General features: G+C 62.8%; 112 protein-coding genes and 2 pseudogenes (2 of these 114 only partly in view). 36 read left to right on the forward strand and 78 right to left on the reverse strand.

What is annotated here, in order from left to right:
- The 6 genes from D5125_01880 to D5125_01905 form a co-directional block, all read right to left on the reverse strand.
- Nucleotides 1-224, reverse strand: the 5' end (the start) of a protein-coding gene (locus tag D5125_01880) for a DUF1249 domain-containing protein (protein QFY88325.1). 292 nt of this gene lie to the left of the window's left edge; 224 of the gene's 516 nt are visible here — the first part of the coding sequence; its start codon is at nt 222-224; the stop codon falls past the left edge of the window.
- A 43-nt stretch (nt 225-267) separates the two neighbouring features.
- Nucleotides 268-636, reverse strand: coding sequence for a thioredoxin (gene trxA, locus D5125_01885; protein QFY88326.1), 369 nt, complete (start codon nt 634-636; stop codon nt 268-270).
- Nucleotides 637-778: 142 nt separating this feature from the next.
- Nucleotides 779-1,036 carry a hypothetical protein gene (locus D5125_01890; GenBank protein ID QFY88327.1) on the reverse strand — a complete coding sequence of 86 codons (258 nt, stop codon included), beginning with the start codon at nt 1,034-1,036 and terminating at the stop codon, nt 779-781.
- A gap of 10 nt (nt 1,037-1,046) precedes the next feature.
- On the reverse strand, nt 1,047-2,828 hold the full coding sequence (locus D5125_01895) for a Na/Pi cotransporter family protein (GenBank protein QFY88328.1): 1,782 nt from the start codon (nt 2,826-2,828) through the stop codon (nt 1,047-1,049).
- A gap of 318 nt (nt 2,829-3,146) precedes the next feature.
- The gene (gene trkA, locus D5125_01900) at nt 3,147-4,520 is read right to left on the reverse strand and encodes a Trk system potassium transporter TrkA (protein ID QFY88329.1); all 1,374 of its coding nucleotides are present in this window, start codon (nt 4,518-4,520) and stop codon (nt 3,147-3,149) included.
- Between the two features lie 199 nt (nt 4,521-4,719).
- Nucleotides 4,720-6,165 (reverse strand): potassium transporter, encoded by a 1,446-nt coding sequence (locus D5125_01905; GenBank protein QFY88330.1) that lies wholly within the window; start codon nt 6,163-6,165, stop codon nt 4,720-4,722.
- 196 nt (nt 6,166-6,361) lie between these two features.
- On the opposite strand from D5125_01905, the gene D5125_01910 reads away from it, so the two are divergent.
- The 3 genes from D5125_01910 (at nt 6,362) to D5125_01920 (ending at nt 9,428) form a co-directional block, all read left to right on the forward strand.
- Nucleotides 6,362-7,282: a DUF3800 domain-containing protein gene (locus D5125_01910; GenBank protein ID QFY88331.1), complete on the forward strand. Its 921-nt coding sequence runs from the start codon at nt 6,362-6,364 to the stop codon at nt 7,280-7,282.
- Between the two features lie 98 nt (nt 7,283-7,380).
- Nucleotides 7,381-8,754: a DUF4118 domain-containing protein gene (locus D5125_01915; protein QFY88332.2), complete on the forward strand. Its 1,374-nt coding sequence runs from the start codon at nt 7,381-7,383 to the stop codon at nt 8,752-8,754.
- Nucleotides 8,751-9,428: a response regulator transcription factor gene (locus tag D5125_01920; protein QFY88333.1), complete on the forward strand. Its 678-nt coding sequence runs from the start codon at nt 8,751-8,753 to the stop codon at nt 9,426-9,428. The genes D5125_01915 and D5125_01920 overlap by 4 nt, the downstream gene beginning before the upstream one ends.
- 46 nt (nt 9,429-9,474) lie before the next feature.
- On the opposite strand, the gene D5125_01925 is transcribed toward D5125_01920, so the two are convergent.
- On the reverse strand, nt 9,475-9,684 hold the full coding sequence (locus D5125_01925) for a PLP-dependent transferase (GenBank protein ID QFY88334.1): 210 nt from the start codon (nt 9,682-9,684) through the stop codon (nt 9,475-9,477).
- Nucleotides 9,685-9,726: 42 nt separating this feature from the next.
- Here D5125_01925 and D5125_01930 point away from each other — a divergent pair, with 42 nt between their 5' ends.
- The 3 genes from D5125_01930 (at nt 9,727) to D5125_01940 (ending at nt 11,022) form a co-directional block, all read left to right on the forward strand.
- Nucleotides 9,727-9,912, forward strand: a complete 186-nt coding sequence (locus D5125_01930; GenBank protein ID QFY88335.1) for a hypothetical protein — start codon at nt 9,727-9,729, stop codon at nt 9,910-9,912.
- On the forward strand, nt 9,900-10,199 hold the full coding sequence (locus D5125_01935; protein ID QFY88336.1) for a type II toxin-antitoxin system RelE/ParE family toxin: 300 nt from the start codon (nt 9,900-9,902) through the stop codon (nt 10,197-10,199). The genes D5125_01930 and D5125_01935 overlap by 13 nt, the downstream gene beginning before the upstream one ends.
- Nucleotides 10,200-10,797: 598 nt before the next feature.
- Nucleotides 10,798-11,022: an addiction module protein gene (locus tag D5125_01940; protein QFY88337.1), complete on the forward strand. Its 225-nt coding sequence runs from the start codon at nt 10,798-10,800 to the stop codon at nt 11,020-11,022.
- Nucleotides 11,023-11,411: 389 nt separating this feature from the next.
- On the opposite strand, the gene D5125_01945 is transcribed toward D5125_01940, so the two are convergent.
- Together D5125_01945 and D5125_01950 are read right to left on the reverse strand one after the other, a co-directional pair.
- Entirely contained in the window at nt 11,412-14,477 is a 3,066-nt protein-coding gene (locus D5125_01945) for an efflux RND transporter permease subunit (GenBank protein ID QFY88338.1), read from the reverse strand.
- 220 nt (nt 14,478-14,697) lie between these two features.
- Complete coding sequence (locus D5125_01950; GenBank protein ID QFY88339.1) at nt 14,698-15,759, reverse strand: efflux RND transporter periplasmic adaptor subunit; 1,062 nt, start codon at nt 15,757-15,759, stop codon at nt 14,698-14,700.
- Nucleotides 15,760-15,934: 175 nt separating this feature from the next.
- On the opposite strand from D5125_01950, the gene D5125_01955 reads away from it, so the two are divergent.
- Entirely contained in the window at nt 15,935-16,507 is a 573-nt protein-coding gene (locus D5125_01955; GenBank protein ID QPB72189.1) for a hypothetical protein, read from the forward strand.
- An 86-nt stretch (nt 16,508-16,593) separates the two neighbouring features.
- On the opposite strand, the gene D5125_01960 is transcribed toward D5125_01955, so the two are convergent.
- From D5125_01960 to D5125_02035, 16 genes are all read right to left on the reverse strand, one after another.
- The gene (locus tag D5125_01960; GenBank protein QFY88340.1) at nt 16,594-17,229 is read right to left on the reverse strand and encodes a methyltransferase domain-containing protein; all 636 of its coding nucleotides are present in this window, start codon (nt 17,227-17,229) and stop codon (nt 16,594-16,596) included.
- Nucleotides 17,230-17,239: 10 nt separating this feature from the next.
- Nucleotides 17,240-17,671, reverse strand: coding sequence for a rhodanese-like domain-containing protein (locus D5125_01965; protein QFY88341.1), 432 nt, complete (start codon nt 17,669-17,671; stop codon nt 17,240-17,242).
- Nucleotides 17,672-17,706: 35 nt separating this feature from the next.
- Nucleotides 17,707-18,867, reverse strand: a complete 1,161-nt coding sequence (locus D5125_01970) for an aminotransferase class I/II-fold pyridoxal phosphate-dependent enzyme (protein ID QFY88342.1) — start codon at nt 18,865-18,867, stop codon at nt 17,707-17,709.
- Nucleotides 18,868-18,927: 60 nt separating this feature from the next.
- Nucleotides 18,928-19,422 (reverse strand): hypothetical protein, encoded by a 495-nt coding sequence (locus D5125_01975; GenBank protein QFY88343.1) that lies wholly within the window; start codon nt 19,420-19,422, stop codon nt 18,928-18,930.
- A 2-nt stretch (nt 19,423-19,424) separates the two neighbouring features.
- Nucleotides 19,425-20,558 carry a cysteine desulfurase gene (locus D5125_01980; protein QFY88344.1) on the reverse strand — a complete coding sequence of 378 codons (1,134 nt, stop codon included), beginning with the start codon at nt 20,556-20,558 and terminating at the stop codon, nt 19,425-19,427.
- Nucleotides 20,559-20,569: 11 nt separating this feature from the next.
- On the reverse strand, nt 20,570-20,890 hold the full coding sequence (locus D5125_01985; GenBank protein QFY88345.1) for a DsrE family protein: 321 nt from the start codon (nt 20,888-20,890) through the stop codon (nt 20,570-20,572).
- Between the two features lie 25 nt (nt 20,891-20,915).
- On the reverse strand, nt 20,916-21,995 hold the full coding sequence (locus D5125_01990; protein ID QFY88346.2) for a c-type cytochrome: 1,080 nt from the start codon (nt 21,993-21,995) through the stop codon (nt 20,916-20,918).
- Nucleotides 21,996-22,104: 109 nt separating this feature from the next.
- The gene (locus tag D5125_01995; protein QFY88347.1) at nt 22,105-23,097 is read right to left on the reverse strand and encodes a respiratory nitrate reductase subunit beta; all 993 of its coding nucleotides are present in this window, start codon (nt 23,095-23,097) and stop codon (nt 22,105-22,107) included.
- Between the two features lie 37 nt (nt 23,098-23,134).
- Nucleotides 23,135-25,888, reverse strand: a complete 2,754-nt coding sequence (locus D5125_02000; GenBank protein QFY88348.1) for a molybdopterin-dependent oxidoreductase — start codon at nt 25,886-25,888, stop codon at nt 23,135-23,137.
- Between the two features lie 79 nt (nt 25,889-25,967).
- Nucleotides 25,968-26,825, reverse strand: a complete 858-nt coding sequence (locus D5125_02005) for a sulfurtransferase (GenBank protein QFY88349.1) — start codon at nt 26,823-26,825, stop codon at nt 25,968-25,970.
- Between the two features lie 59 nt (nt 26,826-26,884).
- The gene (locus D5125_02010) at nt 26,885-27,445 is read right to left on the reverse strand and encodes a TlpA family protein disulfide reductase (protein ID QFY88350.1); all 561 of its coding nucleotides are present in this window, start codon (nt 27,443-27,445) and stop codon (nt 26,885-26,887) included.
- A 2-nt stretch (nt 27,446-27,447) separates the two neighbouring features.
- The gene (locus D5125_02015) at nt 27,448-27,852 is read right to left on the reverse strand and encodes a hypothetical protein (GenBank protein QFY88351.1); all 405 of its coding nucleotides are present in this window, start codon (nt 27,850-27,852) and stop codon (nt 27,448-27,450) included.
- 31 nt (nt 27,853-27,883) lie between these two features.
- Nucleotides 27,884-28,321: a hypothetical protein gene (locus tag D5125_02020; protein QFY88352.1), complete on the reverse strand. Its 438-nt coding sequence runs from the start codon at nt 28,319-28,321 to the stop codon at nt 27,884-27,886.
- 42 nt (nt 28,322-28,363) lie between these two features.
- Nucleotides 28,364-29,146 (reverse strand): sulfite exporter TauE/SafE family protein, encoded by a 783-nt coding sequence (locus tag D5125_02025; protein ID QFY88353.1) that lies wholly within the window; start codon nt 29,144-29,146, stop codon nt 28,364-28,366.
- 208 nt (nt 29,147-29,354) lie between these two features.
- Complete coding sequence (locus D5125_02030) at nt 29,355-29,675, reverse strand: hypothetical protein (GenBank protein QFY88354.1); 321 nt, start codon at nt 29,673-29,675, stop codon at nt 29,355-29,357.
- A gap of 160 nt (nt 29,676-29,835) precedes the next feature.
- On the reverse strand, nt 29,836-30,339 hold the full coding sequence (locus tag D5125_02035; protein ID QFY88355.1) for a DsrE family protein: 504 nt from the start codon (nt 30,337-30,339) through the stop codon (nt 29,836-29,838).
- Nucleotides 30,340-30,488: 149 nt separating this feature from the next.
- Here D5125_02035 and D5125_02040 point away from each other — a divergent pair, with 149 nt between their 5' ends.
- The 4 genes from D5125_02040 (at nt 30,489) to D5125_02055 (ending at nt 34,941) form a co-directional block, all read left to right on the forward strand.
- Nucleotides 30,489-31,154: a metalloregulator ArsR/SmtB family transcription factor gene (locus D5125_02040; GenBank protein QFY88356.1), complete on the forward strand. Its 666-nt coding sequence runs from the start codon at nt 30,489-30,491 to the stop codon at nt 31,152-31,154.
- A 219-nt stretch (nt 31,155-31,373) separates the two neighbouring features.
- A complete protein-coding gene (locus D5125_02045) occupies nt 31,374-31,886 on the forward strand; it encodes a hypothetical protein (protein ID QFY88357.1) in 513 nt (170 codons plus the stop codon).
- A gap of 23 nt (nt 31,887-31,909) precedes the next feature.
- Nucleotides 31,910-32,443 carry a hypothetical protein gene (locus D5125_02050; protein ID QFY88358.1) on the forward strand — a complete coding sequence of 178 codons (534 nt, stop codon included), beginning with the start codon at nt 31,910-31,912 and terminating at the stop codon, nt 32,441-32,443.
- Between the two features lie 281 nt (nt 32,444-32,724).
- Complete coding sequence (locus D5125_02055) at nt 32,725-34,941, forward strand: cyclic nucleotide-binding domain-containing protein (protein ID QFY88359.1); 2,217 nt, start codon at nt 32,725-32,727, stop codon at nt 34,939-34,941.
- Between the two features lie 61 nt (nt 34,942-35,002).
- Here D5125_02055 and parE read toward each other — a convergent pair whose 3' ends face one another.
- Together parE and D5125_02065 are read right to left on the reverse strand one after the other, a co-directional pair.
- A complete protein-coding gene (parE, locus tag D5125_02060; GenBank protein QFY88360.1) occupies nt 35,003-36,889 on the reverse strand; it encodes a DNA topoisomerase IV subunit B in 1,887 nt (628 codons plus the stop codon).
- A 16-nt stretch (nt 36,890-36,905) separates the two neighbouring features.
- Complete coding sequence (locus D5125_02065) at nt 36,906-37,505, reverse strand: hypothetical protein (GenBank protein ID QFY88361.1); 600 nt, start codon at nt 37,503-37,505, stop codon at nt 36,906-36,908.
- Between the two features lie 120 nt (nt 37,506-37,625).
- Here D5125_02065 and D5125_02070 point away from each other — a divergent pair, with 120 nt between their 5' ends.
- The 3 genes from D5125_02070 to D5125_02080 all read left to right on the forward strand — a co-directional run bounded on the left by D5125_02070 (nt 37,626) and on the right by D5125_02080 (nt 39,780).
- Complete coding sequence (locus D5125_02070) at nt 37,626-37,859, forward strand: exodeoxyribonuclease VII small subunit (GenBank protein ID QFY88362.1); 234 nt, start codon at nt 37,626-37,628, stop codon at nt 37,857-37,859.
- Nucleotides 37,849-38,742 (forward strand): polyprenyl synthetase family protein, encoded by an 894-nt coding sequence (locus tag D5125_02075; protein QFY88363.1) that lies wholly within the window; start codon nt 37,849-37,851, stop codon nt 38,740-38,742. Before D5125_02070 ends, D5125_02075 begins: the two co-directional genes overlap by 11 nt.
- 228 nt (nt 38,743-38,970) lie before the next feature.
- Nucleotides 38,971-39,780 carry a GTP cyclohydrolase I FolE2 gene (locus D5125_02080; protein QFY88364.1) on the forward strand — a complete coding sequence of 270 codons (810 nt, stop codon included), beginning with the start codon at nt 38,971-38,973 and terminating at the stop codon, nt 39,778-39,780.
- 19 nt (nt 39,781-39,799) lie between these two features.
- Here the strand turns inward: D5125_02080 and D5125_02085 are convergent, their stop codons facing one another.
- The 23 genes from D5125_02085 to glmM all read right to left on the reverse strand — a co-directional run bounded on the left by D5125_02085 (nt 39,800) and on the right by glmM (nt 64,842).
- Complete coding sequence (locus D5125_02085) at nt 39,800-40,438, reverse strand: TIGR02281 family clan AA aspartic protease (GenBank protein QFY88365.1); 639 nt, start codon at nt 40,436-40,438, stop codon at nt 39,800-39,802.
- Entirely contained in the window at nt 40,435-40,935 is a 501-nt protein-coding gene (locus D5125_02090; protein ID QFY88366.1) for a phosphatidylglycerophosphatase A, read from the reverse strand. The genes D5125_02085 and D5125_02090 overlap by 4 nt, the downstream gene beginning before the upstream one ends.
- A 602-nt stretch (nt 40,936-41,537) precedes the next feature.
- Complete coding sequence (thiL, locus tag D5125_02095; protein QFY88367.1) at nt 41,538-42,491, reverse strand: thiamine-phosphate kinase; 954 nt, start codon at nt 42,489-42,491, stop codon at nt 41,538-41,540.
- A gap of 131 nt (nt 42,492-42,622) precedes the next feature.
- Nucleotides 42,623-43,051: a transcription antitermination factor NusB gene (gene nusB / locus D5125_02100; GenBank protein QFY88368.1), complete on the reverse strand. Its 429-nt coding sequence runs from the start codon at nt 43,049-43,051 to the stop codon at nt 42,623-42,625.
- Between the two features lie 2 nt (nt 43,052-43,053).
- Nucleotides 43,054-43,530: a 6,7-dimethyl-8-ribityllumazine synthase gene (ribE, locus tag D5125_02105; protein QFY88369.1), complete on the reverse strand. Its 477-nt coding sequence runs from the start codon at nt 43,528-43,530 to the stop codon at nt 43,054-43,056.
- 437 nt (nt 43,531-43,967) lie between these two features.
- Complete coding sequence (gene ribB / locus D5125_02110; protein ID QFY88370.1) at nt 43,968-45,089, reverse strand: 3,4-dihydroxy-2-butanone-4-phosphate synthase; 1,122 nt, start codon at nt 45,087-45,089, stop codon at nt 43,968-43,970.
- Nucleotides 45,090-45,446: 357 nt separating this feature from the next.
- Nucleotides 45,447-46,112 (reverse strand): riboflavin synthase, encoded by a 666-nt coding sequence (locus D5125_02115; protein ID QFY88371.1) that lies wholly within the window; start codon nt 46,110-46,112, stop codon nt 45,447-45,449.
- Between the two features lie 528 nt (nt 46,113-46,640).
- Nucleotides 46,641-46,829, reverse strand: coding sequence for a hypothetical protein (locus D5125_02120; GenBank protein ID QFY88372.1), 189 nt, complete (start codon nt 46,827-46,829; stop codon nt 46,641-46,643).
- A 298-nt stretch (nt 46,830-47,127) separates the two neighbouring features.
- Nucleotides 47,128-48,237 carry a bifunctional diaminohydroxyphosphoribosylaminopyrimidine deaminase/5-amino-6-(5-phosphoribosylamino)uracil reductase RibD gene (gene ribD, locus D5125_02125; protein QFY88373.1) on the reverse strand — a complete coding sequence of 370 codons (1,110 nt, stop codon included), beginning with the start codon at nt 48,235-48,237 and terminating at the stop codon, nt 47,128-47,130.
- Nucleotides 48,238-48,310: 73 nt separating this feature from the next.
- Entirely contained in the window at nt 48,311-48,595 is a 285-nt protein-coding gene (locus D5125_02130; GenBank protein QFY91033.1) for a hypothetical protein, read from the reverse strand.
- A gap of 158 nt (nt 48,596-48,753) precedes the next feature.
- Nucleotides 48,754-49,260 carry a transcriptional regulator NrdR gene (nrdR, locus tag D5125_02135; GenBank protein QFY88374.1) on the reverse strand — a complete coding sequence of 169 codons (507 nt, stop codon included), beginning with the start codon at nt 49,258-49,260 and terminating at the stop codon, nt 48,754-48,756.
- Nucleotides 49,261-49,264: 4 nt separating this feature from the next.
- Nucleotides 49,265-50,521 (reverse strand): serine hydroxymethyltransferase, encoded by a 1,257-nt coding sequence (locus D5125_02140; GenBank protein ID QFY88375.1) that lies wholly within the window; start codon nt 50,519-50,521, stop codon nt 49,265-49,267.
- Between the two features lie 189 nt (nt 50,522-50,710).
- The gene (locus tag D5125_02145; GenBank protein ID QFY88376.1) at nt 50,711-51,934 is read right to left on the reverse strand and encodes a response regulator; all 1,224 of its coding nucleotides are present in this window, start codon (nt 51,932-51,934) and stop codon (nt 50,711-50,713) included.
- Between the two features lie 153 nt (nt 51,935-52,087).
- The gene (locus D5125_02150) at nt 52,088-55,246 is read right to left on the reverse strand and encodes a PAS domain S-box protein (GenBank protein ID QFY88377.1); all 3,159 of its coding nucleotides are present in this window, start codon (nt 55,244-55,246) and stop codon (nt 52,088-52,090) included.
- 420 nt (nt 55,247-55,666) lie between these two features.
- Nucleotides 55,667-56,674, reverse strand: a complete 1,008-nt coding sequence (locus D5125_02155; protein ID QFY88378.1) for an NAD-dependent epimerase — start codon at nt 56,672-56,674, stop codon at nt 55,667-55,669.
- Between the two features lie 21 nt (nt 56,675-56,695).
- Nucleotides 56,696-57,973 carry a nucleotide sugar dehydrogenase gene (locus tag D5125_02160; GenBank protein QFY88379.1) on the reverse strand — a complete coding sequence of 426 codons (1,278 nt, stop codon included), beginning with the start codon at nt 57,971-57,973 and terminating at the stop codon, nt 56,696-56,698.
- A 157-nt stretch (nt 57,974-58,130) separates the two neighbouring features.
- Nucleotides 58,131-59,546, reverse strand: coding sequence for a replicative DNA helicase (dnaB, locus tag D5125_02165; protein ID QFY88380.1), 1,416 nt, complete (start codon nt 59,544-59,546; stop codon nt 58,131-58,133).
- A gap of 131 nt (nt 59,547-59,677) precedes the next feature.
- The gene (rplI, locus tag D5125_02170; GenBank protein QFY88381.1) at nt 59,678-60,133 is read right to left on the reverse strand and encodes a 50S ribosomal protein L9; all 456 of its coding nucleotides are present in this window, start codon (nt 60,131-60,133) and stop codon (nt 59,678-59,680) included.
- 105 nt (nt 60,134-60,238) lie between these two features.
- On the reverse strand, nt 60,239-61,165 hold the full coding sequence (locus tag D5125_02175) for a DUF2232 domain-containing protein (GenBank protein QFY88382.1): 927 nt from the start codon (nt 61,163-61,165) through the stop codon (nt 60,239-60,241).
- Between the two features lie 48 nt (nt 61,166-61,213).
- Entirely contained in the window at nt 61,214-61,438 is a 225-nt protein-coding gene (gene rpsR / locus D5125_02180) for a 30S ribosomal protein S18 (protein ID QFY88383.1), read from the reverse strand.
- A 50-nt stretch (nt 61,439-61,488) separates the two neighbouring features.
- The gene (rpsF, locus tag D5125_02185; GenBank protein QFY88384.1) at nt 61,489-61,890 is read right to left on the reverse strand and encodes a 30S ribosomal protein S6; all 402 of its coding nucleotides are present in this window, start codon (nt 61,888-61,890) and stop codon (nt 61,489-61,491) included.
- A gap of 173 nt (nt 61,891-62,063) precedes the next feature.
- Nucleotides 62,064-63,371 carry a TolC family outer membrane protein gene (locus D5125_02190; protein ID QFY88385.1) on the reverse strand — a complete coding sequence of 436 codons (1,308 nt, stop codon included), beginning with the start codon at nt 63,369-63,371 and terminating at the stop codon, nt 62,064-62,066.
- Between the two features lie 130 nt (nt 63,372-63,501).
- Entirely contained in the window at nt 63,502-64,842 is a 1,341-nt protein-coding gene (gene glmM / locus D5125_02195; protein QFY88386.1) for a phosphoglucosamine mutase, read from the reverse strand.
- Between the two features lie 286 nt (nt 64,843-65,128).
- Here glmM and D5125_02200 point away from each other — a divergent pair, with 286 nt between their 5' ends.
- Nucleotides 65,129-65,584: a cytochrome c gene (locus tag D5125_02200; GenBank protein ID QFY88387.1), complete on the forward strand. Its 456-nt coding sequence runs from the start codon at nt 65,129-65,131 to the stop codon at nt 65,582-65,584.
- Between the two features lie 103 nt (nt 65,585-65,687).
- Nucleotides 65,688-66,380 carry a cytochrome b/b6 domain-containing protein gene (locus tag D5125_02205; GenBank protein QFY88388.1) on the forward strand — a complete coding sequence of 231 codons (693 nt, stop codon included), beginning with the start codon at nt 65,688-65,690 and terminating at the stop codon, nt 66,378-66,380.
- A 177-nt stretch (nt 66,381-66,557) separates the two neighbouring features.
- Here D5125_02205 and D5125_17245 read toward each other — a convergent pair whose 3' ends face one another.
- The 7 genes from D5125_17245 to D5125_02240 all read right to left on the reverse strand — a co-directional run bounded on the left by D5125_17245 (nt 66,558) and on the right by D5125_02240 (nt 70,748).
- Nucleotides 66,558-66,782, reverse strand: a complete 225-nt coding sequence (locus tag D5125_17245) for an Ig-like domain-containing protein (protein ID QPB72190.1) — start codon at nt 66,780-66,782, stop codon at nt 66,558-66,560.
- Nucleotides 66,783-67,006: 224 nt separating this feature from the next.
- Nucleotides 67,007-67,285 carry a type II toxin-antitoxin system YafQ family toxin gene (locus tag D5125_02215; protein ID QFY88390.1) on the reverse strand — a complete coding sequence of 93 codons (279 nt, stop codon included), beginning with the start codon at nt 67,283-67,285 and terminating at the stop codon, nt 67,007-67,009.
- Nucleotides 67,272-67,538, reverse strand: coding sequence for a type II toxin-antitoxin system RelB/DinJ family antitoxin (locus D5125_02220; protein ID QFY88391.1), 267 nt, complete (start codon nt 67,536-67,538; stop codon nt 67,272-67,274). The genes D5125_02215 and D5125_02220 overlap by 14 nt, the downstream gene beginning before the upstream one ends.
- Nucleotides 67,539-67,658: 120 nt before the next feature.
- Nucleotides 67,659-67,916, reverse strand: coding sequence for a tyrosine-type recombinase/integrase (locus tag D5125_02225; GenBank protein QFY88392.1), 258 nt, complete (start codon nt 67,914-67,916; stop codon nt 67,659-67,661).
- Between the two features lie 156 nt (nt 67,917-68,072).
- On the reverse strand, nt 68,073-68,453 hold the full coding sequence (locus D5125_02230; protein ID QFY88393.1) for a clan AA aspartic protease: 381 nt from the start codon (nt 68,451-68,453) through the stop codon (nt 68,073-68,075).
- A gap of 183 nt (nt 68,454-68,636) precedes the next feature.
- On the reverse strand, nt 68,637-69,530 hold the full coding sequence (locus tag D5125_02235) for a sulfotransferase (GenBank protein QFY88394.1): 894 nt from the start codon (nt 69,528-69,530) through the stop codon (nt 68,637-68,639).
- 33 nt (nt 69,531-69,563) lie between these two features.
- Nucleotides 69,564-70,748, reverse strand: a complete 1,185-nt coding sequence (locus D5125_02240; GenBank protein QFY88395.1) for an IS4 family transposase — start codon at nt 70,746-70,748, stop codon at nt 69,564-69,566.
- Nucleotides 70,749-70,924: 176 nt separating this feature from the next.
- Here D5125_02240 and D5125_02245 point away from each other — a divergent pair, with 176 nt between their 5' ends.
- From D5125_02245 to D5125_02275, 7 genes and pseudogenes are all read left to right on the forward strand, one after another.
- Nucleotides 70,925-71,851 carry a transposase gene (locus D5125_02245; GenBank protein QFY88396.2) on the forward strand — a complete coding sequence of 309 codons (927 nt, stop codon included), beginning with the start codon at nt 70,925-70,927 and terminating at the stop codon, nt 71,849-71,851.
- Nucleotides 71,838-72,113 (forward strand): hypothetical protein, encoded by a 276-nt coding sequence (locus D5125_02250; protein QFY88397.1) that lies wholly within the window; start codon nt 71,838-71,840, stop codon nt 72,111-72,113. The genes D5125_02245 and D5125_02250 overlap by 14 nt, the downstream gene beginning before the upstream one ends.
- 215 nt (nt 72,114-72,328) lie before the next feature.
- Nucleotides 72,329-72,775 carry a ligand-binding protein SH3 gene (locus tag D5125_02255; protein QFY88398.1) on the forward strand — a complete coding sequence of 149 codons (447 nt, stop codon included), beginning with the start codon at nt 72,329-72,331 and terminating at the stop codon, nt 72,773-72,775.
- Nucleotides 72,776-72,866: 91 nt separating this feature from the next.
- Nucleotides 72,867-72,980: pseudogene (locus tag D5125_02260) on the forward strand (nucleoside triphosphate hydrolase).
- 123 nt (nt 72,981-73,103) lie between these two features.
- Nucleotides 73,104-74,546: a D-alanyl-D-alanine carboxypeptidase/D-alanyl-D-alanine-endopeptidase gene (gene dacB, locus D5125_02265; protein ID QFY88399.1), complete on the forward strand. Its 1,443-nt coding sequence runs from the start codon at nt 73,104-73,106 to the stop codon at nt 74,544-74,546.
- A 2-nt stretch (nt 74,547-74,548) separates the two neighbouring features.
- Nucleotides 74,549-75,061: a hydrogenase maturation protease gene (locus D5125_02270; GenBank protein QFY88400.1), complete on the forward strand. Its 513-nt coding sequence runs from the start codon at nt 74,549-74,551 to the stop codon at nt 75,059-75,061.
- Between the two features lie 299 nt (nt 75,062-75,360).
- Nucleotides 75,361-76,425, forward strand: coding sequence for a 3-deoxy-7-phosphoheptulonate synthase (locus D5125_02275; protein QFY88401.1), 1,065 nt, complete (start codon nt 75,361-75,363; stop codon nt 76,423-76,425).
- Here D5125_02275 and D5125_02280 read toward each other — a convergent pair.
- The gene (locus tag D5125_02280; GenBank protein QFY88402.1) at nt 76,422-76,844 is read right to left on the reverse strand and encodes an FxsA family protein; all 423 of its coding nucleotides are present in this window, start codon (nt 76,842-76,844) and stop codon (nt 76,422-76,424) included. The genes D5125_02275 and D5125_02280 overlap by 4 nt on opposite strands.
- A 129-nt stretch (nt 76,845-76,973) precedes the next feature.
- Between D5125_02280 and D5125_02285 the strand changes: the two genes are divergently transcribed.
- The 4 genes from D5125_02285 (at nt 76,974) to maf (ending at nt 80,989) form a co-directional block, all read left to right on the forward strand.
- Nucleotides 76,974-77,294, forward strand: a complete 321-nt coding sequence (locus D5125_02285) for a divalent-cation tolerance protein CutA (protein QFY88403.1) — start codon at nt 76,974-76,976, stop codon at nt 77,292-77,294.
- Entirely contained in the window at nt 77,279-79,564 is a 2,286-nt protein-coding gene (dsbD, locus tag D5125_02290) for a protein-disulfide reductase DsbD (protein ID QFY88404.1), read from the forward strand. Before D5125_02285 ends, dsbD begins: the two co-directional genes overlap by 16 nt.
- A gap of 398 nt (nt 79,565-79,962) precedes the next feature.
- Nucleotides 79,963-80,433 carry a 23S rRNA (pseudouridine(1915)-N(3))-methyltransferase RlmH gene (gene rlmH / locus D5125_02295; GenBank protein ID QFY88405.1) on the forward strand — a complete coding sequence of 157 codons (471 nt, stop codon included), beginning with the start codon at nt 79,963-79,965 and terminating at the stop codon, nt 80,431-80,433.
- Complete coding sequence (gene maf, locus D5125_02300) at nt 80,426-80,989, forward strand: septum formation inhibitor Maf (GenBank protein ID QFY88406.1); 564 nt, start codon at nt 80,426-80,428, stop codon at nt 80,987-80,989. Before rlmH ends, maf begins: the two co-directional genes overlap by 8 nt.
- Before the next feature lie 30 nt (nt 80,990-81,019).
- Here the strand turns inward: maf and zwf are convergent, their stop codons facing one another.
- Nucleotides 81,020-82,549 (reverse strand): glucose-6-phosphate dehydrogenase, encoded by a 1,530-nt coding sequence (gene zwf / locus D5125_02305; GenBank protein ID QFY88407.1) that lies wholly within the window; start codon nt 82,547-82,549, stop codon nt 81,020-81,022.
- A gap of 6 nt (nt 82,550-82,555) precedes the next feature.
- Nucleotides 82,556-83,569: a decarboxylating 6-phosphogluconate dehydrogenase gene (gene gnd / locus D5125_02310; GenBank protein ID QFY88408.1), complete on the reverse strand. Its 1,014-nt coding sequence runs from the start codon at nt 83,567-83,569 to the stop codon at nt 82,556-82,558.
- Nucleotides 83,570-83,761: 192 nt separating this feature from the next.
- On the opposite strand from gnd, the gene mltF reads away from it, so the two are divergent.
- From mltF to D5125_17250, 7 genes are all read left to right on the forward strand, one after another.
- A complete protein-coding gene (gene mltF, locus D5125_02315; GenBank protein ID QFY88409.1) occupies nt 83,762-85,159 on the forward strand; it encodes a membrane-bound lytic murein transglycosylase MltF in 1,398 nt (465 codons plus the stop codon).
- Between the two features lie 212 nt (nt 85,160-85,371).
- Nucleotides 85,372-88,101: a cation-transporting P-type ATPase gene (locus D5125_02320; GenBank protein ID QFY88410.1), complete on the forward strand. Its 2,730-nt coding sequence runs from the start codon at nt 85,372-85,374 to the stop codon at nt 88,099-88,101.
- An 11-nt stretch (nt 88,102-88,112) separates the two neighbouring features.
- The gene (locus tag D5125_02325) at nt 88,113-88,643 is read left to right on the forward strand and encodes a gamma carbonic anhydrase family protein (GenBank protein QFY88411.1); all 531 of its coding nucleotides are present in this window, start codon (nt 88,113-88,115) and stop codon (nt 88,641-88,643) included.
- Between the two features lie 66 nt (nt 88,644-88,709).
- Nucleotides 88,710-89,378: a DUF3334 family protein gene (locus D5125_02330; protein ID QFY91034.1), complete on the forward strand. Its 669-nt coding sequence runs from the start codon at nt 88,710-88,712 to the stop codon at nt 89,376-89,378.
- A gap of 68 nt (nt 89,379-89,446) precedes the next feature.
- The gene (locus D5125_02335; GenBank protein QFY88412.2) at nt 89,447-90,010 is read left to right on the forward strand and encodes a methyltransferase domain-containing protein; all 564 of its coding nucleotides are present in this window, start codon (nt 89,447-89,449) and stop codon (nt 90,008-90,010) included.
- A gap of 140 nt (nt 90,011-90,150) precedes the next feature.
- Entirely contained in the window at nt 90,151-90,414 is a 264-nt protein-coding gene (locus tag D5125_02340; GenBank protein QFY88413.1) for a hypothetical protein, read from the forward strand.
- Nucleotides 90,407-90,655, forward strand: a complete 249-nt coding sequence (locus D5125_17250) for a hypothetical protein (protein ID QPB72191.1) — start codon at nt 90,407-90,409, stop codon at nt 90,653-90,655. The genes D5125_02340 and D5125_17250 overlap by 8 nt, the downstream gene beginning before the upstream one ends.
- Nucleotides 90,656-90,851: 196 nt before the next feature.
- On the opposite strand, the gene D5125_02350 is transcribed toward D5125_17250, so the two are convergent.
- The 9 genes and pseudogenes from D5125_02350 to D5125_02390 form a co-directional block, all read right to left on the reverse strand.
- Nucleotides 90,852-92,276 carry an IS1380 family transposase gene (locus D5125_02350; protein ID QFY88414.1) on the reverse strand — a complete coding sequence of 475 codons (1,425 nt, stop codon included), beginning with the start codon at nt 92,274-92,276 and terminating at the stop codon, nt 90,852-90,854.
- A 69-nt stretch (nt 92,277-92,345) separates the two neighbouring features.
- Nucleotides 92,346-92,816 carry a ribosomal protein S18-alanine N-acetyltransferase gene (gene rimI / locus D5125_02355; protein QFY91035.1) on the reverse strand — a complete coding sequence of 157 codons (471 nt, stop codon included), beginning with the start codon at nt 92,814-92,816 and terminating at the stop codon, nt 92,346-92,348.
- A gap of 46 nt (nt 92,817-92,862) precedes the next feature.
- Nucleotides 92,863-93,708 carry a uracil-DNA glycosylase gene (locus tag D5125_02360; protein QFY88415.1) on the reverse strand — a complete coding sequence of 282 codons (846 nt, stop codon included), beginning with the start codon at nt 93,706-93,708 and terminating at the stop codon, nt 92,863-92,865.
- The gene (locus D5125_02365; protein ID QFY88416.1) at nt 93,708-95,252 is read right to left on the reverse strand and encodes a 2-isopropylmalate synthase; all 1,545 of its coding nucleotides are present in this window, start codon (nt 95,250-95,252) and stop codon (nt 93,708-93,710) included. Before D5125_02365 ends, D5125_02360 begins: the two co-directional genes overlap by 1 nt.
- Nucleotides 95,253-96,055: 803 nt before the next feature.
- Nucleotides 96,056-99,055 (reverse strand): PAS domain S-box protein, encoded by a 3,000-nt coding sequence (locus D5125_02370; GenBank protein ID QFY88417.1) that lies wholly within the window; start codon nt 99,053-99,055, stop codon nt 96,056-96,058.
- 39 nt (nt 99,056-99,094) lie between these two features.
- Nucleotides 99,095-99,334 carry a BolA/IbaG family iron-sulfur metabolism protein gene (locus D5125_02375; protein ID QFY88418.1) on the reverse strand — a complete coding sequence of 80 codons (240 nt, stop codon included), beginning with the start codon at nt 99,332-99,334 and terminating at the stop codon, nt 99,095-99,097.
- A 229-nt stretch (nt 99,335-99,563) separates the two neighbouring features.
- Nucleotides 99,564-101,348 carry a methyl-accepting chemotaxis protein gene (locus D5125_02380; GenBank protein QFY88419.1) on the reverse strand — a complete coding sequence of 595 codons (1,785 nt, stop codon included), beginning with the start codon at nt 101,346-101,348 and terminating at the stop codon, nt 99,564-99,566.
- A complete protein-coding gene (locus tag D5125_02385) occupies nt 101,348-102,289 on the reverse strand; it encodes a hydrogenase small subunit (GenBank protein ID QFY88420.1) in 942 nt (313 codons plus the stop codon). The genes D5125_02380 and D5125_02385 overlap by 1 nt, the downstream gene beginning before the upstream one ends.
- 11 nt (nt 102,290-102,300) lie before the next feature.
- Nucleotides 102,301-103,855, reverse strand: a pseudogene (locus tag D5125_02390) (nickel-dependent hydrogenase large subunit).
- Nucleotides 103,856-104,343: 488 nt separating this feature from the next.
- Here D5125_02390 and D5125_02395 point away from each other — a divergent pair.
- On the forward strand, nt 104,344-104,670 hold the full coding sequence (locus D5125_02395) for a TusE/DsrC/DsvC family sulfur relay protein (protein ID QFY88421.1): 327 nt from the start codon (nt 104,344-104,346) through the stop codon (nt 104,668-104,670).
- 101 nt (nt 104,671-104,771) lie between these two features.
- Here the strand turns inward: D5125_02395 and D5125_02400 are convergent, their stop codons facing one another.
- The 4 genes from D5125_02400 to D5125_02415 all read right to left on the reverse strand — a co-directional run bounded on the left by D5125_02400 (nt 104,772) and on the right by D5125_02415 (nt 109,369).
- Nucleotides 104,772-105,398 carry a hypothetical protein gene (locus tag D5125_02400; GenBank protein QFY88422.2) on the reverse strand — a complete coding sequence of 209 codons (627 nt, stop codon included), beginning with the start codon at nt 105,396-105,398 and terminating at the stop codon, nt 104,772-104,774.
- A 190-nt stretch (nt 105,399-105,588) separates the two neighbouring features.
- Nucleotides 105,589-107,139, reverse strand: coding sequence for a substrate-binding domain-containing protein (locus D5125_02405; GenBank protein QFY88423.1), 1,551 nt, complete (start codon nt 107,137-107,139; stop codon nt 105,589-105,591).
- 188 nt (nt 107,140-107,327) lie between these two features.
- Nucleotides 107,328-108,266 carry a toxic anion resistance protein gene (locus tag D5125_02410; protein QFY88424.1) on the reverse strand — a complete coding sequence of 313 codons (939 nt, stop codon included), beginning with the start codon at nt 108,264-108,266 and terminating at the stop codon, nt 107,328-107,330.
- A 20-nt stretch (nt 108,267-108,286) separates the two neighbouring features.
- Nucleotides 108,287-109,369 (reverse strand): hypothetical protein, encoded by a 1,083-nt coding sequence (locus D5125_02415; GenBank protein QFY88425.2) that lies wholly within the window; start codon nt 109,367-109,369, stop codon nt 108,287-108,289.
- A 321-nt stretch (nt 109,370-109,690) separates the two neighbouring features.
- Between D5125_02415 and D5125_02420 the strand changes: the two genes are divergently transcribed.
- Nucleotides 109,691-110,554 carry a co-chaperone YbbN gene (locus tag D5125_02420; GenBank protein ID QFY88426.1) on the forward strand — a complete coding sequence of 288 codons (864 nt, stop codon included), beginning with the start codon at nt 109,691-109,693 and terminating at the stop codon, nt 110,552-110,554.
- 13 nt (nt 110,555-110,567) lie between these two features.
- On the opposite strand, the gene tsaA is transcribed toward D5125_02420, so the two are convergent.
- The 5 genes from tsaA to D5125_02445 form a co-directional block, all read right to left on the reverse strand.
- Nucleotides 110,568-111,281 (reverse strand): tRNA (N6-threonylcarbamoyladenosine(37)-N6)-methyltransferase TrmO, encoded by a 714-nt coding sequence (gene tsaA, locus D5125_02425; GenBank protein ID QFY88427.1) that lies wholly within the window; start codon nt 111,279-111,281, stop codon nt 110,568-110,570.
- 65 nt (nt 111,282-111,346) lie between these two features.
- Nucleotides 111,347-111,919 carry a DUF302 domain-containing protein gene (locus D5125_02430; protein ID QFY88428.1) on the reverse strand — a complete coding sequence of 191 codons (573 nt, stop codon included), beginning with the start codon at nt 111,917-111,919 and terminating at the stop codon, nt 111,347-111,349.
- Nucleotides 111,920-112,029: 110 nt separating this feature from the next.
- Nucleotides 112,030-112,287 carry a hypothetical protein gene (locus tag D5125_02435; GenBank protein QFY88429.1) on the reverse strand — a complete coding sequence of 86 codons (258 nt, stop codon included), beginning with the start codon at nt 112,285-112,287 and terminating at the stop codon, nt 112,030-112,032.
- On the reverse strand, nt 112,284-112,922 hold the full coding sequence (locus D5125_02440) for an AAA family ATPase (GenBank protein ID QFY88430.1): 639 nt from the start codon (nt 112,920-112,922) through the stop codon (nt 112,284-112,286). Before D5125_02440 ends, D5125_02435 begins: the two co-directional genes overlap by 4 nt.
- Nucleotides 112,923-112,967: 45 nt before the next feature.
- Nucleotides 112,968-113,234, reverse strand: partial view of a hypothetical protein gene (locus tag D5125_02445; GenBank protein ID QFY88431.1) — the end only. 576 nt of this gene lie beyond the right edge of the window; the window shows 267 of its 843 coding nt (coding positions 577-843); its start codon lies off the right edge, out of view; its stop codon occupies nt 112,968-112,970.

Genomic DNA, 113,234 nt, shown 5'->3' on the forward strand with positions numbered 1-113,234 from the left:
GTCAGCCGCAGCAGGCTGGTGTAGGGGGTCTGGGCCTGGATCTCCAGGTGCAGTGCCACACCGTCTTCGGCACGGGTGCAGTGGTGGCCGCGCAGCCTGGGCAACTCCGGTGCCAGGCGCAGCAGCAGACCGTAGTTTTCGTCGCACAGCTCCAGCAGGCCGCCCAGGGTGGGGCGGCCCCGCAGCAGCGCGGCCAGACTCCAGGGGTAATAGGGCCTTCTCATGGCCGTTCGTTGTTGTACTTATGCCCTTTGACAACGGGGTGCTTCAGGCCTGGGCCTGTTCCTCGCTGACCTGGCGATGCACCTCGGCCATGTCCAGTTCGCTGGCCTTTTGCAACAGGTCGCGGAACGCGGGTTCAGGCAGGGCACCGGCCTGGCTGAAGATGATCACCTTCTCGCGGAAGATCATCAACGTGGGGATGGAGCGGATATTGAAGTGTCCAGCAATCTCCTGCTCGTCCTCGGTGTTGAGCTTGGCAAAGACCATGTTCGCATGGTCTTCCGAGACCTTCTCGTAGGTCGGCGCAAAGCTGCGGCAGGGGCCGCACCAGGGGGCCCAGAAATCGATGATGACGAAATCGTTGTCGTTGATGACCTGCTCAAAATTGTCTTTATTCAGTTCGACTACAGCCACAATGGCCCCCTTGTTCGTTTAAATGATGGGTTCAATGAATCTGGGGAGATACTAGCAGATTAGGGGCAGGCTTGGTAACCGCGCACCGAACAGGGCTTGCCCGGCGGGGCCGATTTTCGGTTTTTTCTGCGAGTGGGCTGGGCTAATCCCCGCCCAACTTCTTGCGCAATTCACGTCGTCGCTTCAGGGCCAATTTGAGTTCGGCGCGGAGGATGCGCAGTTGCAGCCTGAGGCGCTTGCGCTGGCTCTTTTCCTCCTCTCCGGCGAGCCTTTTCTTCAGCTTGCGCTGCTTGGCGCAGAGCTTGCGCAGCAGGCCATCCAGCTTGGTCTGATCCAGGCGTCCGTGCTTCTCGCCCTGCTCCAGGCGATGGCGCAGCTTGTCGATCAGTTTCTTCAGCATTGCCGGGCCCTCAGCCTTCACCCAGCTCGGCAAGCACCGACTTGGCCATCCGCTTGGAGAAGTAATAGATACGTTTCTGCTTATCGATGATATCCATTTCAAGGGTATAGGTGGGGATGCGGTTGGGCTCCTCCGCCACCAGCCGTGCGGCCTGGTGAACGGCGGCGGAATTGGCCAGTTCGTTGATCTCCTGCTTCATCCGCACCACCGTCTCGGCCACCTCCAGATTGCTCTGGGAGACCGCCTGGATGGCCAGCGACAAGGCCCGCTGCACCACCTTGTGAAAGTCCAGCAGCACCTTGCGGCTGGGCTTGCTGATGGCCACGCTGGCATTCAGCCGCTGCCGTCCCAGGGCCACCAGATTGGTCTCTATGGTATCACCGATGTTTTCCAGGTCGTTCACCGCCGCCATCAGGCCGAAGAACTCATCGGTCTGGCGGTCGGTCAGGCTGCCCTTGCTCAGCGCCCCCAGGTATTCGACGATCTGCGCGTGCAGCAGGTCCACCTCGTCATCGATGCGGGCGATATGACTGAGCTGATCCTTATTGCCGTTGATGATGGCCGGCATGATCTGGCGGTACATGGCCTCCACCTTCTCGCCCATGTGCAGCACCTCCAGCCGCACCCGGTCCAGGGCCAGAGAGGGGGTCTGCAACAGCTCATCATCCAGGTACTTGGAGCGCACCTCCAGGCCCTGTAGCTCATCGGGCCTGTCCGGCACCAGCCAGGTCACCAGCCGCGCCATGTACTGGGTCAGGCCGATGAAGATCAGGGTATTGCCGATATTGAACAGGGTATGGGCGTTGGCGATCTGCCTGGGCGTCTCCGCCGCCAGCCGATCCAGCCCGGACAACTGGGGGTGGGCCGGCGACAGGGCCGTCACCACCTCCGCCAACTGGGGGATGAAGAAGAACCAGAGCAGCACCCCGGCGATGTTGAACAGCACATGCACCACCGCTGCCCGCACCGCCTCGCGGGGCTTGCCGATGGCCGCCAGCATGGCGGTGATGCAGGTGCCGACATTGGCACCAAAGGCCAGGGCTATACCCGCCGGCAGGCTGATGAAGCCCTGGCTGGCCATGACGATGACAATCCCGGTGGTGGCCGAAGAGGATTGCACCAGGCCGGTGAACAGGGCCGCCACCAGGATGCCGATGAGGGGGTTCTCCATGCTCGCCATCAGGTCCAGAAAGGGCTGATAGCTGCGCAGGGGGGCCATGGCATCGCTCATGATGCTCATGCCGAAAAACACCAGCCCCAGCCCCATGAGCATGGTGCCGTAGTGTTTGATCGAGTCGCGTTTGCTGAAGAACAGCATACTGAAGCCGACGCCGATCATCAGCAGGGCGGCCTTGGTCACCTTGAAGGCGACGATCTGCGCGGTGATGGTGGTGCCCACGTTGGCACCCATGATGATGCCGATGGACTGGGCAAAGCTCATCAGCCCGGCGGAGACAAAGCCCACCACCAGCACGGTGGTGATCGAAGAGGACTGGATAACGGCGGTGACAAAGGCCCCGGTGGTGGCGGCCATGAAGCGATTGACGGTGAGCTTGGCGAGGATGTTTTTCATCCGATCCCCGGCCACCGCCTTGAGGGAGTCGGACATCTGCTCCATGCCGAACAGAAACAGCGCCAGGCCGCCAAACAGCTGCATGGCCATCACCGCCCACTCCATCTGCGGCGCGGACGCCGTCTGCGCCAGGGCAAGGGGTGCCCAGCCCAGCAGCGCCAGGACGGCAACCCAGCCAAGGGGTCTTGGCCTTGCAATCGGTCTATTCAATCTGCGCATACCCTGAGTGAGAACGGGGGTTGTGTAACGAGACTCGCCAGGCAAAGATTACAGTTTATTGACCAATCGGTTACACCCCCTATAGGGTAGTGCAGATTGGCCGGGAAATAAATCCGCCCAGGCAGAACTTGCAGGTCTGGCGCTGCGACACAGGAGGCAAAACGGCCAGATCTCGCAGATGGGAAAGGGACCGATCACCGGCACCAGCGGCAAGCCGGATCGGCATCAACGCTTAATCTGGAGCTATGGGCCCAGCCAAGTGCTGAACCAGCCGTCACCACAGGGCGTTGAATTGGCTTTGATCCAGTTCGAGCACACTCAGATGAAGTTGAAGGAAACCTGGAACAGCCGCTCGATACTGGGCACCTGGCGCTTGTCGGCGAGAAACAGGATGACGTGGTCGTCGGCCTGGATTACGCAGCCCTTGCCCGGAAACAGGATCTCTTCGCCGCGGGCAATGGCCCCTATGCTGGCACCCGATGGCAATTCCAACTCGCTCAGCCGCCGTCCGACCACCCGCGAGGTGTTCCGATCGCCGTGGACTATGATCTCTATCGCCTCGGCCGCGCCCCGGCGCAGGGAATGCACCGATACCACATCGCCCTTGCGGATATGGGTGAGCAGGGAGCCGATGGTGGCCTGGGCCGGGGAGACGGCAATATCCACCGCCGTGCCCTGGGCCAGATCGACGTAGCTGGGGCGGTTGATGATGCACAGGGTCTTGCGCGCCCCCAGCCGCTTGGCCAGCATGGCGGAGAGGATGTTGGCCTCGTCGTCGTTGGTCACAGCGCAATAGACATCGGTGTCGGCAATGTCCTCCTCGCGCAGCAGATCGGCATCGGCGGCATCGCCGTTGAGCACCACCGTCTGCTCCAGGGTACGGGCCAGATAGCGGCAACGGGAGGCGTCGATCTCGATGATCTTGGTGTGATAGCGGCCCTCGATGCTGGCCGCCAGGCGCTTGCCGATGTTGCCGCCGCCGGAGATGATCACCCGCCGGTAGGGCCGCTCGCTGCGGCGGAAGGCGCTGACCACGGCGGGGATGTGTTCGCGCGCGGCGAGGAAGAAGACCTCGTCATCCGCCTCCACCACGCTGCCACCATCGGGAATGATGGCGCGATCACGCCGGAAGATGGCGACGATACGCGCCTCTACCCCAGGAATCCGCTGCGCCAGGCTACTCAAAGATTGGCCCACCAGCGGGCCGCCGTAATAGGCGCGCACCGCCACCAACTGGGCCTTGCCATCGACAAAGTCCAGTATCTGCAGCACCCCCGGCTGATCGATCAGATGCCGGATAAAGGTGGTGACCAGCTCTTCCGGGCTGATGATGTAGTCCACCGGGATGGCCTTGTCGGAGAACACCCCGGCATGACGCAGGTAGTCATTGGAGCGCACCCGCGCCAGTTTGGTCGGGGTGTGGAACAGGGTGGAGGCGATCTGGCAGGCGACCATATTGGTCTCGTCGCTGTTGGTCACCGCCAGGATCAGGTCGGCATCCTCGATACCGGCCTCGATCAGCACCCCAGGGTGAGAGGCATGGCCCTGCACCGTGCGTATGTCCAGGTGCTCCTGCAGGTCCTTGAGCAGACGCGCCTGGGTGTCCACCACGGTAATGTCGTTGGCCTCGCTGGCCAGGCTCTCGGCCACCGAACGGCCCACCTGACCGGCACCCAGAATGATGATCTTCATGATGTCTCCGTAAAACTAGCGGATCGCAAAGGACGCAAAGGACACGCCAAGAACGCAAAGAATTTCCTGATTACCCACAAAGCTCAGCCAATCGAATAGGGCGGCCCGTGGCCGCCGCGCAACCACTAGGGGCAGGCTTCATTGCTGTGGCTTGGCGGCGGGCGCGGCCCGCCCTATGCGTCCTGACTGATTTGTTGGCTCAATGCCGCCAGTAGGCGGGCAGGAACAGGATCAGCAGGGTGAACACCTCCAGCCGACCCACCAGCATGCCGAACACCCCCAGCCATTTGACCGCATCATTGGCGCTGGCGAAGGTACTGGCCACCTCGCCCAGGCCCGGGCCGAGCAGGTTGATGGTGGCCACCACGGCACCGAAGGCCGATTCCAGGTCCAGCCCGGCGGCCATCATCGCCACCGTCAGCAACAGGGCGGTGACTATGTAGAGCACATAAAAGCCCCAGACCGAGAACAGGATATCCTCGGATACCGGCTTGCGCCCCACCTTGATCACCGAAATCGCCTGCGGGTGGGCCAACTGGAACAACTGGCGCAGGCCCAGCTTGGCCAGCAGCAGGATGCGCATCACCTTGATGCCGCCGGCGGTGGAACCGGCGCAGCCGCCGGTGAAGGAGAGGATCACCAGCACCAGGGGCACATGCAGCGGCCACTCGGCAAAGGTGGCGGTGCCGAAGCCGGTGCTGGTGAGGATCGAGGCCACCTGAAAGGCGGCATAGCGCAGGGACTCCAGGGCACCGCTGTAGGTCTGCACCCAGTAGAGACTGAAGGCGATGAACAGGCTGGACAGGGCGAAGATGAGCAGAAACACGCGCACCTCGGTGTCCGCCACATAGGGGCGCAGGGTGGCGCGGCGCAGGGCGACGAAGTGAACGGCAAAATTCACCCCGCCGGCGAGCATGAAGACAATGGCAATGGTCTCGATCAGCGGGCTGTTGTAATGGCCCAGGCTGGCATCATGGGTGGAGAAGCCGCCAGTGGCCACCGTGGTGAAGGCGTGACCTATGGCATCGAACAGCTGCATCCCCGCCAGCCAGTAGCCCAGGGCACAGGCCAGGGTCAGCAACAGATAGATCATCCACAGGGCGCGCGCGGTCTCGGCGATACGCGGGGTCAGCTTCTCCTGCTTGGCCACGCCCGAGGCCTCGGCGCGATACAGCTGCATGCCACCCACGCCCAGCAGCGGCAGTATCGCCACCGCCAGCACGATCACCCCCATGCCGCCGAGCCATTGCATCTGTTGCCGATGATAGAGGATCGATGGCGGCAGTTGATCCAGGCCGGTAATCACCGTGGCCCCGGTGGTGGTGAAACCGGATACCGACTCGAACACCGCATCGGTCAGATTCAGGTGCAGGCCCAGGCTAAAGGGCAGCGCCCCAACCAGACTGAGGATGATCCAGAACAGGGTCACCACAAGAAAACCATCGCGTACCGACAGCTCGGCCTGGGCCTTGAAGTTGGGCAGCCAGAGGAGCAGGCCTATGCCTGCGGTGAGCAACAGCGAACTGACGAACACCAGCCACTGGGCATCGGCATAAAACAAGGAAACGCCCAGAGAGGGGGCGAAGCTCAGGCTGTAGAGCAGCAAAAAGATGCCAAACAGGCGAGTAATGGCGCGCCAGTGCATCAGCCGCGCCGCCGCCAGCCGGGGTTCAGGGGTATGATGCGGCCTGATCCCGCGCCGGGAAACGCGGGTCGGCGGGAGTGCTGCGTCCAGATCGCCATGGGGGGCGGAATATAGACCCCGGCTTGGCCGATGGCACATAAAAAAAGCGTAAAAATTTTATGATTCTTTTACCTTCGGCCTTGCCCTGGAAATCAGCATGAGAAAACGCGGCCCCAACCTGCCCTATTCCGAGTTTGTCGTTTACGTTGATGAAAGCGGCGACCACAGTTTGGTTTCGATTGATCCGCGTTATCCGGTTTTCGTGCTGTCTTTCTGCGTCTTTCGCAAGTCCGTGTATAACCAGCAGGTTGCACCCGCCATTCGGGCGTTGAAATTTGCCACCTTTGGCCACGACATGGTGGTGTTGCATGAAGCAGAACTCAGACGCGGCAGGGGTGCTTTCGAGCAGATGCCATTGACTCGACGCAATGCTTTTATAGCTGGACTATCTGAGGTCATTGCCGGTGCCAACTTTCAGTTGATTGCGGTCGCCATTGACAAATACCGCCTCAATCAAACTTATGGGCCAGAGCCCCATGCCTATCATCTGGCGCTAGCCCAGGGTTTGAACAGCCTGTTTCATCTGCTCGTGGCGGAGGGTCAGCAGGGGAGCCTGACCCATGTGGTTTGTGAAGCCCGAGGGGCGAAGGAAGACCAGGAGTTGGAGCTGGAATTTCGCCGCCTGTGCGACCACGCGGCCTATGCTCAGCAGGGTATCAGTCTGGAGGTGGTGATTGCGGACAAGAAAACCAACGCAGAAGGCCTGCAGCTGGCGGATCTGACGGCACGGCCCATAGGCCTTTCGGTGTTGCGGCCCGATCAGGAAAACCGCGCAGCCAGGCTGCTGGAGACCAAGTTTTATCGGGATAAGGCGGGAAACAAGCGGGGGCGGGGTTCAATGTGTTGCCTGAGTAGGTATTGCCTTGAACGGCTTGCCCCAGAAAGCAGAAGGGCCTCGGAACAGTCTCAGAGGCCCAGCGCCGGCGGCACAGTCGCAACCCATTTGCAGGCAAATATAGTGCATTGCCCCAGGCATAGCAAGCGGCCGCGCAGGCCATCTTTTATGCATCGGTTATGAACCGCGTAAGGCTACAAACCGCTGCAACAGGGGCCAGCGGGCCGCGCTCAGGATTAAGCGCGCTCCTGGGTCCATGCATAGGCCAACAGCTCGGTCTCTTGCTGGCGGTGCTGGCCATCAGCCTGCTGCTGGCCTTCTTGCTGCGGGAGCTGATGCCCCATGCCAGCCTGTCGCTGGTGTTTCTCACCGGGGTGCTGGTGGTGGCCTCGCGCACCGGGCTGGGGCCGGCCCTGCTGGCCAGCCTGCTGAGCTTTCTTGCGTTCAATTTCTTCTTCACCCGCCCCTATTACACCTTCAAGGTGGCGGATGATGCCGATGTGGCCACCCTGGGGTTTTTCCTCCTCACCGCCGCCATCACCGGCAATCTGGCAGCGCGCATCTATCAGGAGAGCGGGCGGCGCCAGCTGGCGCTGGCGCGTCTGTCCAACCTGCACGAGTTCAGCCGGCAGATGGTCTCCGCCGCCTCTGGCGAGCAGGTACTGCAGGCCCTGGCGGGGCATCTGCATCGCTCCCTGGCCTTGCCGGTAGCTGTGTTCGCCGCGGATGGCCGCCTGGTCGCGGCCCTGGCCGATGGAGACAACGCCAACGCCGCCGAGTCCTTCGCCTTGGGTGGCGCCAAGCGCCCAGCGGGACTGGCCCAGGTGCAGGGGCCGCTGGATGCCGATCTGGCCGACCTGGCCCGCAGCCTGTGCGATCAGGCCTCGCTGGCGCTGGAGCGCATCCAGCTGGTGGCCGATCTGGATCAGGCGCGGGTGCAAAACGAGGCCGAGCAGCTGCGCTCGGCCCTGCTATCATCGGTATCGCACGATCTGCGCACGCCCCTGGCCTCGATCATAGGCTCCACCACCAGCCTGCTGGACTACGCCGAGGCGATCAGCCCGGCGGACCGTCAGGCCCTGTTGGCGACGGTGGTGGCCGAGGCCCGGCGGCTGGATCGACACATCCAGAACCTGCTGGACATGGCGCGTATCGGTCAGGGCGAGCTGGTGCTGCAGCGCCAGTGGGTCGATCTGCAGGACCTTATCGCCGAGGCGAAAAATCGCCTGCAGGCTGTGCTGGCCGGGGTGCGCCTGGAACTGAACATAGCTGCCAATTTCCCGTTGCTCTGGGTGCAGGAGACCCTGATCACCCAGGTATTGGTGAATCTGCTGGACAACGCCATCCGCTTCTCGCCGCCGGAGGGCCGCATCGGCTTGCGTGCCTGGGTGGAGGGGGAATCCCTGAACATCGAGCTGTGCGATCAGGGTCCAGGAATCCCCGCCGAGGCGCGCGAGGCGGTGTTTATGCCCTTTCACACCCTGATACCGAACCACCCGCGTGACCGCTGCCAGCGCACGGGTCTGGGGCTTGCCATCTGCCGCGGTCTGATCGAGGCCCATGCCGGCCAGATCAGCGCCCATGGCGGGCTTGACGGCAGGGGTGCCTGTTTGCGTATAGTGCTGCCCCGCATCCCCTATCAGGGCAAGCCATGAAAATCCTTTTGGTGGAAGACGAGGCGCAGATTCGCAAGTTTCTGCGCATCAGCCTGGAGGCCCAGGGCTATGAGGTGGCGGAGACCCGCCTGGCCGAGGAAGGCCTGCGCCTGTGCGCCCAGTTGCAGCCGCAGTTGGTCATTCTCGACCTGGGCCTGCCGGATTTGGACGGCCAGGAGTTCATTTGCCAGCTGCGGGAGTGGTCGCAGGTGCCGCTGATCGTGCTCTCGGTGCGGGCCAGCGAAGGCGATAAGGTCCAGGCCCTGGATGCCGGGGCCAATGACTTTGTCACCAAACCCTTCGCCATTGGCGAGCTGATGGCACGCATCCGCGTGCTGCTGCGCCAGCGGGCCGAGGGACCCGGCAGCGCCGTGCAGCTGTATGATCGCCAGGGCCTGCGGGTCGATCTGCCACGCCGTGAGGTCAGCGTCGATGGCCAGCCGGTGCATCTGAGCCGCAAGGAATACGAGCTGCTGCGGCTGCTTATCGGCCTGCCGGGGCAGGTGCTCACCCATCAGCAAATCCTCGGCCGCATCTGGGGCGAAGGCCACCAGCAGGATGTGCACTACCTGCGCGTGCTGGTGGGCCAACTGCGCCAGCGCCTGGGCGATGACCCCGCCCACCCGCGCTTCATCATCACCGTGCAGGGGGTCGGCTACCGGCTCAATCAATAGACACCGGGGCAATAACGCTCAGAGGGATGGATTCATAACAACCCCCTCAGGAGGATGTGGCTTGAGCCGCCAGGGCCTGATGCAGGTCGGCGATCAGGTCCTTGGGGTCTTCCAGGCCGATGGACAGCCGCAACATGCCATCGCTGATGCCGCGGCGGGCGCGTTCCTCGGCGCTCAGGCCGTGATAAAACAAAAAGACAGGCACTTTGTTTTGCCCGATGACCGGATCATCAGTGGCCTTGGTGGTAGGGAGCAAGCGAGCGCTTCGCGGCTTTTACAGTAATTGGAGATAACACCCATGTCCACAGCAAAAGAACTGGCGCAGGATGTCCTCAAGGCACAACCAGAGGACGCTTCTTACGAGGAAATCATGCGGGAGTTAGCATTTGACCGCATGATTGCAAAAGGACTGGAAGATTGCCGCACAGGCCAGATGATCGAAAACAGTGAAATGGAACACAGGATCCGGCAGTGGCAAGGCTGAGATGGACCCGCGAGGCCGAGCAATGGCTGCACGATATTTTTGACTATATCGCCCAGGACAATCCCGTTGCTGCCGCCCGTGTGGTGCGCGGAATTTACGATAAGGCGCAGGTTCTCATCGACTTCCCGGACATAGGCTATCGCTACCGTGCAGAGAAAGAAGGGGAAATCCGTGTGCTGCTTTATGGACACTACCGGATTGCGTATCTGCGTCGAGAAGATTCAAAGTGGATTGATGTGCTCGGCGTGTTTCATGGGGCACTGGACATCGATAGGTATTTCCCCTGAAGGCCGGACTGTTCAATTGCCAGGAAGAAGCACTGACCGAACTGCATACCAAATACCTGATTACCCATGTATCTCAGCCTGGTCTTGGCTCGACTGGCCGTGCATGGCCTGGGTGGGATGCCAGCTTTGCCGGGCGACATTGCCAAGGCATCGCTGATCGCGCCGCAAGTAGACTGCCACGCCGCGCAGCAAGCTGCCATCCCACCACGCGGCCGCGGTCCGACCTATCCGATTGGCTGAATCTTGTGGGCAATCAGGCATCAAGTTGTAGGCGCCTAGCCTAGATCAATACCCGCTGGCGGTTTTTTCGTTCCCACGCGATGCGTGGGAACGAAAAACGTGGTCTGTCCCCGGCCTGGGAGCGGAGAGCCACCTATCGCTGCTCGGGGCTATTCTGATCGGCGCCCTGCTGCTCTCACCCCTGGCCACCGCCGCGGCGCTGCGTATCTCTGCTGAATAATCCTGACCTGGCGAAGCTGGATGCAAAAATGGCATCGCAAAGGGTGCCAAGATCCGGTGCGTCCGGTTGAACGATGGAGTGGTAATCGGCTCGAAGCAAGCAGTGACCGAGCCAGATTGGAGTGCTAGACTTTTCCCCATGAATACCCAGGCAGAACACATTCTTGACGAAGCTCTCGGGCTGCCAGCCGACGAGCGTTCGGCCCTTACCGCAGCATTACTCGATAGTCTCCAAGGCAGTGAAGATTCTTCAATCGCGAAAGCCTGGCGGCAAGAGATCAGGGCGCGGCAGGCAGCCCTAAGAGTAGGTACAGTCAAGGCCGTTTCTTGGGCAGAAGCCAAAGCAAGACTGAGTGATCTGTGACTCCCTTTGTAGTTGATATTCTGCCCGAGGCAGAGGCAGAAATCAGCGAGGCATTTCTCTGGTACTTCGAGCGCAGCCCCCTTGCAGCCGATGCTTTTTGTGTCGCGGGAGGACAGTCGTTTTGCTTGCTCGTCAGAGTTGATCTCTCCCACGCCGAGTATCGCAATGCTTGTAGAAACAAAATCACGGTTGTTTTGTTTGGCGGATATCACCCCCTGTACATCCACTCTGGCACTGTGATCCAACCCGGATTCCGCTCTTCGACAGGCTCAGAAAATCGCTTCCCTGCATCCGGTCTGGGGCTGCAACTTGCCTGGGCTTTGCGACCTTTGCGTTTCCTTTGCGTTCTTTGCGATCCGGTTTTTGCTTGCGACTGCGCAAGCTGCGGATCAACCCTGTTCTTCTTGCAAACCAAACAGCACCACATAAAGCAGCGGCACCACCAGCAGGGTCAGCAGGGTGGCGAAGGCGAGGCCGAACATGATGGTCACCGCCATGCTTTTGAAGAAGGGATCGGCGAGCAGGGGAGCCACCCCGAGGATGGTGGTCAGGGCGCCGAGGAACACCGGCCGGGCGCGACTGACGGCGGCATCCAGCACCGCCTGGAAGCCCGGCTTGCCGTCGCGGATCTCGACGTCGGCCTGATCCACCAAAACGATGGCGTTCTTCACCAGCATGCCGATCAGGCTGAGGAAGCCGAGGATGGCCATGAACTCGAAAGGCGCCTGAAACAGCAGCAGCCCCAGGGTGACACCCAACAGCGCCAGGGGTGCGGTGAGCCAGATCACCAGCGGCTGACGGTAGGCGTTGAACATGATCACCACCGCCAGCAGCATGGCGCCGAAGCCGTAGGGGGCGGATAGGGCCAGGCCCTGGTTGGCCTCCTGCGAGGCCTTGTATTCGCCATGCCAGTGCAGTTCGTAGCCCGGCGGCAGGGGCATGGCCTCCAGTTGCGGCCGCAGCCGTTGCAGCAGGTTGCCGGCCAGCTCGCCCGGAGCCGGGTCGGCCTGAGCCTTGAGGGTGGGAACCCCATCGATACGCCGAATCAGGGCATCTTCCCAGACCAGACTGACCTCGCTGACCAGCTGGCTCAGCGGCACCGCTCGCTCGGCACGGGGGCTGAACAGCAGCACGTTGGCCAGGTCATCGGCACGGCTGGATTCTGCCGGCGGCGGCCGGGAAATGATCGGCAGCAGCCGGTCACCCTCAGCGTAGAGGCCAATCTGACTGCCGCCGAAGCTGCGCTGCAGGGCATCGCGGATCATCTGGCTGTCCAGCCCGGCCCGCTCTACCGCCTGGGCATCGATCTGCGGCCGCAGCAGCGGCACGCGCTGGCGCCAGTCGTCCTGAATCGCCAGGGCGGCGGGGTCCTCGGCCATGATCGCCTTGGCCTGATCACCCAATTTCCGCAGCACCTGGGGATCAGGGCCCTGAAAGGCGGCCTCGATCTTCTTGCCACCGCCCCGGCCGAGCATGAACTTCCACACCTTGATCTGGGCGTCCGGCTGCTGCAGCCCCAATTCCTCCTGCAACTGCGCCACCAGAGCATCGATCTGGCGGGCATCGGTCACGTCCACCAGCAGTTGACCGTAGCTGCTGTTGGGGTCTTCCGGCGTGTAGCTGAGCATGAAGCGCAGACCGCCCTGACCGATAAAGCTGGTGATGTGGCTGACCCCCGGCTTGGCCGCCACCTGGGTCTCGATCTGCGCCAGCACATCGGCGGTGGCCTGGATGTCGCTGCCCTGGGGCAGATAGACATCGACGACGAACTGCGGCCGCGCCGACTCCGGCATGAAGCCCGGCGGTACATAGCCAAAGCCGAACAGTGCCGCCAGCAGCAGCGTCAGCAGGGCCAGGCCGCTGAGCAGGCGCCGACGCAGCATCCAGCGCAGCAGCTCGGCATACTGCCGCATCCAGACCGGCAGCGGCGCTGCTGCCGTGCCGGGTGCGGTGCCGGGTGCGGCCGACTTGACGCGCAGGAAGCGCACGCAGAACAGCGGCGTGAGGGTGACGGCAAACAGCCAGCTGAACAGCATGGAATAGAGAATGACCCAGAACAGGGAGCCGGCGTACTCGCCCATGTCGGTGGGCGACAGGCCGATGGCGCTGAACGCCAGAATCCCCACCAGGGTGCCGCCCAGCAGCGGCCATTGGCTGGCGCTGACCACCTCGACTGCCGCCTTGATGGCTGCCTCACCGCGCTGCAGGCGTACCAGGATGCCATCGGTGATGACTATGGCGTTGTCCACCAGCATACCCAGGGCGATGATCAGGGCACCGAGGGAGATGCGCTGCATGGCGATGTCGTCCAGGTACATGGCGATCAGGGTCGCCGCCACCGTCAGCAGCAGCACGGCACCGACGATCAAGCCGCTGCGCCAGCCCATGAAGATCACCAACACCAGCACCACGATGAGCAGGGCGGCGATGAGATTATCGACAAAGCCCTCCACCGCCGCGCGTACCGAGTCCGACTGATAGGAGGTGATATTCAGCTCCATGCCGATGGGGCGCTGTTCCTCCAGTTGCGCCAGACGTTCGCGCACCCGGTCGCCCAGGCTGACCACATTGCCGCCCTTGACGTTGGAGATGCCCAGGCCAATGGCCGGCTGGCCGTCGTAGCGCAACAGCACCCGCGGCGGCTCGCGGTAGCCGCGGCTGAGGCTGGCCAGATCCTTGAGGCGCACCAGCTGGCGACCATCGGCGGAGGCGAGCAGAATCTGTTCCATGGCGGCGAGGGAATCGCCCCGGCTGCTCGGCTGGATTTGCAGCCGCTGGCTACCGGCACGCAGGTCGCCGGCGGCGCTGGTCAGGCCGAACTGACGCAGGGCCTGGTGAATCTGCTCCAGGGGAATGCCCAGCTGGGCCGCCTTGCTATCAGAAATCTCGACAAATATCACCTCTTCGGGCGCCCCCAGGGTGGCGACCCGCGCCACCCCTGGCACCTGTTGCAGCGCTTGCTCCAGGTCCTCGACGTAGTCGCGGATCTGGCTCAGGCTGTAGCCCTCGCCGGTGACGGCGAAGAACAGGGCATAGACATCGCCAAAGTCGTCGTTCACCACCGAGGGGCCGGCACCGGGAGGCAGGCGGCGCTGGGCATCGGCCACCTTGCGCCGCAGCTTGTCCCACACCTGCTCCAATTCGGCCTGGCTGCCGGCGAACGGCAGGGCGATCTCCACCTTGACCTGGGAGCTGCCCTGGCGGGAGATGGAGGTGATCTCCTTGACCTCCTGCATCTGCTGCAGGGCCGTCTCCAGCACGTCGGTGACCTCGTCCGCCACCTGGCTCGGCAGTGCCCCCGCATAGGGCGTGGTGACCACCGCCTGGCGGATGACGAACTCGGGGTCCTCGAAACGCCCCAGGCCCTGGTAGCTGATGAAGCCGCCCAGCAGCAACAGCAGGCACAACAGCCAAGCAATGGGTGCCTTGAGCAGGCTGTATTGGGCGAGATTCATTGGCTAAATACCTCCGCTGCGAAACACGGCGAGGCAAGAGCCAATACAGGACGCAGAGAACGCGGACGACTGCAGGACGCAGGAGGTAGAACGAAGCAGGAGGCCCGAGTCGAGTAGCGCAGAGCACGCAGAGGTTTTATTTGGTCTTCTCTAAAGAACATCTTTCAACTCCGCGATCTCTGCGCTTCTTTGCGGTCTCTGCGTCCTGATTGAAGCCAAATCAAGGCAGCGGCCTGACCTGCATGCCTTCGCGCAGTTGGTGGATGCCGGCGCTGGCGATGCGTTCGCCGGCTTTCAAGCCCTGCTGCACCACCACATGGCTATCGCGCACATCGCCCACCTGGATGGCGCGCAGGCTGACCTTGTCGGTTTCCGGGTCCACTACCCAGACCTTGGGTTGGCCGTCCGCCTCCACCAGCACCGCCTTGAGGGGGATGATCAGCTCCTTGGGCTCATCGCCTGCATTGGCACCCTCGGCCAGCACCTCCACCGCCATCCCTGGCAGCACCCGGCTACCCTGGCTGGGAATGAGTTCCAGCACCACCTCGTAGGTCTGGGTCTGGGGGTCTGCCTCGCTGGCGAAGCTCTTCAGCCGCACCGGCTGGTCCGGCTCGGCCAGGTCGGCAAAGCGCACATAGCCGAACTCGCGCCGCTTTTGACTTTGCACCACCCGCTCGGGTACATGGATCACCACTTCCAGCTGGGACAGGTCCTGCAGGCTGATGATGGCCTCCTTGGCCTGGACGTTCTGGTGGTTCTCCACCCAGCGCCGGGCCACCCGGCCGGCGAAGGGCGCGCGCAGCTGGCTGTCCGCCAATTCCTTGCGGGCGGCATCCAGGGCGACTTGCTTGAGGTTGAGTTGGGTCCGCTGCTGATCCAGCTCGGCCTTGGCCACCGCCTGGCTTTGCTGCCAGAGGCTGTTGAGACGGTCAAAACTGGTCTTGGCCTGGGCGAACTCGGCCTCGGCCTGGGCCAGCTGGGTCTCGAAGCCGGCCGGATCGAGCCGGGCTACCAGGTCACCTGCGGCCAGTTGCATGCCCTCTTGCACCGGCAGATCCACCAGCTTGCCAGCGAGGTTGAAGGCCAGCTCGGCTCGCTGACTGGCGCGCACCCGGCCGGGAAAGCGCAGACGCAGGGGTCGCTCCCAGGCCTGGACCTGAAAAATCGCCACCGGCCGACTCTTTGCTGCAACCTCAGGGGGAGCTTCCTGCTGGCAGGCGCTCAGCGCCAAGGCTGCGGCGAGCAGAGCGGCCAGGCAAAGGGGACGATGGAGGTTGGGCATGGGGCTGATCCCACAATGAATAGTTGAATGGGCGCAGTGTCGAGCAGTGCCGGATACCCGGCAAGGGGGATAGCGCCCAAAATGGGCGGGAGGAGTGCGGCGAGGGGGTAGAATGCTCGCAAGCTGTCAGAGGCCAACTGCCAGCTGGCCAGGTTCAAACCACAGAGCCCGTAAAATGCCCAAAACCCCAGCCATCGACTTGCAGCAGCACTTCGGCACTATCTGGCCGGTGCATGTGGAGCATTTCACTGAACTGCTGATTCGCTTGCGTCAAGCCTTTGCCGGTGATCTGGACCTGATGCTGATCCTCGCCATCATCGGCTCGCGCACCCTGCCCTGCCGCCGGGTCAACAGCTTCACCCTGGATGAGTTCATCGAAACCCGCCGGGAACTGCCACCGGAGCCGATCAACCTGCAATCCATCGCCGAGTGCAGCGGCATCCCCCGCGAGACGGTGCGGCGCAAGCTGCAGCAGATGGAGGGCCTCGGCTGGATCAGCAAGGATGACCAGGGCCATTATGCCGCCACCGCCAAGGCATCCCAGGACCTGGTCGGCCAGACCCAGGCCAGCCTGGATTATCTCAAGGCCCTGTTTGACCCTAAAAAGAGCATTTGGCCACAGAGCCACAGAGTACACAGAGAAAAATTAATGTGTTGGAAAGCGAACGCTCATCACCTTTTAGGTGAGCCTGGTCTAATATGTAGCTCTTTGAAACACCTCTGTGATCTCTGTGTCTCTGTGGCTTAGCTGAGGAATATAGGATGACGCCTTTGCCAGGTTAGTCGACAGCTGAGCTGGCCGGCGGACTGAGATGAGCCGTCACAAAAAGACCCTCATGTTGTTTGCAGGCACAACACCAGCACCCCACCCCAGGCCAATGAGCTAGGTAAAAGCCGCTCCAGCCCGCGAGCCAGGGGCGTTGCCGAAGGCAGAAAGATGCCGCTGGCCCAGTCAACACGCGGCCGCGGGCTCAATCCATCGACCCAGCCGAGGGCTTGGCTCAGGCTGTCCCAGCGCGCAGCGGCATAGCCGGGGGAGGCGCGTTTTTGCCGATACAGCAGGCTGTGGCGATTGAGCAGCCCCAGGGTCACCCCCTTGCCGCTGACCCGCCACATCTCCGCCAGCGCCTGCTGAGGGTCGGCAACAAAGCACAGGCTGGTCATCGCCAGCACCTGATCAAAGGCGCCATCGGCAAAGGGCAGGGATTCACCCCGACCCTGCAGCCATCGCACCCGTGGATCGCGCTGGCGGGCGAAGTCGAGCATCGCCGGGTCCGGGTCCAGGCCGCTGACCTCAAGCCCCAGATCGGCAAAGCCGCTGCTGAAAAACCCCGTGCCGCAACCCAGATCCAGCAAGCTCTCCCCCGCCTGCGGCTGCATCAGTTGGCGCAAAAGTGCCAGTTCGCGCTCGGCGAACCAGGCCCCGCGCGGGCTTTGGTACCACTGATGGTAGCTGGCTGGCGCAAGCATGGAGATAGCCTCAGGGCTTGGTCGGATTCTGGCTCTGCAACCAGCGCTCATAGCCACCGTAGAGCAGGCGCACATTGCTGAAGCCATCCAGGCGCAGGGCCTGGGCCACCTGGGAGGCAAAGGAGCCGCTGTTGCAGTAGGCCAGAATGGTCTTGTCCTTGGGCAAGTCGGCACGCTGAGCAAACACCTTGCGCCACTCGATATTCACCGCGCCGGGGATATGCCCCTTGGCGAACTGCTCGGCATCGCGCACATCCAGGATGTAAAAGTTGGCGTAATCAGCCGCAGGTATCTGCTCCACCGTGATCTGGCCGGAGCCGTAGTCGGCAAAGTCAAAGTATTCCTCCAGGGCCTCAACCACGGCCGGGTCGGCCTCGGCCTGGGCTGTGCTGACAACGCCAAGGCCCAGGGCGATGACGAGCAGGGGGATGAATGGGTTCATGGCAATCTCCTCGGTTGTGTCAGTGGGGTTGTGGCTTAAGTGGCCAGGGCCTGGTGCAGATCGGCGATCAGGTCCTTGGGGTCTTCCAGACCGATGGATAGCCGCAACATGCCGTCGCTGATCCCGCGGCGGGCGCGTTCCTCGGCGCTCAGGCCGTGATGGGTGGTGGTGCAGGGCTGGGTGATCAGGCTTTCCACCCCACCCAGGCTGGGAGCCAGGGCGAACAGCCTGAGCCGATCCGCCACCGCGCTGGCCGCAACGCCGCCCTCCGCCACCTCAAAGCTCAACATGCCGCCAAAACCGCTCATCTGCCGGGCCGCCAGGGCCTTGCCGGGGAAGCTGTCCAGGCCAGGGTAGAGCACCCGACTGACGCGGGGGTGCTGGCTCAGCGCCTCGGCCACGGCCTGGGCGTTGGCGTTTTGCTGCTGCACGCGGATCGGTAGGGTGCGGATACTGCGCGCCAGCAGGGCAGCGGTCTCCGGGGCGAGCATCTGCCCCAGGTTCTTGCGCCAGCCCCAGATGGGTGCCAGCAGCTCCTTGCTGGCCATGATGGCCCCAGCGGTGAGATCGGAATGCCCGCCCAGGTACTTGGTGCAGGAATGCACGGCAAAGTCCGCGCCCAGGGCCAGGGGCTGCTGGTTCACTGGCGAGGCAAAGGTGTTATCCACCGCCACCAGGGCACCATGGCGATGGGCCAGCTCGGCGATGGCGGCGATGTCAAAAATCTCAAGCGCCGGGTTGGTCGGGGTCTCAAAGAACACCAGCCCGGCACCCTGCTGTAACAGCTGCGGCAGCCGATCCAGCTCATGGCCGAGCAGGAAATGCCCAGGGATGCCCAGCAGGGGCAGCTGGTCCTTGAGCAGCTCCAGGGTGCCGCCATAGGCATCGCCGATGCAGATCACCCCCTTGCGGCCATGGCTGACAAACAGCGCCGCCTCCGCCGCCATGCCCGAGCAGAAGGCCCAGGCCGCCTCGGCGTTTTCCAGCGCGGCGAGTTTTTCCTCCAGGGCGAGGATCGTCGGATTGAGCCCGTAGCGGGTGTAGAGCGGAGCCAGGGTGCGACCCTCCACCACATCCAGGATGGCCTGGGTGGAGGGGAACTTGAAGGTGGTGGAGCTGTACAGCGGGCTGTGCGGCGAGCCCTGGGGGTCGTCCATTTCTCCGGCATGGACGCAGCGGGCGGCAAGTTCGGTCATTGGTGCTCTCCTTTGATGGGGGGTTGGGGTTCCAGACCCGGCTTAATCCGGGCCAGTTATTCAGTCTTCTTTGCGCCCTTTGCGCTGCTTTGCGTGCTTTGCGATCCGGTTTTCGGATTTAGCCGGGCCTGTATCTTCCAACAGCGGCGGCTCGGGCTTGCCCAGAACCCGTGCGAGCAGTTGCCGTGAGCGTTGGGCGATCCAGTTCTTCGACAGGCGTTGCTCGGCAAACAGCAGCTTGTCGCTGGCTTCTGTGTCGCGATACAGCAGGTGCTCGGTCTGAGGGGCGAAGGGGCGCGTACTGACCCGGGCGATGCGGCCGAGGTTGACGCCACGGCCATCGTCCAGCAGCAGCAGGTGCGGCAGGATGCCACGGGCCGGGTCGGGGCGGGGATAGTCCAGCACCGCCAGCAGCTCGAAGGCCTCGCCGGTCACCGACACCCCCAGGTTGACCTTGCCGCCGTGCAGCTCTATTAGATACACCTGTTGGCCAACGGCAGCGCGCAGGCGCTCGATCTGCGCGGCATAGTCGGCGCTGGGCCAGAGTTCATCCATGCTTAGCTCGCCTGACAGGCTTGCCAGGCGCGGATCAGGGCGGCGGCGGCCTGGTCGATCTCATCGGCGGTGCTGTAGCGCCCCAATGACAATCTGACCGCCCCCCGCGCCCGCTGCGGGCTGGCACCCATGGCGGCGAGCACGCCGCTGACGGCGGCATCTGCGGCATGACAGGCGGAGCCTGTGGAGGCGGCTACCTCGGGCGCGGCGGCGAGCAGCTCGGCCCCGCTGACCCCAGGGAAGGAGAGATTCAGGGTGTTGGGCAGGCGCTGCTGCGGTGGGCCGTTCAGCTCCAGGCCGGGGATGGCCTGGCCGAGCCTTTGGTGCAGCCGGTCGCGCAGATCACGCAACCGCTCCTGCTCCACCCCCAGCTGGCGCTGCGCCAGCTCAGCGGCCATCCCCAGGCCAACGATGTAGGCGACGTTCTCCGTACCGGGACGCAGTCCGCGCTCATGGCCCGCGCCGAATTGGATCGAGCCCAGCTCAATGCCCTGGCGCACATAGAGCGCGCCCACCCCCTTGGGTGCGTAGCATTTGTGGCCCGCCAGGCTGAGCAGATCGGCCCCCAAAGCTGCCACGTCCACGGCAATCTTGCCCAGGGCCTGGGCGGCGTCCACATGCAGCAGGGCGCCGGCCTGATGCACCCATTCGGCCAGCTCGGCCAGCGGCTGGATGCTGCCGATCTCGTTGTTCGCCAGCATCACCGAGACCAGGGCCAGGGGTGGCTGAATCTGCGTCCGGGCCGCAGTCAGATCCAGCAGGCCCTGGCCATCCACCGCCAGCTCCTGTAATTCCCAGCCCTGCTCGGCCAGATGCCGCGCCGGTTGGCTGACCGCCGGGTGTTCGATGCCGCTGATGAGCAGGCGCGAGGGCGCCCCAAGGCACCGTGCCAGGCCCAGCAGGGCCAAATTATTGGCCTCGGTGGCCGAGCCGGTGAAGATGATCTCCTCCGGCTGGGCATGGATGCAGGCCGCCACCTGGGCCCTGGCCTTGGCCACCGCCTGTTTGGCATCGTGGCCGTAGCTGTGGTCCGACGAGGGGTTGCCAAAGCCCTGGCGCAGCCAGGGCAGCATGGCCTCCAGTACCAGGGGATCGACGGGGGTAGTGGCGTTGTAGTCGAGGTATATGGGTTGCATCTGGGCCTCTGTCAGAAGGTGAGTACCTTTTCGCTGTCCCTGACCAGTTCATGGAGGTCCGCCATGCTGGACAGGGGGCAGTGCTCGCTGGCACCTTGCTGGCGGATCTTCAGGCAGGTGCCGCAGGCGAGGATCTCGCCACCCTTATCGACAAACTCCTGGATCTGCGCTGTTACGCCGAATTGCTCCGTATCCAATTGCTCTGCCTCAACCCCCTTGGCCAGCAGAAAGGCCCTGACGCCATCACCCTGCTGCAGGGCGAAGACGCCGAGGCGAAAGGCATTCCACACCGTTTCCGGGTCGTTGCTGTAGATGATCAGGCCAAGTTTCATGGGCAATACTCCATAGTCTGTGGATTCATTCGACCAGCTGCCGCAGGTAGGCAACCAGATCGTCCCGCTGCTCCGGGCTCAGGGGCAGTTGCGGCATCAGTGACCTGGCCCCGCCCTGGGGGTCCATTATGGCATGGCCCGCCCCAGGTACGATGAAGGCCGAGGGCCGCTCGATTGCCTGACGCAGATAGCCCGGCCAGTGCAGGCCGCCGGCCTGGGCCAGATTGGGGCCGATGCGACTGGGCGTCTGCCCCGGCAGGCTGTGGCAGGCGACGCAGCCCTGCTCCCGTGCCAGCCGGGCACCCCGGCTGGCATCGCCCGCCGAGCGGCCTTGCTCAACCAGGCCCTGCAGGCGCGTCTCGGCCAGGGCCCGCCCGGGCAGGACCAGCAGATGCCAGGCAGACAGCTGTTTGCGCCCATCCCTGCCTTGTCCGGCCCCATCCCACCGAGCCAGGGCCAGGGGCAGCGGGTTGAGCGTTGCGGGCAAGGCCCCGCGCAGCACCAGCGACCAGCCCCCGGCGCGGTATTCGGCCAGCGCCTCGGGCGCGGCCATGGCCGGGTTGGGCTCCAGGCTGCCAAAGCCCTGGGCGGTCAGGGCCTGGGTGCCCCGCCCGGCCTGCCAATACCAGAGCGCTACCGGCCGCTGGGGCTGGCCCATGCCGATGTAGGGCAGGTCCGGGTCTGGATCGGTAACAAACTGTACCGCCAGGGCATCGGCAAAACGGTCGGTGTGGCTCTGGCTGTAGGGGTCTTCCTGGGCGTCCGGCCAGTCTATGCGCAGGGCCAATTCCGTTTCACTGGCCAGGGCGCGCAGCTGGATATCCACCGCCGCGCCCCCCTCCAGGCCCGGCGCTACACTGTCTTGTGCCAGCAGGCGCAGCCGCTGCGGCGCTATCTGGTCCCAATCGATGGCGGCGCTGGCGCTGGGCAGTGGCGCGCTGGCCTTGGCCTGGATCAACCGCCCCTGACGCTCCAGCTCTTGCAGGGCGGGAACCACGCCAAGGCCCGTCTCTGCCCGACCGGCCTGAGCCGCGCCGCACAGCAGCAGCGCGCCCAGTATCGGACCCAGGAGGGATGCGGATTTCTGTTGTTTACTGTGAAACATCCGTAGCAACTGACAGGTCCCGAGTCCCGAGGCCCGAATCCCGAAGCCACCAAGAGATGTTTCATGTTCCGGGGTGGTGCTCCCCACTTCATGATCGTTGGGCTTCATCTCAGATCAACTCCCGGGGCCGGTCGAGGCGGAACATGTCGCCGTGGCGGTAGGCGATGAGCAGGTCCATCAGGGCCGATGCCTGTTTACGGTTCTTTTTTGCCATCTCCTCGCGCAGGGTATCCAGGGCGGCCTTGACCCCTGGGCCGAAGAGCTCCTGCAGATAGGCATCGGGCAGCCGGGCCTCCTCCTCGGGGCGACCGTCCGCCGCCAGTTTGGGCGGGCTCAGGGGCGGCACATAATAGATATTGGGCTGGGTGCCGTACTCCGCGTGTAGCGGCAGGGCCACCTTCCAGCGCTGCACCAGTTGATGCACGGCACCCTCCTCGTCATCCAGATAGGCCAGATGCCGGGCACGCCCCACGCATTGATAGGCGCAGGCCGGCGGCAGGCCTTTTTCCACCCTGGGGTAGCAGAGGATGCATTTTTCCGAGCGTCCCGCCAGGGGGTTGAAGTAGATCTTCTTGTAGGGGCAGGCGGCAACGCAGTAACGGTAGCCGCGACAGCGCTGCTGGTCGATCAGGACTATGCCGTCTTGCTCGCGTTTGTAGATGGCCTGACGCGGACAGGCGGCGAGACAGGCCGGTTTGCTGCAGTGGTTGCACAGGCGCGGCAGATAGAAAAAGTAGGCATTGGGGTATTCCCCGGCACCCTGGTCTTCATCCCAGTTCGCCCCCCACTGCAGCTGGTCCTCGGGACGCAGGGGCCTGTCGCCCGGCTGGAACAGGGCCTGATAGTCGAACTCGGCGGGGTAGCCGTAGTCCTCGTGCAGGCGCGGCAGGCGGCCGGGGCGCAGGCTGTCGCCCTGCCAGCCGCCGCCGGCCTGCTCCCAGTCCTTTGGATAGCCCTTGCCGGGGCGGGTCTCCACATGGTTCCAGTACATGAATTCGCGCCCATCGCGATCGGTCCACTGGGATTTGCAGGCCAGGGTGCAGGTCTGGCAGCCGATACACTTGTTCAGGTCGATGACCATGGCCAGTTGGCGTTGTGACATGGCGTGATTCCTCTAGGGTCTGGACCCGCGGGCCGTCTCAGGATTGGGCAAGGCGCGCCACCTCAACCGATGACTCATGGGCGAGCATGTTGCCATCCCAGTTGGGGCTGAATTTCAGGTGCCCCCAGTCGTCCACCAGTTCGGCCAGCGAGAGCAGGCCGGCGACGCTGCTGTTCAGGCCCATGCGCCGTTCGAACTGGTGCGGCTCCCAGGCGTGATCCATCACCAGGGCGTCCGGCGGTACCGCGAGCATCAGTTTGGCGCGGGCGATGAAGTCCCCCACGTCGTTGAATACCCGCACCCTATCGCCCTCGTCGATCTGGCGCGCGGCGGCGGTCTTGGGGTTGAGCCAGACATAGGGCTCGCCCCGCTGCAACCGCAGTAACTGGCTGTTGCTGCGCCACTGGGAATGTATGCCCCAACGGGTATGCGGGGTGTAAAAGGCCAGGGGAAAGCTCGGCGGGCGCAGGGGGCCTATGGCGGTGGGCGTGGTCCAACCCTGTTTTTTGAATACCGGGTGATCGATGAAGAACTGCTGGCGTCCCGACAGGGTGGCGTAGGGCTTGCGCAGATAGACATTGCGCTCGAAGGAATAATAGGGCCGATTGGCATACAGGGGCGAGGAGTAACCGGCCTGCTCGTTGAGCACGATAAAGCCATGGCGGGCGGCGTCTTCCGGCGTCCAGGGACTGATGGCGGGGACATTGCGCATGATCCAGCGCACTACGTCCTCGTCCGTGCGCAGCTTGCCGCCGTCGCTGAACTCCTCCGCCAGAGCGACCAGCTCGCGCATCACCGGGGCGGCCATGTCGCCCTCCTCGGTCAGGAAATCCGGGTCGGGAATGGCCTGGATGCCGCGCCTTTTCGCCGCCTCGCCAAGCGCCTCAGCAAGCCCCAGGCAGATGCTCCACTCCGAGCGGGTCTCGCCCACCGGCTTGAGCCCCTTGGGCGGGATGGTGATGTTGCAGAATCTGTGGTAGCCCAGCTCGCCCCGGATGTCCCAGGATTCATAGTGACTCTTGGCAGGCAGCAGGTAGTCGGCCCAGAGGGCGGTGGAATCCATGCGATGGTTGATATCGACGAACAGGTCCAGCCCGCCGAGCATGGCCTCGCGGTAATGGGCCTCGCCCTTGTTGCGGCGAAACATGTTGTCGGCGAACAGCAGCAGGGCCTTGGGGCGGCCAAAGTAGGCGTTGCCCAGGGCCTTCTTCTCCGCCACCAGCCGGGCCACATCGGCCGAATCATAGCCCGCGGTCTGGCGCAGATGCTCATCGGGATAGTGGCTCTGCATAGTCTCCTGCATGTTGCCATTGAGCCATTCGCTGAAGAAGCCGGAGCCGAAGCGGGCCGGTTTCGGGCTCGATAGCGGGCCTATGCCGCCCAGGCTCCAGTTGTTTTCCGTATCCAGGCCGCCCCGGTCGCCGGAGTGCCCGGTAAGGGCGCAGGCCAGCGCGGCGGCCCAGCAGGTCATGGTGCCGGAGACGTATTTGTGCAGGGCAAAGCCTATGTTGACTATGGCCTTGTCCGCCTTGGCCAGGTCTTGCGCCATGCGCTCCAGCTGTTCGGCATGTACGCCGGTGATGGCCTGGGTGCGCTCGGGCGGATACTTGGCCGCCTCCGCCCTGACCCGCTCCAGCACCGTGGTCAGCTGTAGCGTCCGGCCATCCTTGTCACTGACCTCATAGCGCCCGCCGAGGGCCGGTTGCAACTTGCCCAGACGCAGGCTTTGGCGAAAATGACCGGGGCTGCCGGGCATGGGCCTGGCACTCTTGCTCAGCTCGTCCCAGCAATAGAACACATCCTCCTTGCCACCCTCACGCAGATCGCGGTGGCGCAGCAATTCACCGCTGTCCTCGCGCACCAGGAAGGGCAGATCGGTCTGTTCGCGGATGAAGGCCGGGTCGATCAGTTCATCACGCAACAGCAGATACAGCAGGGACATGGCCAGGTAGGCATCGGTGCCCGGCTTGATCGGCAGCCACTGGCTGGCAAATTTGCAACTGGCGTTATAGTCCGGGGTGATGCTGTAGATACGGGCACCGTTATAGCGTGCCTCGTTGAGATAGTGGGCATCCGGGATGCGCGTCACCATGGGGTTGATGCCCCACAGCAGGATACAGTCGGCCTCGAACCAGGCATCCAGCGAATGGCCCACATTGGCCAGCCCGTAGGCCAGCGAGGCCCCGGTGAACATGTCGCCAACGGCGCTGGCCGGATACAGACGCTGGGCACCCAGCAGCGAACCCAGGCGCAGCGGCCCGGCCCGCCGCCCCTGCGAGAGGATGCCGGTGCCGGTATATACCATCAGCCCGGCCGGGCCATGTGCCGTCAGGCTATCCAGCAGGCGCTCGGCGATCTCCTGCAGGGCCTGTTGCCAGGAGATCCTCTGCCATTTGCCCTCGCCCCGGTCACCGCTGCGCTTGAGCGGGTGCAGCAGGCGGTCGCCCTGGTACATCTCCTTGGAATGGACTATGCCCTTGTTGCAGCCACGCGGGTTGGCATCGGGAATCCTGGGGCTGATCGGCGGGTAGGCGGCCGACTGCTCCTCGCGGGTAACCCGGCCATGGCGGGCGAATACGCGCCAGGCGCAATTGCCCTGGCAGTTGGAGCAATGAAAGGCAAAGCCCTGGGCATCCCCCCGGCTGGCGATGAGTTCCTGCCGATAGCCATCCTCCCAATCCCGCGCCGGGTCGGTGCCCGCGGCATGGGCGCGCAAGGCCGTCAGCGGCCCGCCAAACACCAGCGCCAGACCGCAATAGCTGGAGCCCTTGATGAATTCACGACGATCCATAAACCCGCTCCCCTGAAGAATGACCCGTCCGGCAAGACCCGCCAGCCCGGTAGCTGATGATGGCTTGAACCCCCTGGGCTCAGCGTTCGATGGGGCGAGCCGGGTCTGCCGCCCACTCCGACCAGGAACCGGGATAGACCCGCACTCGGGTATAACCCAGCCGCTCTAGCGCCAGCAGCAGAAAGGTAGAACGCCCCAGGCCGCCGTTGCAGTAGGTGACTATCTCCTGCTGCGGGTCGATACCGGCCTGCTTGAGCCTGGCGCGCTGGGTCGCCTCATCGGCAAAGGTACGCAGGTCGCCGCCGAGCCGGTCCCAGGGGAAACTCAGGGCACCGGGGATATGCCCGGCGCGGCGGGCACCGCCATCCTCCTTGCCGCTGTACTCGGCAATGGAACGGGCGTCCAGGATCAGCCGTTGGGGCTGCTGCAGCTCGGCGCTGGTGAGGGCGAAGCCGACATCCGGCCGGGGGACGTAGTTGGCGCTGGCGGGGCTGGGCTGCTGCTGGGTCACCGGCCGTTGCTCGGCCACCCATGCGCGGAAACCGCCGTCGAGGATGGCCAGTCGCTCATGGCCCAGAAAACGAAGGATGTACCACAGCGCCGAGGCGGCGCGGCCATTGCCCTGATCGTAGATCACCAGCGGGCCGTCGTTGCTGATGCCCAGGGCACCGAGCTTGCTTGCCGCCAGTTGGGGGAAGATCGGCAGGCCGGTCTTGCTGTTCTCGTCCTCGTCCTCCAGGGTCTGGTAATGCAGATTCAACGCGCCGGGGATGTGGGCGCGGCGGTAGTCCTGCGGGCTTTCGGCATCGATCAGCAGCAAGGATTGCTGGCCCAGGCGCTGCGCCAGGGTCGCGCTATCGATCAGCTCCACCGCCGCAGCGGGCAGGGCGAGCAGCCAACAGAAACAGAGCAGAAACAGCCCCATGGGGTTTTTCATGGCGATCTCCTCGGCATAAATCGGAACATGCAGGCCCGGCGCAGCGGGCCGCGATGGATCTACCTGTCCTCTATGGCCGCCTGAATCAGGCGCACCACCGCCGGGCTGTCCCAGTCCAGCTCACCGGCCTTTCCGGCCAACAGGCGGCCCTGGCGGTCGAGCAGGTAGGTCACCGGCACCCCGGCGGCGCGATAGGCCTTGGCGGTACCCTCGCTGGTGTCGATCAGGACATCGAAGGGGGGCTCGCGGCCCGCCAGAAAGCCCTCCACGTCGGCCGGGCTATCCGCCACGGTAACCGCCAGTACGCTGAACGGCGCATCGGAAAAACGCCGCTGCAAGCGCTCCAGCGAGGGAAACTCCTTCCGGCAGGGCGGGCACCAGCTGGCCCAGAAGTTGAGCAAGACCACCCGCCCGGCATAGTCGGTCTTGCTACGCAACCGCTCCTTGCGGTCCGGCAGCCGAAACCCAGGCCCCTTGAGCGGCACGGGATAGGGCTTGAGGCCCGCCGCCCGAATCAGCTCCGCATCCAGCGGCGCGGCGTTCAGGGCCAGGGCCGGAGCCAGGCCCAGGCCCCAGCACAGCAGCACCAGCGCCGCCCGGCGCAGAACGCGCCCGGCCACGGTTACAGACACCCCTTGAAGAAGGTCCGCTCGGCGCTGACCTCCAGCAGATCGAGCCGCACCGACTGGATCACGCCGGCCTCGATCGCGCCGGTCAGACGCACCCGTTTGCTGAAGGCCTCGTCTATGTCCTGATAGCGAATCGCGCTGTCGTCGCCATAGCGAAAGGGATAGAAGCGGCCGTTTTCCAGCAGCAGCACCGGGTCGCTTACCTGCCGCAGGGGGCAGTCGGACACGCGCAGCTCGCCGGCGCAGGCGCGGCCGACGATCCAGCCCTCCCAGGTGGGCAGGGGCTGGGGCTGGGTCTGGGTCTTTGCCTGGGCCTGTGTCTGGGCCTGGGCCAGCAGGGGCAACAGCAACAGACCGGCCAGCAGCCGCCGGGGGGTGAATCTGCCTTGCTCAGTCATGGATCATCTCCTGCAAGCCGTCGGTTTGGCCTCACTGCACCTTCTTGATTGCCGCCTTGAAGGCGTCAAGTTCCGACTGGATCTGCATCAGCCGCCCCTTCTGGTCCTGGCTGGTGGCCCCCTCCAGCTCCAGCACATCGGCCAGGCTGGTGGCGTCCAGCATACCGTTGAGGTTACCGCCATCCACGGCGATCAGCTCGCCACCGTAATACACCGCCGGGGCCTTGGCACCGGGGCCGGCAAAGGTAACGGGCACCAGCATCACCGGGATCTTGTAGCTGTTGGACAGCTCGGCGGCCACCTGGATATTGGTATTGCAGCGCACCCCGGGCGGATCGCGCCCGACCAGGGTCAGCACCTTCACGCCGTTCAGCTCGGAGACGCCGGGGGCGGCAAATGCGGCAGATGGCAGGGCCAGACAGGCGGCCAGAAGCAGCAGCACAAGCAAAAGATTATCTATTTTTATCATTGAGTTATCCTCCAGGGTGAAAAGAAAGGGCAGGCAAGGCCCTCAGACTAACAGGGTATTGACGATGATGTAGCTGGCCACCAGCATCAAAAAGATGGCAAAGCCACGCTTCAAGGCATCCCCTGAGATTCGGTTGGCAAAGCGGGTACCGATGAAACTGCCGACTATGGCCACGGCGGTAAACACCGCCATCAGCGGGTAGTCGATGGGCACCGCCCCGGCGTAACCGGCAAAACCGGCATAGGACTTGACCGCCACTATGGCCAGCGAGGTGCCAATCGCCTGTTTCATGCTCAAGCCGGACAGCAGCACCAGTGCCGGGACGATGAGAAAGCCGCCGCCAACACCCACCAGCCCGGTGAGCACCCCCACCAGCACACCATGCACCGCCACCTTGGCCAGGCACTCGGTATCATGGCAGACGCCCTCGGTCACCACGGCGGCGGCACCCACGGACTTGTGCTGCTGCGGTGCCGATGGCCGGAGCATCTTCCAGGCGGCGGCATACATCACCAGGGCGAACAGGCTGAGCTGGATCACCACCGGGGTAATGACCCCGAGCAGCGCCCCGCCATAGGTACCGGCAATGCCGAACAGGCCGAACACCAGGGTGACCTTGGCGTTGACGTTGCCTGCCCGCCAGTGTTGCAGGGCGGTGATGGTAGCGGTGACCGCGACTATGCCCATGCTCATGGCGATGGCCGATTTGGGCTCGACATTGAGCAGATAGAGCAGGGCCGGGGTGGTGACGATGGAGCCGCCGCTGCCAAAGATGCCGAGGACGATGCCGGTAGCCAGACCGGCGATGATGGCGCTAAGGGTCATACTGCTGTCTCGATAGGTGCTGTTTTGATGGATTACTTAAGCCACAGAGAAACAGAGATCACAGAGGTTTTTCAACGAGTTAAGCTTTAATTACGTTTGCTTGAAAGGGGTTAAATTTTCAGTGATTAACGCATTGCTTTTTCTCTGTGTGCTCTGTGGCTCTGTGGCTAAATCGTTAGGTTGATTGGGCCGGATATAGCCAGGCTCACTAGCCTGCCTGCTCCATCATCCGTTCCAGCGGCTCTTCCAGCCCCTCCGCCAGGCCCTGCAGATTCTCCTCGGAGAGCCCCGCTGCCCTGAGGGCGGCCAGCAGATCGGCCGGCATGATGATCACCCCATCGGCCGGGGCCACCGGCCGCCCGGCCAGCCACAGGCTGGGATAGCCCTGACCATGGGCATCCTGGCTGGCGCTGAAATCGGTCTCAGGGGTTAGATCCAGATGCCGGGCAAGCACCTCGGCATAACCGGTATAGAGGCCGCAGCGGCCACCCGGCGGTTGCTTGGAAATGATCCGGACGGACAGGGGCATGGTTGAATTCTCCGCATGTGCCGATGGTTGAGATGGCGGCAAGGCGCGATAGCAGCGTGCCCAACGCAGGGATTGTTGGCCACGCGCTACCCTTGCCAAGGCCCCTGGGAGCTCCGAGCGCCTGCTCGGGGGGACGAGCCCCATAAGCCCTGGAGGCCGATCAATACACCGGAATGGTGCCGTAACCCTTGGCCTGATAGCCCACCAGTGAGGCGAAGGTATTGCCCACCGGGACCACGCCCGGCAGCAGGCTGCTGTTGTCTATGCCGAACAGCCCGGTGGCCACGGAGCAGGACTCCACCCGCACCCCCTGCTGCATCAGCTGATTGAGCAGGGCGACAAACTTCTCATGGGCCAGGCTGTCGTCCAGCGCCATATCCTCGGGCTGTTCCTTGAGCAGGAACTTCACCGCCGCGCCGCGAAAGGCGAGAATGATGTCCGGCTTGACCTGGGCCTGCTCCAGGTCGGTCTTGGTCTGGGCGATTACCTGAAGATACAGGGCCATCTTCTGCATCTGGCCGGGGATATTGATATCGAACACCACCTTGCCCTCGCGCACCCCGCTCAGGGCATGGCTGTTATCGGCAGCCAGGCTGGTGGCCGACAGAGCAGACAGGAAAAGGGCGCAAAGGACCAGGTATATAAGGGGGGCAAAAGGCTTCATGGATGACTCCTCGATGGTAGTGAAATAATGCCGGGGCGCGGCCGATTCCGGGCTTCAGGCCCATGGCCCTGCCCGTGTTAGAATCCCCTGAACAACTGATAATCAACTATTCAAGATAATGATTGAATAATAGACAGAGGGCTTTCCCCGTGTCAACAGATAATTTCAAACGCGACCTATTTGAGCAGTTTGCCCGTCTCGGCAAGGCCATGGGCAATGGCCACCGGCTGGAGATCCTGGAATTTCTCGCCCAGTGCGAATACAACGTCGAGAGCCTGTCACGGCTGAGCGGACTGAGCGTGGCCAACACCTCTCAGCACCTGCAGCAACTGCGTCAGGCCGGTCTGGTGAAGGGGCGCAAGGAGGGGCTGCATGTGTTCTATCAACTCGCCGATCCCGAGGTGGTGGAGCTGATGACGGTGCTGCGGCGGGTGGCCGAGCGCAACCTGGCGGAGGTGGACCGGCTGGTGAGCAGCTATCTGCGGGTGAAGGATGACCTGGAGCCGATCCCCGCCGAGGAATTGCTGCAACGGGCGCGGGATGGCCTGGTAACGGTGCTGGACGTGCGCCCACCGGAGGAATACGCCGCCGGCCACGTACCTGGGGCGATCAACATCTCCCTGGCCGAGCTGGAGCAGCTACCGCCGGACACCGAACGGGAGATCGTCGCCTATTGCCGCGGTCCCTACTGTGTACTGGCCTACGCCGCCGTGGAGCGGCTGCGGCAAAGAGGCCTTAAGGCCCGGCGCCTGGCCGATGGCTATCCGGAATGGAAGGATGCCGGTCTTCCGGTAGAACAGAAGACTGAGGACTGAGGACGCAAGGCAACAATCGCCCCCAAAGAGGTGCGGCAACGAAAGGCCTGAGCCGTTAGATTTTCAGGTTACAATCCCTGGCGATGACACTGGGGTCCGTGCCGCTCCGGCCGGATTGAGATGGAACAAGCCTGATGACACAGCGCCATGGCAACAACGGCTGATATCAGCAAGATCGAGGTGAGCACCGGGACTCGACAATTAAAGAAAGGAAGAACAATGACAGACAATGAACTACGTGAACTGATCACTAGCCTGGCAGTGGCCCAGGCCAAGACCGACACCCAACTGGCCAAGACCGACGCAAAGCTGAATAAGCTGGCTGAGATGTATGGCGGCGTGGGCAATAATCAAGGCAAGGTGGCTGAGGAGTTCTACTTTAACTCACTCAAACATAATCCTGTCTTGAACGGCATCAGATTTGATTTTATTGAGAAGAATGTAACCCGCAGCAAAAGGGGGATTGAGGAGGAATATGATCTCCTGTTGGTGAATGGAGAAGATGTCTATATCATCGAGGTGAAATACCGCCTTCACCCCAAAGATATCGAGCGTATGCTTGGGCGTAAACTCTCCAATTTCAAAATACTTTTTCCTGAATATCGGGACTACAGAATCCATCTGGCACTTGCCACCTTTACCCTGGATGACGATGTCAAGCAAATGGCATTGGACCAAGGCATTACCTTGCTGCAAAGACGAGGTGAGGTTATTGAGACCCTGGCGGCCTAAGCCCCTCTCTGGAAGGAAGAACAATGACAGACAATGAACTACGTGAACTGATCACTAGCCTGGCAGTGGCCCAGGCCAAGACCGATGCCCAACTGGCCAAGACCGACACCCAACTGGCCAAGACCGACGCAAAGCTGAATAAGCTGGCTGAGATGTATGGCGGCGTGGGCAATAATCAAGGCAAGGTAGCTGAGGAGTTCTACTTTAACTCACTCAAACATAATCCTGTCTTGAACGGCATCAGATTTGATTTTATTGAGAAGAATGTAACCCGCAGCAAAAGGGGGATTGAGGAGGAATATGATCTCCTGTTGGTGAATGGAGAAGATGTCTATATCATCGAGGTGAAATACCGCCTTCACCCCAAAGATATCGAGCGTATGCTTGGGCGTAAACTCTCCAATTTCAAAATACTTTTTCCTGAATATCGGGACTACAGAATCCATCTGGCACTTGCCACCTTTACCCTGGATGACGATGTCAAGCAAATGGCATTGGACCAAGGCATTACCTTGCTGCAAAGACGAGGTGAGGTTATTGAGACCCTGTCGGCCTAAGCCCCTCTCCCTCTCTGTGATGCGTCAAATCCACCCGCACAACCCCTTTTTCTCTCTGTGTTGAGCGAACCCGGTGTCACTTAAAGCCGTTTGCTGAGCGCAGCGCCGTCCCGAGCGCTTCCCTGGGCCTGCCGAGGGGCGCCGTGGGCCATGCCCTTTGCCCCTGATGGCCATCAAAGGTAAGGGGTTGCCGATTTTCAGGTTACAATCCCTGGCAATGATACTGGGGTCCGTGCCGCTCTGGCCGGATTGAGATGGAACAAGCCTGATGACACAGCGCCATGGCAACAACGGCTGATATCAGCAAGATCGAGGTGAGCACCGGGATCTACTGGGTTGAGATCCCGCAGGCCGACCTGCGCCTGCTGTGTGGCTGTCCGGAGGACTCGGTCAAGCACCTGATGCGGCGTGGGCTGATCTCGCCGCGCAGCACGGATGGGGTGGAGTACGAATCCGGCCCCAACGCCATACTGCTGTCCGATACCATGTTGCAGAACGGGGCCTTTGCCAATCAGGCCGAGTTTCCGGTGCTGCAGATGCTCTACCGCCAGGGCATGCTGATCCCCGGCCACCCCAACAACACCGGTCGCAAGCCCTTGCTGATTGGCTCACCGCAGCAGGTTTCGGCGCAACTGGCCTACATCCATCGTGGCAACTACGGTCTGCTCTCGGAGGCGGAGATCCGCGCCACCGGCATGGATGCCGTGCAGGCGCGCGAGCTGTTCCGCATGAAGCTGGCCTTCTCCTTCGGCAAGCTAGAGGCCAGCGAAGAGTTGCTCGACGCCCTGATCCTGGAGCACAACGACTGGCATGAAATCCGTGCCGGGGTGGAGATACGCCGCCTGCAACTGAGTCGTTTCGAGATCCGCTATCGGGACCAGAGCCTGGAGGTGGACCTCAACCTGAAACGCTTCCAGCGCTACTGGTCGCCCTATCCGTTGGGTTTTCACGAGATCAAGCGGGCCTATTTTTCCGTGATTCACTCAGGCCAGGGTGATGGCTGGGACGTGAACCGCCCGAGCATGAGCAGCGTGCTCTGCTTTCAGGGCCGCATCTATCTCATCGACACCGGCCCCAATGTGGTCTATAGCCTGATGGCCCTGGGCATAGGGGTGAACGAGATCGAGGGCATCTTTCACACCCATTGTCACGACGATCACTTCTCCGGCCTGACCACCCTGATGCGCGCCGATCACCGCATCAAGCACTTCGCCACGCCCCTGGTGCGGGCCACCCTGTTCAAGAAACTGGCGGCGCTGATGGGTAGCGAGCAGGAGGACTTCAGCGCCTATTTCGAACCCCATGACCTGATCTTTGACCAGTGGCTGGACATCGACGGCCTGGAGGTGAAGGCGGTGCTCTCGCCCCATCCGGTGGAGACCAGCATCCTCTTCTTCCGCACCTTCTGGGATGGCGACTACCGCACCTATGCCCATCTGGCCGACATCGCCGGGCTGGATGTGATGCAGCGCATGATCAACGATGACCCGAGCAGGCCGGGCATCAGCCAGGCCCTGTTCGACAAGACCAAGGCGGCCTATCTGGAGCCGGTACAGCTGAAGAAGATCGATGCCGGAGGCGGCCATATCCACGGCAAGGCGACGGATTTCAGCCAGGACCGCAGCGAGCGCCTGATCCTGGCCCACAACTATGCCCCGCTGACCCAGGAAGAAAAGGTCATCGGCTCCAGCGCCCCCTTCGGCATCGTTGATGTGCTGGTGCCAGACTACACCGACAGCCAGCGCCACCTGGCCGAGGGCCATCTGAGCCATCTGTTTCCCGAGCTTGCCGCGAGCCAGTTCAAGAAGTTGCTGAACAATCCTATAGTCACCTTCAAGCCCGGCAGCCTGATCCTGCGCGCCGGGGTGCTGTCCAACGCCATCTACCTGCTCACCACCGGCAACGTGGAGGTGATTCGGAGCGATGCGGAGCGGATCATCATCCTCTCCACCGGGGGCATGATCGGCGAATACTCGGGCCTCTACGACAAGCCCTCGGCGGAGACCTACCGCTCTATCAGCTATGTCCACGCCCTGGCCCTGCCGGCGGACTCCTACCTGGAGTTCGTGCGCTCCAACGACCTCTACGCGGAGATCCTGCGCCTGCACGACAATCGCTGCTTCCTCAAGACCACCTGGCTGTTTGGCGAGTCCATTGGCCCACGCCTGGAGAACCTGCTGGCGCGCAATCTGCGTGACAGCCAACTGGCCCGCGACCCCCAGACCGGGCTGCTTACCCTCCCCCCCGAGCGGCTCTATCTGATCCAGCAGGGGCGCATCAGCAAACTGCTCAACGGCAGGCCGATCAAACAGCTGGAGGCGGGGGATTTCTTCGGTGAGGAGTTCATTCTGCAGCAGAATGGGCGGGGCTTCAGCTACCGCGCCGAGGGCGAGGTGCGCCTCAAACAGCTACCGGCCAGGCTGCTCAGCCAGGCCCCGGTGGTGATGTGGAAGCTGCTGGAGAGCCACCGCGAGACCCTTGCCAGCTGCCTGCATTGAGCTTATTCGGGGCTTAGGGAGCCACTTCCCAGCAAACTTCATCCTTCACCGGAATATAGGTTCAAACATCCGCCAGGTTACCCTTTTGCTGCAGCCAGGCCTTGCGGTCGGCGGCGCGTTTCTTGGCCAGCAGCATGTCCATCAACTGATGGGTGGCCTGGTCCTCCTCGATGGTCAGCTGTACCAGGCGGCGGGTGTCGGGGTGCATGGTGGTCTCACGCAGCTGCATGGGGTTCATCTCGCCCAGCCCCTTGAAGCGTTGCACACTGACCTTGCCGCGCAGCTTTTCTGCCTGAATCCGGTCCAACACCCCCTGCCGCTCGGACTCGTCCAGGGCGTAGAACACCTGCTTGCCGACGTCGATGCGAAACAGCGGCGGCATGGCAACAAACACATGGCCGTGGCACACCAGGGCGGGGAAGTGGCGCAGGAAAAGGGCGCACAGCAGGGTGGCGATATGCGCCCCGTCGGAGTCGGCATCGGCCAGGATGCAGACCTTGTTGTAGCGCAGGCCGGTAAGATCGCTGCTGCCTGGGTCCACGCCCATGGCCACGGATATGTCGTGTACCTCCTGAGAGGCCAGCACCTCGGCCGGGTCCACCTCCCAGGTGTTGAGGATCTTGCCGCGCAACGGCATCACCGCCTGAAATATCCGGTCCCGCGCCTGCTTGGCCGAGCCCCCGGCGGAGTCGCCCTCCACCAGAAACAGCTCACCGCGCTCCGGCTCGTCGGAGCTGCAATCGGCCAGCTTGCCCGGTAGCTTGGGCCCCTGGGTGACCCGCTTGCGCGCCACCTTGCGCCCGGCCCGCAGGCGGCTCTGGGCGGCGCCTATGGCCAGCTCGGCGATCTGCTCGCCCACCTCTGTATGCTGATTGAGCCACAGACTGAAGCCGTCCTTGACCACCCCGGAGACAAAGGCGGCGCACTCACGAGAAGACAGGCGCTCCTTGGTCTGACCGGCAAACTGGGGGTCGAGCAGCTTCACCGAGAGGATGTAGCTGATATTGTTCCAGACATCTTCCGGGGCCAGCCTGACCCCGCGCGGGAGCAGATTGCGGAACTCGCAGAACTCACGCACCGCCTCGGTGACGCCGCTGCGCAGGCCATTGACGTGGGTGCCGCCCTGCACCGTGGGAATCAGGTTGACGTAGCTCTCGGTGACCGCCTCACCGCCCTCGGGCAGCCAGACCAAGGCCCAGTCGGCGGCCTCACGTTCGCTCTCCACGGCCCCGACGAAGGGCTCGTCCGGCAAGGTCGCCAGCCCCTTGAGGGCATCCAGCAGGTAATCCTTCAGGCCTTGCTGGTAGCACCAGGCAAAGGTCTCGTCGCTGTGTTCGTCATAAAACTGCACCCGCAGGCCTGGGCAGAGCACGGCCTTGGCGCGCAGTACGTGCAGCAACTGGCGCACGGAGAATTTGGCCGAGTCGAAAAAGCCGGGATCGGGCCAGAAGTGCAGACGGGTGCCGGTGTTGCCGCGGCCGACCTTGGCCACCTCCTCCAGCTCCACCACCTTGGCCCCATCGGCAAAGGCCATGCGGTACTCGATGCCGGCGCGCTTGACCCAGACCTCCAGGCGCCTGGACAGGGCATTGACCACGGACACCCCGACCCCGTGCAGGCCACCGGCAAAGCGGTAGCTGTCGCTGGAGAACTTGCCGCCGGCGTGCAGCCGGGTGAGGATCAGCTCCACCCCGGCCACGCCGTGCTCGGGATGCAGGTCCACCGGCATACCGCGGCCATCGTCGCTGACCATCAGCGAGCCATCCCTGAACAGCTTTACCTCGATCTGCCGGGCAAAGCCCATGATCGCCTCATCCACGCTGTTGTCGATCACCTCCTGGGCCAGATGATTGGGGCGGCTGGTATCTGTGTACATGCCCGGCCGCTTGCGTACCGGGTCCAGGCCACTGAGGACCTCAATGGCGGATGCGTCGTATTCCTTGCTCATGGGAGGGTTTCAGTACTCAGAAAAAGGCGTTGGGGCCGCTGTCCCGACCGGAGCCGAAACCGCTGGCGGCATCGCGGATGCGCTTGATGATATCCCGCCGCGCCAGCGGCAGGCCGTAGTCACAGAACAGCTGCTGCAATTCGGGGCGAAAACCGCGCCCGCGCAGCGCCTTCAGCGGGGCCCAGCGGGGCTCCTTGACGGCGCGAAAGCCGCTCGCCTCGCGCGGGCTGCCATAGGCATAGGCCTTGTACTGGCCGGTATTGCAGTTGATGCCCTCGTAGTGCAGATTGACCGCGCCCAGGTGACTGCGCAGCATCAGCCAGTAGCGCACCACCCGATCCTCGCCTATGCTCAGGCTGTTGGGGTCGATCAGCACCTCAAAGTCATCCCCCAGGCCATCGATAGGCACCTCCAGCATGGCGCTGGCCTTGGGCAGTGGGGGGATCTCCGACTGTCCCTCCTGCCAGGGCTTGCGCAGGCCTTCGTCGTAGTCGAATTCCTCTTCTCGATTGTAGCGGTACTTGTCATAGGGGTCTTCAAACGCGGCCAGGGGCGTGGCCAGCGACACAAGCAGGGCCACCAACGGCGTAAGAAAAATAGGCGATGGGCGTCTCATCTGAACCTCAGGGAGCAAAAATCAATCCGCGCAGTGTACACAACAAGGCAGGCCAAGAGCATCCCGTTGACCCCTCATCGCCCCTGAGGTAGGGTGCGCCATCTTGTCTGGAGAAACCCCTTGGTCACCAAAAAAAGCAAACCCATCGACTTTGAAGCCTCGCTCAAGGAGCTGGAAACCCTGGTTGCCAGCATGGAACAGGGCGACATGAGCCTGGAGGACTCCCTCAAGGCCTTTGAGCGCGGCGTAGCCCTCACCCGCCAGTGTCGCGACACCCTGCAGCAGGCCGAGCAACGGGTCTCCATCCTCAGTCAGGAGAGCGACCAATTGGAGGTCTTCAACAGTGACGCCTGAGGCCTTTGCCGTCTATGCCCGGCGCTGTCGGCTGCGCGTCGAGGGCTGTCTGGACCGCCTGCTGCCGACTGCCGACCACCTGCCCGAGCGCCTGCACCGGGCCATGCGCTATGCCGCCCTGGCACCGGGCAAGCGTGTACGGCCGCTGCTGGTGTATGCCACCGGCGATGCCCTCGGCTGCGCCCATGAGCGCCTGGATGGGATTGCCGCTGCGGTGGAGATGATCCACGCCTTCTCCCTGGTACACGACGACCTGCCGGCCATGGACGACGATGCCCTGCGCCGCGGCCAGGCCACCTGTCACATGGCCTTCGACGAGGCCAGCGCCATCCTCGCCGGGGATGCCCTGCAGACCGAGGCCTTTCTGGTCCTGGCGCAACAGGATGGCGGCATCGACCCGCAACTGCGCCTGCAGATGATCGAACTGCTGGCCCAGGCGGCCGGCTCGCGCGGCATGGCCGGGGGCCAGGCGCTGGACATGGCGGCAGAGAATCAGGAGCTGGACCTGCCGCAACTGGAGATCATCCACATCCACAAGACCGGTGCCCTGATCCGGGCGGCGGTGAACATGGCCTGCCTGGCCAGTCGCTGCGACCCCGAACCCCAGCGGCGGCTGGACCATTACGCCAAGTGCGTCGGCCTGGCCTTTCAGATCCGCGATGACATCCTGGATGTCGAGGGCGAGACCCAGACCCTGGGCAAGACCCAGGGCAAGGACAGCCACAGCAACAAGGCCACCTACCCTGCCCTGCTCGGCCTGCAAGGGGCCCACGCCAAGGCCCAGGAGCTGATCGACGAGGCCCTGCACAGCCTCACCGAGCTGGACCAGCGCGCCGACCCCCTGCGCGCCCTGGCCAGCTACATCCTCAGGCGTATCAGTTAAGCAGCGGTCAGCGGCCAGCTAATAGCTGGCGGCTGATGGCTGATGACTTGTCAGGCAGCCGTCCAGCCGCGATAATTGCCGATTATCTTCATCATCGCCCACGCCAGAGAGCGCCCGCCTGATTTAGGCCGCCCTACCCGTCCCCGATCCTTAACCTGATCGAATCCGCGGTTTGGTCAGCCGCTTGCGGGTTTAGAATCCGCTATCTGGAAGAACACAGAGAATCCCATGACAACCAGCGCCGAAACCTCCTGCAACATCGACGACGTACAAAGCCACAAGGACACCCGCGAAATCGCCATCAACAAGGTAGGCATCAAGGACATCCGCCACCCCATCCGGGTGAAGGACCGCAGCCAGGGCGAGCAGCACACCATCGCCGTGTTCAACATGTACGTGTTCCTGCCGCACAACTTCAAGGGCACCCACATGTCGCGCTTTGTCGAGATCCTCAACCGTCGGGAGCGGGAGATCTCGGTGGAATCCTTCAAGGACATACTGCGCGAGATGGTCGAGCGCCTGGAGTCTGAATCCGGTCACATCGAGATGACCTTCCCCTACTTCGTCAACAAGAAGGCCCCCATCTCCGGGGTGCAAAGCCTGCTGGACTACCAGGTCACCCTGATTGGCGACTTCCACCAGGGCAAGCCGCGCATGTCGGTCAAGGTGGTGATCCCGGTCACCAGCCTCTGCCCTTGCTCCAAGTCCATCTCCGAGCGGGGTGCCCACAACCAACGCTCCCACGTCACCCTGACGGTACAGGCCAGGGACTTTGTCTGGATCGAGGAATTGATCGAACTGGTGGAGCAGGAGGCCTCCTGCGAACTCTACGGCCTGCTCAAGCGGCCGGATGAGAAATACGTCACCGAACGGGCCTACGATAACCCCAAGTTCGTCGAGGACATGGTGCGCGACGTGGCCGGCCGCCTCAACGCCGACGAGCGCATCCTCAAATACATGGTGGAATCAGAGAACTTCGAGTCCATCCACAACCACTCCGCCTACGCCCAGATCGAACGCGACAAAGGGGAGGGCTAAGGGCTTTATCTGAACCGGCTCAGCGCTTGCGCAGCAACATCAGATTACCCTGGTGACTGACCTCCAGGTTACCCAGAAAGCTCATGCCCAGCAGGGCCTGGGGTGGGCTTGTGCCCTCCAGCACCACGCCGTTGACATGGCGTAGCTCGATACCACCCACCGAAACCCTGTCCAATACCATGCCGTAGCTCTTCACCACGCCCGAGGCGGTCTGCGCCAGCATGGGCTTGCCGCGTTTCTTGAAATCCAGCCCCAGGCGGTCGGCCTCTACCGAGCTGATGGCCACCCCGGTAGCCCCGGTGTCCACCAGAAAGCTGGTGGCCTGGCCGTTGATCCGCCCTGCGGTGCGGAAATGCCCGCTGTTGTCGCGCACGATGCGATGCTCTGCCCGCGCCGCCTGGGCGTAGTTGGCGCTGATGCGCGCCTGCGGGCTGAGCACGAACTCCTTGCCGTCGAGGCTCAGGCGGGCCTCGCGGCTATTGGCGGAGATCAGACGCACCCCCTCGGGGCTGGCCTTGCCTTTTTTCAGCAGATGCCGTTTGCCGTCGATCTCCAGCATGGCCTTGTCGGTAAACAGCGCCAGCACGCGAATCTGCGGCTGCGCCAAAGTGGCCGATGCAAACCCGCCCAGCAACAATAAGAGAGCTACCCTATTCATAAGCCTACAAACCCCAGCAGCAACAGAACACACCAAGCATAGACCCCGGCCAGCACATCATCCAGCATGATCCCCAGCCCACCTGCTACCCGGCGATCCAACCAGCCGATGGGCCAGGGTTTAAGGATATCGAACAGGCGAAACAGGATAAAGCCCAACAGCAGGCTCTGCCAACCGATGGGCACGGCAATGAAGCTGATCCAGAGGCCGACGAACTCATCCCAGACGATGCCGCCGTGGTCATGCACCCCCAGGTCGCTGGAGGTACGCCCGCAGACCCAAACCCCCAGGGCAAGGCCCAGCGCCAGCGCCAGCAGATACAGGCCCAAGGGCAGCAGGCTCAACAGCAGCAGAAAGGGAATCGCCGCCAGGGTGCCGAAGGTGCCTGGTGCCTTGGGGGCCAGGCCGCTGCCAAAGCCAAAGGCAAGCAGATGCAGGGGGTTGCGCAGATCGGGCCGGGGCGCGGCGTTGGACTGAGCAGGATTGGCTTGATCCATTAGCCGATAAACTGCATATTAGGCCGATTGGCGCGGATCAAGTCATTAATCTTCATAGGGTTACAATCTCGAAAACGGCGGGCTACGGATCTTTAACTTTGTAACGCTCACTGATTACCCATGTATCTCAGCCATGATCTCGGCTTGGCTGGCCGTGCTGGGCCTGGGGTGGGAGGTCGGCTTTGCCGGGCGACCTTGACGGGGTAGCTGTGATCGCGTTGCACCTAGCCCTGGCACGTCGCGCAGCAAGCTGCCCTCCCACCAAGCTGCCACGGGCCGACCTACCCGATGGGCTGAGCTTTGTGGGTAATCAGGTAAGGCTTTGCGTTCCTTGCGTGTGACCGCTCACCCACTCTCATCTCCAAGGAGAGGGAATCAAATCCCCCACCCTTGCAAAGGGACCTACTCACCACCCCTTTACAAAGGGACCTACTCAACCCCCCCTTTACAAAGGGGGGCAGGGGGGATTTCTTTAGCACCTGCGCAACTACCAGCGCCAAAATCCCCCTCAATCCCCCTTTTGCAAAGGGGCGAGGGGCTTAGCGGCCTGAGTGGTTACCTTTACCCTATATTCCTCAGTTAAGCCACAGAGACTTCGCAGCTCAGGATGAGTCATGGAAATGGTCAAACCCCCTCTGGCTGGGCCGGTACAGGCTGCCATCGGCCAGTCGGCAATCGATCCCCTGCCCCGCCCGCATTCGGCCGATAATGCTCAGCGGCAGGCCCAGCTCGGCCGCCAGCCGGGGCAGCCGTTCGGCCTGGTCGGCGGCGAGGGTAAAGCAGAGCTCATAGTCATCACCACCGCTCAGGGGCAGGCACCAATCGCCGTCGGTCTTGAGTTGGGGGGCGCAGGGCAGATCCGCCAGCTGGATCTCGGCGGCTAGGCCGCTGGCGCTGCAGATGTGCCCCAGATCGGCCAGCAGGCCATCGGAGATATCGATGCAGGCGTGGGCCAGACCGAGCAGACGCTGGCCCAGCCGCAGACGCGGGCGGGGACGCTCCAGCCGTTGCCGCATCCCTGGTTCAGGCTCCAACCCCTGTTGCAACTGGCGCAGGGCCAGGGCCGCCTCCCCCAGACTACCGGAGACGCAGATCAGGTCCCCTGCCTGGGCACCGCTGCGACGCAGGCCCTGGCCCGCAGGCAACAGCCCCTGTACCTGAATGCCGATGCTCAGGGCTCCTCGGGTGGTATCCCCGCCCACCAGGGCAATCCCGGCCTGCTCGGCCAGTTGGCCAAGGCCCTGGGCAAAGCCCGCCAGCCAGGCATGATCAACCTCGGGCAAGGTCAGGGCCAGGCTGGCCCAGGCGGGCCTGGCCCCCATGGCCGCCAAGTCACTGAGATTTACCGCCAGGCATTTGTGCCCCAGGGCCTCGGGGTCCACATCGGCGAAGAAATGCTGCCCGGCCACCAGGGTATCGGTGCTCAGGGCCAGGTCCATCCCCGGTGGTGGTCGCAGCAGGGCGCAGTCATCCCCCACCCCCAGCAACACATCGCTGCGACTTGCCCCCAGGTGGGAGAAATAACGGGCGATGAGGTCGAATTCGGAATCGAACATTGGGGACTCGGTGTATGGGACGCAGAGAACGCCAAGAAGCGCAGAGACCGCAGAGTTTGGAAGGTAAACACCCGCAAGACTCAGCGTGCTCTGCGCTTCTCGGCGACCTCTGCGTCCTGTTTCAGTTTCAGCTAGCTCCCGCCGGCGATCTCAACCTCACGGTTGGCCTTGGCCAGCTTGTCCAGCACGCCGTTGACGAAGCGGTGGCCCTGGTCGGCACCGAACTCCTTGGCCACCTCTACCCATTCGTTGATCACCACCCGGTAGGGCACATCCAGGTGGTTGCCCAGTTCGTAGGCCCCGAGGCGGATGATGGCCTTTTCCACCGGGTCCAGGCCCTCCAGGCTGCGGCCAAGCAGGGGTTGCAGGCGCTCGTCCAGCACCTCGCGCTGCTCTACCACACCCTGCACCAGTTCGGTGAAAAAGCTGACGGTGAAGGTCTTGCGCTCCTCCCGCGCCAGAAACTGGGCGCAGACCTCGTGCGCCGCCTGATGGTTCAGCTGCCACTGGTAGATGGCCTGCATGGCCAGCACCCGGGCCTTGTGGCGCTTGGCGCTCAAGGCTATTGATCCAGCTGGCGCAACAGATTGACCATCTCGATCACGGCCATGGCCGCCTCGCCACCCTTGTTGCCGGCCTTGGTGCCGGCCCGCTCTATGGCCTGCTCGATGCTGTCCACCGTGAGCACGCCGAAGGCAATCGGCAGCTTGTGCTGCAGCATGACCTGGGCCAGGCCCTTGACGCACTCGCCGGCAACGTAGTCAAAATGCGGCGTGCCGCCACGGATCACCGCACCCAGGGCGACGATGGCGTCGTACTTGCCGGAGGCGGCCAGCCGCTCCAGCGCCAGGGGCATCTCGAAGGCACCAGGGACATAGACCTTGGTCAGGTCCTCACGCTTGGCACCGTGGCGCAGCAATGTGTCCACCGCGCCGGCCACCAGGCTATCGACGATGAAGCTGTTGAAGCGGGCAATCAGCAGGCAAACCTTGGCATCGCTGACCTGCAGGTCGCCTTCGATCACTTGAATATGACTCATGTTAGATTCCTCACAAATAAAATTCTTGCCACAGAGCCACAGAGAACACAGAGAATAAACCTTCAATTCAAGAAGATAGCGTCTTAGTGGTTTAGTGTCCCAGCAACGACCCTGGATTTCGCCAGGCTTCAACCGGGCTACAGAGTTACAGCTATTTCAACCTTCCTGATTACCCATAAACTTCAGCCAATCCTGTAGGTCGGGCTTTAGCCCGACCTACGTGGGAGGCCGGCTTTGCCGGGCGACCTTGGCGGGGCAGCCTTGATCGCGTTGCGTGTAGCGCTGGCAGGTCGCGCAGCAAAGCTGCCCTCCCACCGCGCCTCCACGGACCGACCCAGCCGATTGGCTGAGCTTTGTAGGTAATCAGGTCAACCTTTGCCTCCTTTGCGTCCTTTGTGATCCAATTTTTACTCTGCGCTCTCTGCGTCCTGACTTATTCAACCCTCGGGCTCGACGTAGTCCACCACTTCCATATCAAAGCCCGACAGGCCGTGCAGGCTTTTCGGCGCGCTGATCACGCGCATTCGGCGCACGCCCAGGTCCGCCAGGATCTGCGCGCCGACGCCGTAGGTGCGCAGCACCTTGCCTTCTTCCTGCAGCCGCTGCGGCGGCTGGCTTTCGGTGTCGTGCAAGTGGTAGTCACTGATGCGCTGGACGATCTCGCGGGCCGAGTCGTGGTTGCGCAGCACCACGATCACCCCCTCGCCGACGCGACCTACCTGGGCCATGGCCTTCTCCAACGGCCAGGCGCAGTCGGCGCGCTCGGTGGCGAACAGGTCGCAGATGCTGTTTTGCATGTGCACCCGCACCAGCACCGGCTTGTCCGGGGTCGGCTGGCCCATCACCAGGGCCAGGTGCAGTTCGTTGTCGATGATGTCCTGATAGGCCACCAGGTGGAACTCGCCATGGCGGGTGGGCAGCTGGCATTGGTTGAGGCGCTCGATGGTCTGCTCGTTCTGCACCCGGTACTGGATCAGATCGGCGATGGTGCCGATCTTCAGGCCGTGCTTCCGGGCAAATACCTCCAGGTCCGGCCGCCGCGCCATGGTGCCGTCTTCGTTGAGGATTTCGACGATCACCGCCGCCGGCGTGGCACCTGCCAAGCGGGCCAGATCACAACCGGCCTCGGTGTGGCCGGCGCGCACCAGCACGCCACCGGGCTGGGCCATGAGGGGGAAGATATGCCCCGGCTGGACCAGGTCTTCCGGGCGGGCATCGGCCTTGACCGCCGCCATCACCGTGGTGGCGCGATCGGCGGCGGAGATCCCGGTGGTGACGCCCTCGGCGGCCTCGATGGAGACGGTAAAGTTAGTTGAGGCCAGGGCATCGTCGCTCTCCACCATCAGCGGCAGGCGTAGCTGGCGGCAGTGCTCCTTCTCCAGGGTCAGGCAGATCAGGCCGCGACCGTGGGTGGCCATGAAGTTGATCGCCGCCGGGGTGCAGAAGTCCGCGGCCATGAGCAGGTCGCCCTCGTTCTCGCGGTCCTCGTCGTCCATGATGACGACCATGCGGCCCTGGCGCAGCTCTTCAATGATTTCTTCGATGGAGTTCAGTGACATCGGCGGTGTTTATTTAAGAAAAAGGGCGCAGAGTATAGCAGCTTTTGCCCCGCCTTGGCCTGGCTGTCAGTGGGGCTGACCCTATCGGCCAGACGCCATCCGGCGCTGGTGCCATGGAATGCGGATTTTGCCGGTCGGGGCTCGGGGCTGGGCTGCACGGCGTCTCTACCGCTATGCCAATCAGGAAGAATGCATTTGGTGGTATTGATCATCTATCCTGACAGAGGGGGGCCAAATTCTCCCCCCTTTACAAAGGGGAGCCTAATTCTCCCCCCTTTGCATAGGGGGGCCGGGGGGTTTCTTCAATCTCCCTTTTGCAAAGGGAGAGGCCAACCCTGTACGCCAGAACCCCCTTGGTTACGGGCAAATAAACCCCGCCCGCGCCAGCAGGGCCTCGGTCAGGGCCGATGGCGGCTCGGCGGCCGCGGCGGCATCCCCCAGCACCAGACGCTCCAGGTAGCGGGCGATCAGATCCACCTCCAGATTCACCTCGCTGCCCGGGGCGTAACCGGCCATGATGGTCTCCTGCAGGGTGTGCGGCACTATGTTCAGATGAAAACGTGCGCCCTCGACGCCGTTCACCGTCAGGCTGGTGCCGTCCACCGTGATCGAACCCTTGTGGGCGATGTAGCGCGCCAGGGCCGCCGGGGCCTCGATGGTGAAGCGCTCGGAGCGGGCATCGTCGCGCCGCTCGATCACCCGCCCTACCCCATCCACATGGCCGCTGACCAGATGGCCGCCGAGACGGGTATTCAGGGTCAGCGCCTTCTCCAGGTTGACCCGACTTTGCGGTTTGAGCTGCTGCAGGGTGGTCAGGGACAGGGTCTCGCGGGAGACATCGGCAAAAAAACCATCCGGGCGCAACTGTACAGCGGTAAGACAAACGCCATTGACGGCGATGCTATCGCCCAGTTGCACATCGCTCAGGTCCAGCTTGCCGGTCTTGACCCAAAGCCGGGCATCGCCGCTGCGCCACTCGATGCCGCCGATCTCGCCAACGGCTTGGATGATTCCTGTAAACATGGGGACTCCAGTGACTGAACAATGTGTCTAAATTCAAGGACGCAGAGCACGCAAAGCAGCGCAGAGGACACAGAGTCGAGAATTTTGATCCTCTGGCAACTACCCAAGCCATTCACTTTATCGCTCCTCAGGGAGATGGCTAGGAAGAGGGGCAAGTAGTTGCTCCTCTTACAACTGCTTAACTCTGCGGCCTCCGCGCTTCTTGGCGTTCTCTGCGTCCTTCTTTACCTAAAAGTCGCAAGGACGCAGAGCTCGCAAAGCAGCGCAGAGTACGCAGAGTCGAGGATTTTGATCCTCTGGCAACTACCCAAGCCATTCACTTTATCGCCCCTCGGAGAGAGGGCTGGGAAGAGGGGCAAGCAGTTGCTCCTCTTACAACTGTTTAACTCTGCGATCTCCGCGCTTCTTGGCGTTCTCTGCGTCCTTCTTTACCATAAAAGTCGCGAAGCGCGTAAACCGGTGAACTTTGGCCGATATAGGCATAAATCGCATCCAAATGGCCCAGGGCAGCTTCGGTCCAAAGCACCCTCATTCGGCTAAGCCATATTTTTTCCTGACCTCGGCGACCTCCAGGGTTCTGCCGGCCCTGCTGTCCTCCAGTCCCCGTTCTATGGCCTCGCGCACATAGAGTTGCTGCATCAAATCGTCCCAGGTCGCATCCATGGGCAGCTGATCGATCAATCTATGCGCATCTTCTTTCTGCACAATCAGGGACATTGACGCCTCCTCATAGTTACACTCACCTGATTACCCACAAAGCCCAGCCAATCGGGCAGGAGAGTCCGTGTCAGCACGGTGGGAGGGCAGCTTGCTGCGCGATTTGCCAGGGCTACTTGCCATACAATCAACACTACCCTGCCAAGGTCGCCCGGCAAAGCCGGCCTCCCACCCTAGGACGCGCACAGCCAGCTAAGCCGAGGTCATGGCTGAGATACATGGGTAATCAGGAAAACCTTACTAACTCTGCGGCCTCCGCGCTCCTTGGCGTTCTCTGCGTCCTTATTTCTGATTCGATTCAGACAGGCACGCATGGTATTACAAAGCGCAAATCCCTGCCCACCCGGCGTATATCGGCATATTCGAGCGGGATACACTGCGCCATGCGCTCAAGGCCGGGCAGATGCAGCAGCCCGCGGGCGGCATCACCCATGAGCTTGGGCGCCATGTAGAGGATTAGCTCATCCACCAGTCCCGCTTGAAGTAGCGCACCGCTGAGGGTAGCGCCAGCCTCGACCCAGATCTCATTGATGCCGCGCTGTGCCAGCAGACGCAGTGATTGTTCCAGGTCCAGCCCCTGAGCGCTGGTTGCTACCTGCCGCACCACGGCTCCCGCTCTGCGCAGTGCCTCCGCCTGAGCCTGGGCTTGCGATGTGCTGGCATCAGCGTAGAGGATCAGGGTCTCACCCGGCAGGCCGAGCAGGCGGGCGCTGGTTGGGGTGCGCAGATGGCTGTCCAGCAGCACGCGCAGGGGTTGGCGTACAGGATAATCCGGCCCCAGCTGGTGCAGTTGTTCGTTACTGAGGCGGACATTCAGCGAAGGATCATCCGCCAGCAGCGTGCCGCTGCCGGTCAGGATTGCCGAGCTACGCGCTCGCCAGCGCTGCACATCCTGGCGCGCCTCGGGGCCGGTGATCCACTGGCTCTCGCCGCTGGCCATGGCGGTGCGTCCGTCCAGACTCATGGCCAGCTTGCAGCGCACCCAGGGCAGACCCTGCTGCATGCGCTTGTTGAAGCCGGGATTGAGCGCCCTGGCTTGACCCTCCAGCAGACCTGACTCGACCTGAATGCCGGCCTGACGCAGGCGTTCCAGACCCTGGCCCGCCACCAACGGATTGGGGTCCTGCATGGCGGCTACCACCCGCGCCACCCCAGCCTCGATCAGGCCATCGGCGCAGGGCGGGGTACGGCCGAAGTGGCTGCACGGCTCCAGGCTGACATAGGCGGTGGCACCCCGCGCCCACTCACCCGCTTGCGCCAGAGCCAGACGCTCGGCATGGGGCTCGCCGGCGCGGCGGTGAAAGCCCTCACCCACCACCTGACCGTCGCGCACCAGCACACAGCCCACCCGCGGGTTGGGGTCGGTAGTGTAAAGCCCCAGCTCCGCTAGGCGGATGGCTCGGGCCATGTGGCGGTGGTCGTCAGGGGTGAAGGGGGGCTGAGGCATGACTAGGATTGTTGTGCCAGGGCATACAGAGAAATCAAAGGACTCTGCCCCGCAATCGTTGAACCTCGCTGAGAATTTCATCCATGCTTAAGGCATTGGGCAGGGTGCCCTCTGCCTCGGCCTGTTGCCTAAGTGCTTCCAATTGCGCCCAGAGTGGCGTGCGTGCTGGCATGGATGCCATATGCGGGATGATGGGCACAGGATTAGGCGGATCGATCACCAAAGCGATGCGGTGCCTACCAGGAACTACATTACCCGGCAGGTGTAACACCAAATGACGGTCTGGCTTGATCTCGCATTCGAAAGTCAAGGTCTGCATTGGCATTCTCGGATAGTCTGACCCGGTGAGCTACTCAGGCCATTAAGCCCCTCTCTACTTTAGATGAGAGTGAGTATAAGCCCGTAAACCGTAAAAAACTCCGCGCGCTCTGCGCTTCTTAGCGTTCTCTGCGTCCTGGCTGTTTAGAGATCGGCCCATCACAACGCCTCATCATCCAACAGCTGCATTTGCCGCTGGTAGCCTTCGGGGGGCAGCTGTTGTTCCAGCACCTCGATGGTTTCGAGGAAGGCGCCGACATCATTGAATTTGCGATACACCGAGGCGAAGCGCACGTAGGCCACTTGATCGAGCTTTTTCAGCTCGTCCATCACCAGGTCGCCCAGCAGGCGGCTGGGCACCTCGCGCTGGGCGGTGGCCATCAGGCGACGGCGGATGCGCATCACCGCGCGGTCGATCTCTTCCGCCCCCACCGGCCGCTTTTGCAGGGCGCGGGCCAGGCCGGCGAGCAGCTTGCCGACCTGGAATTCCTCGCGGTTGCCGTTGCTCTTAATGATGGCAGGCATCACCAGTTCGGCGGTCTCGAAGGTGGTGAAGCGCTCGCCGCAGCTGACGCACTCGCGGCGGCGGCGCACCTGCTCACCCTCGCTGCCCAGGCGCGAGTCCACCACCTTGGTGTCGGCGGCGTTGCAGTAGGGGCAGTGCATGGGCCTAGCCGGCGTACACCGGCAGGCGCTGGCAGATGGCCAGCACCTTGGCCTTGACCGCCTCGATCACGGCGGCATCGCCCCGGCTGTCAATGAGGTCGCACATCCAGTCGGCCAGCTCGCGGCTGTCGGCCTCGCTGAAGCCACGGGTGGTGATGGCCGGGGTGCCGACGCGGATGCCGGAGGTGACGAAGGGCGATTGCGGGTCATTGGGCACGGCGTTCTTGTTCACCGTGATATTGGCCGCGCCCAGCCAGGCATCCACCTCTTTGCCGGTGAGGCCGACGTGGATGAAGCTGACCAGAAACAGGTGATCGTCGGTGCCCTTGGACACCACGTCATAACCCCGGCCCATGAACACCTCGGCCATGGCGCGGGCGTTGGTCAGCACCTGCTGCTGATAGGTCTTGAACTCGGGCTCCATCGCCTCCTTGAAGGCCACCGCCTTGGCGGCGATGACGTGCATCAGCGGGCCGCCCTGGGCACCGGGGAAGACCAGGGAGTTGAGGCGCTTTTCCAGATCCGGGTTGCTCTTGGCCAGGATCAGGCCACCGCGCGGGCCGCGCAGGGTCTTGTGGGTGGTGGTGGTGGTGACATCGGCGATCTGCACCGGGTTGGGGTAGAGACCGGCGGCCACCAGACCAGCGACATGGGCCATATCGACGAACAGATAGGCACCGACGCCATCGGCAATGGCACGGAAGCGCTGCCAGTCCACCACCCGCGAATAGGCGGAGAAGCCGGCAATGATCATCTTTGGCTGGTGCTCGCGGGCCAGGGCCTCCACCTCGGCGTAGTCGATCTCGCCGGTGGCCGGGTCCAGACCGTACTGGATGGCGTTGTAGATCTTGCCGGAGAAGTTGGGCTTGGCCCCGTGGGTCAGGTGGCCGCCGTGGGCCAGGCTCATGCCCAGGATGGTGTCGCCCGGCTCGCACAGGGCCATGAACACGGCAACATTGGCCTGGGAGCCGGAGTGGGGCTGGACGTTGGCATAGTCGGCACCAAACAGCTGCTTGGCGCGGTCGATGGCCAGCTGCTCGGCCACATCCACATACTCACAGCCGCCGTAGTAACGCTTGCCGGGATAGCCCTCGGCGTACTTGTTGGTCAGCACCGAACCCTGGGCCTGGAGCACGCGCGGGCTGGTGTAGTTCTCCGAGGCAATCAGCTCGATATGCTCTTCCTGGCGGCGCTCCTCGGCCTGGATGGCGTTCCAGAGTTCATCGTCATAACCGGCGAGTTGCATCGACTTGTTGTACATGGCGGCTCCAGTGTGGGTGAAGGGTCTGGGTGAAGAAAGCGGGCCATTTTGCCAGATTCTGGCGGATTGTGCTGGAGAAGCGAGTGACACATCTAAAGCGCAATTAGTCCCGGAGCACAGGGCAGGAAACCCAAGGTACTGAAGCCGGGTGCGCAAAAGAAGCCGCACCCCTGCAAGGGCATGGACTGATCAAAACTTCGCCCGAATCTTGATGGCGCAATAGAGGCCGGTTTCGTTCATCACGTCCTGTAATTCCCGCAGCAGCGGCTTGGTGGCCAGGGTGTCGCGCACGAAGATTTCGTCGCCAAAGCGCACCTCGGCCAGCTCCTGGCCCTCCACCACATCGGCCAGGCCGACATCGAACAGGGGCCGGGTGACCTTGCGCATGCGGCCCACCATGTTGCTGTAGATCTCCACGATACTGGGGTCGAAAAACAGCCCGCTCTTGCGCCGCAGGAAGTCCTTGGCCTCGGGCACCAGGTGTTTTTTGCTGTCGAACATGCCCTCCAGGTAGAGATCGAAGTCACGGCAAACGGCCAGGATGCGCGCCCCCAACGGGATATCCTCGCCCGCCAGGCGACGGGGAAAGCCGCTGCCGTCGTAGCGTTCGAACTGGTTGGCGATGATCTCGCTGGCGTTGACCAGGGGGCGGATGTTGCGAAAGATCTGGCGGGTACGGATTACCGCGATCATCAGCTCATCCCGCTCCAGCTTACTCAGGCCCATCAGGGGCTTTTCTAGGATTTTGGATGGCAGGGTGATGGCTCCGACGCGGGAGAGCAGGGCGGCGAAGACGATGTCGTTGCGCTCCCGCTCCGGCAGCCTCAGCTTGGCGGCGACCCGGCGGGCGGTATCGGCCACCCGTTTGGAATGACCGGCCATGGCCGGGTCGCGGTTTTCCAGCATGATGGAGAAGCTGCGCACGGTCTCGATCAGGGATTGGCGCAGGCCGTTGTTGGCCTCGTGCAGTTCCTGGGTGCGCTTGGCTACCTGGCGATTGAGGTGCTCCCGCGCCTCCTTGAGCTTGAGCTGGGTCTTGATGCGGGCGCGCACTATGGCCGGACGTATGGGCTTGGTGATGTAGTCCGCCGCGCCTATCTGCAGGCCGCGCTGCTCGTCCAGCTCGCCGTCCAGGGCGGTGACGAAGATCACCGGCAGATCGCTGTAGCCTTTGTCGCGGATCTTGCGCAGGGTGGCATGGCCGTCCATTCCCGGCATCATGATATCCAGCAGCACCACATCGGGCTTGGGCGGTGTTTCCAGCAGGTTCAGGGCATCTTGACCGCTGCGCGCGGCGCGTACCCGGTATTCTCCCTGCAGCACCAGACTGAGCACGCGCAGGTTGGCCGGTTCGTCATCCACGATGAGCAGGGTCGGTTTGTCGTCATCATCTAGGCTGTTGTCTGTTTCCATCACTCATTACCCAAGGTTCATGAATAAAGTTGCATGGCGCATGGCATCAGCGCCAGCGCCGGATTCTGCGGGCTTGCTTCCGGCCAGATCAGGCAAGGCGTGCGGTTCGCAGATTAGGTCCAAGGCCATGGAGGGTCAACCTTGAGGCACGGCTTAAGGCCCTGCTTGCGGCTTTTCGATCATGCGCTGGACCAGTTGGCGGGCCTTGGCGTAGTCGAAGTTGTCTATCGCCTGGCCCAGCTCGGGGGCCAGCTGGGGGTGGGCCTGCAGCAGCAGGGGCTCGGCCTCCAGGTAGGCATCGTTCACCCGGGTGTCGTCGCTACGCAGTAGCCTGGCCAGCGCCTGCAGGGCCTGCCGCCAGGCCGATGCGTCGGCTGGGTTGCTGGCAGCGTGGGCGGCCTCCACCCCATCCAGGATGGGTTGCAGGTCCGCGCAGAGTGACTGCAGCTGCTGTCTGAAGTCGCTGAGCAGGGCATCCACGTCCTTCTGCCCCTGCTTGAGGGCGCGCTCCAGGGCCTGGGCCGCCTGTTGCAGGGGTTCCATGCCCAGATTGCCCGCCACTCCTTTGATCGAGTGGGCACGCCGCCGCGCCGGTTCGGTCTCGCCCTGGGCCAGATGCCCGGCAATGCGCTCGGCATCCGCGCCATGATCACGGACAAACTGGCCGAGCAGGCGCAGATAGGCGCGCAGATCCTGGGACAGGTTCTCCAGCCCCTGCTCGGCTTGCAGCCCGCTCAGGCCGCGCAACTGCGCCAGTGCCTGTTCGCTGCCCGGCGGCAGCGCCGGGCGAGGTTGCTCATCGGCCAGCCGATCCTGCCGCGCCGATTCCGGCAGCCAGCGGCGCAGGGCGCGGTAGAGGTCAGCCAGGTCGATGGGCTTGGCGACAAAGTCGTTCATGCCCACCGCCAGGCACTGGCGGCGGTCGTCCTCGAACACATTGGCGGTCATGGCGAGCACCGGCAGATCGGCGTATTGCCCTTGGGCGCGAATCGCTTGGGTGGCCTCCAGGCCGTTCATGACCGGCATCTGCAGGTCCATCAGCACCAGATCAAAGGGCGGCTGTTGCGCCAGGCAGTCAAGGGCCTGCTGGCCGTTTTCCGCCGTGGTCAGGCTAAGGCCCAGGTTTTGCAACAGACCAGAGGCCACCTCGCGGTTGATCTCGTTGTCCTCCACCAGCAGTACCCGGGCTTGAAAGCGGGGCGCTGCGAGGTGGTTCGCGCTGCTCTCGGTCCGGGCTCGGGCCTGGGGTTGTCCGGGGGGAAGATGCAGTCGAAACCAGAAGCGACTGCCTTGGCCGGGACGGCTCCCCGCCCCGGTCTCGCCGCCCATCAGGCGGACCAGGCGCTGGGTGATGGCCAGCCCCAGGCCGCTGCCCTCGTAGCGTTTGTTCATGCTGTTGTCGGCCTGCTCAAAGGCCATGAAGATGGTCTTCAGGCTGTTGGCGTCTATGCCGATGCCGCTGTCCTCCACCTCGAACAGCAGCAGATGCCCCGCCGCCCCCTGGCCTTCGCTGCCGATGCGGATACGCACCTGGCCCTGCTCGGTGAACTTGATGGCGTTGCTGATGTAGTTGAGCAGGGCCTGGCGCAGGCGGGTGGCATCGCCATGTACAAAACGCGGCGCCTGGGCATAGTCCAGCTCCAGGCGCAGGCCCTTTTCCTGGGCCAGGGGCCGCACCAGGGCGGCAATGGATTGCATCAGGCCGTGCAGGGAGAAGTCGGCCAGCTGCAGCTTGAGCTTGCCCGCCTCCATCTTGGATACGTCGAGGATGTCGTTGATGATGTTCAGCAGGTGATGGGCGGCGCCGCTGATCTTGTTCAGCTGACGCAGCTGATCGGGGCGCAGGCCGGAGTCCGCCAACAGATGGCAGAAGCCGACCACGGCATTCATCGGCGTGCGGATTTCATGGCTCATGTTGGCCAGGAACAGGTCCTTGGCGCGGCTGGCGGCGTGGGCCTGCTCCACGGCTTCCTGCAGCTGCAAGGTGCGCTCCGAGACCAGGCCCTCCAGCTGGTTGCGGTGGCGCTCCAGCTCCTCGCCCATGCGCTTGCGTTCGGTGATGTCGTCCTTGATGGCGACGTAATGGCTGATTGCGCCCCGTTCATCACGCAGGGGCACTATGCTGGCCAGTTCAATGAACTCCTCGCCGTTCTTGCGCCGGTTGATAAACTCGCCCTTCCAGCTGCGCCCCTGGCCCAGCCGTTGCCACATCTGCTGATAGGTGGCGCTGGGGGTCTTGCCCGAGCGCAGGATACGCGGGGTCTGGCCGATGGCCTGCTGACTGGAGTAGCCGCTGATCTGCTCAAAGGCGCGGTTGACGTATTCGATGCGGGTGTTCAGGTCGGTGATGACCACCGCCTGGGTGCTCTGCTCCACCGCCAGGGCCAGCTTTTGCAGCTGGGCCTGGGTGCGCCTGCGCTCGCCGATGTCCTGCAGGCACAGGGTCAGGCCCTGCTCCGGTCGCTCGGGGTCGATGTAGTTGGCGCTCAGTTCGATGTCGATGACCTGGCCGTCCTTGCGCCGCAGGCGTCCCTCGACCCGGTGGCTGGCCGGGCCGCTGAGGCTTTGCTCCAGGGGGCTGAGCAGGTCTTGTATCTGATTCTGGCTGGATTGCAGCAGACAGATGGGGCGGCCACGCAACTCCGCGCCGCTGTAGCCGCTGATCTGCTCGAAGGTCTCGTTGACCTCGGTGAATAGCTGGCCGACGCAACTGGCTATGCCGATGGGGGCGGCGCGCAGTACGCTGCGTAGATTGGCCTCGCTGTCACGCAGCTGGCGCTCGATGCGGCGCCGATTGATCGTGCGCCAGAGGGCGTTGGAGAACAGCTGCAGGGTTTCTACGTCAAAGGCATCGTAGTCCGCCGCCTTGTTACCCACCCCGGTGAGCATAACCACCCTGTCGCAGTAGATTACCGGCAGGGAGATGAGCCGCTGCAGGGGGCTGTGGCCGGTCGGCAGCCCCTGCTTGTTCGGGTGGGCGGGATAGTCGTTGAATACCACCGGACGGCGCTGGCGCAGGGCATCGGCCCAGATGCCGGCCGCGCTTACCGGGTAATGGGTGTCAAACACGGCGTTGCAGTATTGCTCCAGGGTGCGCCTGGACCAGGTGACCAGCTCGATGCTCTGTTCATTGTCATTGATGAAGTGCAGAAAGGAGATCTGGCTGCCGGTGATCTCTTCCATGATGGCCAGCCCGCGCTGCAGGAAGGCGGTGTCGTCGAGCTGCTCCTCGCCCTGATGCAGGCTCAGCAACAGCCGGTCACGCTTGGCCTGCAGCCGCCATTCCAGCTCGCGGTCAGCGTCCAGGGCCATGGGGCCTCCGAGAGTAAGCGGATGTCATAGGCAAATCGGCCACCGAATTGCGTGGAAAAATACTTGAGATTAAGGAATCAGCGGTAACAAGACCCTGATGGTCACTACTCGCCCACTCTCATCTCTAAGGAGAGAGAGAATCAAATTCTCCCCTTTACAAAGGGGGAAGACAATCAAATCCCCCCTTTACAAAGGGGGGCAGGGGGGATTTCTTCAGCACCCGCGCAACTGCCCACGCCAAAATCCCCCTCAATCCCCCTTTGGCAAAGGGGGAGCCAGTTCTCTACCCATTAAACCCCCTTCAATTACAGCAAAAAAGTATCCTAGGGCTGAAGTGGTTTCCGCTGCTGTTCCGCCTACGGCATCCCTGGAGCCCTCTCCTCAAAGGGACGAGGGGCTTAACGGCCTGAGCCGTTACATTTAAGCCTTAAAATAACCCTTGTACCAGTCCACAAAGCGGGCTATGCCCTGCTCTACCGGGGTGGATGGCTTGTAGTCAAAATCTGCCACCAGGTCGGCCACATCGGCGTAGGTGTCCGGCACGTCGCCTGGCTGCAGGGGCAACAGCTCCAACTCGGCGCGGCGGCCCAGGGCCTTTTCCAGGGCGGCGATATAGTCCATCAGCTCCACCGGCTGGTTGTTGCCGATGTTATACACCCGCCAGGGGGCTTGGCTGCTGGCCGGGTCGGGTGCTGCGCCGTTCCACTCGGGATTGGGCGGGGCTGGCCGGTCCAGCACGCGGATCACCCCCTCGACTATGTCATCAATATAGGTGAAATCACGCCGGTGTCGGCCCTGGTTGAATACCGGTATGGGCTCACCGGCAAGCATGGCCTGGGTGAACTTGAACAGGGCCATATCCGGTCGGCCCCAGGGGCCATAGACGGTAAAAAAGCGCAGACCGGTACAGGGCAGCCCGTACAGATGGCTGTAGCTATGAGCCATCAACTCATTGGCCTTCTTGCTGGCGGCGTAGAAGCTCAGGGGGTGATCCACATTGTCATGCACCGAGAAGGGCATGCGGCTGTTGCCGCCATAGACGCTGGAGCTGCTGGCAAACACCAGGTGCTCCACCCCCTGATGGCGACAGCCCTCCAGGATATGGGCAAAGCCGACCAGGTTGCTATCCACATAGGCCAGCGGGTTTTCAATGGAATAGCGTACCCCGGCCTGGGCGGCGAGATTCACCACCCGCTGTGGCCGATGCCGCTGAAACAAGCCCTCGACACAGGCGCGATCGGCGATATCACCCTGCACGAAGACAAAGTTGGCCTGCCCCTGGCAGCGGGCCAGGCGGGCCCGCTTGAGGCCCACATCGTAATAAGCATTGAGATTGTCTATACCCAGCACCTGGTCACCACGCTGCAACAGCCGCAGGGCCAGGGCCGAACCGATAAATCCGGCCACGCCGGTGATCAGTACCTTCATGGGATGCTCCGGTTAAATCGCCTACAAACGCCCATCGCTGGCCTCGGCTGGCAGCAGGTATTTGACATCGAACAGGATAGCCCCTGGGCGGCCCAGGGCGCGGATACCGGCCTCGCCCAGGCTGTGGAATTGATCATGGGCCACGGCGATGATCATGGCGTCGTACGAGCCTGGCTGGGGTTGATCCACCAGGCGCAGGCCGTATTCCGCCTCGGCCTCGGTGGCGTTGACCCAGGGGTCATGCACCTCCACCTGGGCACCGTAATCGCCCAGTTCGTTGATGATATCCACCACCCGGGTGTTGCGCAGGTCCGGGCAGTTTTCCTTGAAGGCCAGCCCCAGCACCAGTATCCGCGCCTCGGCCACCGGCCGCTGGCGTTTGATCAGCAGCTTGATCACCCGGCTGGCGACGTGCTGGCCCATGCCGTCGTTGATGCGCCGTCCGGCCAGGATCATGGCCGGGTGGTAGCCGATCATCTGCGCCTTGTGGGTCAGGTAGTAGGGATCGACGCCGATGCAGTGCCCGCCCACCAGGCCCGGTCGAAACGGCAGGAAGTTCCACTTGGTCCCCGCCGCCTGCAGCACCGCCTCGGTGTCTATCTCCAGCTTATGAAAGATCAGCGCCAGCTCGTTGATCAGGGCGATATTCACATCGCGCTGGGTGTTTTCGATCACCTTGGCCGCCTCGGCCACGCGCATGCTCGGCGCCCGATGGGTACCCGCCTCGATCACCCGCCGATAGAGGGCATCCACCACCTCGGCCACCTCGGGGGTGGAGCCTGAGGTGACCTTTCTGATGTTGCTCAGGCGATGGGTCTTGTCGCCCGGGTTGACCCGCTCCGGGCTGTAGCCGCAAAAGAAGTCCCGATTGAACACCAGCCCCGAGCCCTGCTCCAGCAGGGGCACACAGAACTCCTCGGTGCAGCCGGGATAGACGGTGGATTCATAGATCACCAGATCATTGGGGCGCAGATAGCTGGCCACCAGGCGGCTGGCCAACTCCAGCGGACTCAAATCCGGCCGCCGCGCCGCGTCGATCGGGGTGGGTACGCTGATGATATAGATGTTGCACTCGGCCAGGTCCTCGCCCCTGTGGCTGAAGCGCAGCAGTCGCGCCTGACCCAGCTCCGCCGCCGCCACCTCCAGGGTGGAATCGCGCCCGGCCTGCAGCTCGGCCACCCGCTCGGCCTTGATGTCAAAGCCCAGGGTGGGAAACTGCTGGCCAAAGGCCGCGGCCAGCGGTAGGCCGACATAGCCCAGGCCAATCACGCCGATGCGGGGGTTGTTCAGGTCAATCATGGGGTTTTCCCCTAAGCGGTACGGCCGGAACCCAAAAAGGATGCAGAGGACGCAAACCAGCGCAAAGTTACAAGGGTTTTCTTGCGCGGCAACTACAACTCAAGAACGCTGCCCTTGAAGTCGTTATCTGGCTCTGTAGCTTGATACGCGCCTGGGGTCAATGGTACTGGTCGTCGTACAGGCTTTCCACCAGATCGTCGAAGCGGGTGAACTGGCCCTGGAAGGCCATGCGCACCGTGCCAGTGGGGCCATTGCGCTGCTTGCCGACGATGATCTCGGCCACGCCCTTGTCCTGGCTTTCCGGGTTGTAGTACTCATCACGGTAAAGGAACACCACCAGGTCGGCGTCCTGTTCGATGGCACCGGATTCACGCAGATCGGACATGATGGGCCGCTTGTTGGTGCGTTGTTCCAGGCTGCGGTTGAGCTGGGACAGGGCGATGACAGGCACTTCCAGCTCCTTGGCCAGGCCCTTGAGGGCGCGGGAGATGGCGGAGATCTCGTTGGTGCGGTTCTCCGCCGCGCTGGGCAGTTGCATCAGTTGCAGGTAGTCGATGATCACCAGCCCCAGATCGCCCTGCTCGCGCTTCAGGCGACGGGCGCGGGCACTCATCTCGGTGGGGGTCAGGCCATTGGTATCGTCGATGAACATGGTGGCCTCGGACAACAGATTGATGGCCGAGGTGAGCCGAGGCCATTCGTCGTCCTGCAGCTGGCCGGTGCGCACCTTGTTCTGGTCGATGTGGCCGAGGGAGGACATCATGCGCATGGCTAGGGATTCGCCAGGCATCTCCATGCTGAACACGGCCACCGGCCGCTTGATCTTGATGGCGACGTTCTCGGCGATATTCATGGCGAAGGCGGTCTTGCCCATGGAGGGGCGGCCGGCGATGACCACCATGTCGCCCGGTTGCAGGCCTGAGGTCTGCCGGTCGAAATCGACAAAGCCAGTGCTCACGCCGGTGATCGGGTCGTCCTGCTCGAACAGGGTCTCGATGCGGTCCACCGCCTTGCTGAGCAGGCCGGACAGGGGCTGAAACCCGCCCCGGCCACGGGAACGCTGCTCGGCGATATCGAACACCTTACTCTCGGCATCGTTGAGCAGTTCGGTGGCGTCCCGCCCTTCCGGGTTGAAGCCGCTGTCGGCGATCTCGGTGCCGACCCGGATCAGGGAGCGCTTGAGGGCCTGTTCACGGACGATCTCGGCATAGGCACGGATGTTCGCCGCGCTGGGGGTGTCCTTGGCCAGGCTGCCCAGATAGACCATGCCGCCGCTTTCCTCGGCATGGTTGAGCCGCTCCAGCTCACTGTACACAGTGACCAGGTCACGGGGCTGCATCTTTTCGGCCAGGTATTCGATGGCCCGGAAGATGAGGCGGTGTTCGTGCAGATAGAAATCCTTCTGCACTATGATGTCGGCGATCTGATCGTAGGCGTTGTCGTCCAGCATCAGGCCGCCAAGCACCGCCTGCTCGGCCTGGATGGAGTGCGGTGGTATGCGTAGGTTATCTACCGCGAGGGAGCCCTCGTCGGGATAGGGAAAAGCGGCATCGCTGGCGGGAAAATCAGGCATCGACAGGTGCCTCGGTCAGGTGCAGGAGGCCAGGGATCTTAACCCGACAGCAGCCGACCCCTGATCCGATCCGGGGCGCAAACGACATTGCTTGTCGCTTGCCGCAAGGACCGCCGTGGCGGCCACCCCAATCACTGCTCAGAAACGATTTCCAACTGGATACTGGCATCTACGTCGGTATGCAGATGCAGCACGATCTCGTAGCTGCCGATGTTGTGGAAGGGGCCTTCCGGCAGGCGTACCTCCTTCTTGCTCACCTCCACACCGGCCTGCTGGCTACAGGCATCGGCGATATCGCTGGTGCCGATGGAGCCGAACAGCTTGCCCTCGTCACCGGCCTTGGCGCTGATGGTGTAGCTGGCCACGGCCTCCAGCTTGGCCTTGCGCGCCTCGGCGGCCTGCAGCAGCTCGGCGGCCTCTTTTTCCAGTTCGGCGCGGCGTGCCTCAAAGGCCTTCAGGTTCTCTTCGGTGGCGGATACCGCAGCGCCTGTGGGCAGGAGGAAGTTACGGCCATAACCGGCCTTTACCGCCACCTTTTCCCCCAGATCGCCCAGGTTCTCAACTTTTTTCAACAGAATAACTTCCATCACTTAACCCCTAACTATGTTCAACAGGAAAACTTCACTGGGTAACTGCCTAGACCGCTCATGCCTCGCCCCTTGGGGGAAAGTGAGTCAGTAGTTACCATCAAACTACAAATCTGCATCATCCCCGCTTCGCTCATTGGCCCTGGCCTCGGCGGCACGGCGGAAGTCGCGCCATATATCCACATAGCCGGTTGCCGCCAGGCTCAGGCCCATGTAGGGCATGGCCAGAAACAGCAGCACATAGACGCCGATCAGCCAGGGCTTGCCGGCCGGGCTGCGCCCGAGCAGGGCATGTAACACCGCCAGGCCCTGTAAGAAAAACAGGATCAGCAGCAACAGCGTAAGCACCCTGAGCCAGGACCACTGCGCCCCTCCGGCCAACAGGCCCAGCAGCAGGAGCACGGCGGCCAGCAGAGCCAGGGCGCGGGAGAAACGCAGACGCCGAAACTCCCCGGCAAAACCACCCGGATTGTACAGCCTGGCCTGCCACCCACGGGCCAGAAACAGGCCCAGACACAGCTGCAGAAACAACCCTCCGGCGACCAGGGCCACCAGCCAGCGGGCCAGCCAATCCATCAACTCGACGGCCTGATCCGGCGTCATCACCCCGGCCTGGGTCAGGGACTGGCGCATGGGCTCCAGCAACTGTTGCATGCCCCCTGCCGAGCCATCCACAAACAACCACTCCATCAGCCAGGGCAACAGGCCGATAAGCAGGCCCCACTGCAGGGTCCAGCCCAGGGCACCGCTGTAGCGCAGCAGCAGGGCCAGGCCCCAAAGCGGTGCCCAGAACAGCAGGGAGGCAATCGCCAGGCCGGGATCGTTGAGCAACAACCAGGTGGCCAGGCCGGTGGCCAAGCTGGCCCCTAGGCCGACCTCAAGACCACTGCGGCCGCCCTGGCGCAGGGTCACCAGCCCGACGATGGCAGAGCCCAGAATCGACAGGGGCGGCAGGATCAGGGCGAGCACGAAGAACAGCATCGCCAGCTGTATCGCCTGCATACGCCCGCGCATGGCGTAGGACGCTATCATTCCGGCCTCAGCAGAACGGCACCGGGGCAGCCGGCACCGGTTGCAACATCAATGCTGGTCGGTATAGGGCAGCAGGGCCAGATAACGGGCATGCTTGATGGCGCTGGCCAACTGGCGTTGATACTTGGCACTGGTGCCGGTGATGCGGCTGGGGACTATCTTGCCGCTCTCACTGACGAAGGCCTTGAGCAGGTTGAGATCCTTGTAGTCGATCTCGGTGATGCCCTCGGCGGTGAAACGGCAATACTTTTTGCGGCGAAACTGGCGTGACATGATTCTCTAACTCCGAAACGGGTACTCAAACGCAGTGCGACAGGATGTGGCTATTCTTCCTCGGACTCTTCATCGTCCGAGCGGCCAGCGTTAGCCTCATCATCACGGGAAGCGGGGCGCGCGCCCTCGCGTTCCTCGCCCTTGGCCAGCAGCGAAGTGGTGGTGACAGGGCCCTTGCGGCTGAGCACCAGGTTGCGGATGACTGCATCGTTGAAGCGGAAGGCGCTGTCCAACTCGGCCAGGGCCTCGTTGTCGCACTCGACGTTCATCAGAACATAGTGCGCCTTGTGCACCTTATTGATGGGATAGGCCAGCTGGCGACGACCCCAGTCCTCCAGACGATGGATCTTGCCACCCCTGCCTTCGATGCTGGAGCGGTAACGCTCCACCATGGCGGGAACCTGCTCGCTCTGATCCGGATGGACCATGAACACGATTTCATAATGACGCATTGTGACACCTTATGGCTGATAGCCTCCCGCCGCGCAGCGGTGAGGCAAGGTTGTGAAGGGGCGGGATTATCCGCATAACCGGCGCTGAAGACAAGCCCTTTGCCACAAGAATCCTGACCCAGGCCATTTCGGCCCGGAATCTAACTACCCGTGGGGCCTGGAATCTGCTGGGGTCAGGAGCGGCCCTGAAGCAGGCCGTTGATCAGGCGCAGGTCCTCGATGCGCAGGATACCCGCCGCCTGCTTCAGGCGCAGACCGTTGAGGATGTAGTCGTAGCGCGCCTTGGCGTAGTTGCGCCGGGCATTGTAGAGATTGCGCTGCACGCTGAGCACATCGACCATGGTACGGGTGCCTACATCAAAACCGGCCTGGGTCGCCTCCAGGGCGCTCTGCGCGGAGCGGGTGGCCGACTCCAGCGCCTGGATCTGGCTGATGCTGGAGAGTACGCCGCGATAGTAGTCGCTGACGTTGCGGCGCACCGAACGGCGCACCCGTTCCAGTTCCTCGGTGCTGACCTGAAACTGGTGCCGGGCCTGACGGGTACGCGAACTGACGCCGCCACCGGCGTAGATCGGCAGGCTCAGTTGCAGGCCGATGCTGGAGCTGTCGGCATCGAAGCCCGTGCGGCTGTCGGTCTCGCTGTTGGCCACGCTGGCGGTCAACTCCAGGCTGGGCAGGTGGCCGCTGCGTTGCAGCTCTATGTCCTTGCGCGCACTGCTGACGGCATTCACTGCGGCCAGGATCTGCGGGTTCTGCTCCAGGGCGGTGTTCACCCACTCCTCTATGCTGGCCGGGCTCGGCTTGCTCATGGGGATGCGCTCACGCAGGACCGGGATGCTGCGATCGTTCAGCTCGGCGACGATCACGCGCAGGCCCTCCCAGCTGTTGTCCAGCAGGTTGATGGCGGCGATCTCATTGGCCTTGGCCTGATCGTAGGCGGCCTGCACCTCATGCACATCGGTGATGGCGATCAGGCCCACATCGAAACGCTGCTTGGCCTGATCCAGCTGACGGCTGATGGCGCGCAGTTCGGCCTGGGCAAAGCTGAGGTTGTCGCGGGCGCTGAGGATGTCGAAATAGGCCTGGGCCACGCGCACCATCAGGTCCAGCTCCTGATAGCTGTATTCGGCCTCGGCCTGATCGATCTGGTAGGCGGTCTTCTTCAGTGCAATCCACTGATCGAAGCGCAGCAGGGACTGGGTCAGGTTGAGGCTGACCGCCGAGCTGTTGTAGGTCTCATCCGGGTTGGGCCGACTGCGCCAGGTGCGAGAGGCCTCGGCACCCAGGCCGATGGAGGGCAGCAGGGCGGCCCGCGCCTGCACCCGACTTTCGCTGACGGCATTGCGGCTGGAACGGGCACCGCGCAGGATGGGATCGCTCTCCAGGGCCATCTGATAGAGCTGCATCAGATCCGCCCCCTGAACACCGGTCAGGGGCAGCAACAGAATGAGTGCAAGGAGTTTTTTCATGGGTGACCTCATCGAAACCCGGGCAAGGGACCGGCCTGGTAAACGGGCAGGTGGGCATTCTACCAGCAAATACGATAAGGAACGACAGGCCTGTCGAGACCGCCCCAGCCCTTGGCGACCGATTTTTTGCCGGTAACCGAGGTTAAGCGCTGGCCACCTGGCGTATGCGCTCGGCCAGGGATTCCGCCAGGCTATTGACCTGTTGTTCATCACGGCCCTCCACCATCACGCGGATCAGGGGCTCGGTGCCGGAGGGGCGCAACAGCACCCGGCCTGAGCCCGCCAGCCGAGACTCCACATCGCGCACCGCCGCCAGCACCTCGCTATGCTCCAGCAGCCCATCGCGCCGCGGCAGTCGCAGGTTGATCAGGCGTTGAGGATACATGTGCAGGGGCCGCAGCAGCTCCATCAGGCCCTTGCCCGCATGTTGCATCTCGGCCAGCACCTGCAGGGCGGAGACTATGCCATCGCCGGTGGTGGTGCGGTCCAGACAGATGATATGGCCAGAGGACTCGCCGCCCAGCATCCAGCCATTCTGCTGCAGCCGCTCCATGATGTAGCGGTCGCCGACGCGGACCCGATCCAGCCGGATGCCCCGCTCGGCCAAGGCATGTTCCATGCCCAGATTGGTCATCTGGGTGCCGACCACGGCCCCGCGCAGGGTGCCTTCGCGCTGGCGGGCGCAGCTGATGATGTAGAGCAGCTGATCGCCATCGATCAGGCTGCCGGAGGCATCCACCATGAGCACCCGGTCGGCATCGCCATCGAAGGCAATGCCCAGGTCGGCACCCTGCTCCAGCACCGCCACGCGCAGCTTTTCCGGATGGGTGGAGCCCAGGCCATCATTGATATTCAGGCCATTGGGCTGATCCCCGATGCTGGTCACCCTGGCACCCATCTCGCTGAATACATGGGGGGCGATGTGGTAGGCGGCCCCATTGGCGCAGTCCAGAACCAGCCTGAGCCCCTTGAAACTGGTGCCCAGCGGCAGCGTGCTCTTACAGAATTCGATATAGCGCCCGGCGGCATCGCCGATCCGGTAGGCCTTGCCCAGACGTTCGGCCTCCACCGTCTTCATCGGCTGGTCGATCATCGCCTCGATGGCCAGCTCCTGGGCGTCGGGCAGCTTGAAGCCCTGGGCGGAGAAGAACTTGATGCCGTTATCCTGATGCGGGTTGTGCGAGGCGCTGATGACGATGCCGGCCTGGGCGCGCAGGGTGCGGGTCAGATAAGCCACCGCCGGCGTGGGCATGGGACCAAGCAGGTGGATATCCACCCCGGCAGCGGCCAGCCCCGCCTCCAGGGCCGATTCAAACATGTAGCCGGAGATGCGCGTATCCTTGCCAATCAGCACCTTGCCGCCCTCACCGTTGCCCAGGGCACGGCCGGCCGCCCAGCCCAGCTTGAGGATGAACTCGGGATTGACCTTGTCATCCCCCACCCGGCCACGGATGCCGTCGGTGCCAAAGTATTTTCGTTTCATGCAGATAGACCTGAATTCAGCGGTTATGCCCCGCATCCCTCGGGGGCGCAGGGACACAAGGCCTGAGCGGTTACCCAGCCAATGGCGTCAACTTGAGCCGTTCGCTGAGCGAAGTCGAAGCGAACCGCAGCCGATTCCGCTGGGTTAGTCGCCGATTATTCCACTTTCGCGGCCAGGATTCAGAAATTGTCATTTATTCCGCCCCGATTAGGTACTAAGATTCGCGCTTCAACTGCCAGGCCAATGGCGTTGGCCTGTATTTCAAACCTGACTGAGGAAGCCCAAGATGAAGACCAAACTCGTTGCCGTTCTCCTGTCCTTCGGCCTTGTCGCTGTCGCCCTTGCCGAGATCACCCCGAGCAAGGCGATCAAATGGCGTCAATCCGGCTATGCCGTCATGGCCTGGAACATGACCCGCATCAAGCTGAACCTGGAGGGCACATTCAACAAGCAGGAGGTCATTGCCGCTGCCAACACCATCCAGGCCATCGCCAATTCCGGTATGGGCTCGCTCTACCTGCCCGGCACCAATGAGGGACTGGGATGGGAGGAGACCCGGGTGAAAGAGGAACTCTTCAGCGACAAAGAGGGCGTGGCCAAGGTAGCCAAGGCCTTCAACAAAGAGGCCAATGCCATGGCCAAGGTGGCCGCCAGCGGTGACCTCAACGCCATCAAGGACCAGTTCGGTAAGCTGGGGGAGACCTGCAAGGGCTGCCACGACGGCTACAGACACGAGGATTGATGGTCCCTGATCTCCCTCTCCCCAACCCTCTCCAGGAGGGAGAGGGGGTAATAGAGCGCTGCGCGAGTTTCACGGTAAAACTCAGCGCCCCGAAACAGAACCCATGAACCCTGCCGAACGCCTCTATCTGTGGGATCTGCCCACCCGCCTGTTTCATTGGCTGCTGGCACTTGCCGTGCTGGCGGCCTTTGTCAGCGGCAGCCTGGGCGGCAATCTGATCGTCTGGCATGGCCGCATCGGCCTGTTCATCCTTGGCCTGCTCGCCTTCCGCCTGGCCTGGGGCCTGTTTGGCTCCACCTATGCCCGCTTTGCCCAATTCGCCCCGACCCCGGCCCGGCTGGCCGCCTATCTGCGCGGTAACTGGCAGGGCCAGGGGCACAATCCGCTGGGGGCCTTATCGGTCTTCGCCCTGCTCGGCCTGCTCGGCTTTCAGGCCATCTCCGGGCTGGTGAGCAATGACGACATCGCCTTCAGCGGCCCCCTCTATCGCCTGGTCAGCGACCCCCTCAGCCAGCAACTGACCGGCCTGCACCATCAGGCGTCCGATCTCCTGCTGCTGCTCATCGGCCTGCACCTGCTGGCCATTGGCTTCTACCGGCTGGTAAAGGGAGACAACCTGGTGCTGCCCATGATTCGCGGCTGGCGGCCGGGCAAGGCGCAAGACTCGGCCCAGGGCGGCGGCCCCTGGGCGCTGATCCTGGCCCTACTGTTCGCCCTGCTGCTGGTACTGGCCGCCAGCGGCATCTGGCTGCCGCCGCCACCCCCGCCAGAGGTACTGGATACGCCTGCCTGGTAGGCATCACATCCTGCAACGGCTGTGATCGGCCCTGGCCGCCTGGTAAGGTGAAATCCACTGTCCTTTACCTTAAATGGCATAGCCGTGTTTTTCAGCACGACAAAATATGTATTTTGATTGAAAAACAACGAGTTGCATCACTAGTGTCCGGAAAAATTATCGAATAAATCCAATTGGCTAGGTGGTGGCGTCAGATGCAAGGCCAACCGTGATGGTGGCCTTGCCGTCTGCACCAACCGTAGCACTACCGGTCAGCAAGCCGCTGGTCAGATCAGCAGCCGTTACGCCACTGATGGTGTAGGGCACGGAGGTGCCTGCATCCACATTGGTGGTCGTCAGCGTGAAGGTGGTTGTTGCGCCTTCATCAACACTGGTCGAACCATTAGTGAGCGTTCTTGCCAAGCTACCGGTAAAAGCGAGGTAGCACAAGCGGTTAGCAGCAGTCTCCGGCCTCTCCTGTGCCACCACCCAAGCCCCCAGGTCATAGCTGGGCTGTCCTTGGTAGTGTCCAATAGAATTGCGCTCTTTCGGGACATGGCAGGTGCTGCGTCCCAGCTACCCAACCCACGACCCACCCAGTGTGGCCTATGGGTCTGCCATCCGTGGCCCTTCAATCTGGCTGGTGCCTAAAATAGCTCGCTGTGGCTGCCAATTCTGGCGAGACGCAGCACACCATCAATTTGCACACTGTAGATTAGCAGCAGGTCCGGTTTGATGTGGCATTCTCGATAGCCATTCCAGTTCCCTACCAGCCCGTGATCTCGCAAGCTGTCCTCCAAGTGCAAATCCTGCACCAACCTTTCCAGCACTGGGACCAATTGCGATTCAATCTGCTTGTGTCGAGGATTCGCGAGCACCCGCTTCCAGTCCTTCTTGAAAGCCGATGAGCGTTCAATCGTCCTCATTCAAGTCCGCCATCAGTGCCGCTACAGAGTCAAACCGCTTGGCCTCGCCATGCTCAAGTTCACCAATAGCTTGGCGTGTCTGTGCATTAGGAACTCTGACATCAAAAGGCAAACGCTGCTCATCCGCCACTCGCCGCATAAGCAAACGAATGGCATCGGAAACCGACAGGCCCATGTCTGATAATGCTTGGGATGCGCGAATCTTCGTGTCGCTGTCAATGCGAGCACGCACATAGCTGTCTGCTGAATTCATGAAGGTTTCCTCGGGTTGCTGTAAGGAGTGTAGCCTGTTTGTGACTACAGCGGGAGTCTTTTGAAGAAATGCCGTCCTTGGCAGTGGATGCTCCTAGCGCAGGTGATACAGCCGCAGTCCCTATGCCTTGGTGGCTAAATCCGCAGCAGAGAGCAGGCTGTCATGGCTTAGGTGCGAATATCTCTGGCTAGTATGTACGCTAGAATACCTAAGCAGTTTCTGCACCATAAACAGGCTCTGGCCACTTTGGACTAACCAGCTGGCAAAGGAATGTCGGAGCGTGTGTATTTTTACATCCGGCATTCCGGCCTTTTTCCGGGCTGTGTCCCAGGCGGCAAAAATGCTAACGAACGGCTTTTGCGTCTTGGGGTTTGGCACCAGATAGGGACAGCCCTCCCACCGTGGCAATTGTTCCAGGATTTGGATTACGCCGTCGGTAATTGGGATATGCTGCGGTTTGCCTGATTTTTAACTGGCAGATACCAGCTGCGCCGTTCGATATCGAGATGTTCCCACTGGGCATCCAGCAGTTCCCTACTTGACTCGCGCATGGGGAATATTGGGGCTGCTGGGATTGACGGTAATGGCCTGCCGACTGGGAGACAGAATCAAGTCCATGTCTTCCATCGGCACGGCCCCCAGTAAAACCTCATCCCCCATGACCAAGGCGCCGACGTAGCACATACGATTTTCAAAGGTCACCTTGATCGGCCCGACGTAGGGAACATTCATACAACGGCCATCGGCGACGGTGACTTCGCGTTGTGATTCGGCCTGCAAGTCAAGTTGCAGCGCAATGTGCTCCGGGATACAGAGCATCAACGCGCCTGTGTCTGCCAGGGCAGATATGCTGATGGGTTTGAGCTCAGTCTTACGGGGATTGCTCAGGCTGATTTCGGCGAACAAGTGACCCATGTCGTTCTCCTCGGGATTTGAAAAAACCACATCAACAACGACGCACCTATGCTATCACAGAAAAACGTGGTCTGTCCCCTATTACGCTCTCGAAGATGCCCGGAGGTGGCCGAGAACATGAATGAAACTGCGCTCGGTGTTCATGCTGGCCATCAGGCAGACTTGGATTATTAGAAAGCCTGATCAGGACTCATCCTGCAACACCAGCAATGGCTCTATCCATTCAGCGTAATGGCGCCAGCGCTCTTTGCTGGTCTGGTAAATCGGCTGGCGCACCTGCCAGTTGCTTGATGTGCCAACCCGCCGCTGGGTTTGATGGAAATTTAGGCAACTCTCATCCCAATCCAGCCCGATAAAGTCGATGACGCGCCTGCTCCAGCCTTCTTGGTCTGCAATCACAGACTCATAGGGCACTTCCAGTAGTACATCGGCAGGCAACACAGAGCGCCAGTGATCCATCAGGCGACGATATTCTCGGTAGTAATGCACCAGGTCGTCCAGATCATTGGCGTAGTCGTGGGATTGCTTGAAATCCTGGAAGTAAATCGACAGGCAGGTGTCGATAGGATTGCGCGTGGCGTGCAGGATGCGAGCCTGGGGAAAACAGGCATGGATAAAGCCAAGATAATGAAAGTTCCTCGGCATTTTATCGACTACCCGAAGCGCATCCGCTGAATGCTTATCCAGATTCGCCAAGCAGGCCGCCGCCGTTTCCCGCAGCATCGCTTCGCCGTATTGGGCTGTGTGGCTTTCCTGGGCAAAACGCTTTACCGCATCGCCCCAGAATTTCAGCTCTCCGGCGCCAAAGGTCTGCGGATGTGAGGCAAGAATTTGCTCCAGCAGCGAGGTGCCTGAGCGTGGCATACCCAGGATGAAAAGCGGCTGCTGCGAATCGCTTGAGCCCGCCCACGCTTGGCGCACGACCTCTGGGGCATGGGAGTCAATCAGGATGTTGACGCGAGCAACCTGAGTTTGCCGGTCATAGGCCCGATTGATCTGCTTCTTGAGTTCATTGGCCTGGCGGTAGTAGGCAAAGGCAGCGGCATAGTCTTTGGTGTCATCGCAGAATTTGCCCATTGCAAACAGCAGGGTAACCCTGGTTTTGGCTCACTAGTGTCCCGTTAAATTATCGAATAAATCCAGTTGCTTAGGGTTACCATGGTCTTCCGACGTGCGATCTCTTAAATTAAGTACTTGTTCTATAGATGTTTTCTCAAACAGGGTTAGACTCAGAACCTGTAGGATTGTGTAAAGATCGGCCTTGATGTCGTGGCGCTTTTTGATGATGGCCACGAGCACGTAGACTGAGATGGCAATCCAGATTTGGCTTTTGACCGCATTCTCTGTGGTGCCGAAAAACGACTTGATGCGTAGATGCTGCTTGATCCATTTGAAGAACAACTCCACTTGCCAGCGATAGCGGTATAGGTCGGCCACCGTCTGTGCCTTGACGCTGAAATTGTTGGTCAGAAAATCGAATGTCTTGCCGGTCTGGGTATCGTGATACTTGATCCGGCGTAACGGCTGCGGGTAATCGACGGCTGAGCGCACACCCGTGAGTACGACGGTCTGATCGCAGCGCACCCCGCCGGCGGTGTCGACGGGATGGGAATAGCGGCGCCGATACTTGGTATTGGATTTGGCGCGGATGACAAAGAATGCGCCTGCGGCGTTCAAGGTGAATAAGCGTCGGAAGTCCACATAGCCACGGTCCATGATGTAGAAAGCGCCCGGTTCCGGAAGCAACATATCGAGGGCGTTGACGTCGTGTACCTTGCCGTCCGTGATATGGATAAACGTGGGGATGTTGCCACGCAGGTCCAGCAGGGTATGAAGCTTGACGGCAGACTTGGTGGTACGAAACAGCGCCCAAGGGAATATCGATAGACACAGGTCGATGGTGGAGGCATCCAGCGCATAGACCGTATTGTCCAGTTCCAGCCCTAGGTCTTCGTCGGCATAGAGAGGGCGGGCGACACGAATCAGGGCTTGTGCGAAGTCGGCGTAGATACGCCAGTCCCGACGCTCGTTGGCTTTTGCCAGGGTATTGCGCGCGACGGAGGGAGCACGAAGCCCCATGTGATAAAGCTTGCTCTGGTGGGCACGAAGGCAAGCCTCGATGTCGCGCAAGCTCTCCCGATAAGTGAGCTGGGCAAAGGCCATGACATAGTATTGGTCGAGACAGCGGAAATGCTTGACGTAGTGTTCGCCTCGATAGCGAGCGACACAACGCCGAAAAGTGTGCAGTGGCAAGTGCGCCATGACCTGCGAGAAAATCAGCCTGCCGGTGTACATGATCTATCCTCGTTGGAGTCCAGCAGGAATGATCAATGGGTATCGGATCGATTTTCAAGTTGCTAACACCACAAATTTTAGAAATTACCAAATAGAAACATTATCTTGCAGGGATCTATGGCTTTTTTAACGGGACACTAGTGACTGAAGAGTGTGTTTATGACCAGACCAAGCTGGTGGTGATCAAGGAGCAGTACCGGGAAATCGAGGCCAACCAACGCTTTTACCAGTATGCCACCACCGCAGGCTTTAGAATCCATGCCTGTGAAGGTTATGACCCCCAGAGCAAAGGCAAGGTGGAAGCCGGGGTTAAATACGTCAAGCAGGACTGCTTTTATGGCGAACACTTCAGCAGTCAGCAAGCGGTTCGAGACCATCTGCAACACTGGTTGGATGAGGTGGCCAACTGTCGTGAGCATGGCACCACCGGCCAGATCCCCCACACCGTTTTTATGGCCGAAGAACGCCCTCAGCTGAAGCCTTACCTGGCCCCCAGCAGTCTTCGACAGCCTTCGGCGATTGAAACCCGCCGTGCCGATAAAACCGGGCTGATCAGCTACCAGGCCAATAAATACTCCGTGCCTCTGGCCTGGCAGCAAGCTCAGGTCGGTGTCATGCAGCAGGAAGGCCATTTGGTCATTACCGACCTGAACACGGGTGAGATCCTGGCCGAACACCCTCTGTGCCTGGAAAAGGGGCGCATCATCAAGAACAACAACCATTACCGGGACAGGGAAGCTCGGGTAACTCAATTGGAAGTCGAGATTAGCCACATGCTGGGGGATCAGCTGGGCCAAACCCTCTGCCAGCAGATTAGGCGCTCAGAGCCTAAAGTGGTCAAGGATCAGTTGGTAGCCTTAAAATCCATCCTGGCTCACCTGGAGCCGGAAGATCGAACACTGCTTGCACAGCTGGCCGAGCGGCCCGGCATTACCGCTGGCAAGATCAAACGCTACCTGGAAGCAGAACGTCAGGCGCGGAGCAAAGGGCGTTATCCAGATCATGGTCTGCCAGAGGCACCTTCAGCCAACGATGTAGACCTCTCGGCTTACCAGCGACTTGGCCAGTCCAGTGGCCAGGAGGTGACCCATGGGCCAGCTTGAACAAACCCGCGTGCGCTGCAAAAGCCTGAGGCTGACCTGGATGGCTCAACAGCTCCCTCAGCTGCTCGGTGACGCTGAAAGCAATGACTGGTCTTACCTGCAATGCGTTGACCACTTGCTGAGCCATGAGCTGAAAGAGCGCGATCAACAGCGCATCCAGCGTCACTTTAAGCAGGCTCACTTCCCGATGGAGAAACGTCTGGAGGGCTTCGACTACCGCCATCAGACCACCATCACCAAAAGAAATTGGGGTCAGGTCTAGAATGAAAGCCTTCAATCGACCAAATAACGATAAAGGGCTGGGGCTAGTTTTTAGGCTATAGACCCTATTCTTTCACCCAAAGCTGGAAATGGCTATAAATCTAGACCTGACCCTGATCTGCTCTGATCTGGAGGTCTTGCATTGAACTATTCTTGACTTAAATAGTCAGAAATTTCGCACAACCCCCTACACAGACCCAACACAGGAGGTCCGAGATGAATAACCTGATCAGCGATTTTCCCCATGACGGCGTGGTCACCATCAATCGTGTCCTGCTGAAACCCGAGTACAGCGTCGATGACCTGCAGGAGCGGGTTGCCCTGCTGTGCGAAAACGTCAAGACCTACCACTCAGATACCGGCTTTGTTGGCGGTTTTGTCGCCCTCAACAGCGGCAACATCTCCAACGAGGGTTCCAGCATCGGCCAGGCGGTGGTCAGCGAGCTGAAGGACCGCGAGGCCCTGATCATCACCTTCTGGCGCAGCTTTGCCGAGCATGAGGCCTCGCACCGCAGCAATACCTTCCAGCCCTTGTTCGAGCAGGTGCTGGAGTTGTGCGAGAACGGCAACGAAGAAATCGCCTACGAGATGCTCTGGGCAGGCAAGGCCTACACGCCGGAAGATGCCGTGCGGGCGCGGCGGGCCAAGCTGATGGCCGCCTGAACGGGCAACGAACGCGGGCGCTACGGCCCGCGTTCGCGCACAGGACAAGGAGCCTGGCGGATTGAGCCCAACCAATCGACAGTTATCGACAAACGACGAATCCCACCAGATACGCTGGGTACCCCTCTACCAGGTGGCCCACTTCAATAACAACCTATCCAGCCACCACATGGTGGAAAAGACCCGCAGACTCAGGAAGATTTGAGATGGCTTGTGGCCAAGCTCACACAGCGTTCCAGCCAGAATCAGGTGCATAATCGGGCAATAATTGACCCGGTTTCGTGTATTATCGGGCCGTTTCTCCCATGCAGGATTGATTTTCCCCGTCATGCCCCTGTTTCGCACCCCTCTGACCCTATTCCTGTGCCTGATGCTCGGCAGCCTCGCCGCTGAACCGCTGAGGTTGCAGGAGACCCTGCCCGAGGGCAGCCAGTTCGGTCTCTATGTGCAGTACCTGAAGCCGGTGCCGGGCTCGGATCGGGTTGCCCTGGAGCATAATGCCGACCTGCTGCTGCCCCCGGCCAGTACCCTGAAGCTGCTCACCGCCCTGGCGGCCAGGCTGGTGCTGCCGAACGACTTTCGTTTTGTCACCGAGGTGCTGGCCAACCCCAATGGGCAGAACAGCCAGGACTGGGTGATCCGCTTCGGCGGCGACACCAGCCTGAGCCGGGAGCAGCTCAAGCAGCTACTGAGCAAGGCCAAGACCGCCCTGGGCGCGAGCCAGGTGCGGGATATCTGGATCGATGACAGCGCCTTTGTCGGCCATGAACGCGGTCTGGGCTGGCCCTGGGAGAACCTGGGTGCCTGTTACAGCTCGCCGGTCACCGCTGTCAGCATCGATGACAACTGCGTACCGGCGGCGGTGTACAGCAACCTGCAACCGGGCCAGCGGGTGCGGGTGAATGTGCCCAAGCACCAGCCGATTGAGGTACTGGCCGAGGCCGAGGTGGTCAGCGCCAGCCAGCAGCGCGAGCGCCTGTGCAACCTGGATTTGAGCGGTGGGGATGACAACCGCTACCGCCTCAGCGGCTGCTGGCCACAGAGCAAGAATCCCCTGCCCCTGAAGCTGGCGGTGCAGAACCCGGCCCGCTTCGCCCAGGACATAGTGCGCGCCCAGGCCAAGGCCCTGGATCTCAACCTCAAGGGCCAGGTGCGCATCGGCCGACCCAGCGGTCCAGCGGGCAAGACAATGGGCAAGACCTTGGCCCTGCACCGCTCCGCGCCCCTGCCCGATCTGCTGCGGCAGATGCTGCACCGCTCCGACAACCAGATGGCCGATGCCCTGCTCAAGACCCTGGGCGGGCGGTTTCACCAGTTGCCCGGTTCCTACCGTGCCGGGCTGTCCGCCCTGCGCCGGGTGCTCAGGGATCAGGCCGGCATCGATCTGTCCCGCGCCATCATCGAGGACGGCTCCGGCCTGTCGCGCAGCAACCGCCTCAGCCCCCGTCAGCTGGGCCAGGTGCTGGATTACCTCTATCGCAACGATGCGCAGCTGGGGCTGCTTGACCTGCTGCCGGTGTCCGGCGAAAGCGGCACCCTGCAATACCGGCGCAGCCTGAGCAGGCCACCACTGAAGGGCCGGTACCGGGCCAAGACCGGCACCCTGTTCGGTACCCGCAACCTGGCCGGCATCTTCACCACGGCCAAGGGCTCAGAGCTGCTGGTGGTACAGTTCATCAGCAACTATTTTCCGATCAAGGACACCGCCGGACCCAAGCCCTACATCCGTTTCGAGCAGCGCCTGTACAACGGCCTTTATAGTGATTTTTAAGCATGAACAGCACCCTGTTTCTGGGCATAGGCAATACCCTGTTAAGCGATGAGGGGGTGGGCGTATTCGTGATCCAGCACCTCAACGAACGGCACCCGACAGAGCCTGGCACCTGCTACCTGGATGGCGGCACCCTGTCCTTTACCCTGGCCGAGGCCATCGCCAGCCATCCCCAGCTGATTGTGATAGATGCCGCCCGCCTGGATCGGCCACCCGGCAGCACCGAGCTGTTCATCGACAGCGCCATGGACCGCTACCTGACCGGCAACCGGGGCAGCGTACACGAGGTGGGCCTGACCGACCTGCTGGACATAGCCCTGCTATCCAACACCCTACCGCAACGACGGGCGTTGATTGGCATCCAGCCGGACTACATCGACTGGGGCGAGCGGCCCACCCCGGCAGTGGCCCAGGCCATAGCCCCAGCGGCGCAGATGGCCCTGGATCTGCATCGACGTTGGCGTGCCGCCCCGCTGACGCAAGGGCCGCCCGGAGCGGAAACGCGTCTTGCATAGACCCAATCTCGGCCACCCAGCGGGCCGAAGAACCCAGTACCCCTGGTCTGTTGACCGGCCGCGCTGATTTGCGCAGCGGGCACCCTTTCCCGGATAATCCCCCCCTTTTAGCCAATACTGTGACCCAATCACGAACCTAAAAAGAGCATTTGGCCACAGAGCCACAGAGTACACAGAGAAAAATCAATGTATTGGAAAGCGAACATTCAACACCTTCTAAGTGAGCCCAGTCTGATAGGTAACTCATTGAAACAACTCTGTGATCTCTGTGTCTCTGTGGCTTAACTGAGGAATATAGGATGAATATGCACCAGACCGACGACCTTCGCATCTGCGCCATCAAAGAGGTGGCCTCGCCGACCGAGGTGCATGACCAGCACCCCATCACCGAACCGGCCGCCGAGGTGGTCTATCAGACCCGTCAGGCGATTCATCGCATCCTGCAGCGCCAGGACGACCGCCTGCTGGTGATCACCGGCCCCTGTTCGGTACACGATCCCAAGGCCGCGCTGGAGTATTGCGACCGCCTGCGCCCCTTGCAGCAGGAGCTGGCCGCCGATCTGCTCATCGTCATGCGGGTCTATTTCGAGAAGCCGCGCACCACCGTCGGCTGGAAGGGGCTGATCAACGACCCGGACCTGGACGAGAGCTTTCACATCAACAAGGGGCTGGGCCTGGCCCGGGAGCTGCTGCTGGATATCAACCAGCGCGGTATGCCCGCCGCCACCGAGTACCTGGACCTGATCAGCCCGCAGTACATCTCCGACTTGATCAGCTGGGGTGCCATTGGCGCGCGCACTACCGAGAGCCAGGGCCATCGCGAGCTGGCCTCCGGCCTGTCCTGCCCGGTGGGCTTCAAGAACGGCACCGACGGCACCCTGAGCATCGCCGTGGACGCCATCCGCGCCGCCGCCAAGCCGCATCATTTCATGTCCCTGACCAAGGCCGGTCACTCGGCGATCTTTTCCACCACCGGCAATGAGGACTGTCACGTCATCCTGCGCGGTGGCCAGCGCCCCAACTATGATGCCGAGAGCGTCAATATCGCCGCCGAGGCCCTGGCCAAGGCCGCTCTGCCGGAACTGCTGATGATCGATTTCAGCCATGCCAACAGCAAGAAAGACCCGCTCAAGCAACTGGAGGTCGGACGCGACGTGGCCGGTCAGATCGGCCGTGGCGATGGGCGCATCATGGGGGTCATGATCGAAAGCCATCTGCTGCAGGGCCGCCAGGATCTGGGCAGCGGCCGCGATGGCCTGATCTACGGCCAAAGCATCACCGATGCCTGCCTGGGTTGGGAGGACAGCGAGCCCCTGCTAAGGCAACTGGCCGAGGCGGTGCGCCAGCGCAGACGGCAGAGTTAATCGTCCTCGCGCCGGAACTCGCCCTCGATATAGCGCTGGCCCTCGCAGGATTGGGTCGGCCCCTGACTGGGCTGGACCAGCACCCGTTGCAGCAGATGCAGCAGGAGCAGACGCCGCAGCGGGCCGATGAGCAGCAAGAAGCCCAGCAGGTCGGTGACGAAGCCGGGGAACAGCAGCACCACCCCGGCGATGAAGATCAGCACCCCTTCCATCAACTCCAGCGCCGGGGTCTCGCCCCGGGCCATGGCCTCCTGGGCGCGCAGGGCGGTGACAAAGCCCTGCTGACGCATGAGCAGGGCACCCAGTACAGCGGTAAACACCGACAGGACTATGGTGGGCAGGGCCCCGATAAAGGAGCCGACCTGGATCAGGAAATACAGCTCAAACAGGGGGATGCCCACCAGAAACAACAGGATCAACCAGAATGGACTCACGTTACCTCGCTTTGTTACGGACGTTTTATGGCTGGCTTGGGCCTCGCTCAGACAACGCCAACGCCGCCGGATCGTTTGCCTTGGAGCGAACTCTTCTCTATCTTTGGCCCTCTTATGCCTACTATAACCCTTAACCTCTGCACCTGTCCGGACCTGGACTGCGCCGAACGCCTGGCCAAGGCCTTGGTGCAGCAGCGGCTGGCCGCCTGCGTCAATATCCTGCCGGGGATCAGCTCGGTGTACGCCTGGCAGGGCCAGATCGAACAGGAAACCGAGGTCCTGTTGCTGATCAAGACCGCCAGCGAGCAGGTGCAGGCCATGACCCAGGCCCTGGCCGAGCTGCACCCCTATGAGGTGCCCGAGATCATCAGCCTGCCGGTCGGTACCGGCCATCTCCCCTATATTGAGTGGGTAAAACAATGTACAAGCCCTTGAACTGGTCGGCCCTGCTGTTTCTGCCGCTGTTTTTTCTGCTCGGCCCCGCGCAACTGCTGGCCGAGGAGGAATTTCTGCGCCCCGAACAGGCCTATCCCGCCAGCGCCGAGGTGATAGACCCGGAGCGGGTTCGCCTGCGCTTCGAGATCGCCGAGGGCTACTATCTGTACCGCGACAAGATCAGCGTGCGCAGCGCCACCCCAGGGGTGAGCACGGGCCTGCTGCGCCTGCCCGAGGGGCAGATCAAGAACGACGAGTTCTTCGGCCAGGTGGCGGTGCTGCGCGGTCGGCCCGAGGCCGAGTTGCAGCTCAACCGCAGCCGTGCCGAGGCCGGACCGGTGGAGCTGATCCTGCGCTCCCAGGGCTGTGCCGATGCCGGCCTGTGCTATCCGCCCCACGAGCAGCGCCTGCAACTGCAGCTACCGGCCAAGGCCCCTGCGCCCGCCCCCGTCCCAGACCTGTCACAGATCGGCGGCAAACAAGCGCTGCCCGATTTCTCCGGCAACAACGGCGGCGATGACATCCTGCCGGTGGAACAGGCCTTCCGGCTTAGCGTCCTGCGGGTCGAGGGGGATGGCATAGAGCTGGGCTGGCAGATAGCACCGGGCACCTATCTGTATCAGCAGGAGATCCAGATCCGTCTGCTCCAGGCCGAGGGTGCCGCCCTGGGTGACTGGCAGCTGCCCCCGGCCAAGATCAAGCCCAACTCCATTCTCCCGGACGGCAGCGAGGGCGACGTGCCGGTCTATGAGGCGGACTTCAGCCTCCACCTGCCCCTGCTGCGGGACAACACAGACCCCGGTCGCATTGCGTTACAGATCGACTATCAGGGCTGTGCCGAGGTGGGCATCTGCTATCCGCCCCAGGGGCAAAAACTGACCCTGGAGCTGCCCGCGCTAACTCAGGCTCAGGCTCAGGCTCAAGCCCAGGTCGCAGCACCGGTTGTGGCCGAGACCGAGGACATGCGCTCGGAGCAGGATCAGATCGCCGATCTGCTCAAGGGCGGCAGCACCTGGCTGGTGGTGCTCAGCTTCTTCGGCATCGGCCTGCTGCTGGCCCTGACCCCCTGCGTATTCCCCATGATCCCCATCCTGTCCGGCATCATCGCCGGCCACGGCAGCAACATCACCACCCGCAAGGCCTTCATGCTGTCGCTGATCTATGTGCTGGCGATGGCGGTGACCTACACCGTCGCCGGGGTATTGGCTGGGCTGTTCGGCGAGAACCTGCAGGCGGCCTTCCAGAACCCCTGGGTGCTGTGGAGCTTTGCCCTGATCTTCGTCGCCCTGGCCTTCTCCATGTTCGGCTACTACGACCTGCAACTGCCCAGCAGCTGGCAGGCCCGGCTGGGCCAGCTCAGCCACCGCCAGCGGGGCGGCACCTACACCGGGGTGGCCATCATGGGGCTGTTATCGGCGCTGATCGTCGGCCCCTGCGTGGCCCCGCCCCTGGCCGGTGCCCTGATCTACATCGGCCAGAGCGGCGATGCCCTGCTCGGTGGCCTGGCCCTGTTCGCCATGAGCTTAGGCATGGGCGCGCCGCTGATCGCCCTGGGTACCGGCGCGGGCAAGCTGCTGCCCCGCGCCGGGGCCTGGATGAACGCCATCAAGGCGGTATTCGGCGTGATGATGCTGGCGGTGGCCCTGCTGCTGCTGGAGCGGGTGCTCGATCCGACCATCGCCATGGGGCTCTGGGGCCTGCTGCTGATCTGCTCGGCGGTGTATATGGGCGCACTCGAGCGCCTGCCCGAGGCCGCCTCTGGCCTGCGCAAGCTGTGGAAGGGGCTGGGCCTGGCCCTGTTGATCTACGGCGGGCTGATGCTGTTGGGCGTGGCCCTGAACGGCAAAGACACGCTGCAACCCCTGCGCGGCCTGAGCCTGGGCGGTGGTTCGGCCGAGCAGGCGCACCTGGAGTTCAGGCGCATCAAGAGCGTGGCGGACCTGGAGCGTGAGGTGGCCGCCGCCGCCGAGCAAGGCAAGCCGCTGATGCTGGACTTCTACGCCGACTGGTGTACCTACTGCATCCAGTTCGAGAAATACGTCTTCACCGATGCCAAGGTGCAGGCCAGCCTGGCCAATGCCGTGCTGATCCAGGCCGATGTCACCGCCAACGACGAGCAGGACAAGGCCCTGCTGAGCCATCTGGGCCTGATCGCGCCACCGGCGATCCTGTTCTGGAACGGCCAGACGGAGGAGCGCAAGAACTACCGGGTGATGGGCTACATGGATGCCGCCAAGTTCAACGCCCATGTGCGCGCTGCGCTAAGGTAGCCACAGAACCACAGAGCGCACAGCGAATTCAACCTAACGAGCATAGAGTAGGCAGCGGCAACCCGGAAGAGAATTGGCCTCCCCCTTTGCAAAAGGGGGATTGAGGGGGATTTTGGCGTTGGCAGTTACGCGGGTGCTGAAGCCCCCCCTCGCCCCCTTTTTGTAAAGGGGGGAATCTGAGTAGCCCCCGTTGTAAAGGGGGGGGGTTTGACCCTGTCTCCTTGGACCTATAAACCGCAGATTACGCCGATTATCGCAGATTAAATTATGTATTTTCATTGGGTTAAAGTGACTTAGCCAGTCACCCGCTGGGTGAGTGGGTGCACTTGGCAAACACACTGAAAGATCTGTGTAAATCGGTGAAATCTGCGGTTCAACTGCTCTTTTTTGGATCAATCATGCACATCCACCTGATCAGCGTCGGTAACCGCATGCCCGCCTGGGTGGAGCAGGGCTATGCCGAGTATGCCAAACGCCTGCCGCCGGAGTGCCGCCTGAATCTGATCGAGATCGCCCCGGCCCGGCGCGGCAAGAACCCGGACATCCCCCGTTTGCGGCGTGACGAGGGCCAACGTATGCTTGCTGCCCTGCCCAAGGGTTGCAGGGTCCTTGCCCTGGAGGTAGAGGGCAGGACCTGGAGCACCGAGCAGTTGGCCGCCCGCCTGGCCGATTGGCTGCAACAGGGCAGCGACCTGGCCCTGCTGGTAGGCGGCCCGGATGGGCTGGACCCGGCCTGCCGCCAGGCTGCCGATGAACACTGGTCGCTATCACCACTGACCCTGCCTCATCCCCTGGTACGGGTGATCCTGGCCGAGCAGATCTATCGCGCCTGGAGCCTGCTCAACCACCACCCCTACCACCGTGCCTGAGCCCCTGCTCTATCTGGCATCGGCCTCGCCCCGGCGAGCGGAACTGCTGCGCCAGATCGGCGTTTCCTTCCAGCCGTACCCGGCGCATATCGACGAGACCCCCAGACTCAGCGAGTCGGCGACGGACTTTGTCCTGCGCATGGCCCAGGAAAAGGCCCAGGCGGCGCAGGCCCGGCTGCGCGACCCCCAGGCACGAGTGCTGGGCGCGGATACGGATGTCATCCTGGATGGCGAGATCCTCGGCAAGCCGGCCGATCAGGCGCAGGCCGCCGCCATGCTGCGGCGCCTGTCCGGCCGCAGTCATGAGGTACTCAGCGGCGTGGCCCTGGCCGACGCAAAGGGGCTGGATTGGCGTCTGAGTCGAAGCCGGGTCTGGTTCAGGGCCCTGAGCGAGGCGGAAATCACCGCCTACTGGGCCAGCGGCGAGCCCCTCGGCAAGGCCGGCGGCTACGCCATCCAGGGCCTTGGCGCGGTATTCATAGAGCGCCTGGAGGGCAGCTACTCCGGGGTCATGGGCCTGCCCCTGTTTGAAACGGCGCAGCTGCTGCGCCCTTGATCCGATTGATCCGAACCCGGCACTGTCGGCTCAGGCCGAGTCTATGTGCCGCCAGCGAAAGCCATCGCGCCGAAGTAGCTCACCGGCCGCCGCCGGGCCCCAGCTGCCGGCGCGGTAGTTGGGAAAGTCCCGTGGCGGCAGGGCGCTCCACACATCCAGCACCGGCGCCACCAGCTCCCAACCGACCTCCACCGTATCGGCGTGCTTGAACAGGGTGGCGTCACCGTTCATGGCGTCGTAGATCAGGGTCTCGTAGCCGGTGGTGGGGGCGTTGCCAAAATAATCCGCATAGCAAAAGTCCATATTCACCCGCCCCAGACGCATCACTGGCCCCGGGATCTTGGCGCTGAAGCTGAGCTGTATGCCCTCGTCCGGCTGCACCCGGATCACCAGCTGGTTGGCCTGCACCTGCTCCACCGGGGTGTTGCGAAACAGCTGAAAGGGTACGTGGCGGTATTGGATGACGATCTCGGTGAACTGGCCGGCCAGGCGCTTGCCGGTGCGCAGATAAAAGGGCACGTCGGCCCAGCGCCAGTTGTCGATCATGAAGCGGATGGCGGCGTAGGTCTCGGTGCGCGACTGGGCATCCACCCCCGGCGAGCCGCGATAGCCGGCCACCTTCTCGCCATTGGGCATCAGGCCCTCGCCATACTGGCCGCGTACCGCCCGGGTCAGCACGTCCTCGGGGCTGAGCGGCTGCACGGCGCGCAGCACCTTGTTCACCTCATCGCGCACGTTGCAGGCATCGAAGCTGTTGGGTGGCTCCATGGCGACAAAGCCCAACAGCACCAGCAAGTGATTGGGGATCATATCGCGCAGGGCGCCGGCCTCTTCGTAATAGGTACCGCGATGCTCCACGCCCACCGACTCGGCCACGGTGATCTGCACGTGCTCGATGAACTGATGGCTCCAGGTCGGCTCGGTAAAGCCGTTGGCGAAGCGAAAGGCCATGATGTTCTGCACCGTCTCCTTGCCCAGGTAATGATCGATGCGGAAGATCTGTGCCTCGTCCAGATACTGATGCAGCTCGCGATTCAGGGCAATGGCCGAGTCCAGGTCCTTGCCGAACGGCTTTTCGATGATCACCCGCCGCCAGCCCTGCTCCCGCTCCAGGCTCAGCTCGGCCTCCGCCAGCAGGCGGATGATCTGGCTGAACAGGCTCGGCGGCGTGGCCATGTAGAACAGGTAATTGGCCGCCGAGGCATGGGCCTGGGTACAGTGCTGCAGACGCTGGCGCAGGGCCTGATAGGCCGCTGGGTCCTTGAAGTCGCCCTGGCTGTAATGCAGGCGCTCGGCCAGGCGGCGCCAGACCTCGGGGTCAAACTCCGCCGCCTGATAGTCGCGCAGGGTTTGTTCAAACAGCTCGCGGAAGGCCTCGTCGGACAGCTCCAGCCGATCCACCCCGACCACGGCGAAGCCGTCCGCCAGCAGGCCCTCGCGCATCAAATGGTACAGCGAGGGGATCAGCTTGCGCCGGGTCAGATCGCCACCGGCACCGAAGATGACCATGATGCAGGGCGGCGCGGGCTGGGCCTGAGTGTTGTCGTCCAGATGCTGCATGACGGCTCAGTCCTTCTTCTCAAGATGGCCGCCGAAGGCAAAGCGCATGGCCGAGAGCAGTCGATCGCCATAGTCCGACTCACCCTGGGAGCTGAAGCGGCTGAACAGGGCGGCGCTGAGCACCGGTGCCGGGGTGCCGGATTCGATCGCCGCCAGGCAGGTCCAGCGGCCCTCGCCGGAATCGGACACCCGGCCGCTGAAGCCATCCAGCCCTGGGCTCTGCGCCAGGGCCTGGGCGGTCAGATCCAACAGCCAGGAGGACACCACGCTGCCGCGCCGCCACAGCTCGGCCACCTCGGCGACATCTATGGCGTACTGAAAGGCCTCGGGCTCGCGCAGGGGGGCGGTCTCGGCGTCATGCTTCTGACCGGCCGCGCCGGCATTGGCATGGCGCAGCAGGTTGAAGCCCTCGGCATAGGCCGCCATCAGGCCGTATTCGATGCCGTTGTGCACCATCTTGACGAAATGCCCCGCCCCGACCGGGCCGCAGTGCAGCCAGCCCTGCTCCGCCGGGCTCGGCTCGCCTTGGCGCTGCGGGCTGCGCGGCGCCGCCTCAAGCCCAGGGGCCAGGGCGGCGAACACCGGGCGCAGCGCATCCACCGGCTCTGGCTCACCGCCGATCATCAGGCAATAACCACGCTCCCGGCCCCAGACGCCGCCGCTGGTGCCCACGTCCAGATACTCAATGCCCGACTGGCGCAACCAGCGGGCGCGGGCGATGTCATCCTTGTAATAGGAGTTGCCGCCATCGATCAGCCGATCCCCCGGCGCCAGATAGGGCAGCAGGGCCTTGAGGGTGTCATCCACCACCGCCGCCGGCAGCATGATCCAGATCGAGCGCGGCGCGCTGAGCTGGCCGACCAGCGCCTCCAGGCTGTCCGAGCCCAGCGCCCCCTTCTGCTGCAGGGCCTGCACCGCCTCGGGGTTGCGGTCATACACCACGCAATCCAGTCCGGCGTCCATCAGCCGCTCCACCATATTGGCGCCCATGCGCCCCAGCCCGATCATCCCCAGTTGCATAGCCATCTCCCGAAAAGTTGTTGAATAATTGCTTATACGTGACAATGCTGACAAAAGAATTAATGATTCTGTTCAGGCCTGCTGCATAGGGCGGGCCGCGCCCGCCGCCAAGCCCAGTGGCACTGCATATTTTTTGCGGCCTTTGCGACCCCTTTGTGGCTCAAGCCTGGCCAGGAGATTAAGGTAACACCCATGCAGCGCCACCAGCCAGCATCCATTGGCCATCACAGGCCCAGCCCGGCCCTCGCCCTGCTGCTGACCCTGCTGCTATTGGTCGGCTGCGGCGAGGAGCCCGCGCCGATTCCACCCAGCCTGCTGGCGCAGATCAAGGAACGTGGCAGCCTGATCGTCGCCACCAGCAACGGCCCCACCACCCTGTATGAGGGCGCCCAGGGCCAGACCGGGTTTGAGCATGACTTGGTGGCCCTGTTCGCCAATCGCCTCGGCGTGCAGGCCAGCTTCGAGATCAGTGACGGCAACGGCCTGATGCTAGAGTTGCTGCGCCAGGGCAAGGCCGACCTAGCCGCCGGCCTGACCATCACGCCCGAGCGCGAACAATGGCTGCGCTTTGGTCCCAGTTATCAGGCAATCGAACAGCTGCTCATCTACCGCAACCTGCCCGAGCGCCCACCGCCCGGCTCCCTGCGGGATCTCATCGGCAAGCGCATCGCCTTTGCCGCCAACAGCGCCCTGGAGGCCCACCTGCAAGTGCTGGCCAAGGACCATCCTGGCCTCACCTGGAGCAGTGATGAGCAGGGTGATAATGACCGTCTGATCAATCGGTTGGAGCAGGGCGAGCTGGATTACATCATAATCCCCTCCCACCACTTTGCCCTGGTGCGGCGTTACTATCCCCACCTTAGGGTGGCCATGAGCCTGATGCAGCAGCGCCCCCTGGCCTGGGCCTTCGCTCAGGGCGCGGACGACTCCTTGTTACAGGAGGCCCGCGCCTTCTTTGCCGAGATCGGCGACAATGGCCGTCTGGCACAGCTCATCGAGCGCCATTACGGCCATACCGAACAGCTCAACAGCGTCGATCTCATGGTGTTCAAGCGCCATTACCAGGAGCGCCTGCCGCAATTCATCGGACCGATAAAATACGCCGCCTTCGCCAGCGGTTTTGACTGGCGCCTGCTCGCCGCCATGGCCTATCAGGAATCTCACTGGGACCCCAAGGCCGTATCCCCCACCGGGGTACGCGGGCTGATGATGCTCACCCAGGGCACCGCCCGCGATATCGGCGTCACCGACCGCAACGATCCCCAGCAAAGCATCCTTGGCGGCGCCCGCTATCTGCGCCAGATCCGCGACAAGCTGCCCGAGCGCATCGGCGAACCGGATCGCACCTGGCTGGCCCTGGCTGCCTACAACGTCGGTTTCGGCCACCTGCAGGACGCCCGCTTCCTCGCCCTGCTGGACAAGCAAAATGCCGACAAATGGGCGGTGGTCAAGGAATATCTCCCTCGCCTGACGGAAAAACAATGGCACAGCCAAACCAGCTACGGCTACGCCCGAGGCCGCGAACCGGTACACTACGTGGACAACATCCGCAGCTACTATGACCTGATGCTCCGCTTTACCGACCCATGAGGCCTGCCACGAGAAATCTGCACCATCGGTGAAACTTGCGCCCCAGGCACCCCTCCAACCGAGACAGGTGCAGCCAAGCCCCCCTTTGCAAAAGGGGGGGGGTGAGGGAATCCCCCCTTCCCCCCTTTGTAAAGGGGGGGAATCTGGGCCTCTCTACCTGTAAGGTGAGAGGGAGGGTGCCTGAAGCGTTACACCAACACAAGGTTTAGCCCATGCAAGACACACCAGCCCCCGACACAGAACCGAAACTCATCTCCCCCGTCTGGCACGGCCTTGCCGCCGAAGAGGTGCTCGACAGACTGGCCACCAGCGAGGCCGGCCTGCCCCTGAAGCAGGCGCAGGAGCGGCTGCGCCTGCATGGCCCCAATCTGCTGCCCCAGGTAGGCGGCATGAACAACTGGAAGCGCCTGGCCCTGCAGTTTCACAACATCCTTATCTATGTGCTGCTCGCCGCCGGGGTGGTGACCACCGCCCTGGGGCATCTGATAGATGCCGGGGTGATCTTCGGCGTGGTGATAATCAACGCCCTGATCGGTTTTGTTCAGGAGGGCAAGGCGGAAAAGGCCCTGGATGCGGTACGCCAGATGCTCTCGCCGCAAGCGGCGGTGCTGCGCGATGGCCACAGACGCATGATCCCGGCGGAGGAGCTGGTAGCGGGTGATCTGGTGCAGATCCAGTCCGGTGACCGGGTGCCCGCCGACCTGCGCCTGTTTCGAGTACGTGACCTGCGCGTGGATGAGGCCATGCTCACCGGCGAGTCGGTGCCCAGCGAGAAGGCCCGGGACGCCCTGGCCGAGGATGCCGCCCTGGGCGACCGGCTGAACATGGCCTACTCCGGCACCCTGGTGACCTATGGCCAGGCCACGGGCATTGTGGTGGCCACCGGGGCAGATACCGAGATCGGCCGCATCAGCGCCATGCTGGCCGATGTGCAGACCCTGGAGACCCCCCTGACCCGGCAGATGGCCGGTTTTGCCCGGGTACTCACCGGCATCATCCTGGTCATCGCCGGGCTCACTGCCCTGTTCGGCATGTTGGTGCATGACTACGCCGCCAGCGAGATGTTCCTCGCCGCCGTTGGCCTGGCGGTAGCGGCCATCCCCGAGGGCCTGCCGGCCATCATCACCATCACCCTGGCCATAGGCGTGCAGCGCATGGCCGGGCGCAACGCCATCATCCGCCGCCTGCCTGCCGTAGAAACCCTGGGCTCGGTGAGTACCATCTGCTCGGACAAAACCGGCACCCTGACGCGCAACCAGATGATGGTCACCCATGTGGTCACGGCAGATCATCAGATTCAGGTCCAGGGCAGCGGCTACGACCCCCACGGCGGCTTCTGCGAGGGGGAACGGGAACTGGAGGCCGAACGGCTCCCCACCCTGGAGCTGCTGTGTCGGGCCGCCCTGCTGTGCAATGACGCCGCCATCTACCAAAAGGAAGGCCAGTGGCAGGTGGATGGCGACCCCACCGAGGGCGCCCTCATGGTGCTGGGCATGAAGGCGGGGCTGGACCCCGGCCTGAGCCGGGAGGAATGGACCCGGACCGACCTGATCCCGTTCGAGTCCCAGCACCGTTTCATGGCCAGCATGAACCACGACCACGCGGGCAATGGCCTCATCTTCGTCAAGGGTGCCCCGGAGGTAATCCTGCCCCGCTGCCAGCAGCAACGCGCCGATAGGAACGACACCCCCCTGCACGGCGCATTCTGGCAGGAACAGCTGGAGCAACTGGCCCGCCAGGGGCAGCGCACCCTGGCCCTGGCGGTCAAACCCACCCATGCCGAACACGCCGTACTGAGCTTCGACGACGTCGAACAGGATTTGGTCTTGCTTGGCCTGGTGGGCATCATCGACCCGCCCCGGGAGGAGGCCATAGCCGCCGTGGCCAACTGCCGTCAGGCCGGTATTCGGGTAAAGATGATCACCGGCGACCACGCCATCACCGCCCAGGCCATAGGCGTGCAGATGGGCATAGGCGATGGCCGCACCAGCCTGAGCGGGCCCGAGCTGGATCAGATGGACGATGCGGCGTTGAAGCAGCAGGTACTGGAGGTGGACGTATTCGCCCGTGCCAGCCCGGAACACAAGCTGCGCCTGGTCACCGCCCTGCAGGCCAATGATCAGGTGATCGCCATGACCGGCGACGGGGTGAACGACGCCCCGGCGCTGAAGCGCGCCGACGTCGGCGTGGCCATGGGCATCACCGGCACCGAGGCGGCCAAGGAGGCGGCGGAGATGGTGCTGGCGGACGACAACTTCGCCTCCATCGCCAACGCCGTCGAGGAGGGGCGCACGGTCTATGACAACATCAAGAAGTCGATCCTCTTCATCCTGCCCACCAATGGCGGCGAAGCACTGATCATCCTCATGGCCATAGCCCTGGGCAAGATGCTGCCAGTGACCCCGGCGCAGATCCTCTGGGTCAACATGATCACCGCCGTCACCCTGGCCCTGTCCCTGGCCTTTGAGTCGGCCGAGCGCGACATCATGGGCCGACCACCGCGTAATGCCGTCGAACCCCTGCTCTCGGGCTACATGCTCTGGCGCATCAGCTTTGTCTCCCTGCTCATAGTCGCCGCCGTGTTTGGCTTATTCCTCTGGGAACGGGATCAGGGTGCCGACATTGAGCTTTCGCGCACCGTGGCGGTCAACGCCCTGGTCATAGCCGAGGCCTTTTACCTACTCAACAGCCGCTTCCTCAAGGCCTCGGCACTGACGCGCGACGGCCTGCTGGGCAACCCCTGGGCGCTGCTGGCCATCGCACTGGTGGTACTGTTTCAGCTGTTATTCACCTACGCCCCGCCGATGCAGAACCTGTTCCACACCGCGGCCATCGATGGACAGGCCTGGCTGCGCATTCTTGCAGCCGGTGTGTTGATATTCATTCTGGTCGAAGTGGAGAAAGGGCTGGTACGCTATTGGCTCAGACGACAAACCGCATAACGAGACCAGCCATGAACAGCATCCGCCCCTTCCAAGGCCATCACCCGCAGATCGACCCCAGCGCCTGGATCGACCCCAGCGCCGTGGTCATCGGCGATGTGGTCATAGGCCCCGGCAGCACCGTCTGGCCCCTGTGCGTGATCCGTGGCGATATCCACCGCATCCGCATCGGCTCCGACAGCAACATCCAGGACGGCTCTGTGCTGCACGTCACCCACGCCAGCGAGCACAACCCCGAGGGCCACCCGCTGGAGATCGGCGACCGGGTCACCGTCGGCCACCGCGTCACCCTGCACGGCTGCCGCATCGAGGGCCGGGCGCTGATCGGCATGGGCAGCACGGTATTGGACGGCGCGGTGATAGAGCCCGAGGTCTATATCGGCGCCAACAGCCTGGTGCCGCCGGGCAAACGTCTGACCGGCGGCCATCTCTGGCTCGGCTCACCGGTCAAGTGCGTCCGCCCCCTGAGCGAGCAGGAACGCCAATACCTGGACTACAGCGCGGAAAACTACCGCAAACTGGCCCAGCTCCACGCCACTTAAAGCCGACGACTGATTTATGGTATCTTGCCGCCCATCAGTCAGCAGCCGCCTGGAGTGAACATGCCCGTGAAAAACAAAAAAACCTTTGGCACCGATGAAATCCTCTTGATCCTGTGCAAATCCGTCAGCAAGGTGCTGTCCGATGCCACCGCCAGCAGCATCAAGTACTCCCCCGTGGTGCAGCGCATCGGCAAGACCAGTCTGAACCCCGATATCGGTTGCTTTGTCTTGTTCGACGGCGTCTTCTCCGGCCTGGTGATCATGAACTTCAGCGCCGAGTCCGCCATGGAGCTCTATCGCAATTACATGCTCAACATGGGCATGCCCGAGTCAGAGCTGGCCCAGCGCCACACCTCCGACGAGGTCGGAGACACCCTGGGCGAATTGATGAACCAGGCGGTGGGCGAGTTCACCGCCGCCATGGAGCACGAGCTCATGGTCTCGGTAACCCAGAGCCAGCCGAAGATGATCGCCATCAACCGCGAGGTGGCCCTGGCGATCAACACCAACATCGAAAACCCCCAGGCGCGCAAGGTAGCCTTTCAGACCCAGGGCCACAACAGCTTCTACATGGAGATGGCGATGGAAAAGATCGTCTTCACCCAGATCGAAGACTTCGAACCCGGCGAACGCCAGGACGTGGACGACATCCTCGCCGACGCCCAGAACCCAGCCAATGACACCAGCAGCGACAACGGCAATCAAGATGATCTACTGGACAGTCTAGGGATCTGAGGACAGAGGACTGAGGACTGAGGATAGAAGACAAAGGGCCGGAGGCTGAGCGAAGCCGAAGCCAGCCCTTGACCGCCAGGGCGCAGGCCTTTATCGCCGACCGTGTTGCACCTGAAAGCTGGGTGATAGACGCCACCCTGGGCGCGGGACGTGATTGCCTGTTCCTTGCCCGGCAGCTAGGCGAGCGGGGTCGGGTGTTTGCCTTTGACATCCAGTCCGAGGCCATTCGGCTGGGCCAGCAACGGCTACTCCAGGCCGGCCTGCTAGCGCGGGTAGAATGGATTGCCGACTGCCACAGCCAGATCCACAAACACCTCCAGGGCCACCCCATTGCCGCCGCCATGTTCAACCTGGGCTACCTGCCCGGTGGCGACAAAACCATCACCACCACCCCAACATCAAGCCTCCAGGCGCTACAGCAGTGCCTGGATCTGCTGCATCCCGGCGGCGGCGTCAGCATCATTGCCTACACCGGTCACCCCGGCGGCCAGCAAGAGGCCGACGCCGTGCAAGACTGGGCCAACCGGCTGCCCCGGCAGGACTACAGCCTGGCGTGCCACCAACCCAAGGGGGCCAAGGCCGCCCCCCTGCTTCTGTGCATCGAACGAAAAGGGGTCAGGTCTAGATTCTAGACCCTATTCTCCCTCCAAAGATGGAAAAAGCTATGATTCTAGACCTGACCCTATTCACTTCTAGACCTGACCCTATTCACTTCTAGACCTGACCCTATTCACTTGACCCTATTCACTCTATTCACTCGCTGGAGAAACCCATGCACGCCTTGACATTGGAAACCCGGGTTACCCCCGATCATACCCTGCGCTTACCAGACGAGTTGCCGGTAAACGCCCGTATCCGCATCCACATAGAGCAGTTGAGCGAGGAAGCGGCCAACACCCCCACGCCGCGCACCCCCTTGGGTCAGCGTCTGACACAGTTGCGCCAAGCCCATTTGGCGCGCGGTGGCAAGCTGTTATCACCGGAAGAGCTGGACGCGGAAGTGCGTCAGCGCCGGGGTGGTCTGGCCGATGACTAAGCGCACCTACCTGGACGCCAATGTACTCATTGCCGCCTGGCAGGCCAAGGATCCGCTGGGCACCCGAGCAATGGCCATTTTGGATGATCCACAGCGGCAACTCATGGTCAGCGATGCCGTTTGGCTGGAGGTAAAAAGCGAAAAGGGGTCAGGTCTAGATTCTAGACCCTATTCTCCCTCCAAAGATGGAAATAGCTATGATTCTAGCCCGCATATCTCACCAGCCAGTAATCCAACCTGACTGGATGCGCATTAGGCCCTACTTTTTATATGTGTATTGGTGCATGTACCCTCCAGGTCAATGGAATTCGCTCTTTTCACCGGTTTTGACACCGGACAAGTCCAGTCAATTGGTCATTTGTTGACCAATTCTCGAACAGTAGGCACAGGACACCCTCGGCGTTGCCGATCGGTGGTCTGCCGGAGCGGGTTGTGCGTTATCCCGGGGCGTAGGTTGGTGGTCTCGTTTGCAGGTTATGCAGCACCTGTGCGAAGAGTTCGGCGTAGGGATAGCATTCGGCCAGTGAGACCCAAACCTTGCGCACACTGATACGCACCTGTGCGCCGATCTTCAGCAGGCGGGTGCGGACGGTGCCGCACTGGGCCTTGGCCAGTTCGGTGCCCTGCAGACCGATACGGCGCAGGGCGCATAACATGACATAGGCGAAGGAGCTGAAGTAGAGCCGGTTCTGGTTGGCGCGCATGCCGTGGCTGCTGGTGCGGTCGGCGAACAGATCCAGCTGTTGCTCCTTGATCCGGTTCTCCATGTCGCCACGGGCACAGTAATGATCCTCGTAGAGGCTGCGGGCCTCGTAAGTGTCTTGGGCCAGGCTGGTGACCACATAGCGCGGATTGGCGCCCCCGCGCAGGTGCTCTGCCTTGCCGACCACCCGGCGCGCACGGCTCCAGCTGGCGCGGGTGCGGTAGCTGAAGTCCTTGAACACCCGTGCTGCGGCCTGGGTGGCCTCTGCCTGCTCCTTCGCCTGCGCCATCTCGTGGTGCATCAACGCGTTAAGGCGTTTGTTTTTCGCCAGCCCCAGGAGAAAGTCCACCCCGTTGGCCTCGCACCAGGCCATGATCTCCTCGCGGCAGAAACCGGAGTCGGCACGGATGATGATTTGGGTGGCCGGCCAACGCTGACGAATCTGCGCAACAATGCGCTCCAGTTCCTCCACGCTGCCTGCGCTGGCGTCCTGATTGGCCTCGCGCAGCCGGGCGCAGAGCAGGTGCTCACCGGCGAAGATGTATAGGGGCAGATAGCAGTAGTTCTTGTAGTAGCCATGAAAGAATCGGCCTTCCTGGCTGCCGTGCAGGGGGTCGTCGGTGGCGTCGAGGTCCAGCCAGATCTGCCGGGGTGCTTCGTCATGGGCGTCGAGGTACAGATCCACCAGCAGGTTGTCGATCTTCCCCACCTGGGCGACGATCTTCTTGTAGCGGCTGGAGTGGTCCGCGCTCCAGTGGGTCAACTCCAGACGATTGAGGGTGCTGGAGCTGGCCAGGGGTTTGCCCTTATCGCGGGCCATGGCACGGCCACATCCGGTCGGGTCCTCCTTGTTGACCAGGACCGCCAGCAGGTGGTCCAGGCGCAGTCGGTCGTGGTCATTGAGGTCTTCGTAGCCCAGCGCCAAACCGTAGATACGCTGGCCGAGCAGGTCTTCTACCGTATGCTCGATGGCCTCAGGGTCTCTGAAATCGCGAAAGCACTCGGACAGGCGTCGGATGATACCGGTCTTGCGTTCCACCTCGCGCAACAGCAGACCGCCACCATCGGAGCTGATCTGTCCGCCATCGAACTTGGCCACTACATCACGCCGTCCGAGACCCTGAAATTCCAGTTGGGTTGGGGTACACTCTGTTTCCATAAGGCCGCCTTGCTTTATCTGGTTAATTTGTTGTTTGAAAACATAATTTTACCAGAAAGGTGGCCTTTTTTACAGGGTTTGGTGAGATATGCGGGCTAGACCTGACCCCATCCGGCTTCTCAGGTCCAGGGCCATCACCAGGCCGTCTTCCCTCCCCTTCCTGGCCGGGTAATAACCGGGCCGCTGGCCGATCTCTGAATAACCCATGCCCTGGTACAGGGCAATGGCCGCGTGATTCGACAGGCGCACCTCCAGCAGCGACAGGGCCGCGCCCTGGGCGCGGGCATCGTGCAGCATCCAATGCAACAGATAACGGCCATGGCCCTGGCGTTGCTCGCCGGGGTCGATGCAGAGATTGAGGATGTGGCATTCGTCCAGCAGCAGGGTCCAGATGCCGAAGCCGAGCAAGGCCCCCTGCCGCTGCAGGATCTTGCCGTTGTAGCCGGGCTTGAGGCAGTCGCGCATGATCCCCTCGCTCCAGGGGTGGGAATGGGCTTGGCGCTCCAGGGCCATGACCTCAGGCAGATCGTCCGAGGTCATGGGGCGCAGGCGCCGGTCATCCAGGGCAAGGTTCAAGGGACAGGGCTCAGCCTTGCGGCAGGCTGCGCAGGGCCAGTTGCAGATCGGCCCAGGTCTTGGCTTTGAATTCGGGATGGCGCAGCAGATAGGCGGGATGGTAGGTGGCGACCAGGGGTATGCCCCGCTCGCCGTAGGGATGCACCCGGCCGCGCAACTCCCCCAGGGCCATATCGCTCTGCAGCAGGTTTTGCGCGGCGATGCGCCCCAGCGCCAGCAGGATGCGCGGCTGGATCAGCTCAATCTGGCGCTGCAGATAGGGGCGGCAGTTGCTCACCTCATCGGTCTGGGGATCGCGATTGCCCGGCGGTCGGCATTTGAGGATGTTGGCGATATACACCGTCTCGCGGCGCAGGCCCATGGCCTGGAGCATGGCGTTGAGCAACTGACCAGCGCGACCGACAAAGGGCTCGCCCTGACGATCCTCATCCGCCCCCGGTGCCTCGCCGATGATCAGCCAATCGGCCTGGGTGTTGCCGATGCCAAACACCGTCTGGCTGCGCTGGCGCACCAGCTCCGGGCAGAGCTGGCAGGCGGCGACTTGTTGGCGCAGGGTTGGCCAGTCTGGAGCGGAGCTTTGATCGGGACTCGGGCCGGGGCCTGCCCCGGCTGTCTTCTGACCCATCGCCTGATCAATAGCCAGCTCCACCGCCCCCTCCCACGCCTGCCCCGGATTTCGCCCTTCGACAGGCTCAGGACGACGCTGCGCTGCATCCGGGCTACGAGCTGCATCCGGGCTACGGGCGACCGGGTGAGCCATGACCGAGTCCCGAGTCCCGAGTCCCGAGTCCCGCCTCAGTACATAGGTCTCAATACCCAGAGCCTGCAGATAGGCCTGGCGCCGGGGCTCCAGCATCAGACATCACCCTGGGGGTGGGCGCGGGCGTTGGGCTCCATGATCTTGTTCAGGGCGTTGATGTAGGCCTTGGCCGAGGCAACGACGATATCGGTATCCGAGCCCTGGCCGTTGACGATGTGGCCGGCCTTCTGCAGGCGTACCGTCACCTCGCCCTGGGAGTCGGTGCCGGTGGTGATGTTGTTCACCGAGTAGAGCAGCAGCTCGGAGCCGCTTTCGATGATGCTATCTATGGCCTTGAAGGCGGCATCCACCGGCCCGCCGCCGCCTGCGGCCACGGCCTGCTCCTTGCCATCGAAGGTGAGCACCAGGTTGGCGGTGGGGGTCTCGCCGGTCTCGATGCAGACCTTGAGCGAGACCAGCTTGATGCGCTCGTTCTCTGCCTCTATACCCCCGGCGGTGACCAGGGCCTGCAGGTCCTCGTCGAACACCTCGTGCTTCTTGTCCGCCAGGTCCTTGAAGCGGGCGAAGGCGGCGTTCAACTCCTCCTCCGAGGCGAAGGTCATGCCCAGCTCGATCAGGCGTGAACGGAAGGCGTTGCGCCCGGAGTGCTTGCCCAGCACCATACGATTCTGGGTCCAGCCGACGTCCTCGGCGCGCATGATCTCGTAGGTCTCGCGGTGCTTGAGCACGCCGTCCTGATGGATGCCGGACTCGTGGGCAAAGGCGTTGGCCCCGACTATGGCCTTGTTCGGCTGCACCGGGAAGCCAGTGATGTTGGATACCAGCTTGGAGCAGCTGACGATCTGGGTAGTATCCAGGCCGCTATCACAGTTGAACATGTCGCGGCGGGTCCGTACCGCCATCACGATCTCCTCCAGGGCGGCATTACCGGCGCGCTCGCCCAGGCCGTTGATGGTGCACTCCACCTGGCGGGCACCGTTGATCACCGCGCTCAGGGAGTTGGCCACCGCCAGACCCAGGTCGTTGTGACAGTGCACCGAGAAGATGGCCTTGTCGGCGTTGGGGATGCGCTCGCGCAGCAGGCGAATGGTCTCGCCGAACTGGTGCGGCATGGCGTAGCCGACGGTGTCCGGCACATTCAGGGTGCGGGCACCGGCGTCGATCACCGCCTCGAAGATGCGGCACAGGAAATCCAGCTCGGAGCGACCGGCGTCCTCGGCGGAGAACTCGACATTGTCGGTATAGTTACGGGCCCGCTTGACCGCGTGCACCGCCTGTTCCACCACCTCGTCCGGGCTCATGCGTAGCTTGCGCTCCATGTGGATCGGCGAGGTGGCGATGAAGGTGTGGATGCGTGCCGAGCGGGCATCCTTCAGCGCCTCGCCGACCCGGTCTATGTCCTTGTCCAGGGCGCGGGCCAGGCCGCAGACGGTGGACTCGGTCACGGCGCGGGCCACCGCCTGCACCGATTCGAAATCACCGGGGCTGGCGATGGGGAAGCCGGCCTCGATCACATCCACGCGCATCTTCTCCAGGGCCTTGGCGATGCGGATCTTTTCCTCCTTGGTCATGGAGGCACCGGGGCTTTGTTCACCATCACGCAAGGTGGTATCAAATATCACTAACTTGTCTTGACTCATGGGATTGACTCCTGTTGCGACCGGCGAGATGGCGTTGAAGGGGCTAAGTTTACCCGATCAGAACGGAAAACACCGATCGCTTGAACCTGAAACACAAAGAGGCGCGGAGAGACTGGCTGGCGCTCCCGGCACGCCCCATCCACGACAGCAACGAAGGCATGCTCCGTGATAAAGGCTCAGGCAGTTGTAAAATCTGGATTGTTGCGTATGGCCCCCGCCGGGGTGGTTGGAGTATATGCCCCTCAGGGCAGCAGTCGCAGAAGGCAAAGACAAGCAGGCAGACGGCACCCTGCAGCGGGTGCATGGGCAATAACGCTCTGGGCTGTCTGCAGGTAGATCATGGGATGGATTCGAGCCAATTTTAAAGAGGACTTAGCCATGGAGCAACAGGGTACACAGAGAAAAATCAATGAGCTGAAAAGGTATTAATCGTTGCATAAGTTCTTGCAGTTGATGTTATTCACTGGGCGCTTCTAATTCAGGCATCAGGAAAGAATTTAAACTGCCATTACTTTTGCAACAATTAATAACACTCAATACCTTCCAGGTGAGTGTGATTAAGGCATAACTCATTAAAAACGCGCTGCTCTCTCTGGTCTCCGTGATTCCTGTGCCGATCAAGATTCAACGAGGTTTGACTATAGCCCAAGCCCGCACCCTTTGCCAAGGCAAAAAAAAGGGCTGAGGATCATGGAGCGCGGCCACAAGCATCAGCGGCATTCAATCCATTTGCAGCGCCTTGGTTGTCCTTGCGGGCGACTGTCGGGCTGGAAGCCCGAGCTGCCCATTCCTGCATGGCGTCTTCAGCCGACCTGCTCCCCCAGCAGTTGTCTGAGGGCCTGGGCGGCCTGCTCGAAGTTAAAATCATGCAGGGCCTGCTCCAACTGCCGGGCGGTGCTGGCCGAGGTGGCGTGGAACAGCTCGCTGTGTTCTTCAAACAGGCCTATGGCCTTGATGTTGCCTTGCTGCAGCAGCTCAAGCATCTGCCTGCCCAGCCGCTGTAGCTGCTCGCTGTCTATCGGCTTCTTGTCTGGCTGGGTTTGGGGCTGGTCTGGTGCCGAATCAGGGGCCGAATCCGGGGTCGGGGGCTGATCCTGACCTGGCCCTGCGGCCGATCCCAGCTGCTCCAGGGGCAGAATGAACCAGAAGTTACTGCCCTGCCCTGGTCGGCTGTCCACGCCTATGCTGCCATCCATCAGCTCCACCAGGCGCTTGCTCAGCACCAGCCCCAGGCCGCTGCCGCCGAAGCGCCGGTTGCTGGCCCCGTCCAACTGTTCGAACAGGCTGAACAGGCGTGTTTGATCCTCCGGGCTGATGCCGATGCCGCTGTCTTGAACCTGAAACCGCAGCAGCACCCTTGGGCCATCCTGTCCCCGCTGGCTGACGCTCAGTTGCACGCCACCCTGCGCGGTGAACTTGATGGCGTTACTGAGCAGATTGCGCAACACCTGGCCCAGACGCTGGCTATCGCCACGGAAACGGCTGTGGGCCAGGGCGGGGCTGACCTGGAGAGCAAACTCCAGCCCCTTCTTGCGGGCAGCGGGCATCATCAGGCCCTGCAATTCTGCCAGCAGCTGGTCCAGGGCAAAGTCTTCCTGCACCAGGTCGAGACGATCGGCCTCGATCTGGGTGAAGTCGAGCAGGTCGCTGATCAGCTCCAGCAGCTCCTTGGCCGATTGGGTGGCCACCTCCAGGTGGCGCATCAGCTTGGGGTTGTCCTTGGCCTTCATCCGCGCCAGCTCCAACATGCCGAGGATGCCGTTGAGCGGGGTGCGCAATTCATGGCTCATAGTGGCCAGGAAGATGCTTTTGCTGCGGCTGGCGGCCAGGGCGTGATCCCTGGCCTCGCGCAGCTCCATCTCCAGCTGCTTGCGATCGGTCAGATCGGTATGTGTGCCTATGACCCGCAGGGGCTGGCCCTGAGGGTCCTGATCGATCAGGCTGGCGCGTTGCAGCACCCAGCGGTGGCTGCCATCCTTGCAGCGCAGACGCAGGTCCATCTCGTAATCGCCCTCCTCCCGCAGGTGGCGCTGGATCTGCGCCAGCACCGCGTCGTGCCGATCCGCTGGCAACAGCCGCTCCAGCATCTGCCGGGAGTCGTCGCCCAGTTCCTCGACGCTGTACCCGAGCATGTGGGCGAAGGCGGGGTTGATGAAGACCCGGTTGTTGGCCAGGTCCCAATCCCAGATGCCGTCGTTGGTGGCCTGCAGGGCCAGGGAGTAGCGCTGCTGCATCTCCCGGTGCAGGGCCTGGGCCTGCTCCAGGCGGTGTTTTTGCGCTATGCCCTCGGTAAGGGCGCGGGCCAGCAGCCCGGCCGCGTCCTGTTCCACCGCGCTCCAGCCCTGGCTGCGCCCGCGCCAGGATTCGGTCCAGGTCTCGAATGAGGTACGCGGCGACAGGCGCAGCGCGCCGCTGGGGTCCGCCAGCAGGGTCTTTTGCGGGTTACCGGCCCAGCGCACGGTGCGCAGACGCTCGGGCCGCAGCCAGATCATGGCGTTGCGCCTGTCACCGTCCCAGGGCGCAGCCAACAGCCCGGAGGCCAGATCCGCATAGGCCTGCGCCGGGGGAAAGCGTTGCGGCAGGTCGTCGCAGGCGAATACCCCTGCCGCCGGTTGTTGTTCCAGCCAGTCAAGCAGGGCCTCGATCTGCTCGGCAGCGGGCAGCTCGCCCATGCTGCACAGTGAGCCCTCGATCCGCACCAGCAGCCCGCCGGCATCCAAAAGACCGAGCAGCTCCGGCTGGAGCTGCTGTAACACCCGATCTTCGCTGTCGATGTTGATGATGCTCAGCAGGCGGCCGATGATGCCGCTGATCTCGTTGCCCAGGTCGTGCCGACGCCGGGATTCCAGCGCCGAAAGCTTGCTCGATGCGGTCTGACTCAGGCCAATGGCGGCGTCCTGCAGGGCCAACGGCAGGGAACGCGGGCGCATGTGATGGCAGGCGATCAGGCCCCAGAGGCGGCCGTTCTGCCACAGGGAGATAGACAGGGAGGCCCTGATCCCCATGTTGCGCAGGTACTCCACATGCACCGGCGAGAAGCTGCGCAGGGCCGATAGGCTCAGATCCAGGGGTGCGCCGCTGTGGGGGTTGATCCGTGGCAGCAGGGCAACATCCTCGGCCTCCACGTCATGCACCTGACGCAGGGGGTTGAGGGCGTAGAGGGCACGCGCCTGGGGCGGGATATCGCTGGCCGGAAAGCGCGTGCCCAGATAGGCGGTCATGCCAGGGCTCAGGGCCTCGGCGATGACCTCGCCATCCCAGTTGCCGTCAAAGCGGTAGATCATCACCCGATCAAAGCCGGTCAGGCGCTGGGCCACCCCCGCCAGCTGCCGCATATAGGGGATCTCCTCCGGCTCCTGATCCAGACGCAGCAGGGCGCGCTGGCTGCGCAGGACGATCTCGGCCAGCTCGGCAGCGCCCTGGCTCGGGTCCTCCCGGCTCAGCTCCAGCACCGGCAGGCCATCGCTGAGGAACAGGCGTGCCTGCAACACCGCCTCGCCCCCGGCCAGATTGAGCCACCCGGCACCGCTGAAGCGCTCCCCGGCATGCGCGATCAGCTGCTCCACCTGGGTCACCGCCGCCTCCCCCAGCAACTGCGCCAGGGGCTGGTTGAGGGCCGCCTGCACATCCGCCAGGGCGAACAGTTCCGCGCCGTTGGCGCTGACCTGCAGCAGGCACCGCTCGGCATCGGCCGAGAGCACCAGCAGGTAGCCCTGCGGCTGGATCCGACCCAGTTGATGAATCGGCTCATCGGCGCAGCGCGCCAGGGCCTGTTGCAGTTGTGTTTCGCTGTAGCGGCTCATGGACCTGAACTGTCTGGGGCTATTACCCTGGCCGCCGGATCAGGGCCGTTTGGCCCAGTCCTCCGGGGTGTAGGTGGTGACGCTGAGGGCATGCAGCTCACCGCTTTCGAGCAGGGCCTTGACCCGATCCATCACCTGTCGATGGCGCTGGATGCGGCTTTGTCCGACAAAATCCGGGCTGATCACGGTGACGCTGAGGTTGCAGCCCTCTCCGCCCACCTCCACCTCGGCCTCGCTGAAGCCCTGTTGAATCATGTGCTTGACCGATTCCTGATCCATGACACCCTCGCCAGTTAGTGTGAAACGTACTGTGAAACGGCCTTGCCCTTGCCCATCATCGCAAGTCCCGAAGCAGTCAAGGGTAAGTAAAAACCCAGGCCGGGGCAATCACCGCCATGCCCTGCATCACCCCGTGCTTACTGTGGACAAGCCTTGCGCAGATGACGCGGCGGCCACGGGCCGCCCTATTTGGTTGGCTGAGATTTGTGGGTAATCAGGAACCTTTTTGTCAGGTACTGGTGCGGAAGCGTGAGGTGACGTCTTCCACTTGATGTACCGCCTCCAGCAAGCGGTGGGCGAGTTCCTGTACCCGTTCGCCGGTCTCGCGGGTGCGTCCTGCCTCCTCGCCGGCCTGGACTATGGCCTGGTTGATCGAACTGGTCAGCTGGCGTTGGCGTTCGGCGGCGTCTTCCATGCGGCCAAACTCTCGGTGCAGGGCGCGGCTGCGCTCCACCGCCTCTTGCAGGTCGGTCTCGGTGGCGCTGGAGGACTGGGCGATGGCGGTCATCTCCTGACTGGTCTCGGACATCAGCTCCCGGGCCTGGGCCATGTCCCGGGTGAAGCCGCCGACGATATCGTTGATCGAGTGGGTCAGCTCGCCGGTGCGCCCGGCCAGGTTGCGCACCTCGTCGGCCACCACGGCAAAGCCGCGTCCGGTCTCGCCGGCCCGGGCCGCCTCGATGGCGGCATTCAGCGCCAGCAGATTGGTCTGTTCGGCGATGGTGTCGATCTGCTTGAGCAACTCCAGCATGGATTGGGCGCGCTGGTTGAGGCCGTCCATGCGCTCCAGAAAGACCTCCAGCTTGCCCTGGGCCGACTGGGTGGCGACCCGGTTCTGGCCTGCGGCGCGGCCGCTTTTTTCGATCACCTCAACGGTGGTCTGCATGTCGGCGCGGATCGCCTGCAGGGCGGTGGAGACCTCATCGGAGGCCCGGCCCACCTCGCCGGCGTGGTGTACCACGTCCTCCAGGCGCTCGGCGATCTGGCGGTTACGTAGCGAGATTTCCTCGGCACTCTGGGATAGCCCGCCGGCCTCGCCGTGTACCGAGGACATCTGCGTCTTGATGGCGACCACTATGTTGTGGATCTTTTCCACAAAGGAGTTGAACAGGCGCGACAGCAGGCTCATCTCACCCCGCCCACTCAGTTGCAGGCGACGGGTGAGATCACCCTCGCCCCGGGTCAGGTCTTCGATGTTGCCGATCAGGGCCTTGATTGGCCGGTAGATCATCAGCCGGAACACCAGGGCCATGACCAGGGCGCCGGGCAGCAGCACGGCACCCAGCACGATAAGGATACTGCGCAGGTTTTCCTGCCGCTGTTCAGTGGCAAAGCCAGTATCCAGGGTAATGCCGAGATAACCGGCCTTTTCGCCCTCCTTCCAGTTGGTGTGGCAGCTGATGCACTCCCGTTCCACCGGCAGGGCGTAGTAGAACTCGGCACTGCCCTCGCCGATGCGGTAGGCGCGGCCCTGCTCATCAAACGGCAGCTCGGGTACGCGGATATGGCAACCGAAGCATTCTTGCTGGGTCCGGCCGGCGGTATGTTCGCGCGCCTTTTCGGTTTCGTGCAGGTCACGGACATTCCAGTCCGGGCGGCGGTAGCGGCCATCGGTCTCGCGGTGCAGGGGGATATTGGGGTTCTGCAGCTCTCCGTTTTCCCCCTCACGCACAAAGGGCTTGCCCACGGTGACCTGGCCGGAGGTGTAGGTCATCAGCCCCAGCCGGGTGTAGAGGGCGGTGTCGCGCACCTCTTCGATCTTGGCGGCATTGTCGATAATGGACTGAAAGGTGCGCGGCTGGCCCTTGGCCAGGGAGTCCTGGGTCTCGGTGATGAATTTCGCCAGCAGACCATGGCCGTCGCTGAGGATCTTGCGCTCCAGCATCTGTTCCTGGTGATAGAGCACGGCGGCCACGGCGAATATCACCACCAGGGCGATGCTCAGACCCAGATAGAGCATGGCGCGAAAGACCAGGGAGTGACTGAAGTGCAGCTGATTGTCACGCGCGTCCATCAGAAGGGCCTCCGTTTGCGGGCAAAGCGCTTGTCATCGAAGCTGTGCAGCATGACCTTGCGCGGGAAGTGCTCATCGGCGCAGCCGATGCAGGGATGGCCGGCGCGGATGCAGGTGTTGGTGTTGCCGTTGTGGCCGTTGATCATGCAGTCGCTGTGGGTCACCGGGCCTTGGCAGCCGAGCTTGAGCAGACAGCCGGGGTCGCCGATCTTTTTCGCGAAGTACTTCTCCTGAAAATCGGCGTAATAGACGCAGCGATCATGGATACTGTGCTCAAAGAAGCGCAGCGGCCGTTGCGAGGCGTCCATCTCCGGCATGCGCCCAACGCGGATGTAGTGCAGCAGGGTATAGACCAGGTGCTCGGGCTTCATCGGGCAGCCCGGCAGGTTGACCAGGGGTTTTTCCAGGCCCTCGCGCCGCAGGAACTCGGCCAGGGTGTGGGAGCCGGTGATCATGCCCTCCATCTTGGGGATACCGCCGAGGGCGGCGCAGGTACCGGCCGCCACCACGGCGCTGGCCTTGGCCGCCAGGGGTTTCATCCAATCGACAAAGGGCCGCCCGCCCATGATGCAGGCATGGGGCATGCCTACCGGGATGCCACCCTCCAGCACCAGCAGGTAGGGCATGTCCGAGGCGTGCAGCCGATCCAGCAGGCCGGTCACCTGATCCCCCGTGGCCAGGGAGATGTCCGGGTGGAAGATCATGTTGGTGAAGCGGGTCAGTATGTCCGGCACCGAGACATATTCGATATCCAGAAAGCTGCACGAGCAGCCGCTGCAGGAGGTGCCGTGCAGCCAGACCACATTGAGCCGGTCATCCGGGCTTGCCGCATCGGCCGCCAGCAGGTCTTCAAAACTGAGAAAAGAGGACGCGCCTACGGTGACCAGGGCCGCGTAGATGCGCTTGAGGAAATCACGCCGGGATAGGGGTTGATCGAACACGCTTCTGCCTCCTAATGCACAGAACAGGCCATGCAGGGGTCGCTGGAGCGCACGATGCGGGCCAGCTCCATGGGGTTTTCCGGGTCGGCGATACGGGTGCCGATGAGCATCTGCTCCACCGCGCCGGGGCGGCCGGCGGCATCCCGCGGCGAGAGGTTCCAGGTGGTGGGCACCACCATCTCGTAGCGCCGGATCAGGCCCTTGTCGTCGGTCTCGATCCAGTGCCCCAGGGCACCCCGGGTGGCCTCGGTCAGGCCCACGCCGCTGGCGTTCTTGGGGATGTCGCGTTCGACGAAGGCCAGTTCATCGGCCTTGACCCGCTGGATATCGCGGCGCAGGGTGTCCAGGGTCAGCTTGGCCAGGATCCAGCGGCTGGTGTGGCGACCCAGCACCGAGACCAATTGCTCCAGGCCGATGCCGATCTCCCGGCAGGTGCTGTCCACCAGGGCATTGAGGCTGGGATTGACCCCGGCGCGATAGGTGTTGATCACCCGCGCGGCCGGGCCAACCTCCATCACCTCGCCGCCGTAACGGGGTGCCCGCGACCAGCTGTATTTGCCATCGGGCTTGGCGTGCTCGCGCTTGTAACCGGCCTCGCTGATCGGGGTCAGGGCGGCACGGCTGCCCGGCGCGCGCCCGGCATCGGGCTTATCGGTGTAAATAGGAGAAGCGGTGGTCCTCGGTGATGCGGCCGATATCCAATGGCTCATATTGGCCGGCGATGCTGGCACCGCCGGCGATCATGAAGTTCTCGCCGCTGTCTTCCGGCAGATAGGGGAAGGAGAGCAGATTGCCGTAGCCCTTGCCCTCGTGGAAATAGCCAGGGAACTCGGCCGCCACGCCGAGCAGATCGCGGCGGAAGTTTTCCTCGATGAAGGGGGCGATGCGCTCCAGCAGCTGCTCGTAGCGCATGATCATGTCCACCTTGGGCCGGGTGGTAACGCCACCGGCCTCGATGGTGGTGGGATGGGGTGCCTTGGCACCGAACAGGGCCACCATCTTGTGCAGATCGGCCATCACCGGCAGGGCATCGACGTAGCTCTTGATGGCCGAGATATTGACCTCCGGATTTTCCACATAGACCGCCTGATAGCGCGGCAGGAAGGGCGCGGCGGGAAACACCTTGCCACTGGCCAGCTCCTTGCGTACCCAATCACGCAGCCCGGACAGGGCGGCATCGCGTCCCTGATACCTGAGCACGGCGGTGATGTCGATGAAATCCAGGGCGCACAGGGTGTAGAAGTGCAGCAAATAGTCCTGCAGCTGGTAGGCGCCGACGATCAGGTTGCGCAACAGCTGACCGTTGCGGTTGGGGCGCAGCCCCATGGCATCCTCCAGGGCCAGGGAGGCGGCCTCGGCATGGGCATAGGGGCAGACCCCGCACACCCGCTGGGTGACCTGCTGGGCCACCCTGGCATCGTAGCCCACCAGGGCCGCCTCTATGCCGCGAAACATATCCGCCGAACAACGGGCATCGGTCACCTGGCCGTTTTCGATCTGCGTCTCCACCCGCAGGTGTCCCTCGATCCGGGTCACCGGGTCCACCACCACTCGTCTTGCCGTCATATCACTCGCCTTGTCTGTTATTGATCCAAGATTCGTCAGTTAAGCCACTGAGTCACAGTGCAACATCAAGAGATTGCAAAGGCATCTGCTCCGGCCGCTCGCCCCGCTCAGGCCTGAAAGGAGAGCGGTAGGGGGGAGCGGCCTGACTCGGCAAATTCCCTCGTCCCTTGGAGATAGGGGGCCGATCAGTCCACCCGTGGGGAGTCCCCTCGGCCGGGGCGGTGTCCACCCCGCCGTGCCTGAAGCACAGAACGGGCCAGTTAATGCATTCAGCCAATACCGGGGTAAAACCTATGTGTTTTGTGAGTATTAGCAGCCAACTCCGGCAGATCGCTTGACTTTTATCAAGCCGGAATTCTGACGCGCCGAGCCCTGAGGCCAAAGCGCCAGTGCCGGTGCGGCCGGCAAGCGATTTGCTATACTAACGGCAGGTTGGCTTAATCTTTAGGCCGCCAAAAAAGATATCCCCCCATCCGGAGACCCTGTCTATGAAAGCAACCATTGAACGCGATGCCGAAGGCTATCTGCTCAACCCCGACGATTGGGACGAAGACATGGCTAAGGAACTGGCCCAAGAAGAAGGGATTGAACTGAACCCAACCCACTGGCAGATCCTGCGCTTTATTCGGGAATACTTCAGCGAGCACCGCATAGTGCCGGACGTGCGCCACGTGGACGACTACCTGGCCAGCCAGCAGGACATGGACAAAAAAGACGCCAAGAAGATCCTCTTCGATCTGTTCCCCTACGGCTATGTCAAACAGGCCTGCAAGATCTCCGGCATGAGAAAGCCCCGCGCCTGGAGCACCGGCTAGGGGCCTGTCGGGTTTGGGTGCTCGTTGCGGGTAGCGGGCACCTAAACCCGACAGACTTCTAGCTCAGACAGGTGTGGGGCAGCCCCATGATCCTTACCCGGTCAGGAATACTCAAACACCGAGTCGGCATGTTTGAAGCGCTGGCGCAGGAACTTGCCGTGGGCCTCCAGCTTGCCCACCTGTTCGCTGTGCAGGTCTTTGAGGATGCGGGAGAATTCGCCGTTGACCAGCTCCAGCTGTTGGAGCAGGATCTGGCGCGGGGTATTGCCCTCGCGTACCGGGTGAAAACGGGCGAAGGCCGGGGGCAGTTGCAGGTAGTCGTGGATCAACTCGGGCAGATAATGGGCCAGGGTCTGGCGTACCGCATGGCGGGTATCGCTACCCTGTTCCAGCCGGTCGATGCGCTGCACTATGGCCTCGGCGTGTTGCTGAAACACTTCCAACTGAGCCAGCACCGGCGGGCTCAGGTGCGGGCGCACCCGATGGCACAACTCGGCGAAGGCCTGCAGCAGTGATTGCATCTCCAGCCGCTCGTCCAGCTGGCGCACCTCCTCTGGCCGCTGCGGCGTGCCCAGATAGCCCACCCCGTAGAGCCCGGCGACGATCAGCCACCAGAAGCTCTTGATCAGGCCGAAAAACAGCAGCCCCAGCCCAAGCAGGGCCAGACCCATACCCACCAGATTGGGGGTGCCGTAGAAGAAGCGCGCCAACCGACCCGACATACTCATACCCCTAGTCCTGATCCGATAAACCACAGGTTGCCGTTAGGCATGGCTACCCTTACTCCGTTGCGCCTCCGAGCCAGCGCTCGGAGCTCCCAGGTTGAGTGGTAAACCCCAAGGTTGTTCATAGTAACTCTGCGCTGCTTTGCGTCCTCTGCGTCCTGGTTTGGGTTTTCTAGCTTGGGCTCAGCTGGGCTCATTGATAGCCACGGATCTTTTTGAACACCTGCGACAGGCTGTGCTTGCGGCCATCGAAGCTGCGCCCGCCGGTGAGTTCGGCAATACGCTGCATCTGGCCCTGATCGGCGTTGCCGAAGGTGACGCTGAAGACCGGGATGTTCTGTGGCCGATGCTGTTCAAACCAGCGTTGGAAGGCCTCTTCGTCGCGCCCCGAGGTATTGGAGCCATCGGACATGAGCACCAGGCTGATAGGGTAGTCGGCACCCTGCTTACGCCGTTCGATGGCCGCCAGCTCATAGGCCTGCACCAGGGCGTCGAAGATGGCGGTGCCGCCCTTGGCCTTGAGTCCGTCGATCGCCTGGGCCAACTGCGCCAGCAGGGCGGGGTCCTGGGAGAAATCCCAGGTTTGCAGGCCTTTGGGCTTGCCGGCAAAGGGCAAAAAACCGATCCGCTCGCCCTGGCGGTAACGGGCGAACTGGCCGGTGATGGAGCTGTCCTTGCCGGTCAGGCCGTGCAGGGTGGCCTTGAGTTGCCGCATGCCCTCCCCGCTCATGGAGCCCGAGGTGTCAATGACATAGATGGCAAAGCCCGGTTGCAGCTGCCGGTCCAGATAGGCGAAGAGGATGGCGTCGATCACCTCCACCGTGGCGGGAAAGGGGGCCTCCAGGATCAGCCGGTCGGGGAACTCGGCGCTCAAGGCCACCTGGGCACTGACCGGCCGCCAGCCGCTGGCCATCAGCTGGCGCTGCATCTCCGGCGTCTTGAGAAAGTCCACCAGTTTCTGATAGGCCTCGCGCTGGGCCTCATCCAGCAGCAACAGCGGGTAGTCGGCGGTGACTATGCCCTCTGCCGGATAGACCAGGCAGAGCTTCTCCTTCAGCTGGGGGTTGCGGTTGAGCGCCAGCAGCACGGATTCGTAGTTGAAGATGCCGTCGGTCTCGTCCTGTCGGCGCAGGTAGAGATCGGCCAGCCAGCCGGAGCTGCCGGAGCGCAGCTTGTGCCCCTGGGCCAGCTGGCGCATCTCGCTGGGATCGACGTTCTCCACCGACAGGGCCTCGCCGCTGAAGGCCACCTGGGCGGCGACCACGCTGGAGAAGCCCGAGTTGGAGGCGGCCGGGTTCGACATGGCAAAGCGGAACTCACCGGCGGCGGCCTTGGCGGCGATGTCGCGCCAGCTGACCTGGCCATCGCACCAGCCCAGGCGCTCGCCCAGGCTGCGCTTGACCCCCAGCACCACCGGCGAGGTCATGATCCGCTCCGCGCCCTTGATGTAGCGCTGTCCGGTCTTTTCCTGCAGCAGGCTGAGGTATTTGGCATGGGAGAACCAAGCCAGGTCATAGGCCTCGCCCGCCGCCAGGGCCTCGGCCCCATCCAGGGTGCCGGTGAACTGGAATTCCAGGCGGATGCCGGTCTCGCGGCGGATCTGCTCCAGCAGGGGCTGTACATCCTTCAGCTCAGAACCGGCCAGAACCCGCAGCACCGGGCCATCAGTACCGCCACCGACAAAGAACCAGTTGGCCAAGGCAAGGATAGCCAGGACGGGGATCAGGTATTTCAATTTGGCCATGGGCTTACCCTGTTGCTGTAGAAAAAATGCTGCGCCTTGCGCTGGTTTGGCCGCATCGGGGCTCGGGACTCGGGACTCGGGACTCGGGACTCGAAAATTGCCACGGATGTTTCACAGTAACCCTTCCGGGGGGAGAGGGAGTAAACAAGGCTTCGCAACTTGCACAGTATGCAAACGGCCATCAGGCCTTAGCCTTCCAAGTCCTGCGCCGCTGCGGCCAGTTGTTCCAATCCCAGACGCAGTTCGCTGAAGGCCTCACGCAGCTGCCCCATCTCCGCCCCGGCCAGGCCGCTCTGCTGCAACCCGCGCAGCTGATCCAGCACCAGCTCCTGCTGGGTCAGCTGGCGGGCGGCGGCCACCGCCACCCCCAGGGCCGCCAATGTGGTGTCCAGCGCCCGATCTATGCCGTCCAGCAGGTCCAGATTGACCCTGTAGGTCATCTTCAGCACCTGCTGGGCCTGTTCGGCCACCAGGATTTGGCTAAGCAGGTCGGAGCGCCGCTGCTGCAGCAAATACAACAGTTCTTCACGAATCCACTGGGCGCGCTGCCTGTCTTCCCCGCTGCCCTGTTCCAGCCCCGGCAGGGCTGCCTGCACGCGCTTCGCCAGGCCAGCGGCCAGCCCTTCCAGCTGCCTGAGCCGCTGCTCTTGGCCCTTGAGCCAGAGCAGCTGGTCCTGGGCATCTATGTTTTGCCGCAACAGGGCGTCGCGGCCATCACGCAGCCGGTCCATGGCCTGGCGTAGGGCACCCTGCTGACGCACATAGTCCTGAAAATAATCGGCCAGGAGGCTGCCCAGGGGAATCAGGCCGAACAGCTTGCGCCGCCCATCCAGGGGGCCGCGCCGGGCCGGGTCGAGCCGATCCACCAGCCCCAGCAGCTCGGCCAGGCCCGCCTCCACCGCGACCAGGGCACCGCCTTGGGGCTTGAGGCCAAGGCGCGTGCCCAGCTGCGCCATCTCGGCGCTGCCCAGGGCGTGCAGCTGATTGTTCAGCTCAATCCGGCCCGGCCCATCGGCCTGTAGCAGGCGTTGCAGCAGGCCATCGAGCTGGGCTTGCCGAGCCGGGTCCGCTGCTGCTTGAGCAGGGTTCTGGTACCCCTGAAGCGGCTCCTGAGTGGGCTGTTGCATGGTCTGCAAGGGGTCTGAATCTACTGATAGCGGTCGGCGACGGCCTTGATCAGGGCCTCCATCACCTCGAAGGTGGGGGCGTTGATCACATCGACGAAATGGCTCGGCACCGGCAGCTGGTTGGCCTGGACAAAGGCCTCGAAACTGGCCGGATTGCGGGTGCGAAAACCATACTGCACGGCAATCTCTTGCAACTGTTCATCGGTCAGCATCGCCTCGGCCAGGGCCTTTGCCCCCTCGCTCAGGGGGATGAACTGGCGCTCGGTGAACAGGGTGGGCTGGGGATACAGGAGCACCATCTCCGCTCGCAGTCGAGAGGGCTCGGCCGCCGCCTCGGCCAGGAACTGGCTTTCATAGACCATCACCAGGGGCGCCTTGCCTATGCCCATCACCAGATAGTCCTCGAAAGGGCCAGAGGAAGAGTGTTCGGTATAGCCCTGGCCAAGAAACAGGCTGGCCACTCGGGGTGCCAATTGCTCGGCCTGCTGGCTGCTTTGCAGCAGATCGCCATTCCACACCTGTGAGGCCAGGGCGGCATACATGGCAGCGGAGTTGGAATGGCGCAGGTCGGTGGAGTTGATCAGCAGGGGCTTGTTGGCCGGGTAGGCCTGGCTGTCACGCAGTTCGTTCCAGCGGGTCTTGTTTTCTATAGCATCCAACAGCCTGTCCATGCGGTGTACCCAATAGACCCCGTCACGCCGCTCAGCAAAGCCGTTGCTTACCAGTATCTCGGCGATGGGTTTCCAGGAGGCCAGGGCCATGACTGAATAGAAGGGCTGGCTGGGCGATGGGCTGTTGTGCAGGCTACGGATTTTCTCGGCGGCGGGCACCCCGGAGGGCATGACGAAGTCGATGCCGGTCAGATCCAGGCTGGCGATCTCCCGTGAGCCGGCCTTGCGCGCCTCAACGCTGAAGCCCAGCTGGGCCAGGCGCTCCTGGGTGCGCGGGTCTCGAAAATAGTCGATATTCTCCGAGCCGGTGTAGCCCACCAGGGCCTGTTGCTGACGCAGTTGCTGCTGTTCGCTAAAGGAGAAGCCGATGGCCAGGGCCACCCCCAGCAACAACAGCCCCGCCATGACCGGTGCCAACACACGTCTTTGCATCAAGAGCCCCAGAGAGAAAACCCGGTTGAGAACGGATTGAGGACCAGCGCCAAGGAATCAAGCCAGCAACCCGCCTTGGGTACAAGCCAAGGAACGACAGGCTACCGGTGATTTATTACAATTCTGCGACATCGATCCAGGTTCGACTTTGTTCGGTTTTTCGAAGTTGCCCCGGCAAGCCCCCTTCGACAGGCTCAGGACGGCGCTTGGGCCTGCCGGGAGAGCCAAACCCGACAGGGATTCCGCGCGGCGAATGTTTTGTAATCCCGTTCTTTAGTAAACTGCACGCCCGGTTCAATTGCCTTCAAACAGGATATGCCCGTGAGCGATAACCCTTTTGTCATCCATGTCAGTGAGAGTGATTTCCAGCAGACCGTGTTGGAGGCCTCCTTTCAACGTCCCGTGGTGGTGGATTTCTGGGCCGATTGGTGCCAGCCCTGCCGCAGCCTGATGCCGGTGCTTGCCAGTCTGGCCGAGCAATACCGTGGCAAATTCATTCTGGCCAAGCTGAATACCGAAGAAAACCCCAACATCGCCAGCGCCCTGGGCATCCGCAGCCTGCCCACGGTGCGCCTGTTCATCAAGGGCCAGGCGGTGGACGAGTTCATGGGTGCCCTGCCCGAGCCGCAGGTGCGCGCCTTTCTCGACAAGCACATCCCCAACGAGGTGGACCTGCTCATCGCCCAAGCGGAGCAACTGGCCCTGCAAGGCGATGGCGAACAGGCCGCCGGCCTGCTTGGCCGGGCCGCCGAGCTGGACCCGGTCAACCCCAGGGTAAAGATCGGCCAGGCACGCATCCTTGCCGCCATGGGGCAGATCGATCAGGCCAGGGAAATCCTTGCCGGGCTGGACGACAATGCCCGCTCCGAGCCCGCTGCGGCCGCCCTGATTGCCCAGATCGACATGCGCCAGCAATTGCAGGACAGTCCCGCCCCGTTGGAGCTGCACAAGCGCCTGGCGGCCGATGCCAGCGATAGCGAGGCGCGCTATCTGCTGGCCATGCACGCCCTGCAGCAGGAGGATTATGAACAGGCGCTGGAGTTGCTGCTGGAGCTTATGCGGCGGGATCGCGCCTACCGGGATGATGCCGCGCGCAAGGGCATGTTGCAGGTGTTTGACCTGCTTGGCGGCAGTGGCGAGCTGGTAAGCCGATACCGCAACCGCATGTTTACCCTATTGCACTGAGCGGGCAGCGGATTCAGGCCGGGCCATCCGGCCGAATCTCGAATACCTCGGCCTGGTCTGGGGTAAGCATGCGCCAGCGCACGTCCTGACCCATCAGGCGGGTGGCGTGCTCGCGGCCCGATTCGCCCTGGCGATAGGCCGGCCTGGGGTCCAGGCTGAGGATCTCGCCAATCAGCCGCTGTAGTTGAGCGCCCGCCTCAAGCCGGGCCAGTTGCGCCAGCGCCTCCGGGCTGAAGCCGATGCGCAGCGCCTTGGCCGGGGCCTGTGCGGCTATGCCGTTGCGCGCATCGTCTACCGCATCCACATAGGGCACATAGGGCTTGATATCCAGCACCGGGGTACCGTCGAGCAAATCCAGCCCGGAGATCAGCAGGCTTGCCCGCTGGCCGCTGTAGTCCAACCGATCCAGCCGCACCACCGACAGCCCGATGGGGTTGGGGCGAAAGTTGGAGCGGCTGGCGAATACCCCCAGACGCCGATTGCCGCCCAGACGCGGCGGCCGCACCCGTGGCTGCCAGCCGGCCGCTGCGGTGGCGTGGAAGACGAACTGAACCCACAGGTGGCTGACCTGCTCCAGTCCCTCGACGCAGGCGGGGTTGTCGTAGGGTGGCAGCAGGCGCAACCGCCCCTGGGCCGTGGGGGCCAGGCCGGGCTGGCGGGGGATGCCGAAGCGCTCCCTGAAGGGGCTCTCAATGATGCCTATGGGCGCGAAGCTGAAGCTGTGCATCTGATCTGAACAAGCGCAGTGCTTAAGCAAGAAGGCCCGGCATGTCCGACCAGGCCAGGGTCGGGCTAAAACTCGCCCTTGGCACCCCGGTTCATGATCTCCAGCATATTGTCCTTGACCTGCTCGGCCACCTTCTTTAGATCGGGTGCCAGGGGTTCGCCGCCGTAGATCATCAGGTCCATGTTCAGGGCAATCAGCCACAGCTTGCCGGTCTTGTCCTCCACCAGGGTGATGCGACAGGGCATGTAGGCGGCAAAGGCGTCGCTGTAGTCGATCATCTGCGCGGCGACCAGGGAATTGCAGAACATGTAGATCTTCACCAGGCGGTAGGGCTTGCCGCTCTTGGCCTCTATGTCCTTGGAGGTGGGCAATTCACCGACAAAGGACATGTTCAGTTCATTGGCCACCATCTTCATGGTCTGATCCACATCGTCGGCCGACAGGCCCTCTTCTACCGGCACCGACCATATCGTAGCGGCGGCGGGATTGCGTGTCTTGATGATGCTCTCCATCATCTCCAGATAGACCTCTCCGGCCTTGGGGTCAAAATGCGAGAGCGTCCCCTGCACCTTGAAGAAGACAACGGCCAGCAGAATGATGGCGAGCAGGCCGATCAGGGCGAACAGGTTTCTAATCATGGATTCCTCCGGTTGGTTCAGCTTGTTATTTATACTGTGAAAAGGGTGAGACGCTCGTTTACTCCCGCGCCAGGCCCCCAGGTCGGTGGCTCGCCCTGCCTGGCCCCGGCCTACTCCTGCCGCTCAGACGGGCTGGGCCTGGGTTGCACCTGAAGTTGTGCCTGGGGTTGTGCTGGAACCGGGGACTGAGCGGGACCTTCAGTCTGTAGCTGGGGCTCGGTTTGGGGCTCTGGCTGGACCGAGGCCGGGGCCGCTGCCTCTTCGCCAAGGCCCAGGATCGGCCCGCGATAGACATAGCCCAGCGCCAGATAGGCCAGCAGCAGGAGCAGGATCGAGTGGCGCAGGAAAAAGAAAATCAACTGCCTCATGATGGGGAAACCACCTGTGGGTAAAGGGTTGCACAAAGGGAGAGCAGCTCTCGCGCGCCCTTGCCACGCCGCTCCAGTTCAAACACCGCCAGGCCCTCGCTGAAGGAGCGCCGATAGACCGTGCGTTGGGCCAGCCGCGCCTTGAGAAAGCGCACCCCAGGCAGGCTGATCAGGGCAGCGGCGGCCTCGTCGGTCTCGCGCACCGAGCGATGGGTGTCGCCGCGATTGATAAAGCAGACGATCTCCGGGGCCTGGCCGCTGACGCTGTCATTCACCAGCTTGAGAAAGCGCTGGGCCGACCAGACATCGGCCTGGCTGGGCGGCACCGGCATGACCACCCGGTCGGCCAGGGACAGGGCCTTGCCCATGGCCTGCATGTCCGCCGTGCCCACATCGATCAGCACCTCATCGGCAAGGCTTGCCAGGTCTTCAACCAGGGCCTCCGCGCCGCTGACCTTGAGCCTGGGCTTGAAGCCCTCCTCGCTGCGCACCTCCACCACATCACTCAGGGTGGCCTGGGGGTCGGCGTCGATCAGGGCGACGCTGAGATCGGCCAACTCCAGCCAGACCCCCAGATTGAAGGCCAGGGTACTTTTACCCGAGCCACCTTTGAGACTGCCAACCACGGTTATCATGCGCTACCTCTTTGCCTGCCCTGCCCCATGCCAGTCGGCCCTCGGCTACCTGAAGTTAAAGGGAAAATTGCCGTTACCAAAGGGTACCCGAAAGCCATTGAAGCTCGGCCCGCGATTGTTGTTGTAGCCCGAGTCGTAGGGCATGGGCGGATAGGCCGGCGGCAGAGGAGGCTGCGGCGGATAGGCGTAGGTCGGCGCGCCCCTGGACTGGGTTCGATTGTTGCCCTCAGGGGAGCCTGCGCGGGCCGTCTCCTCTTTCTCGTCCTCCAGGGGACGGAAGGGGTAGGACTGGTGCTGATGGCGGTTCATGCC

It is taken from the genome of gamma proteobacterium SS-5 (genome assembly GCA_009497875.2).
GTDB classification, from domain to species: Bacteria; Pseudomonadota; Gammaproteobacteria; order Chromatiales; family Chromatiaceae; genus Magnetovirga; species Magnetovirga frankeli.

Excerpts from the sequence above, each read along its gene's own strand:
- rpsF (QFY88384.1), bottom strand. The coding sequence starts at position 61,890 with ATGCGTCATTATGAAATCGTGTTCATGGTCCATCCGGATCAGAGCGAG.
- D5125_02395 (QFY88421.1), top strand. The coding sequence starts at position 104,344 with ATGAAAGCAACCATTGAACGCGATGCCGAAGGCTATCTGCTCAACCCC.
- mltF (QFY88409.1), top strand. The coding sequence starts at position 83,762 with ATGCAGCGCCACCAGCCAGCATCCATTGGCCATCACAGGCCCAGCCCG.
- ribE (QFY88369.1), bottom strand. The coding sequence starts at position 43,530 with ATGAGTCATATTCAAGTGATCGAAGGCGACCTGCAGGTCAGCGATGCC.
- D5125_01995 (QFY88347.1), bottom strand. The coding sequence starts at position 23,097 with ATGTCACAACGCCAACTGGCCATGGTCATCGACCTGAACAAGTGTATC.
- D5125_02130 (QFY91033.1), bottom strand. The coding sequence starts at position 48,595 with ATGCAGACCTTGACTTTCGAATGCGAGATCAAGCCAGACCGTCATTTG.
- D5125_02200 (QFY88387.1), top strand. The coding sequence starts at position 65,129 with ATGAAGACCAAACTCGTTGCCGTTCTCCTGTCCTTCGGCCTTGTCGCT.
- D5125_02155 (QFY88378.1), bottom strand. The coding sequence starts at position 56,674 with ATGAAGGTACTGATCACCGGCGTGGCCGGATTTATCGGTTCGGCCCTG.
- dnaB (QFY88380.1), bottom strand. The coding sequence starts at position 59,546 with ATGCCTGATTTTCCCGCCAGCGATGCCGCTTTTCCCTATCCCGACGAG.
- D5125_01990 (QFY88346.2), bottom strand. The coding sequence starts at position 21,995 with ATGTTTCACAGTAAACAACAGAAATCCGCATCCCTCCTGGGTCCGATA.
- rplI (QFY88381.1), bottom strand. The coding sequence starts at position 60,133 with ATGGAAGTTATTCTGTTGAAAAAAGTTGAGAACCTGGGCGATCTGGGG.
- ribB (QFY88370.1), bottom strand. The coding sequence starts at position 45,089 with ATGTCACTGAACTCCATCGAAGAAATCATTGAAGAGCTGCGCCAGGGC.
- D5125_01985 (QFY88345.1), bottom strand. The coding sequence starts at position 20,890 with ATGAAACTTGGCCTGATCATCTACAGCAACGACCCGGAAACGGTGTGG.
- D5125_02190 (QFY88385.1), bottom strand. The coding sequence starts at position 63,371 with ATGAGGTCACCCATGAAAAAACTCCTTGCACTCATTCTGTTGCTGCCC.
- D5125_02115 (QFY88371.1), bottom strand. The coding sequence starts at position 46,112 with ATGTTTACAGGAATCATCCAAGCCGTTGGCGAGATCGGCGGCATCGAG.
- D5125_02005 (QFY88349.1), bottom strand. The coding sequence starts at position 26,825 with ATGAAAAACCCCATGGGGCTGTTTCTGCTCTGTTTCTGTTGGCTGCTC.
- D5125_02380 (QFY88419.1), bottom strand. The coding sequence starts at position 101,348 with ATGGACGCGCGTGACAATCAGCTGCACTTCAGTCACTCCCTGGTCTTT.
- D5125_02220 (QFY88391.1), bottom strand. The coding sequence starts at position 67,538 with ATGAATTCAGCAGACAGCTATGTGCGTGCTCGCATTGACAGCGACACG.
- D5125_02230 (QFY88393.1), bottom strand. The coding sequence starts at position 68,453 with ATGGGTCACTTGTTCGCCGAAATCAGCCTGAGCAATCCCCGTAAGACT.
- D5125_01945 (QFY88338.1), bottom strand. The coding sequence starts at position 14,477 with ATGAATCTCGCCCAATACAGCCTGCTCAAGGCACCCATTGCTTGGCTG.
- D5125_01950 (QFY88339.1), bottom strand. The coding sequence starts at position 15,759 with ATGCCCAACCTCCATCGTCCCCTTTGCCTGGCCGCTCTGCTCGCCGCA.
- D5125_01930 (QFY88335.1), top strand. The coding sequence starts at position 9,727 with ATGTCCACAGCAAAAGAACTGGCGCAGGATGTCCTCAAGGCACAACCA.
- D5125_02025 (QFY88353.1), bottom strand. The coding sequence starts at position 29,146 with ATGACCCTTAGCGCCATCATCGCCGGTCTGGCTACCGGCATCGTCCTC.
- tsaA (QFY88427.1), bottom strand. The coding sequence starts at position 111,281 with ATGCACAGCTTCAGCTTCGCGCCCATAGGCATCATTGAGAGCCCCTTC.
- D5125_02340 (QFY88413.1), top strand. The coding sequence starts at position 90,151 with ATGCACGCCTTGACATTGGAAACCCGGGTTACCCCCGATCATACCCTG.
- D5125_01890 (QFY88327.1), bottom strand. The coding sequence starts at position 1,036 with ATGCTGAAGAAACTGATCGACAAGCTGCGCCATCGCCTGGAGCAGGGC.
- D5125_01970 (QFY88342.1), bottom strand. The coding sequence starts at position 18,867 with ATGACCGAACTTGCCGCCCGCTGCGTCCATGCCGGAGAAATGGACGAC.
- D5125_02035 (QFY88355.1), bottom strand. The coding sequence starts at position 30,339 with ATGAAGCCTTTTGCCCCCCTTATATACCTGGTCCTTTGCGCCCTTTTC.
- D5125_01975 (QFY88343.1), bottom strand. The coding sequence starts at position 19,422 with ATGGATGAACTCTGGCCCAGCGCCGACTATGCCGCGCAGATCGAGCGC.
- D5125_02255 (QFY88398.1), top strand. The coding sequence starts at position 72,329 with ATGAATAACCTGATCAGCGATTTTCCCCATGACGGCGTGGTCACCATC.
- D5125_01955 (QPB72189.1), top strand. The coding sequence starts at position 15,935 with ATGCCCAAAACCCCAGCCATCGACTTGCAGCAGCACTTCGGCACTATC.
- D5125_02215 (QFY88390.1), bottom strand. The coding sequence starts at position 67,285 with ATGAGGACGATTGAACGCTCATCGGCTTTCAAGAAGGACTGGAAGCGG.
- D5125_01940 (QFY88337.1), top strand. The coding sequence starts at position 10,798 with ATGAATACCCAGGCAGAACACATTCTTGACGAAGCTCTCGGGCTGCCA.
- D5125_02320 (QFY88410.1), top strand. The coding sequence starts at position 85,372 with ATGCAAGACACACCAGCCCCCGACACAGAACCGAAACTCATCTCCCCC.
- ribD (QFY88373.1), bottom strand. The coding sequence starts at position 48,237 with ATGGCCCGAGCCATCCGCCTAGCGGAGCTGGGGCTTTACACTACCGAC.
- D5125_02085 (QFY88365.1), bottom strand. The coding sequence starts at position 40,438 with ATGAATAGGGTAGCTCTCTTATTGTTGCTGGGCGGGTTTGCATCGGCC.
- D5125_02440 (QFY88430.1), bottom strand. The coding sequence starts at position 112,922 with ATGATAACCGTGGTTGGCAGTCTCAAAGGTGGCTCGGGTAAAAGTACC.
- D5125_02350 (QFY88414.1), bottom strand. The coding sequence starts at position 92,276 with ATGGAAACAGAGTGTACCCCAACCCAACTGGAATTTCAGGGTCTCGGA.
- nrdR (QFY88374.1), bottom strand. The coding sequence starts at position 49,260 with ATGCACTGCCCCTACTGCAACGCCGCCGACACCAAGGTGGTGGACTCG.
- D5125_02235 (QFY88394.1), bottom strand. The coding sequence starts at position 69,530 with ATGGGCAAATTCTGCGATGACACCAAAGACTATGCCGCTGCCTTTGCC.
- D5125_02015 (QFY88351.1), bottom strand. The coding sequence starts at position 27,852 with ATGACTGAGCAAGGCAGATTCACCCCCCGGCGGCTGCTGGCCGGTCTG.
- zwf (QFY88407.1), bottom strand. The coding sequence starts at position 82,549 with ATGCAGCATCTGGACGACAACACTCAGGCCCAGCCCGCGCCGCCCTGC.
- D5125_02030 (QFY88354.1), bottom strand. The coding sequence starts at position 29,675 with ATGCCCCTGTCCGTCCGGATCATTTCCAAGCAACCGCCGGGTGGCCGC.
- D5125_02050 (QFY88358.1), top strand. The coding sequence starts at position 31,910 with ATGACAGACAATGAACTACGTGAACTGATCACTAGCCTGGCAGTGGCC.
- D5125_02205 (QFY88388.1), top strand. The coding sequence starts at position 65,688 with ATGAACCCTGCCGAACGCCTCTATCTGTGGGATCTGCCCACCCGCCTG.
- D5125_01960 (QFY88340.1), bottom strand. The coding sequence starts at position 17,229 with ATGCTTGCGCCAGCCAGCTACCATCAGTGGTACCAAAGCCCGCGCGGG.
- D5125_02240 (QFY88395.1), bottom strand. The coding sequence starts at position 70,748 with ATGTACACCGGCAGGCTGATTTTCTCGCAGGTCATGGCGCACTTGCCA.
- D5125_17250 (QPB72191.1), top strand. The coding sequence starts at position 90,407 with ATGACTAAGCGCACCTACCTGGACGCCAATGTACTCATTGCCGCCTGG.
- trkA (QFY88329.1), bottom strand. The coding sequence starts at position 4,520 with ATGAAGATCATCATTCTGGGTGCCGGTCAGGTGGGCCGTTCGGTGGCC.
- D5125_02370 (QFY88417.1), bottom strand. The coding sequence starts at position 99,055 with ATGAGCCGCTACAGCGAAACACAACTGCAACAGGCCCTGGCGCGCTGC.
- D5125_02120 (QFY88372.1), bottom strand. The coding sequence starts at position 46,829 with ATGTCCCTGATTGTGCAGAAAGAAGATGCGCATAGATTGATCGATCAG.
- D5125_02430 (QFY88428.1), bottom strand. The coding sequence starts at position 111,919 with ATGATTAGAAACCTGTTCGCCCTGATCGGCCTGCTCGCCATCATTCTG.
- D5125_02250 (QFY88397.1), top strand. The coding sequence starts at position 71,838 with ATGGGCCAGCTTGAACAAACCCGCGTGCGCTGCAAAAGCCTGAGGCTG.
- parE (QFY88360.1), bottom strand. The coding sequence starts at position 36,889 with ATGAGCAAGGAATACGACGCATCCGCCATTGAGGTCCTCAGTGGCCTG.
- rlmH (QFY88405.1), top strand. The coding sequence starts at position 79,963 with ATGCACATCCACCTGATCAGCGTCGGTAACCGCATGCCCGCCTGGGTG.
- rimI (QFY91035.1), bottom strand. The coding sequence starts at position 92,816 with ATGACCTCGGACGATCTGCCTGAGGTCATGGCCCTGGAGCGCCAAGCC.
- D5125_02325 (QFY88411.1), top strand. The coding sequence starts at position 88,113 with ATGAACAGCATCCGCCCCTTCCAAGGCCATCACCCGCAGATCGACCCC.
- D5125_02055 (QFY88359.1), top strand. The coding sequence starts at position 32,725 with ATGGCAACAACGGCTGATATCAGCAAGATCGAGGTGAGCACCGGGATC.
- D5125_02365 (QFY88416.1), bottom strand. The coding sequence starts at position 95,252 with ATGAGTCAAGACAAGTTAGTGATATTTGATACCACCTTGCGTGATGGT.
- D5125_01905 (QFY88330.1), bottom strand. The coding sequence starts at position 6,165 with ATGCACTGGCGCGCCATTACTCGCCTGTTTGGCATCTTTTTGCTGCTC.
- D5125_02150 (QFY88377.1), bottom strand. The coding sequence starts at position 55,246 with ATGGCCCTGGACGCTGACCGCGAGCTGGAATGGCGGCTGCAGGCCAAG.
- gnd (QFY88408.1), bottom strand. The coding sequence starts at position 83,569 with ATGCAACTGGGGATGATCGGGCTGGGGCGCATGGGCGCCAATATGGTG.
- D5125_02065 (QFY88361.1), bottom strand. The coding sequence starts at position 37,505 with ATGAGACGCCCATCGCCTATTTTTCTTACGCCGTTGGTGGCCCTGCTT.
- D5125_02360 (QFY88415.1), bottom strand. The coding sequence starts at position 93,708 with ATGCTGGAGCCCCGGCGCCAGGCCTATCTGCAGGCTCTGGGTATTGAG.
- D5125_02285 (QFY88403.1), top strand. The coding sequence starts at position 76,974 with ATGCCTACTATAACCCTTAACCTCTGCACCTGTCCGGACCTGGACTGC.
- D5125_02175 (QFY88382.1), bottom strand. The coding sequence starts at position 61,165 with ATGATAGCGTCCTACGCCATGCGCGGGCGTATGCAGGCGATACAGCTG.
- glmM (QFY88386.1), bottom strand. The coding sequence starts at position 64,842 with ATGAAACGAAAATACTTTGGCACCGACGGCATCCGTGGCCGGGTGGGG.
- D5125_02410 (QFY88424.1), bottom strand. The coding sequence starts at position 108,266 with ATGCAACAGCCCACTCAGGAGCCGCTTCAGGGGTACCAGAACCCTGCT.
- D5125_02435 (QFY88429.1), bottom strand. The coding sequence starts at position 112,287 with ATGAGGCAGTTGATTTTCTTTTTCCTGCGCCACTCGATCCTGCTCCTG.
- D5125_02080 (QFY88364.1), top strand. The coding sequence starts at position 38,971 with ATGACAACCAGCGCCGAAACCTCCTGCAACATCGACGACGTACAAAGC.
- D5125_02020 (QFY88352.1), bottom strand. The coding sequence starts at position 28,321 with ATGATAAAAATAGATAATCTTTTGCTTGTGCTGCTGCTTCTGGCCGCC.
- D5125_01980 (QFY88344.1), bottom strand. The coding sequence starts at position 20,558 with ATGCAACCCATATACCTCGACTACAACGCCACTACCCCCGTCGATCCC.
- D5125_01965 (QFY88341.1), bottom strand. The coding sequence starts at position 17,671 with ATGAACCCATTCATCCCCCTGCTCGTCATCGCCCTGGGCCTTGGCGTT.
- D5125_01910 (QFY88331.1), top strand. The coding sequence starts at position 6,362 with ATGAGAAAACGCGGCCCCAACCTGCCCTATTCCGAGTTTGTCGTTTAC.
- rpsR (QFY88383.1), bottom strand. The coding sequence starts at position 61,438 with ATGTCACGCCAGTTTCGCCGCAAAAAGTATTGCCGTTTCACCGCCGAG.
- dsbD (QFY88404.1), top strand. The coding sequence starts at position 77,279 with ATGTACAAGCCCTTGAACTGGTCGGCCCTGCTGTTTCTGCCGCTGTTT.
- D5125_02275 (QFY88401.1), top strand. The coding sequence starts at position 75,361 with ATGAATATGCACCAGACCGACGACCTTCGCATCTGCGCCATCAAAGAG.
- D5125_02000 (QFY88348.1), bottom strand. The coding sequence starts at position 25,888 with ATGGATCGTCGTGAATTCATCAAGGGCTCCAGCTATTGCGGTCTGGCG.
- D5125_02090 (QFY88366.1), bottom strand. The coding sequence starts at position 40,935 with ATGGATCAAGCCAATCCTGCTCAGTCCAACGCCGCGCCCCGGCCCGAT.
- D5125_01920 (QFY88333.1), top strand. The coding sequence starts at position 8,751 with ATGAAAATCCTTTTGGTGGAAGACGAGGCGCAGATTCGCAAGTTTCTG.
- D5125_02140 (QFY88375.1), bottom strand. The coding sequence starts at position 50,521 with ATGTACAACAAGTCGATGCAACTCGCCGGTTATGACGATGAACTCTGG.
- D5125_02405 (QFY88423.1), bottom strand. The coding sequence starts at position 107,139 with ATGGCCAAATTGAAATACCTGATCCCCGTCCTGGCTATCCTTGCCTTG.
- D5125_02160 (QFY88379.1), bottom strand. The coding sequence starts at position 57,973 with ATGATTGACCTGAACAACCCCCGCATCGGCGTGATTGGCCTGGGCTAT.
- D5125_02375 (QFY88418.1), bottom strand. The coding sequence starts at position 99,334 with ATGGATCAGGAATCGGTCAAGCACATGATTCAACAGGGCTTCAGCGAG.
- thiL (QFY88367.1), bottom strand. The coding sequence starts at position 42,491 with ATGTTCGATTCCGAATTCGACCTCATCGCCCGTTATTTCTCCCACCTG.
- D5125_02145 (QFY88376.1), bottom strand. The coding sequence starts at position 51,934 with ATGGAAACAGACAACAGCCTAGATGATGACGACAAACCGACCCTGCTC.
- D5125_02270 (QFY88400.1), top strand. The coding sequence starts at position 74,549 with ATGAACAGCACCCTGTTTCTGGGCATAGGCAATACCCTGTTAAGCGAT.
- D5125_01895 (QFY88328.1), bottom strand. The coding sequence starts at position 2,828 with ATGCGCAGATTGAATAGACCGATTGCAAGGCCAAGACCCCTTGGCTGG.
- dacB (QFY88399.1), top strand. The coding sequence starts at position 73,104 with ATGCCCCTGTTTCGCACCCCTCTGACCCTATTCCTGTGCCTGATGCTC.
- D5125_02415 (QFY88425.2), bottom strand. The coding sequence starts at position 109,369 with ATGCAAAGACGTGTGTTGGCACCGGTCATGGCGGGGCTGTTGTTGCTG.
- D5125_02045 (QFY88357.1), top strand. The coding sequence starts at position 31,374 with ATGACAGACAATGAACTACGTGAACTGATCACTAGCCTGGCAGTGGCC.
- D5125_02400 (QFY88422.2), bottom strand. The coding sequence starts at position 105,398 with ATGAGTATGTCGGGTCGGTTGGCGCGCTTCTTCTACGGCACCCCCAAT.